This is a genomic window from Dyella silvae, from assembly GCF_026421305.1.
Lineage (GTDB): Bacteria > Pseudomonadota > Gammaproteobacteria > Xanthomonadales > Rhodanobacteraceae > Dyella > Dyella silvae.
Genome location: NZ_JAPJBQ010000001.1, coordinates 628,582 through 743,924 on the forward strand (window position 1 = coordinate 628,582; position 115,343 = coordinate 743,924).

Annotated in this window: 98 protein-coding genes and 2 pseudogenes (2 of these 100 only partly in view); 50 read left to right on the forward strand and 50 right to left on the reverse strand. The window is 61.3% G+C overall.

Going from position 1 to position 115,343, the window contains the following annotated elements; genetic code table 11:
- The 19 genes from OQE56_RS02900 to OQE56_RS02990 all read left to right on the forward strand — a co-directional run.
- Nucleotides 1-652: the 3' portion of a phage tail sheath C-terminal domain-containing protein gene (locus tag OQE56_RS02900; protein WP_267221353.1), read on the forward strand. The gene continues 1,349 nt to the left of window position 1, outside the view; 652 of the gene's 2,001 nt are visible here — the last part of the coding sequence; its start codon lies beyond the left edge, outside the window; the stop codon is at nucleotides 650-652.
- Between the two features lie 47 nt (nucleotides 653-699).
- Complete coding sequence (locus tag OQE56_RS02905; protein ID WP_267221355.1) at nucleotides 700-1,215, forward strand: phage tail protein; 516 nt, start codon at nucleotides 700-702, stop codon at nucleotides 1,213-1,215.
- Between the two features lie 112 nt (nucleotides 1,216-1,327).
- Complete coding sequence (locus OQE56_RS02910; protein WP_267221357.1) at nucleotides 1,328-2,026, forward strand: hypothetical protein; 699 nt, start codon at nucleotides 1,328-1,330, stop codon at nucleotides 2,024-2,026.
- 685 nt (nucleotides 2,027-2,711) lie between these two features.
- Nucleotides 2,712-3,995, forward strand: a complete 1,284-nt coding sequence (locus tag OQE56_RS02915) for a Pvc16 family protein (protein WP_267221358.1) — start codon at nucleotides 2,712-2,714, stop codon at nucleotides 3,993-3,995.
- On the forward strand, nucleotides 3,992-5,941 hold the full coding sequence (locus tag OQE56_RS02920; protein ID WP_267221360.1) for an ATP-binding protein: 1,950 nt from the start codon (nucleotides 3,992-3,994) through the stop codon (nucleotides 5,939-5,941). The genes OQE56_RS02915 and OQE56_RS02920 overlap by 4 nt, the downstream gene beginning before the upstream one ends.
- On the forward strand, nucleotides 5,938-6,219 hold the full coding sequence (locus OQE56_RS02925; protein WP_267221361.1) for a hypothetical protein: 282 nt from the start codon (nucleotides 5,938-5,940) through the stop codon (nucleotides 6,217-6,219). Before OQE56_RS02920 ends, OQE56_RS02925 begins: the two co-directional genes overlap by 4 nt.
- Nucleotides 6,216-6,872, forward strand: coding sequence for a hypothetical protein (locus tag OQE56_RS02930; RefSeq protein WP_267221363.1), 657 nt, complete (start codon nucleotides 6,216-6,218; stop codon nucleotides 6,870-6,872). The genes OQE56_RS02925 and OQE56_RS02930 overlap by 4 nt, the downstream gene beginning before the upstream one ends.
- On the forward strand, nucleotides 6,869-7,249 hold the full coding sequence (locus OQE56_RS02935; RefSeq protein ID WP_267221365.1) for a LysM peptidoglycan-binding domain-containing protein: 381 nt from the start codon (nucleotides 6,869-6,871) through the stop codon (nucleotides 7,247-7,249). Before OQE56_RS02930 ends, OQE56_RS02935 begins: the two co-directional genes overlap by 4 nt.
- Nucleotides 7,242-8,372: an Ig-like domain-containing protein gene (locus OQE56_RS02940; protein WP_267221367.1), complete on the forward strand. Its 1,131-nt coding sequence runs from the start codon at nucleotides 7,242-7,244 to the stop codon at nucleotides 8,370-8,372. The genes OQE56_RS02935 and OQE56_RS02940 overlap by 8 nt, the downstream gene beginning before the upstream one ends.
- Nucleotides 8,373-8,377: 5 nt before the next feature.
- Nucleotides 8,378-8,926 (forward strand): phage baseplate assembly protein V, encoded by a 549-nt coding sequence (locus OQE56_RS02945; protein ID WP_267221369.1) that lies wholly within the window; start codon nucleotides 8,378-8,380, stop codon nucleotides 8,924-8,926.
- Nucleotides 8,927-8,967: 41 nt separating this feature from the next.
- A complete protein-coding gene (locus OQE56_RS02950; RefSeq protein ID WP_267221371.1) occupies nucleotides 8,968-9,291 on the forward strand; it encodes a hypothetical protein in 324 nt (107 codons plus the stop codon).
- A 4-nt stretch (nucleotides 9,292-9,295) separates the two neighbouring features.
- Nucleotides 9,296-9,667 (forward strand): GPW/gp25 family protein, encoded by a 372-nt coding sequence (locus OQE56_RS02955; RefSeq protein ID WP_267221373.1) that lies wholly within the window; start codon nucleotides 9,296-9,298, stop codon nucleotides 9,665-9,667.
- Nucleotides 9,664-12,219, forward strand: a complete 2,556-nt coding sequence (locus tag OQE56_RS02960) for a putative baseplate assembly protein (protein ID WP_267221374.1) — start codon at nucleotides 9,664-9,666, stop codon at nucleotides 12,217-12,219. The genes OQE56_RS02955 and OQE56_RS02960 overlap by 4 nt, the downstream gene beginning before the upstream one ends.
- The gene (locus OQE56_RS02965; protein WP_267221376.1) at nucleotides 12,216-14,945 is read left to right on the forward strand and encodes a baseplate J/gp47 family protein; all 2,730 of its coding nucleotides are present in this window, start codon (nucleotides 12,216-12,218) and stop codon (nucleotides 14,943-14,945) included. Before OQE56_RS02960 ends, OQE56_RS02965 begins: the two co-directional genes overlap by 4 nt.
- On the forward strand, nucleotides 14,945-17,158 hold the full coding sequence (locus tag OQE56_RS02970; protein WP_267221378.1) for a hypothetical protein: 2,214 nt from the start codon (nucleotides 14,945-14,947) through the stop codon (nucleotides 17,156-17,158). Before OQE56_RS02965 ends, OQE56_RS02970 begins: the two co-directional genes overlap by 1 nt.
- Before the next feature lie 13 nt (nucleotides 17,159-17,171).
- Nucleotides 17,172-20,513, forward strand: a complete 3,342-nt coding sequence (locus tag OQE56_RS02975) for a DUF6519 domain-containing protein (protein WP_267221381.1) — start codon at nucleotides 17,172-17,174, stop codon at nucleotides 20,511-20,513.
- Between the two features lie 35 nt (nucleotides 20,514-20,548).
- Nucleotides 20,549-20,947: a tail protein X gene (locus OQE56_RS02980; protein WP_267221382.1), complete on the forward strand. Its 399-nt coding sequence runs from the start codon at nucleotides 20,549-20,551 to the stop codon at nucleotides 20,945-20,947.
- 259 nt (nucleotides 20,948-21,206) lie between these two features.
- Nucleotides 21,207-22,622: an eCIS core domain-containing protein gene (locus OQE56_RS02985; RefSeq protein ID WP_267221384.1), complete on the forward strand. Its 1,416-nt coding sequence runs from the start codon at nucleotides 21,207-21,209 to the stop codon at nucleotides 22,620-22,622.
- 339 nt (nucleotides 22,623-22,961) lie between these two features.
- A complete protein-coding gene (locus tag OQE56_RS02990) occupies nucleotides 22,962-24,791 on the forward strand; it encodes an eCIS core domain-containing protein (RefSeq protein ID WP_267221386.1) in 1,830 nt (609 codons plus the stop codon).
- 40 nt (nucleotides 24,792-24,831) lie between these two features.
- On the opposite strand, the gene OQE56_RS02995 is transcribed toward OQE56_RS02990, so the two are convergent.
- Both OQE56_RS02995 and OQE56_RS03000 read right to left on the reverse strand, forming a co-directional pair.
- Complete coding sequence (locus OQE56_RS02995; RefSeq protein ID WP_267221388.1) at nucleotides 24,832-27,009, reverse strand: eCIS core domain-containing protein; 2,178 nt, start codon at nucleotides 27,007-27,009, stop codon at nucleotides 24,832-24,834.
- A 316-nt stretch (nucleotides 27,010-27,325) separates the two neighbouring features.
- Nucleotides 27,326-28,207, reverse strand: a complete 882-nt coding sequence (locus tag OQE56_RS03000) for a LysR family transcriptional regulator (RefSeq protein ID WP_267221390.1) — start codon at nucleotides 28,205-28,207, stop codon at nucleotides 27,326-27,328.
- 249 nt (nucleotides 28,208-28,456) lie between these two features.
- Between OQE56_RS03000 and OQE56_RS03005 the strand changes: the two genes are divergently transcribed.
- Nucleotides 28,457-29,530, forward strand: coding sequence for an alkene reductase (locus tag OQE56_RS03005; RefSeq protein WP_267221391.1), 1,074 nt, complete (start codon nucleotides 28,457-28,459; stop codon nucleotides 29,528-29,530).
- A 107-nt stretch (nucleotides 29,531-29,637) separates the two neighbouring features.
- Here the strand turns inward: OQE56_RS03005 and OQE56_RS03010 are convergent, their stop codons facing one another.
- Nucleotides 29,638-30,831: an FAD binding domain-containing protein gene (locus OQE56_RS03010; RefSeq protein WP_267221393.1), complete on the reverse strand. Its 1,194-nt coding sequence runs from the start codon at nucleotides 30,829-30,831 to the stop codon at nucleotides 29,638-29,640.
- Nucleotides 30,832-30,935: 104 nt separating this feature from the next.
- Nucleotides 30,936-31,856: a LysR family transcriptional regulator gene (locus OQE56_RS03015; RefSeq protein WP_267221395.1), complete on the reverse strand. Its 921-nt coding sequence runs from the start codon at nucleotides 31,854-31,856 to the stop codon at nucleotides 30,936-30,938.
- A 104-nt stretch (nucleotides 31,857-31,960) separates the two neighbouring features.
- Between OQE56_RS03015 and OQE56_RS03020 the strand changes: the two genes are divergently transcribed.
- Both OQE56_RS03020 and OQE56_RS03025 read left to right on the forward strand, forming a co-directional pair.
- On the forward strand, nucleotides 31,961-32,626 hold the full coding sequence (locus OQE56_RS03020) for a DsbA family oxidoreductase (RefSeq protein WP_267221397.1): 666 nt from the start codon (nucleotides 31,961-31,963) through the stop codon (nucleotides 32,624-32,626).
- A gap of 205 nt (nucleotides 32,627-32,831) precedes the next feature.
- Entirely contained in the window at nucleotides 32,832-34,028 is a 1,197-nt protein-coding gene (locus OQE56_RS03025) for an MFS transporter (protein WP_267221399.1), read from the forward strand.
- A 73-nt stretch (nucleotides 34,029-34,101) separates the two neighbouring features.
- Here OQE56_RS03025 and OQE56_RS03030 read toward each other — a convergent pair whose 3' ends face one another.
- From OQE56_RS03030 to OQE56_RS03040, 3 genes are all read right to left on the reverse strand, one after another.
- On the reverse strand, nucleotides 34,102-34,401 hold the full coding sequence (locus OQE56_RS03030; protein WP_267221401.1) for a hypothetical protein: 300 nt from the start codon (nucleotides 34,399-34,401) through the stop codon (nucleotides 34,102-34,104).
- 255 nt (nucleotides 34,402-34,656) lie between these two features.
- Nucleotides 34,657-35,286: a hydrolase gene (locus tag OQE56_RS03035; protein ID WP_267221403.1), complete on the reverse strand. Its 630-nt coding sequence runs from the start codon at nucleotides 35,284-35,286 to the stop codon at nucleotides 34,657-34,659.
- Nucleotides 35,287-35,631: 345 nt separating this feature from the next.
- Nucleotides 35,632-36,546 carry a LysR substrate-binding domain-containing protein gene (locus tag OQE56_RS03040; protein ID WP_267221405.1) on the reverse strand — a complete coding sequence of 305 codons (915 nt, stop codon included), beginning with the start codon at nucleotides 36,544-36,546 and terminating at the stop codon, nucleotides 35,632-35,634.
- Between the two features lie 129 nt (nucleotides 36,547-36,675).
- Between OQE56_RS03040 and OQE56_RS20125 the strand changes: the two are divergent.
- Together OQE56_RS20125 and OQE56_RS03045 are read left to right on the forward strand one after the other, a co-directional pair.
- Nucleotides 36,676-36,753, forward strand: a pseudogene (locus tag OQE56_RS20125) (twin-arginine translocation signal domain-containing protein); the annotation flags it as partial.
- A 55-nt stretch (nucleotides 36,754-36,808) separates the two neighbouring features.
- Entirely contained in the window at nucleotides 36,809-37,432 is a 624-nt protein-coding gene (locus OQE56_RS03045) for an isochorismatase family protein (protein ID WP_267221407.1), read from the forward strand.
- Between the two features lie 71 nt (nucleotides 37,433-37,503).
- Here OQE56_RS03045 and OQE56_RS03050 read toward each other — a convergent pair whose 3' ends face one another.
- Genes OQE56_RS03050 through OQE56_RS03065 form a run of 4 tightly spaced genes read right to left on the reverse strand, consistent with a single transcriptional unit; the run spans nucleotide 37,504 to nucleotide 40,267 of the window.
- On the reverse strand, nucleotides 37,504-38,247 hold the full coding sequence (locus OQE56_RS03050) for an SDR family NAD(P)-dependent oxidoreductase (protein ID WP_267221408.1): 744 nt from the start codon (nucleotides 38,245-38,247) through the stop codon (nucleotides 37,504-37,506).
- Between the two features lie 3 nt (nucleotides 38,248-38,250).
- Entirely contained in the window at nucleotides 38,251-38,859 is a 609-nt protein-coding gene (locus tag OQE56_RS03055) for an NADPH-dependent F420 reductase (RefSeq protein WP_267221410.1), read from the reverse strand.
- Between the two features lie 40 nt (nucleotides 38,860-38,899).
- Complete coding sequence (locus OQE56_RS03060; RefSeq protein WP_267221412.1) at nucleotides 38,900-39,346, reverse strand: DoxX family protein; 447 nt, start codon at nucleotides 39,344-39,346, stop codon at nucleotides 38,900-38,902.
- Between the two features lie 51 nt (nucleotides 39,347-39,397).
- Complete coding sequence (locus OQE56_RS03065) at nucleotides 39,398-40,267, reverse strand: pirin family protein (protein ID WP_267221414.1); 870 nt, start codon at nucleotides 40,265-40,267, stop codon at nucleotides 39,398-39,400.
- Between the two features lie 96 nt (nucleotides 40,268-40,363).
- Here OQE56_RS03065 and OQE56_RS03070 point away from each other — a divergent pair, with 96 nt between their 5' ends.
- Entirely contained in the window at nucleotides 40,364-41,248 is an 885-nt protein-coding gene (locus OQE56_RS03070; RefSeq protein WP_267221416.1) for a LysR family transcriptional regulator, read from the forward strand.
- 69 nt (nucleotides 41,249-41,317) lie between these two features.
- Here the strand turns inward: OQE56_RS03070 and OQE56_RS03075 are convergent, their stop codons facing one another.
- Nucleotides 41,318-42,574 (reverse strand): MFS transporter, encoded by a 1,257-nt coding sequence (locus OQE56_RS03075; RefSeq protein WP_267221418.1) that lies wholly within the window; start codon nucleotides 42,572-42,574, stop codon nucleotides 41,318-41,320.
- A 58-nt stretch (nucleotides 42,575-42,632) separates the two neighbouring features.
- Nucleotides 42,633-44,354 carry a ubiquinone-dependent pyruvate dehydrogenase gene (gene poxB / locus OQE56_RS03080; protein WP_267221421.1) on the reverse strand — a complete coding sequence of 574 codons (1,722 nt, stop codon included), beginning with the start codon at nucleotides 44,352-44,354 and terminating at the stop codon, nucleotides 42,633-42,635.
- 564 nt (nucleotides 44,355-44,918) lie between these two features.
- On the opposite strand from poxB, the gene OQE56_RS03085 reads away from it, so the two are divergent.
- Nucleotides 44,919-45,938, forward strand: coding sequence for an alpha/beta fold hydrolase (locus OQE56_RS03085; RefSeq protein WP_267221425.1), 1,020 nt, complete (start codon nucleotides 44,919-44,921; stop codon nucleotides 45,936-45,938).
- Nucleotides 45,939-46,183: 245 nt separating this feature from the next.
- The gene (locus OQE56_RS03090) at nucleotides 46,184-46,762 is read left to right on the forward strand and encodes a DUF4136 domain-containing protein (protein ID WP_267221427.1); all 579 of its coding nucleotides are present in this window, start codon (nucleotides 46,184-46,186) and stop codon (nucleotides 46,760-46,762) included.
- 62 nt (nucleotides 46,763-46,824) lie between these two features.
- Here the strand turns inward: OQE56_RS03090 and OQE56_RS03095 are convergent, their stop codons facing one another.
- From OQE56_RS03095 to OQE56_RS03105, 3 genes are all read right to left on the reverse strand, one after another.
- Nucleotides 46,825-47,490: a sensor histidine kinase gene (locus OQE56_RS03095; RefSeq protein ID WP_267221429.1), complete on the reverse strand. Its 666-nt coding sequence runs from the start codon at nucleotides 47,488-47,490 to the stop codon at nucleotides 46,825-46,827.
- Nucleotides 47,491-47,873: 383 nt separating this feature from the next.
- Nucleotides 47,874-48,629, reverse strand: a complete 756-nt coding sequence (locus tag OQE56_RS03100) for an anti-sigma factor family protein (protein WP_267221431.1) — start codon at nucleotides 48,627-48,629, stop codon at nucleotides 47,874-47,876.
- A complete protein-coding gene (locus tag OQE56_RS03105; RefSeq protein WP_267221433.1) occupies nucleotides 48,626-49,135 on the reverse strand; it encodes a sigma-70 family RNA polymerase sigma factor in 510 nt (169 codons plus the stop codon). Before OQE56_RS03105 ends, OQE56_RS03100 begins: the two co-directional genes overlap by 4 nt.
- Nucleotides 49,136-49,390: 255 nt before the next feature.
- Here OQE56_RS03105 and OQE56_RS03110 point away from each other — a divergent pair, with 255 nt between their 5' ends.
- From OQE56_RS03110 to OQE56_RS03120, 3 genes are all read left to right on the forward strand, one after another.
- Nucleotides 49,391-49,966, forward strand: a complete 576-nt coding sequence (locus tag OQE56_RS03110; protein ID WP_267221435.1) for a hypothetical protein — start codon at nucleotides 49,391-49,393, stop codon at nucleotides 49,964-49,966.
- Between the two features lie 176 nt (nucleotides 49,967-50,142).
- The gene (locus OQE56_RS03115; RefSeq protein ID WP_267221437.1) at nucleotides 50,143-51,540 is read left to right on the forward strand and encodes an amidase family protein; all 1,398 of its coding nucleotides are present in this window, start codon (nucleotides 50,143-50,145) and stop codon (nucleotides 51,538-51,540) included.
- A gap of 140 nt (nucleotides 51,541-51,680) precedes the next feature.
- The gene (locus OQE56_RS03120; protein WP_267221439.1) at nucleotides 51,681-52,151 is read left to right on the forward strand and encodes a helix-turn-helix domain-containing protein; all 471 of its coding nucleotides are present in this window, start codon (nucleotides 51,681-51,683) and stop codon (nucleotides 52,149-52,151) included.
- Nucleotides 52,152-52,429: 278 nt separating this feature from the next.
- Here OQE56_RS03120 and OQE56_RS03125 read toward each other — a convergent pair whose 3' ends face one another.
- Both OQE56_RS03125 and OQE56_RS03130 read right to left on the reverse strand, forming a co-directional pair.
- Complete coding sequence (locus OQE56_RS03125; RefSeq protein ID WP_267221441.1) at nucleotides 52,430-53,722, reverse strand: hypothetical protein; 1,293 nt, start codon at nucleotides 53,720-53,722, stop codon at nucleotides 52,430-52,432.
- Nucleotides 53,723-54,018: 296 nt separating this feature from the next.
- Nucleotides 54,019-54,402: a Rid family detoxifying hydrolase gene (locus OQE56_RS03130; protein ID WP_267221443.1), complete on the reverse strand. Its 384-nt coding sequence runs from the start codon at nucleotides 54,400-54,402 to the stop codon at nucleotides 54,019-54,021.
- A 1,035-nt stretch (nucleotides 54,403-55,437) separates the two neighbouring features.
- Between OQE56_RS03130 and OQE56_RS03135 the strand changes: the two genes are divergently transcribed.
- A complete protein-coding gene (locus OQE56_RS03135; RefSeq protein WP_267221445.1) occupies nucleotides 55,438-55,755 on the forward strand; it encodes a HigA family addiction module antitoxin in 318 nt (105 codons plus the stop codon).
- A 98-nt stretch (nucleotides 55,756-55,853) separates the two neighbouring features.
- On the opposite strand, the gene OQE56_RS03140 is transcribed toward OQE56_RS03135, so the two are convergent.
- From OQE56_RS03140 to OQE56_RS03175, 8 genes are all read right to left on the reverse strand, one after another.
- A complete protein-coding gene (locus OQE56_RS03140; RefSeq protein ID WP_267221447.1) occupies nucleotides 55,854-56,153 on the reverse strand; it encodes a hypothetical protein in 300 nt (99 codons plus the stop codon).
- A gap of 136 nt (nucleotides 56,154-56,289) precedes the next feature.
- Nucleotides 56,290-57,534, reverse strand: coding sequence for a glycosyltransferase (locus OQE56_RS03145; RefSeq protein ID WP_267221449.1), 1,245 nt, complete (start codon nucleotides 57,532-57,534; stop codon nucleotides 56,290-56,292).
- Entirely contained in the window at nucleotides 57,531-58,220 is a 690-nt protein-coding gene (locus OQE56_RS03150; RefSeq protein ID WP_267221451.1) for a TetR/AcrR family transcriptional regulator, read from the reverse strand. Before OQE56_RS03150 ends, OQE56_RS03145 begins: the two co-directional genes overlap by 4 nt.
- 66 nt (nucleotides 58,221-58,286) lie before the next feature.
- The gene (locus OQE56_RS03155; protein WP_267221453.1) at nucleotides 58,287-59,258 is read right to left on the reverse strand and encodes an alginate lyase family protein; all 972 of its coding nucleotides are present in this window, start codon (nucleotides 59,256-59,258) and stop codon (nucleotides 58,287-58,289) included.
- Nucleotides 59,259-59,706: 448 nt separating this feature from the next.
- Nucleotides 59,707-62,151: an efflux RND transporter permease subunit gene (locus tag OQE56_RS03160; RefSeq protein ID WP_267221455.1), complete on the reverse strand. Its 2,445-nt coding sequence runs from the start codon at nucleotides 62,149-62,151 to the stop codon at nucleotides 59,707-59,709.
- Between the two features lie 19 nt (nucleotides 62,152-62,170).
- Nucleotides 62,171-63,238, reverse strand: a complete 1,068-nt coding sequence (locus tag OQE56_RS03165; RefSeq protein WP_267221457.1) for a WD40/YVTN/BNR-like repeat-containing protein — start codon at nucleotides 63,236-63,238, stop codon at nucleotides 62,171-62,173.
- A 301-nt stretch (nucleotides 63,239-63,539) separates the two neighbouring features.
- On the reverse strand, nucleotides 63,540-64,889 hold the full coding sequence (locus OQE56_RS03170) for a DUF1329 domain-containing protein (RefSeq protein WP_267221458.1): 1,350 nt from the start codon (nucleotides 64,887-64,889) through the stop codon (nucleotides 63,540-63,542).
- 358 nt (nucleotides 64,890-65,247) lie between these two features.
- The gene (locus tag OQE56_RS03175; RefSeq protein ID WP_267221460.1) at nucleotides 65,248-67,935 is read right to left on the reverse strand and encodes a winged helix-turn-helix domain-containing protein; all 2,688 of its coding nucleotides are present in this window, start codon (nucleotides 67,933-67,935) and stop codon (nucleotides 65,248-65,250) included.
- A gap of 445 nt (nucleotides 67,936-68,380) precedes the next feature.
- Between OQE56_RS03175 and OQE56_RS03180 the strand changes: the two genes are divergently transcribed.
- The 8 genes from OQE56_RS03180 to OQE56_RS03215 all read left to right on the forward strand — a co-directional run bounded on the left by OQE56_RS03180 (nucleotide 68,381) and on the right by OQE56_RS03215 (nucleotide 78,553).
- Nucleotides 68,381-69,373 (forward strand): universal stress protein, encoded by a 993-nt coding sequence (locus OQE56_RS03180; protein ID WP_267221462.1) that lies wholly within the window; start codon nucleotides 68,381-68,383, stop codon nucleotides 69,371-69,373.
- 68 nt (nucleotides 69,374-69,441) lie between these two features.
- Entirely contained in the window at nucleotides 69,442-70,422 is a 981-nt protein-coding gene (locus OQE56_RS03185) for a quinone oxidoreductase family protein (protein WP_267221464.1), read from the forward strand.
- Nucleotides 70,423-70,431: 9 nt separating this feature from the next.
- On the forward strand, nucleotides 70,432-71,280 hold the full coding sequence (locus tag OQE56_RS03190) for a TauD/TfdA dioxygenase family protein (RefSeq protein WP_267221466.1): 849 nt from the start codon (nucleotides 70,432-70,434) through the stop codon (nucleotides 71,278-71,280).
- Nucleotides 71,281-71,315: 35 nt separating this feature from the next.
- A complete protein-coding gene (locus OQE56_RS03195) occupies nucleotides 71,316-72,374 on the forward strand; it encodes a beta-keto acid cleavage family enzyme (protein WP_267221468.1) in 1,059 nt (352 codons plus the stop codon).
- 118 nt (nucleotides 72,375-72,492) lie between these two features.
- Nucleotides 72,493-73,812 (forward strand): MFS transporter, encoded by a 1,320-nt coding sequence (locus OQE56_RS03200; protein WP_267221878.1) that lies wholly within the window; start codon nucleotides 72,493-72,495, stop codon nucleotides 73,810-73,812.
- A gap of 34 nt (nucleotides 73,813-73,846) precedes the next feature.
- The gene (locus tag OQE56_RS03205) at nucleotides 73,847-74,398 is read left to right on the forward strand and encodes an RBBP9/YdeN family alpha/beta hydrolase (protein ID WP_267221470.1); all 552 of its coding nucleotides are present in this window, start codon (nucleotides 73,847-73,849) and stop codon (nucleotides 74,396-74,398) included.
- Nucleotides 74,399-74,922: 524 nt separating this feature from the next.
- A complete protein-coding gene (locus OQE56_RS03210) occupies nucleotides 74,923-76,734 on the forward strand; it encodes a DUF1302 domain-containing protein (RefSeq protein ID WP_267221472.1) in 1,812 nt (603 codons plus the stop codon).
- Between the two features lie 181 nt (nucleotides 76,735-76,915).
- Complete coding sequence (locus OQE56_RS03215; protein WP_267221474.1) at nucleotides 76,916-78,553, forward strand: 3-(methylthio)propionyl-CoA ligase; 1,638 nt, start codon at nucleotides 76,916-76,918, stop codon at nucleotides 78,551-78,553.
- 832 nt (nucleotides 78,554-79,385) lie between these two features.
- Here the strand turns inward: OQE56_RS03215 and OQE56_RS03220 are convergent.
- From OQE56_RS03220 to OQE56_RS03240, 5 genes are all read right to left on the reverse strand, one after another.
- Entirely contained in the window at nucleotides 79,386-80,120 is a 735-nt protein-coding gene (locus OQE56_RS03220) for an alpha/beta fold hydrolase (protein ID WP_267221476.1), read from the reverse strand.
- Between the two features lie 208 nt (nucleotides 80,121-80,328).
- Nucleotides 80,329-81,531, reverse strand: coding sequence for a choice-of-anchor tandem repeat GloVer-containing protein (locus tag OQE56_RS03225; protein ID WP_267221477.1), 1,203 nt, complete (start codon nucleotides 81,529-81,531; stop codon nucleotides 80,329-80,331).
- Nucleotides 81,518-84,286, reverse strand: coding sequence for an ankyrin repeat domain-containing protein (locus tag OQE56_RS03230; protein WP_267221479.1), 2,769 nt, complete (start codon nucleotides 84,284-84,286; stop codon nucleotides 81,518-81,520). The genes OQE56_RS03225 and OQE56_RS03230 overlap by 14 nt, the downstream gene beginning before the upstream one ends.
- A 223-nt stretch (nucleotides 84,287-84,509) precedes the next feature.
- On the reverse strand, nucleotides 84,510-84,971 hold the full coding sequence (locus OQE56_RS03235) for a DUF4288 domain-containing protein (protein ID WP_267221481.1): 462 nt from the start codon (nucleotides 84,969-84,971) through the stop codon (nucleotides 84,510-84,512).
- A 195-nt stretch (nucleotides 84,972-85,166) separates the two neighbouring features.
- A complete protein-coding gene (locus OQE56_RS03240; protein ID WP_267221483.1) occupies nucleotides 85,167-86,372 on the reverse strand; it encodes an FG-GAP repeat domain-containing protein in 1,206 nt (401 codons plus the stop codon).
- Between the two features lie 406 nt (nucleotides 86,373-86,778).
- Here OQE56_RS03240 and OQE56_RS03245 point away from each other — a divergent pair, with 406 nt between their 5' ends.
- A complete protein-coding gene (locus OQE56_RS03245; RefSeq protein WP_267221484.1) occupies nucleotides 86,779-88,455 on the forward strand; it encodes a hypothetical protein in 1,677 nt (558 codons plus the stop codon).
- A gap of 93 nt (nucleotides 88,456-88,548) precedes the next feature.
- Here OQE56_RS03245 and OQE56_RS03250 read toward each other — a convergent pair whose 3' ends face one another.
- Nucleotides 88,549-88,989, reverse strand: coding sequence for a hypothetical protein (locus tag OQE56_RS03250; RefSeq protein WP_267221486.1), 441 nt, complete (start codon nucleotides 88,987-88,989; stop codon nucleotides 88,549-88,551).
- Between the two features lie 652 nt (nucleotides 88,990-89,641).
- Between OQE56_RS03250 and OQE56_RS03255 the strand changes: the two genes are divergently transcribed.
- Nucleotides 89,642-89,971 (forward strand): hypothetical protein, encoded by a 330-nt coding sequence (locus OQE56_RS03255; protein WP_267221488.1) that lies wholly within the window; start codon nucleotides 89,642-89,644, stop codon nucleotides 89,969-89,971.
- Between the two features lie 149 nt (nucleotides 89,972-90,120).
- The gene (locus OQE56_RS03260) at nucleotides 90,121-90,447 is read left to right on the forward strand and encodes a HigA family addiction module antitoxin (RefSeq protein WP_267221490.1); all 327 of its coding nucleotides are present in this window, start codon (nucleotides 90,121-90,123) and stop codon (nucleotides 90,445-90,447) included.
- Between the two features lie 352 nt (nucleotides 90,448-90,799).
- Here the strand turns inward: OQE56_RS03260 and OQE56_RS03265 are convergent, their stop codons facing one another.
- From OQE56_RS03265 to OQE56_RS03290, 6 genes and pseudogenes are all read right to left on the reverse strand, one after another.
- A complete protein-coding gene (locus OQE56_RS03265; RefSeq protein WP_267221492.1) occupies nucleotides 90,800-91,216 on the reverse strand; it encodes a hypothetical protein in 417 nt (138 codons plus the stop codon).
- Between the two features lie 69 nt (nucleotides 91,217-91,285).
- Nucleotides 91,286-91,744, reverse strand: a complete 459-nt coding sequence (locus OQE56_RS03270; RefSeq protein ID WP_267221494.1) for a GNAT family N-acetyltransferase — start codon at nucleotides 91,742-91,744, stop codon at nucleotides 91,286-91,288.
- A 210-nt stretch (nucleotides 91,745-91,954) separates the two neighbouring features.
- A complete protein-coding gene (locus OQE56_RS03275) occupies nucleotides 91,955-92,458 on the reverse strand; it encodes a hypothetical protein (RefSeq protein ID WP_267221496.1) in 504 nt (167 codons plus the stop codon).
- Nucleotides 92,459-92,549: 91 nt separating this feature from the next.
- Nucleotides 92,550-92,735: pseudogene (locus OQE56_RS03280) on the reverse strand (transposase); the annotation flags it as partial.
- Between the two features lie 134 nt (nucleotides 92,736-92,869).
- Nucleotides 92,870-94,201, reverse strand: coding sequence for a pyridoxamine 5'-phosphate oxidase family protein (locus OQE56_RS03285; RefSeq protein ID WP_267221498.1), 1,332 nt, complete (start codon nucleotides 94,199-94,201; stop codon nucleotides 92,870-92,872).
- Nucleotides 94,198-94,671 (reverse strand): pyridoxamine 5'-phosphate oxidase family protein, encoded by a 474-nt coding sequence (locus OQE56_RS03290; protein WP_267221499.1) that lies wholly within the window; start codon nucleotides 94,669-94,671, stop codon nucleotides 94,198-94,200. The genes OQE56_RS03285 and OQE56_RS03290 overlap by 4 nt, the downstream gene beginning before the upstream one ends.
- Nucleotides 94,672-94,788: 117 nt before the next feature.
- Between OQE56_RS03290 and OQE56_RS03295 the strand changes: the two genes are divergently transcribed.
- Nucleotides 94,789-96,312 (forward strand): flavin-containing monooxygenase, encoded by a 1,524-nt coding sequence (locus OQE56_RS03295; RefSeq protein ID WP_267221500.1) that lies wholly within the window; start codon nucleotides 94,789-94,791, stop codon nucleotides 96,310-96,312.
- Nucleotides 96,313-96,610: 298 nt separating this feature from the next.
- On the opposite strand, the gene OQE56_RS03300 is transcribed toward OQE56_RS03295, so the two are convergent.
- The gene (locus OQE56_RS03300) at nucleotides 96,611-96,985 is read right to left on the reverse strand and encodes a hypothetical protein (RefSeq protein ID WP_267221501.1); all 375 of its coding nucleotides are present in this window, start codon (nucleotides 96,983-96,985) and stop codon (nucleotides 96,611-96,613) included.
- Nucleotides 96,986-97,698: 713 nt separating this feature from the next.
- The gene (locus OQE56_RS03305) at nucleotides 97,699-98,559 is read right to left on the reverse strand and encodes an energy transducer TonB (protein WP_267221502.1); all 861 of its coding nucleotides are present in this window, start codon (nucleotides 98,557-98,559) and stop codon (nucleotides 97,699-97,701) included.
- A 325-nt stretch (nucleotides 98,560-98,884) separates the two neighbouring features.
- Here OQE56_RS03305 and OQE56_RS03310 point away from each other — a divergent pair, with 325 nt between their 5' ends.
- From OQE56_RS03310 to OQE56_RS03340, 7 genes are all read left to right on the forward strand, one after another.
- The gene (locus OQE56_RS03310) at nucleotides 98,885-99,622 is read left to right on the forward strand and encodes an SDR family NAD(P)-dependent oxidoreductase (protein WP_267221504.1); all 738 of its coding nucleotides are present in this window, start codon (nucleotides 98,885-98,887) and stop codon (nucleotides 99,620-99,622) included.
- Between the two features lie 11 nt (nucleotides 99,623-99,633).
- The gene (locus tag OQE56_RS03315; protein WP_267221506.1) at nucleotides 99,634-100,716 is read left to right on the forward strand and encodes a sigma-70 family RNA polymerase sigma factor; all 1,083 of its coding nucleotides are present in this window, start codon (nucleotides 99,634-99,636) and stop codon (nucleotides 100,714-100,716) included.
- A 159-nt stretch (nucleotides 100,717-100,875) separates the two neighbouring features.
- A complete protein-coding gene (locus OQE56_RS03320; RefSeq protein WP_267221508.1) occupies nucleotides 100,876-101,247 on the forward strand; it encodes a nuclear transport factor 2 family protein in 372 nt (123 codons plus the stop codon).
- A 346-nt stretch (nucleotides 101,248-101,593) separates the two neighbouring features.
- A complete protein-coding gene (locus tag OQE56_RS03325) occupies nucleotides 101,594-103,564 on the forward strand; it encodes a pyridoxal phosphate-dependent decarboxylase family protein (protein WP_267221510.1) in 1,971 nt (656 codons plus the stop codon).
- A complete protein-coding gene (locus tag OQE56_RS03330; protein ID WP_267221512.1) occupies nucleotides 103,561-105,030 on the forward strand; it encodes a UbiD family decarboxylase in 1,470 nt (489 codons plus the stop codon). The genes OQE56_RS03325 and OQE56_RS03330 overlap by 4 nt, the downstream gene beginning before the upstream one ends.
- A 110-nt stretch (nucleotides 105,031-105,140) precedes the next feature.
- Complete coding sequence (gene ubiU, locus OQE56_RS03335) at nucleotides 105,141-106,139, forward strand: ubiquinone anaerobic biosynthesis protein UbiU (RefSeq protein WP_267221514.1); 999 nt, start codon at nucleotides 105,141-105,143, stop codon at nucleotides 106,137-106,139.
- A 9-nt stretch (nucleotides 106,140-106,148) separates the two neighbouring features.
- Entirely contained in the window at nucleotides 106,149-107,036 is an 888-nt protein-coding gene (locus OQE56_RS03340) for a U32 family peptidase (protein WP_267221517.1), read from the forward strand.
- Between the two features lie 16 nt (nucleotides 107,037-107,052).
- On the opposite strand, the gene nadB is transcribed toward OQE56_RS03340, so the two are convergent.
- The 10 genes from nadB to OQE56_RS03390 all read right to left on the reverse strand — a co-directional run.
- A complete protein-coding gene (gene nadB / locus OQE56_RS03345; RefSeq protein WP_267221519.1) occupies nucleotides 107,053-108,486 on the reverse strand; it encodes an L-aspartate oxidase in 1,434 nt (477 codons plus the stop codon).
- On the reverse strand, nucleotides 108,486-109,511 hold the full coding sequence (nadA, locus tag OQE56_RS03350; RefSeq protein WP_267221521.1) for a quinolinate synthase NadA: 1,026 nt from the start codon (nucleotides 109,509-109,511) through the stop codon (nucleotides 108,486-108,488). Before nadA ends, nadB begins: the two co-directional genes overlap by 1 nt.
- A 46-nt stretch (nucleotides 109,512-109,557) precedes the next feature.
- Nucleotides 109,558-110,445, reverse strand: coding sequence for a ubiquinone anaerobic biosynthesis accessory factor UbiT (gene ubiT, locus OQE56_RS03355; RefSeq protein ID WP_267221522.1), 888 nt, complete (start codon nucleotides 110,443-110,445; stop codon nucleotides 109,558-109,560).
- Nucleotides 110,426-110,821: a putative zinc-binding protein gene (locus OQE56_RS03360; protein ID WP_267221524.1), complete on the reverse strand. Its 396-nt coding sequence runs from the start codon at nucleotides 110,819-110,821 to the stop codon at nucleotides 110,426-110,428. The genes ubiT and OQE56_RS03360 overlap by 20 nt, the downstream gene beginning before the upstream one ends.
- A 255-nt stretch (nucleotides 110,822-111,076) precedes the next feature.
- Entirely contained in the window at nucleotides 111,077-111,616 is a 540-nt protein-coding gene (locus OQE56_RS03365; protein ID WP_267221526.1) for a Dps family protein, read from the reverse strand.
- Between the two features lie 33 nt (nucleotides 111,617-111,649).
- Nucleotides 111,650-112,327: a YoaK family protein gene (locus tag OQE56_RS03370; protein ID WP_267221528.1), complete on the reverse strand. Its 678-nt coding sequence runs from the start codon at nucleotides 112,325-112,327 to the stop codon at nucleotides 111,650-111,652.
- Nucleotides 112,328-112,369: 42 nt separating this feature from the next.
- A complete protein-coding gene (locus OQE56_RS03375) occupies nucleotides 112,370-113,791 on the reverse strand; it encodes an alginate export family protein (RefSeq protein WP_267221530.1) in 1,422 nt (473 codons plus the stop codon).
- A gap of 75 nt (nucleotides 113,792-113,866) precedes the next feature.
- Nucleotides 113,867-114,772 (reverse strand): glyoxalase, encoded by a 906-nt coding sequence (locus OQE56_RS03380; protein WP_267221532.1) that lies wholly within the window; start codon nucleotides 114,770-114,772, stop codon nucleotides 113,867-113,869.
- A gap of 20 nt (nucleotides 114,773-114,792) precedes the next feature.
- Nucleotides 114,793-115,254 (reverse strand): DoxX family protein, encoded by a 462-nt coding sequence (locus OQE56_RS03385; RefSeq protein WP_267221534.1) that lies wholly within the window; start codon nucleotides 115,252-115,254, stop codon nucleotides 114,793-114,795.
- Nucleotides 115,255-115,265: 11 nt separating this feature from the next.
- Nucleotides 115,266-115,343: the 3' portion of an amidohydrolase gene (locus OQE56_RS03390; RefSeq protein ID WP_267221536.1), read on the reverse strand. Its footprint extends 1,803 nt past the window's final position; only the last 78 of its 1,881 coding nucleotides appear in the window; the start codon falls outside the window, past its right edge; the stop codon is at nucleotides 115,266-115,268.

Sequence of the window (115,343 nt, forward strand, 5' to 3'; positions counted from 1 at the left end):
TGACCTCAATGGCGCCGTGTATTTTCCGCGTCTCCGCCTGGCCGACCCGCTCAACCAGAATCAGCTGCGCAGCTTCGCGCCATCCGGCGTGGTGGCAGGCGTCTACGCCACCGAAGACGGTAATCGGGGCGTATGGAAGGCGCCTGCTGGCATTGAAACCGTGATGTCCGGGGTGCAGAAGCTCACCTACAACCTCAGCAACGACGAGCAGGGCGTATTGAATCCCATCGCGCTCAATTGCTTCCGAACGTTCCCCATCTACGGGGCGGTGTTGTGGGGAGCGCGCACCTTGGTGGGAGCGGATGCGGAAGCCTCCGAATGGAAGTACGTGCCGGTGCGCCGCTTTGCGCTTTTCCTTGAGGAAAGCCTGTATCGCGGCTTGCAGTGGGCGGTGTTTGAGCCGAACGCCGAACCACTGTGGGCCCAGCTACGCATGAACGTCACCTCGTTCATGCAGACGCTGTTCCTGAAGGGGGCCTTCCAGGGAAAGACGCCGGCGCAGGCGTACTACGTCATGTGCGATAGCTCCACCACCACGCAAGCCGACATCGATGCCGGCGTCGTGAATATCCAGGTTGGTTTTGCACCCCTCGAACCCGCTGAATTTGTCGTTATTCAGTTGCGGCAGATGGCGGGACAAGTAGCGGTATAGGTTTGAAGATCGTGCTGAAGCCAACGGCATGAACGGAGGCTATGGTCATGGCGCAGTTCACCCAGAATTCCCAACGCTTCGATCCTTACAAGAACTTTAAATTTCGCGTGAAGTGGGATGGCCAGTATGTCGCCGGCATGAGCAAGGTCGGCGGGCTCAAGCGCACCACGGAAGTGGTGAAACACCGCGAGGGCGGCGACCCCAGCACCAGTCGAAAATCACCTGGCCGCACGGAGTTCGATGCCATCACCATGGATCGCGGCGTCACGCATGACACCGCATTCGAGGCATGGGCGCGCAAGGTATGGAATTTCGGCGCAGGGCTGGGCGCCGAGTCGTCGCTCAAGGATTTCCGCAAGGACCTGATTCTTGAGTTCTACAACGAAGCCGGTCAACTGGCTCTGGCCTACAAGATCTACCGCTGCTGGGTTTCCGAATACCAGGCACTGCCCGATCTTGATGCCAATGCCAACGCCGTGGCGATCCAGCATTTGAAGCTGGAGAACGAAGGCTGGGAACGGGACACGTCCGTACCTGAGCCGAGTGAGCCGAGCCTCACCTGAGGCGACTCGCAGTCGGCGCGTCCTATCGGCCATGGCCGTAACGATGCGCCATCAAACGTTGGATGGTTGGCATAGATGGTCCAGAAGCGCACTCGCGTGGGGGAGTGTTACGGTGAATGCAGCCGATCTACTTGCGATCTGGGAGGACGGGCGGCAAATGCCTCCCTTGCGGCGTGCACGCCTGCTTTCCACACTCATCCCTGACGACGCCTCGCAAGCTGGGCCATCCATCGGCCAAACGAATGCGCGCCTGTTGAGCCTGCGGCGTTTGCTTTTTGGTTCGGCTATCGCTGGCATGGCCACCTGCCCTTCATGTGATTCAAAGTTGGATGTCACGATGCGTGTCGAGGATTTTCTCGCCGCATGCCAAGGCCATGAGGGCTCGAATGGCACCCGCACCATGGAGGTCGACGGGCGGGCTCTGCACTTTCGATTACCAACCATCGAAGATCTGGAGGCCGTTGACGAAAGCCTCTCTTATGCAGATGCGCAAACGCAGCTCCTGCGCGCGTGCGTGCATGACATCGACCTCGCGCAAGTCACACAGCTCAACGAGCCGCTACTCGCCGAAATGGCACGACTGGACCCTTTGGCGGAGCCAAGGCTTGCACTGACCTGCGAGGCGTGCGGGCACGCGTTCACCCTGGCCTTTGATGTTGCGGCGTTTCTCTGGCGCGAAATCGAGGGATGGGTTGCTCGCCTGATGGGTGATGTGCACATCATCGCCAGCGCCTATGGGTGGTCGGAACGGGAGATTCTGTCGCTGTCACCGACACGGAGGCAGGTCTATCTCGACCTGATCTGTGCGTGAGCCATTATCTCGAGCGTCTGGTCGCGCAGAGCCGTGGCGAGCTGCCAACGGTGCAGCCACGCCTGCCCGGCCGCTTTGAGCCGGTGGCGGGCCAGAACATGGCGAATCCGGATGCCGCCTCGCATAACGCAGAGGTCATTACGGCAAACGATACCGGAATGCCACGTCACTCCCCTGTTCAGTCAGGCGAGCCCGTCGCCACGGGTTTGGCGCACACCACTTTGTTCTCTGACGCACTTTTCGAACAGCGTCGCGCCAACCTCTCCGGTAGCGATACGCCACGGGACGTTCTGTCTCCAGCGGCTTCACCGACCCGGCGGTCATCTCCGCATGGCGAGAACGTGGAAGCCAGCGCAGGAGCAACGGACCGAGGCAACGCTTATCCAGCGCAAGCGAGCCCGGCACATCATGCGATGCCGGGTGCCCCAGGCGAGATGGCACAGCTCGTCGCGCCACCATCGCCTATGGCATCCCTCGCGCCTGATATGCCACTGCCTCCGCGCCCACAGCCGGCCAGAGCCACTTCCGAGCCCGCGCACCGTACCGAGCAGAACGAAACGGTGGTGCACGTAACGATCGGTCGCGTGGACGTTCGCGCGATCACGCCGACCGCACCCAAGCCAACGCCGCACCGCGAGCCGCCGCGCCGAAGCCTTGACGACTACTTGCGAGGCACCACCAGGCGATGAGCACGGATCTCGCCATTGCCGGCGTCACCGCGACCCTGCGCTATCTGTTGCAGCAGGGTTTTGTGGATCACGTGAAACTCGGCGCTCAGGGTCCGGTCTCCGTGACGGCAAAAGCCCCGGACCTGATCGACACGGATCAGAAGAACCTGCCCGATCAGCTCAACCTGTTCATGTATCACGTCACGCCGAATGCGGGCTGGCGTAATGCCAACCTGCCCAGTCGCGACAACGTCGGCAATCGCATCAACAACCCCGTGCTGGCTGTTGACCTTTACTACCTGATCACTGCCTACAGCCAGCAGGAGCTGTATGCGGACGTATTGCTTGGGTATGCGGCGCAATATCTCCACGAGGTGCCCGTACTGACCCAGCAATCGATCCAGAACGCGTTATCCCCACCGCCGCCGGAAGTGAGCTTCATCACGCCGGACGACCTGCTGCAGCAGATCGAGCAGGTCAAGATCGTGCCGCATGTGATGGACACCGAAGAGATGTCCAAGCTCTGGATGGCCTTGCAGACTACGTATCGGCCCTCGGTGGCTTACCACGTTTCCGTAGTGCTCATTGAGAACCCGCAGCCAGCCACGTCCGCCCTGCCTGTACTGACGATCGGCGAAGTGCCTGCGGGGTGGAAGCAATCCGTAGGCGCCATCGTCCATGCCGACATGCTGCCGCCCTTACCCACACTGACGGCAGCAACACCGCCCGCCAGGCAGTCGTCAGTGCGCCTTAACGAGGTGCTGACGCTGTCGGGTTTCCATCTCGCCGATGGCCCCGCCACGGTGGTGCTTACCAACACCACGACCTCCGGGCAGACCTCGCTGGCTGCCGTCGCCACCAACGCCGCCACGCTCACCGTGCAGCTACCCACGCCCGCAGCAGCCCCTGACTCACTGCGCGCCGGGCTGTACAACGTTCAGGCCATGGTCGGCACCGGCGTGGACCAGCACGCGACCAATGTGCTGCCACTCGCGTTGGCACCGCTGATTGAAACGATGGTCACGAGCGGCCCCGTCAATGCCAAGGTGCTGACGCTGACCTGTGCACCCAAGGTCTGGCAAGGGCAACAGGTCAGCGCATTGATCGGCAGCCAGGAAGTGTTTCCGGCCACATGGTCCGGCGCATCGACCGACACACTGACCTTCACCTTTGACGCCACGCCCTTCAGCGCGGGCGCCAAACCGTGGATACGCCTGCGTGTCGACGGCATAGACAGCATTTTGGTCAACAACGCCGTCACGCCACCGCAGTTCGATCCCACGCAGATGGTGCCGCCATGACGGTACTCGCGCGCTCCGAACCCTGGCTGACGGAGAACCAGCAAGCCTTGTCATCGGCGCTTGCGGTGCTCCGCGCCACCCTGCGCGGCGAGCCCGACACGCCGCCGGTGGATCCGCTGTCGGTGCCGAGCCTCGCAAACCTCGCCAGGGTCTTCCGGCTGTCGCATTTTGAAGCGAGCGTGCTGTTGCTCTGTGCGGCGCAGGAGTTGGACGGCTCGATCGGGCCAGCATGCGCTGCGCGCCAGGGCAACGATGCGCGACCATGGCCAAGCTTCGGCCTTGCGCTGTCGCTGCTTCCGGATGGCCACTGGTCTGCACTTGGCGCTAGTGCCGCCTTACGTCACGAATGCCTGATCGAACTGGAAAGCACCGACAGTGTCGTCACCAGCCGTCTACGTATCGCCGAATCGGTGCTGCACCACCTGCTTGGACTGATCGAGATCGATGAAACCCTTGCACCACTCCTGCGGTCACCACCGCCGCTGGACACGCTTGCGCCAAACCACGCCGAGGCATGGCAGCGTCTCGCTTATCGCTGGCCCGGCGATCATGAGGATGGCGACGCACTGCCCGCGCTGGAGCTTATCGGCGCTGACATGACAGAACTGCGGGCCACCGCCGCACACTTGTGCGCCAACGCAGGCCTGGAACTGCTTTGCATGACGGCCAGTGACCTGTCACCCGTGCCGGAGCTGCTGGATGTGCAGCTGCGCAGACTGCAGCGCGACCTCAAAATGATGAATGGCTGTTTGTTACTGGATGTGGGCGATAGCCACGACAAACTGCCTCATATATTCGAGCGGATCGAACGTGGCCCGATCCTTATCGTCCGGCAACCTGTGCGCGAATGGTTGCCGCGTCGGCCGCACCCGGTTTCGCTCAAGCCGCCCACGGGTGAAGACCGCCGGCGCATGTGGCTTGATGCGATGCGTGAGATTCCACTACCCGGCGGCGCATTAGAGCGCGCCATGGGTCAGTTCCACTTGTCGCCCACGGCGCTACGCCGCGTCGCGCAGCAGTTGCGCGAGGACATCATGGAGTTCGACGCCGGCGCCGGGCCAGCAGCGCCGGACGCTACGACAAAGGATCTCGCGGAACGCCTATGGCTTCATTGCCGCGAGGAAAGCGCGGTTACCCTTGCTGGCCTGGCGGAATCCGTACCCGTGCGAGCCCGCTGGGACGATCTTGTATTGCCGGACGCGCAGATCGCGTTGCTGCAGCGCCTGGTCTCGCACCTGCAAAACCGGACGCAGGTCTTCGACGACTGGGGTTTCGCCGAACACAGTGCGCGCGGACTTGGCGCCACCGCTTTGTTCTGTGGCGCCAGTGGTACAGGAAAAACCATGGCGGCAGAAATTGTCGCGGGTGCCTTGCAGCTGGATCTATGGCGCATCGATCTATCGCAGATCGTGAGCAAATGGATTGGCGAAACGGAAAAGAACCTCTCGCAGATCTTCGATGCTGCCGACGCCGGCGGTGCCGTGCTGCTGTTTGACGAGGCGGATGCACTGTTCGGCAAGCGCAGCGAGGTCAAGGACAGTCACGACCGTTACGCCAACCTGGAAATCAGCTATCTGCTGCAGAGAATGGAGAGCTATCGCGGCCTGGCCATTCTTACGACCAACAATGAAGGCGCGCTGGATCAAGCGTTTCTGCGCCGGCTGCGCGTTATCGTGCAGTTTCCCTTCCCTGACGCGCAGATGCGTGAACGCATCTGGCAGCGCATCTTTCCCGCGCAAACGCCACTGGAAGGCGTGCGCGCAGACAAGCTGGCACGCCTGCAGTTTTCCGGCGGAACCATTCGCAACGTTGCGCTCACCGCTGCTTTTCTCGCCGCAGGCGAAGGCAGGTCGATTGCCATGCCTCACTTGCGCGCGGCAGCCGAAATCGAATCGGCCAAGATCAAAAGGCCATTCAGCCGTAATGAAACCGGAGACTGGCTATGAGCGTGACCCTTGTTCGCGTCCATATCGATGAGCTGGTGCTTCACGGCTTCGATGCGGGTAGCCGGCATGCCATCGCCGATGCTGTGCAGGCGGAGCTGCAGCAGCGGTTTGCAGCCTCCTGGTCGTCGACGGCCACGGCAAGCATGGCGCAAGGTGGTGCGATCGAGCGCCTCGCCGCACCAACGGTCACACTGTCCTCTCATGCCAGGCGCGATGGCAAGGCAATCGGGGCCGCCATCCATCGCAGCGTCACTTCCGTGCACGGGGGCCGCTCATGAGTTTTTCGGGGTCACCACGGCTTATCAAGGGCGGCATCGTGCTTCTCGACGCCGATAGTGGCGCGATGCTTCGCGTCATTTCGCTGCAGTACAACCCCGACAGCATCACGCGCACGCTGCAGGCCCAGTCCGTATCCACGCAAGAGCACAACCGCTCCGAACCGCTGCGCCTCAAAGGGCCACCCATTGAAACGTTCAAGCTCGACGCCGAGCTGGACGCCACCGACCAGCTTGAGTTTCCCGATCAGAACCAGGCCGCCGTGCAGGTGGGCCTGCTGCCGCAACTGTCCGTGCTGGAAACCATCATCTATCCGTCGAGCCAGACCATCCTCAGCAATCATGCACTCGCGCAGTCCGGCGTGCTGGAGATCGCGCCCATGGAGGCGCCGCTGACGCTGTTCGTATGGAACAGCAGTCGTATCGTGCCCGTGCGGCTGACCGATTTCAGCGTCACCGAGGAAGCGTTCGACCCTTCCCTGCACCCAATCCGCGCCAAGGTGTCGCTTGGCATGCGTGTGCTGTCCGTGGATGACTTTCCCTTCGATCATCGCGGCACCGGTCTTTATATGGTGTATCAGCAGCAGAAGGAAAACCTGGCGCGCAAAGGCCCGGCGGCAACGCTGTCCGCACTCGGTCTTGGGAGTCTTTCATGAGCAGCGTGCCAAACACTTCGAACAGCCTGATGAACCTGCTGGCCCCGCTCGGGCTTCCGGCACAGGCCTACCCGCAGAACAGTCGGTACTACGGCGTGGCCGCCAAACAGGTAACGACGGAAGACGGTCGCACCGTGACGTGCCTGACGCGCCGCGTTGTGCCGCAACCCACGGCCTTCGCCACGCTGCAACTTGTCACCGTGCGCGAGGGCGACCGGCTGGACCGGCTCGCAGCGCAGTACCTTGGCGATCCGTTGCTGTTCTGGCGCCTGTGCGACGCCAATGGCGTCCTGCGGCCGGACGAACTCACTGATACCGCGGGCGAAACCTTGCGCGTCACCTTACCCGCTGGCATCCCGGGAGCGACCAGTGCTTAAGGGTGTGCATCTCACCTTGATGATCGGACCCGGCATACCGATGCCGGTGCCCGAAAGCGTGCTCGATGCCCTCGTAAGCGTGGAAGTCGTTGCCAACTCCGGCAACGAGCCCAGCGGCTTCGAGCTGGTGTTTACGTTGAGCAATGACTCGCCCCTGCAGACGCTGTTTCTGCTGGTGGGCGGGGGCGCCATTCCGTTTACGCGCGTGGTGATTGTGGTGACGGTGGCAGGCAACTCCGAGGTCATCATGGATGGCGTGATGACGGATCACCAGTTCAGCCCCGGCACGGCAGACGGCCATAGCACGCTTACCGTCAAGGGCACGGATCTGGCAAACATCATGAGCATCATCGATTTCTCCGGCATCCCTTACCCTGCCATGCCGCGTGAAGCCCGGGTGGCCCTGGTGGTAGCGAAATATGCGGTGCTTGGCCTGGTGCCGATGGTGATTCCCAGCATTCTCATGGACGTCCCATTGCCCATCCAGACTATTCCGCGGCAGCAAGGCAAGGACCTGGCCTACGTGCGGCAACTAGCGGACGAAGTGGGTTACATCTTCTGCATCGAGCCAAGTTCGACGCCGGGGATGAGCTACGCCTATTGGGGTCCGGAGATTCGCGTTGGTCAGCCGCAGCCGGCACTCAATCTCAATATGGATGCGGAAACCAACATCGAGCAAATCAATTTCCGCTTCGACAAGAACGCCAAGGTCATGCCGATCGTCATGGTGCAGGAGCCGTTTACCAAGGTTCCCATTCCCATCCCGATTCCTGACATCACGCCGTTGAATCCGCCATTGGGGCTTGTCCCGCCCATTCCGCCACAAATCGATCTGCTCAAGGGCAATGCCAAGTACTCGGTCTTGCAGGGCATCGTGATTGCGCTCACCAAGGCGGCGAAATCGTCCGACTGCGTGTTTGGTGATGGCACGCTGGATGTCCTTCGCTATGGACAACCCCTCAAGGCGCGCCGCCTGGTGGGTGTGCGCGGCGTAGGGCCCGCTTTCGACGGACTGCATTACGTGAAAAAGGTGACGCACAAGATCAAGCGTGGCGAGTACAAGCAGAGTTTCTCATTGGTGCGCAACGGATTGCTTTCCACGTTTTCCCACATACCGGTGTGAGCGAAATGACCGATACAGAGACATCTGGCGGCATGCCCGCGCTTGGCTCGGGGCGTTACTACGGCAAATACCGCGGCACCGTTATCAACAACGTGGACCCGATGCAGATCGGCCGCATCATGGCCATGGTGCCGGATGTATCCGGCTTCCTGCCTACGTCGTGGGCCATGCCGTGCTTGCCCTGGGGCGGCATTCAGACGGGTGTGTTCTGCGTACCCATCATCGGCGCTGGCGTGTGGATCGAGTTTGAACAAGGTGATCCGGACTATCCCATCTGGACGGGTTGTTACTGGGGCAGCGCGGCCGAAGTGCCTGCAGCTGCCCTGCTCTCACCACCGCCCGTGCCTGCGATCACCATGCAGACCCCGCTGCAGAACAGCCTCTCCATCTCCGATCTGCCGGGGCCCACCGGCGGCATCATGATCAAGAGCATGACGGGGGCGACGATCACGGTGAACGAGACCGGCATCATCATCCAGAACGGGCAAGGCGCGTCGATTGCGATGGTGGGGCCGTCGGTGACGATCAATGAAGGGGCGTTGGTGGTGATTTAGATGCGGCGATAGCCAGTAGCTGTAGGGACAGGAGAGTACGCATGCCCGGATTCCTGTTGCATCAAGGCGCAGTCGTCATGTGTGCACATGGCGGCATGGCACAGCCAACCGTGCCGAATCCGCGTGTGCTGGTCAGTGGCATGCCAACCACGACCATCGCGTGCCCCTACGTCGTCGCCGGCTGCGCGCTGCCGCCACCACCGGCAGCCAACGGGCCATGTGTCACCGCGCAGTTCGTCACCAGTGCACTGCGCATCACCAGCAACGGGCAGCCACTGCTATTGCTCGACAGCCAGGCGCTTTGCGTGCCGACTGCAACGCCACTGGTGGTTGCGAGCACGCAAGTCAGGGCCACCGGGATGTGATGCCATGAGCGGAAACATTGCCTTCCCCTATCACTTCGATGCGCGCGGCCGTACCGCCACGACGGATGACGACACCCATCTGCGCGATCTGATCGAGCAGGTGCTGATGACCTGTGCCAGCGAGCGCGTCAACATCCCCAGCTTTGGGTGTGGCGTGCCGCAACTGCTGTTTGGCGCCGCCTCCGACACGGTGGCGGCCACGGCGCAATTCCTGATCCAGGGTGCGCTGCAGCGCTGGATGGCGCCGAAACTCCTGCTGCAGGATCTCACCGTAACCGCGCAGGACGATGCGCTGGTGATCGACATCACCTATCTCAACCGGCTGACGCAGGAACAACGCACGGCCAGCTTCTCATCCCCGGTGCCATCGCCATGACCATGTACCTGTGCTGCGACCAGAATCGCCGCACACTGGTGCGCGGTAGCAGCCTCAATGGCATCGACTGGCTGGACGTGGTGGACCTGGAAGCCCCCACGCCACCGCTGCGGCAACGCCAGCTTCGCGTGGGTTTCGTCAACACCCCGCCACCGAGCGCGCTGACGCCAGCCAATTTCACCATCACGGGAGGCGAGCGCATTGTCGGCATCGTGGTCGATCAAGTGACCTACGATGGCCCGGTCGTGGTGCTGGATCTCAGTGCGTACGGCGATTTCTCTCCCTATGCGCTGCATATCGTCGATTCCAGTGGCAACCCTTTGGCCGGCCTCGACCCTTTGCTGGCGAGCATCACCTTCAACTTCAAGGTGGAGTGCCCAACCGACATCGACTGTCAGCAGGCGGTGTGCTGCCGACCACCCGCCGAGCCCTTGCCGCCGATCGATTACATGGCCAAGGACTATGCAACGTTTCGCCAGCAAATGCTCGATCGCATGAGCGTCACGGCGCCAAGCTGGACTGAGCGCGACGAGGCAGATCCCGGCGTTGCGCTGGTCGAAGTGCTGGCCTATGTCGCCGATCATTTGAGCTACCAGCAGGACGCCATTGCCACCGAAGCCTATCTGGGCACCGCGCGACGCCGCGTTTCCGTGCGCCGGCACGCCAAGCTGGTGGACTACGTCATGCACGATGGTTGCAACGCGCGCGCATGGGTCGTCCTTACCGTCGCCTCGGCGGCGGATGGCAAAACGCTGCCCGGGCCTCAGCCGAGTGGTTTTCCGCCGCAACCCGGCACCCTGCTGGTGACGAAAGTAGCGGACGGCGCCGCGATCGACCTGCTTCATCGCAACGCGGCGCTTTCAGCGACGCCAACGTGCTTTGAAACCATGCACGACTTGGTGCTGTACAGCGAACTCAACCGCCTCGACTTCTACACCTGGGGCGACGCCCGCTGTTGTCTGCCGAAGGGCAGCACCTCTGCCACCCTGCTTGCGCCCTCCACCGATATCGACCTGCGCGGCCGCGTGCTGCTGGTGCAGGAGATGCGCAGCCCGACCACCGGCCTTGCCGCCGATGCCGACACCTCACACCGCCAGGCATTGCGCGTGGTGACGCAAGATCCGTTGCCGGGGCAGCCGGCCAAGACCGATCCGGTCACTGGCACATCGATTGTCGATATCACCTGGGGGAGTGCCGATGCACTGACTTTTCCCTTATGCATTTCGTCGGTTACCGACGCCGCGCACGGCGGCGTGCCGCTGAACAACGTGAGCATCGCGTGGGGCAATGTCGTGCTGGCCGACCACGGACTCAGCCAAAGCGTGGAAAGCCTTGGCGCGATGCCGGAGCCGTCGCTGTATGCCGTCAGCGCCTGCGCGGGCGACCCTTGCCAACCGTCACCAGCCAACGCCATCCCTGCGCGCTTCAACCCTGCCCTCGCGCAATGGCCGCTGACGCAACAAGGACAGGTGATCGTCGACAGTGTGTTTGAGGGCGAGCCGGAGGCGGCGCTGCTGCCCTTTGATCCCGCTGCGGCCGCCAGTGCCGCGATGCAATGGGATATCGCCAATACGGTTCCGGCCATCGCACTGGCCAGCATGGGAGCGGGCGGCACCGAGCTTTGGATGGCGCGGCACGACTTGCTGGAAAGTCATCCCACGTCACCGGATTTCGTGATCGAGATCGACAGCGACATGCAGGCTCGCTTGCGCTTTGGCGACGATGAGTACGGCCTGCGCCCTGTTGCTGGCGACGATTTTTCGGCGGTGTATCGGGTGGGCAACGGTACGGCCGGACTGGTGGGCGCCGGGAGTATCGCCAACGTCGTCGCTCCGTTGACGGGCACGTTGCCGCCGGGCATTCAAACCGTCACCAATCCACTGCCTTCGCTGGGTGGCATCGATCCAGAAAGCATCGAGAGCGTCCGTCAGTCGGCGCCCGCAGCCTTTCTGGTGCAGGAGCGCGCAGTGACGCCTGCGGATTACGCCGCGGTCTCGTTGCGCAACCCTTTGGTGTCGGCGGCATCGGCAGACTTCCGCTGGACTGGCAGCTGGTACACCGTCTTCGACACGGTGGATCGCCCGAATGGCATCGCCGTGGATTTGCCGTTCACCACATCCATAAGAGCCTGGTTGGAACGCTATCGCGTGATCGGCCACGACTTGCAGGTCAATGCACCCAGCATGGTGCCGCTGCGGATCGACATGCAGGTGTGTGTGCAATCACCGTGGTTCCGCGCCGATATCGAGCGCGAGCTGCGACTGCTCTTCGGCACGGGCACGCTGACGGACGGCTCGGATGCATTCTTCAACTCCAACCAGCACACCTTTGGCGAAACGCTCTATCTGAGCGCGCTTTACGCACTCGCCCAGTCCGTTCCCGGTGTGGATGCCGTCGACATCACGCGATTCGAGCGGCTCTATCAACCGAGCAGCGACGGGTTGACCAAGTGGAAGCTGACGTTCGCGCAAACGGAAATACCGCATTGTGACAATGACCCGAACTATCCAGGTCATGGCGTGCTGAACCTGACGGTGCGAGGTGGCCAATGAGCGAGCCATCGACCACGCCGTGCGGCGCCTGCGCGGGAGTGACCGCATCGACACCCGCCGGCATCAGCAATCGGCCCGGCCTGCCTTCGGTTTCCGTTCGGGTGGGCACCTACACGACGTTTTTGCGCAGCATGCTGGCGGGGCTGTCCGATACCGATCGCCCGGCTCTGGTGCCGCTTACCGCGCGCACCAGTGATGATTTCTCCATCGCGGTGCTCGATGCCTTCGCCATCGTGGCCGACATCCATACCTTTTATCAGCAGCAGTTTGTTCAAGAGTCCTATTTGCGCACGGCCACCGAGCGGCGCTCCGTTCTCGAACTCGCACGCCTGATTGGCTACGAACTGAGCCCCGGCGTTGCGGCGCATACCTCGCTTGCTTTTGGCATGGAAACCACGGCGGGCTCGCCAACCCTCTTGAGCCTGCCGAGCGGCACGCTGGTGCAAAGCACGCCGGGGCCAGGGCAGCAAGCGCAAGCCTACGAATCCATCGAAGCCCTTACTGCACAATCGGCATTCAGCGCATTGACCGTACGCCTGACCGAGACCGTCATCCCGCACCAGGGCGATGCCGACATCTGGCTGCAAGGCGCTTCACTGAGCCTCAAGCCCGGGGACCCACTGGCGCTGGTGGGCAGCGAGAAGGTGCTCGATCCCAACAGTGACCACTGGGATTTCCGGCGCATCGCGTCGGTGGATAGCGACGCCAAGCGCGGCATCACGCACCTCACCCTCGAAATACCGGTGGCCCCTACCCCGCCCGAAGTGCCAGCCGCACTTCCAGGCGCCTATGCACTGCGGCGGCAGGCATCGCTGTTTGGATACAACGCGCCTTTATGGGGAGGCCTGCCGGTAGCCCAGCGCATTGGCGAGTACGACCCCCAGCACGGAAACTTCATCGATGGCGCCTATGCCGGCCGCAGTTCGAGCTGGGCTGAAGCGGCACTGCCTTCGGGAACCACCCATATCTATCTCGATGCGGTGTACTCGCAGATCACCAATGCGTCATGGATCGTGCTTACCGAAGCGGGCTCCCACATCAAGCCGCCTGCCCAGCTCTATCAGGTGACCGACACCGTCGATACGAATCAGGCGGACTTTGGCATGAGTGGCCGCGTCAGCCGCGTAGGCATAACGGGCAAGCACATCGACTGGTTCTCGCCACGCAATGCCGCCGTCTATGTGCAGAGTGAACGGATTCCGCTTGCCGAGCGCCCTCTGCTCGACCCCATGGACACCGGCAGCATTCAGTTGAGTGCGCGGGTCGCCGGGCTCGTGGCCGGACAATCCATCATCGTCACGGGAAAGCGTGCAAGGGTGTCGGTGCCACCGGCGGTGTCGCTGAGTCTGGAGGCGCAGGATGCGTCGAGTGCGCGAACGCTGGTCTCCGGTGAACAACTATTCGTAGTGAGTCTCGGTGCCAAGGCCAGCAACGGCTCGCGTATCTACACCCTGGAGACCATGGATGGCTTTACCGGAACCGTGACGACGGACGACACACAGTTGCTGTGGACGCCGCCCGCCGATGCCGATCCCGTGCTGGCCGACCTCACCACCATTGCCGATACCTACGATGCCGACGATTTGCTGCACACCTATATCGATGTTGCTACGGCACTGACGCATGCCTTCGACCGGGCATCGGTCATCGTCTATGCCAACGTCGCGGCGGCCACCGCCGGGCAGACCGTGCAGGAACTGTTGGGCAATGGCGACGCATCGACGCCGTTCCAGAGTTTTACACTGAAGCAACCACCCTTGACGTATGTCGCCGCGGCGACGCCAAGCGGCGTCAAGTCGACGCTCAGGGTGTTTTGCAACGATGTCGAATGGTCGCTGGTCGACACGCTGTATGCCCAAGGCCCGCGTGCGAAGGTCTTCACGACACGACGCGACGATGCGGGCAATACCCGTGTGTTGTTTGGCGATGGCGCGACTTACGGCGCACGACTGGCCACCGGCGCCATGAATGTGCGGGCGATCTACCGGACCGGTATCGGCAGTGGCGGCAACGTCGATGCCGGACAGGTCAACGTGCTGCTAAGCCGGCCGCTCGGACTGAAGTCCGTCACCAACCCGTTGCCCTCCATCGATGGCGCCGATGCAGAACCCCAGGAACAGGCGCGCACCAATGCGCCGCTGAGCGTCTCGACCCTGGGCCGCGCGGTATCCATCAAAGACTACGAAAACTTTGCGCGCGGCTTCGCCGGTGTTGCCAAGGCGCTGGCGACATGGACATGGGATGGCGCGGTACGCGGCGTGGTGCTGACGCTGGCTGGCATCGATGGCGCTGCCGTACCGGCGGATGGACAGCTCGCCGGCAACCTCGCAGCGGCCCTGGCGAATTTTGGCGATGCGACCATACCGGTCAATCTTCAGAGTTACGCGCCCATCACCTTCCAGCTCGGCATCAACATCCTGCCCGCGGACCCCACCGCGCTTGCTGAAACACAGCAGGCGGTGACAAATGCGCTGCGGTTGGCCTTCAGCTTCCATGCGCGTGACTTCGGTCAATGGGTCAGCTTGTCGGAAGTGCTGGAGGTGGCGCAGAACGTCGCTGGCGTCCAGGCCGTGCAGATTACCCAGCTCTATCGCAGCGGAGACACACCCGGACTTAATCCATTGCTGGCAGCGGCAACAACGCCATCAGGCGGACAAGGCGCCGCGCCGGCTGTGCTGCTCACGCTCGATCCAGGCCCCCTCGTCAACATGGGAGCGATGAACTGATGTTCGATATCGAAACCGTTTATGCCCTGCTGCCGGCGTGGACGCGTTCGCGTGACGCACTGCAAGGCGGCGCGCTCAAGGACTTCCTGTCGGTGATCGTCGACCAGGTGGCAACGCTGGAAGAGGATCTCGCGCAGAACTACGACAACCTGTTTATCGAAACCTGCGCGCCCTGGGTCGTGCCCTATATCGGAGATCTGGTACAGGCCACGCCGCTGACAGACGAAACACGGGTCGTTCCGTCCACCACCATCGCCGCGTTGACCACCGACCTGGTCGGCCCGATCTTTCTCCCTGGCATTGGCTTGCGCTCACGCGCGGACGTGGCCAAGACCATTTACTACCGGCGTCGCAAAACCACCCTGCCGATGCTGGAACAGCTTTCGTCCGACGTCACGGGCTGGGCCGCGCACGTGCGCGAGTTTTTCGTGACGCTGGCCTGGACACAGGCGGTTCGCAATCACGTACGGCTCGACAGCTTTTACGCACCGGACCTGCGCAGCATCCCCGACATCGATCGCATCAACGGCCCCTTCGATACCGCGCCGCGCGTGGTGGATGTACGCACGCCACGTCAACTGGAGGGTTGGCACAACATCCCGAACGTCGGCATTTTCCTGTGGCGCCTGATCAGTTCGCCGCTGTATCAGGCCGCCGCGCGCATCGATGCCAGCAGCGGCGGCAGTGGCTTTCATGTCAGTGCGCTGGGCCAGGATGCGCCGATGTTCACGCGCTGGCAGTCCAGCCTGGACGCCACCTTGCCCAGCGCCGAACCGTTACTGCCGGGCCCTGTTCGCCCCGCCGCGTTCTACGACGATCTCACGCAATACGCAGCCGCCGGAAGCACTGCTCCTTACACGCAGTATTACGGGCGTTTTGGCCTGGACCTGCCCACGCCAGGCGTGCCTGCAGGCAGTTTCTTCATCGTGGCCGATGGTACGGCCGTGCCTCCTGCCCAGATTCAGAGCATGAATCTTTCGCAATGGCGGCAACCGCCGGCAACGATGGTCGGGGTGGATGTTGCATTGGGGCGCCTGAGTTTCGGCACCGCATGGGCGGCTGCCGGCCTGTCGGGACCCAAACAAGTGCGCGTCAGCAGCTTCCTTGGGTTTCCGGCGAACCTCGGCGGCGGTGGTTATGACCGGCAGAACTGGCTGGTCAATCGCACCATGCCGGGCCTGCAAGTGTTCACCGTCGGCACGGGCGGCACCTATACAACCCTTTCAGCCGCGCTCACCGCCGCTGCCGGCATCCAGAACGTACTGATCTCGATTCAGGACAGCAACACCTATGCAGAGCCGCTCAATATCGAGCCAGTGGATGGCGGCTCGCTCACCATCGAGGCCGCCGATCAGCACTGGCCGCACGTACAGGGCGCGGTGACGATTAACGGCGCTCACCCGACCGCGACGGTTACGTTATCGGGCCTGCTGATGGAAGGCGCAGTGCAAATTGCCGACAGCCTGTCCCGCTTTCGCCTGATCCACACGACGCTCGTGCCCGGCCTGGCCATCGACACTCCACCGCCGTCACCGGTGTTGCCAAGCCTGGTTGCACAAAACGCCGACACGCCCATCGATATCGAACTCATCTTCAGCGTCAGTGGCCCCGTGCAAATGGCGCCACTGGAAAGCAGCCGCCTGTGGGTGCTCGACAGCATCATCGACGGCGTGAATGGGCCGGCCGTGACCGGACTGAGTGGCACGCCCAACTGGGGGCCGCCCGCTTGGATCGAGCGCAGCACGCTGGTAGGTGCAACCTGGTTCCGCCAACTGATCACGGCGACCGAGGCGCTGTTTACCGACGTCGTGTCGACACTGCATCGGCAGCAAGGGTGCGTGCGTTTCAGCTTTGTGCCGGATGGATCGAGCACCCCGCGCCGCTACCGTTGCCAACCCGACCTGGAGATAAGCAGCGAAGTCGACAAGGCCACGGGAGGTGGCCCGCCGCTGACGGATGCCCAGATCAAAGTCATTCACGATCACGTCGTGTCATGGCTGTTACCCGCTTTCACCCAACGCAACTACGGACAACCCGCCTATTTGCAGCTGCACTTGCATGCGCCACGACAGATTCGCGAAGGCGCGCAAGACGGCTCGGAAATGGGCGTCTATTGCCACCTCAAACAACCGCAAGCGCTGAAGAACCTGCAAATAAGGTTGCAGGAATATCTGCCTTTCGGTCGCGAGGCCGCCACCCTGTTCGTTACCTGAGCGGAGAACCATTATGGCCGGGGACTACTCCCGCATCGCGAATGGGCTCTACAAGCACTACGCCGAGGTGCTGATGCAGCAAGGCCGGGCCCATCTGGACGCCGACTGGAACAGCATGGCGCACTTCGCTGCGCGACGCTGGGATACGCAGGCTGCCGACACCTTCGGCCCGGCGGCCGTGCCGACGCTGACCACGCCCAACGGCTTCAAGATCACTGCCACCAGCAGTGGCACCGACCTGGCCATCGGCGTCGGCCGCTGCTATGTCGACGGCATTCAGGCTGAGCTGTTCAACGGTGAGACCGTCAACGGTCAGCCGGTGACGTATCTCAATCAACCCTTCTATCCCAACCCACCGGCCATCAGCGGCAGCGGCCTGGTGTATCTGGACGTGTGGAAGCGCGAAGTCACTTACATCGAGGATCCCGATCTGCTCGATGTTGCACTGGGCGGCGTGGACACCACCACGCGCATCCAGACGGTGTGGCAAGTCAAACTGCTCTCGAGCGCTTCGGCAGGAAACACCCAGCTTTCGTGCAGCACCGACCTGAGCGGACTGCTGCCGCCGTCGGCCGGGCAGATTTCCACCCAGGCGGTTGCGCCCGTGGCGCCCACCGATCCGTGCATCCTGCCGGACCAGGGTGGCTATCGTGGCATCGAGAACCGCCTGTACCGGGTAGAGATTCATACGGCCGGCGACATCAGCAGCGCACGCTGGAAATGGTCACGCGAGAACGCGTCGATCGTCAGCCGCATCACGGGCATAACCAACGCCGCCACAAGCTGCAAGCTCACCGTCGATCGCATCGGGCGCGATGCCGTGCTGCGCTTCAAGGCGAATGACTGGGTGGAGATCATCGACGACGCCACCGAGCTGGCGGGACTGCCTGGGACCATGGCGCAAATTGTCGGTCCACCCGATGAAACCACCCGAAGCATCACACTGGATCGGCCGTTACCGGCCAGCTTCAACGCCGCCGACCCTGCGCGTCACACGCGACTGATCCGCTGGGACCAGTCGCAAGGCGTCGACAGCAATGGCCTGCTGCCCATCACCGCAGGCTGGATGGATCTCGAAGATGGTGTGCAAGTTGCGTTGACACTGGATGGCACTGTCACCAACGGGCAATTCCACACGGCAGACCATTGGTGTTTCGCGGCGCGCACCATCGACGCTTCGGTGCAGACGCTGACCAAGGCGCCGCCGCTTGCCATCCATCACCACTTCGCTGTGCTGGCCAGCTATACGACCTCGGGCAGCACCGTGACAGTGGGCAGCGATTGCCGGGTGCCGTGGCCACCGAACGTGCCGACGGAAACGGGTTGTGGCTGTACCGTGTGCGTGGACGCGACGGACCACAACGCCGGCACCGCCACCATCGAGATGGCTATCGAGAAAGTCCGCAGCACGGGTGGGCGCATCTGCCTCGGGCCGGGCGTGTTCCACCTCGGCGCAACACTGATGATGGAGAACCTGAGTGCCGTGACTCTCTACGGACAAGGGCCGTCCACGGTGTTGTTGTTTGCGGGCGACGGACCTGCCGTGCAAATCGCCACGGGCCTCGGGCTAAGCATCGAGGAACTCACTGTGCTGGCCGTTGCCATTGCACCCGGCGCAACGCTCGCGAGTGGCGCCCCCGCACCCGCGAGCATTCCGGTAGCCATCGGCATCCTGCTGCGCAACTCGGCGGAGATTGCGATCGAACGTTGCGGCATTCTGGCCGTGTCGTCCACATCCAATAAAACCGCGGCCGCAGCGCCCGCGCCAGCGCCTGCGAGTGGGCTGGAAAATGCGGTCATTGCCTATCAAGCCCCACTCGCCAGCTCATTCAACCCCGGCGGCATGGCCATTGCGCTGGATGGATTTCTGCTGGAAGTGCTGATTCGCGACAACGTGCTGGTGGCTGATCTTGGCGTCGGCAAGCTTGGCCTGCTCCTCAACAACACCGCAGCTGGCGCTACCGTGGCCAAGGGAACGACGCTTGCGGCCGTTCGCGACATCCTGATGGCGGGTGACCTGGAGATCATCGACAACTGGATGCCGTGCGCCCTGGCGGGCATTGGCATTGCCGATCTCAACAGCGATACCGCACTGAGCGCGTTTCTGTTGGAGATCTCCTTGTCGGCCAACCGCTTCCTGGGTTGCCGTACGGCCGGCATCGGCATTGAAGGCGTCGCTCTACCCGATGCGGTGGTGCGGATCGAGCGAAACCACGTTGATGTGCAAGGCATCGGTATCGTTTGCGGCACCGATGGACTGGTCGTCTCCGACAACTTCATCACTCAGGCGATGAGTGGCGCGAACGCTTCGACGCTTGGGAAAACCAACGTGCAGTTGCTCCCCGCCGCGATTCAGATCGGCTCGGTGCCTGGCGGCAAGCTCCCGGTGACCGAGGCGCACGTCAGCCGCAATCACATCACGCTCTTCGGCGGCCCAGGCATTCAGGTGACGGGTGCCGTACTGGTCAGCTCCATCATCGAGAACTCGATCACCGAAGTCACCGGGCACGGCATTCTGGCCTCGGGCACAGGCACGCCCTCGGAAATCATCATCCGCAACAATGAAGTACTTGCCGTACTCGAACCTCCCGCCCCGCCGTCGAACCTGGCCAGCAACAACCTGACCGGCACCTTCGCCAGGGAATACCTGAAGGCCGATATCAGCCGCCAGGCATCGGCCACGGCGGCCATCGTCGGCATCGAAGTCGTCGGCATTCCCACCACGGTGATCCAGAACAACACCGTGGGCCTGGTCGGCAATGCCGCCAATCAGCCCATCGCAGCCGCAGGCATTCTGCTGCAGAAGGTGCAGGCAGCCACGGTGTCGGGCAACGACATCAGCGACATCGGGGTGCCCGGGTCGCTGGATCAGCCAAGCTACGGCATCGCAGTGGCATCCGCCTTCACCCAGCTGGTCGCCTCAGACAACCTGGTGCGCCAGAACAGTACCGACACCTCGCAAACCGGGCGATTCACCGCGCTCTTCATCAATGACGCCAACGGCACCGGGGAGATGTTCACGGCCGAAGGCAACATGATGTCCGGCAACAGTGCCGTCCCGCTGGTCAATATCGGCCATAGCGGCCATTGCCTGTTTACGGGCAATGCGTGCAACCAGTTCAACACGCAGCAAACTGGCGAACCGGCTGCTCAGTTGACGTGCGACACCGCCATCGCCGGCAATAACCGCATAGTGTGCGCCAACACCCAGACGGGGCTCGCCATCACCGTCAGCACCAGCGACCCCAAGGCGCCGCCGCCCGCCACGGTGCTAGGCAACATCGTCAGCCATGCCATCACTCTCAATGGCGCGGCGCTGGGCACGCCATGGGCGCCACTGAACATTCTGACCTGAGCGAGATCACCTGACTGGGTTCCGGAGTAAATCGCATGCAGATCGTGTCCTTATCCAACGAAACCACCGTGGCCGACCTGGCCTCACGCGTTTACGGCCTGAAGGCAAAAGACCCGCGCCTTGCCGGAGCGAGCGCCGCATTGACTGCCTCCAACCCAGCGCTCAGGGGCGACATCAGCAAGCTTCCCGCCGGCACTCCCGTCGTCGTGCCACCGATATCGGATCTGAGCGTCAGCACAGCGAACAGCATCAACCCTCAACGCGAGGCGCTGTTGACCACACTCAATCAACTGGGGAGGTCGGTGAAACAGGCGTCCGCCGCGCAATTGGCGGGTGTCACCGAGGGGTTGAGCCACAGCCAGGCACCGGCGCGCGCCGCGGCCATCCAGACGCTGAATGACGACGTGGCGGCGTTCGTCAAATTCCACGGCTGAGCCGCATGGAGCAGCCGGGCAGCGCTTGATGGGCAAGTCCCGCGGGAGCGCGTCAATGAAACGCACATGGCCCTCTCTCACAAAAAAACCTTCTACTGAAGCGATCGCTCCGCCGGCCAGACTTCCGGAAGTGCCCAGATGCACGCAGGAAGCACCGGGGAAGACCGGCCCCGCTGGCCAATTCGATCTCAGCGCGATCAGTGTCGGACCGCCACCAGCAACATCTCCCCTTGAGGCCACGCCCTCCACCGGCAACGCCATGGATACAGCCACCCGCTCGCCATTGGAGCAACGCCTGGGCCAGGATTTCAGCAACGTCCGCATTCACACCGAAGCCGGCACCCACGTGGACAGCCAGGGTGCACGGGCAGTCACCGTTGGCGAGCACGTTTTCTTTGGCACCGATCGCTATTCGCCTGAAACCGTCACTGGGCGCCACCTGCTTGCGCATGAACTGGCTCACGTCGCACAGCAACGCTCAACCGCAGGCACAACGGACGACTCAGCCACCGAGATGCGGTTCGACTCAGCCGAGCGCGAAGCATCGAACGCTGCATCCACCGTGCTGACGGGTGCCCCTGTACAAGTCCGCACCAGCATGGCCGCTGGCACGATACAGGCCAGCGCAATCAGCGACGAGGTCGACGACTGGCTGGCCAAGGGGAGCAAGGCCAAGGTCTTCGACGTACTGCGCGCGCACGGCGCATTCAAAACGCCCGACGCCGACTTGAACAAGGTGCTCGACAAAACCTTTGGCCCAAATACCGACCCGGCAACGACGACCGACAACCGCTGGCTGGCCGACCGGTTGATCGAGTTCGGCCCCGAGCCCATGTGGCCGTTGGCCGCGATCACAGAGCGCGAGCGGCGGGCGCACGGTCATCACTGGGGAAAGGAAGCGGGCAATATTGAGGGCACATTCGATGCCGGCCCCGGCAAACAGTTGATCCATGCGTTCTACTTTCCGGGCACCAGCGACAAGCGGGCCATGATCATTGGCGGCGTGCATGGCGATGAAACGGCGGGCGTGGATGTGGTGAATCGCCTGCTCGCGCAAATGACCGCCCCCGGCGCGGCCACGCCGTTCTATTCCGTCATCATCGTACCCAAGCTTTTTGGTACCAATGTCGACGCTAAACGCCGCAAGACACCGGGGGAAGCCGACCCCAACCGGCAGATGCCCAAACTTGGCGCCGGCGTCGACCCCGCCAAGAACCAGGATTCGGAAGGGCGCACGATCGAACCGGAGAATCTCGTGCTGCTCGACCTGATCGAACGCTTTCAACCCGAACGCATCGCCAGCGTCCACGGCCACGGCAAAAAAGGGCCGGGTGCCGCAAGCATCACCTCGGATCCGCGCCCCGGCAAAGACGCAGACGACAACGCACTGGCACTGAAGATGGCACACGAGGCCAAAAGCCTTGGTGCGCGAGTACCGGGCAACAAACTCGGCACCAAAGGCGAAACCGCCACCTACCCTACCGATAAGTCACCGCATGAAAAGGGCGTCAGTTTCGGTAGCTACGCATCGCACGCGACAACCACAAGACCCGCCATGAACGCCATTCTGATCGAGACGCCGGGAAAGCCCGTAGGCAAGTTGACTGCCGCTCGCACCGTCGAGCTTGAAGCGCTTGCCACGGTGTTGCGGGATATTTTTCTCGGCGCGCCTTAGGACTCTTTTCACGCACCTTGAGGCGAAGACGACATTTGCCTGAAGGTCCGGCCCGAGCCATGCAGAACTTGCCGGCTATCGCGATCCGCAGGTCGCTCGCCGACAAAAGAGGTTGCCATGGGAACGCAATTCACACCGCCCTCGCGACGACAGAACAAAACCGAGAGTGCGCAGAGTCCGAAGCGCGATCACGTGCAGACCTCACGGTCGAGCACGACGCCTCGACCGAATACATCCGTCACGGAAAGGAGTGATGAGCTCCCTTCCCACACCCATTCCCTCGAGGGAATTTCCGTCCTCCCACCGCAGCGAAGCGCAGAGACAACGCCACCCTCCGAGATGCCACTACTGATCGGATCCACCATCGATCCACTCGAAGCAGCCGCGGAACACGCAGCCGCCACGTCCGACAAAGCGTCGATAAGCAACGCCACGGCCCCGCGCTCGGGACAGGAAGCACCACCCATCGTCCGGGAGGCTCTGGCCGCGCCGGGCCACCCGCTTGCAACGCCCGTCAGAACCCGGTTCGAGGCACGGTATCAGCACAACTTTTCGGGCGTGCGGCTGCACTCGGATGGCGTTGCCGCCCGCTCTGCCGCAGCCATCGGAGCTCAGGCCTATACGGTGGGCGAGCACATCGTATTGGGATCAAGCGCATCGCCGCCGGCTGTCCTTGCCCATGAGCTCGCTCATGTCGTTCAACAAAGCAGTGCATCCATGCCGTGGGTGCAGCGGCAACCTCTGACCAACACGCCACCTGCGCCACGAAAGGATTTCGTGTTCCTGATGGGAGAAGACAAGAGGGGCACCAAAAACCCCTTCTTTGAAGCGGCATCCATTTACTTTCATGCACACGTCCCCGCTGCAACCTTTGTCACGGACCAGCGCACGATGGAGGGTTTGCTCAACTGGATCTCGGCCAACGTGAAAGATCCCATTGGCAACCTGTATATCGTTTCCCACGGCAACGAGGATGGCACGCTGTCATTTGGCATTGGCTCCTCCGCCAAAATGATGGTCCTCGATCTGCGCAATGCGCTACACCCCTCCGGCGGAGGGCCAAGCAGCCTTCCCAGCCTCCCCTCAAACATTATCGACGAACAGACAACCATCCATATCAAGGGCTGCGACATAGGCCGAACACGGGAGATGGTCGTACTTATCGACGAAGCGTTTGGTGGCAAAGCCACGGTGACTGCACCCACGCACGAACAGAAATATCAAGACGATCCAGCGCTTGGCGCAGCGGCTCGCAAGACAGCACACGACCAGCAAATGTCGACCTTTACTGCAGGGTTGCCCGCCCTACCCCCAAAGCCGGCAGCCGTGGATCCCAAACTGAAAGGCGATGCACGCAAAAAGGCGCAGGCGGACTTCAAGCAAGCCGAGCAAGCGTTGAAAAAGGCGCAGGACGATCGCACCAAGGCAATCGCTGATGAAGAAAAACGCATCAAACCCGGCCTCGATACCATCGAGAAAGAGGCGGGCGTCGTGGATTCGCTTTCTGGACCGATGTTCCAGCGACCCGGCACCAAGCTGTTCACCGAAGGTGAACTCAAGCCAGACATAGACCGACTGTATGGACACCTGTCAGAAGATCAACGCAAGTCGCTTGCGAAGAACCTGGTCGCCCGCGATCGCGGCGTAAAGGGTGATCAGCAGGGCCAGAAGATCGACCGTTTGGAATTTCCATCGGCACCCGTTGAGGAGCCAGCCTCATTGCAGGAAGTACTTGCCATCCACGGAAAGGAGTTGAAGGACGACCATTTCCAGGCAAAGTCCATCCAATCCACAAGGAAAACGGGCCCCTCTGGCACCGAGCTAACCATCACCATCAGCGGTGTCTCGCACCCACCGGACAAGGACCCGTTTGATGACACGCGCCCCCTTTCATTAACGATACCGGACGACAAGAGCATTATTGACGGCGGCAAGGCGAAAACTAATAACCCAGACCGTTACGCGTGGCACGTCGAGCGCAGGCACGCGAGCTCTGGCTTCACGACCCTGGTAGCCGTGGGCGAGCGCGTCGTGGCGTACCTGCATCATGGCTCGCTGGACGCAGCGCCGCACGACCATTTCAGCAAACCAGAGAGCGACGCGAACTTCTACACCACCGTCACGCCTCCGCCACCACCGCCGGCAGGATCGGGCACAACGAAGCCCTGAGTGCGCCGCCCAACACGGGCAGCAGCCTCAACGAAAGCCATCAATCGACGAAGCTGGTCGGGGTTCTCGGTTTCAGGATATCGGCCCAGTCATCGGCCGGGGCATTGAACTGCTTGACGACGCGAAGGTCGCGCTCCGTACTGCCTGTGATTGGCGCAACCTTGGGATCCCGTACGGCCAGTTCCAGCAGGAAACTTCGCTCCACATTGGCGTTGTCATGCGTACCACCAGGGAATTTGGCCGTCATCTCGGCCGACGTGGCGTTGGCTGTTTCGAAGGCAATGACTTGCGTCTCGGTCTTCAACGGATCGAGGAGATTCATAGCGGCAGAGAACTTGCGGGTGAACCCCTCCGACAAGGCAACGTCGATTTGCGAGACAGGATGCTTGGCCTCATCGGGCGACGCCGGGTCGACGTCGGTTTTCAAATGGACGGTCAACTTCTGGACCTTCGACCAAAAGGGCATCGATTTGTCGAAGCGCATGTTCGAGAAACTGGGCTGCGGCACCTTCCAGTCGTTCGGATTGCGGAACAACTGGACATAGATCAAATGCAGATTTAGCCCCAGCGCCCAGGTGCTATTTAGCTTTTCGTATGCGGCCTTGGCGCCTTCCTCGGCAGGTTTGCGGGACGGCGCCGTGACTCCGCCGACGGTAGTGCCCGCAGGAATAAAGGGCTGAAAAGTCGGCGGTGTAGTCGCTGGCGTGACCGGGAATGCGTTGTCGCTAGTCGGATCCAGGATGCGCCAAGGGACGACCTCAAAGTGCGCCGAATTGGCGAGTTTCTTGATATTCGGTTGCGACTGGAAGCCAGTCGCCGTGATGTAAAGATCGTCTTTGACGTCAGCGTTTCCCGCATGCAGGCTCTCATGAACGAGCGTCACTACGGAATCATTGTCATCAGGGCTGTCGATGACGTCGGGGCTGAGACGAATGATCTCGTGAAAACCAGTCAACCCACCCTGAGAGACCTCGCCTGAATAACCGGATCGATCGGTAACGATTTTGTTGGTGGTATTGAGTTTGTTCATCCATTTGCGGCCTTCGGCGTACTTTGCTTTGGCAGTGGCAAGGTTTGCGTCACCGAAGACCTGCTTGATGTTGGGGTCCTGAGCGCCCGAGGCAATCGTGTTGAAAATGGCGTCGGCGTTGGCGACCACCTTGGTGATGTTGGCCGCGTCTGGTGTCGCCGGTCGAGGCCCGGTATCGATCAGAGCCGGATCACCCAACTTGGCATCAGGGAAAAGCGCGACGATGGCCTTGGCCTGTCTGCTCAGTTGTTCCGCGCGCGGCAGCGCTTTGAAATCGGCCTCCGACAAGGGACCCAGACGATTGGTCAGCACCGTTGCCTGGTCAGCGGGCGAAAGCTCATCCATCGCGAGGGCGAGCACCCGCTCAGCGCCCGCTAAATCGGCGGCAATGTTTGCCGTCGATGCGAGAAGAGCGCCAAGGTTGGGTGGAATCCGCCGCAGCTGGATCACCGGTGAAGAAATGGTCATCGACGCGTCATTGGGATCGACATGTTGCATGTGTCGTCCTTTCCCTGGCGATGCGTCGAGCAGAGCTTCACTCGATTGTCCGCGCACCACGCGATCTGCCACTTCGTCAGCATGTCTTTCGTAGGCATCCCCCGCCTGCCCCACGCCACCGGCCATCTCCATGCGTGTGCGCTGCTGAATGACGTGAGCGGCTTCGTGTGCCGCAGTATGCAGGCTTGGTGCACGCGCAAATGTCACCGTCGATCCACGAGTGTATGCCTCCGCCCCGAGTGCAAGCGCTGCGGCCGCTGCTTCCCGACCCTTGTGCACGCGTACATGTGAGAGATCGTGGTGACCGAATGACTTTTGAATGGTCTCAAGGAAAGGAAGCGGCTCACCAAAGGGAGAGGCGTTGAACTGCGTTTGTCGCTCCCTGCGGGTTCGCTGCACTCCCACCGGATCACGATGCGCGCTCGTGGCATTTACCGAACGACTCGGCACAGGTGTGATGGGAATGCTCGCGACATCGAATGCATGGCCGGTCGCAACGGAGCCCCCGGTTTCCCCTTGCATCCCATCCAACACGAGCGCCTGGGATCGGGATGGATCGCCACCTACAGTCGAAGCATGCTCACGAGCTTGCTCATGCGCGGATCGGCCCTTGAGCAGATGAGCCGCCTGAGGTGGCCGCTGCGCCACCCCCTTCACGGTTCCAGACTGGATCCATTGGCGCGCACTCATGGCTGCGGCCTCTCAGAACATTCCGGTGCGATCCCCTTAAGCAAGTATACGTCGGATCCAGGCGGGCCATGCCGCACCACTAAGGAGTCCACGCTCAACTTTGGATAAGCAGGCGCTTGCCATGCTGTGATTCCGCCCATCGCGATGCGGCCCCGATGAAGAATGGGTGAAGGGCGCATCAACCCCCTCTGTCAGCAAAAGGGGACGGGTTTGTGGACTTCAGTATGCCGGCCCCAGTCAAAGGCAACTCGCCACGGCACCTATCCTGATGAGGTGACGCGGCCATCGTTTGGTCGGCCAAGGCGCGATGGCTGGCTCATGCGTTGGCCAGTCGTTCTTTCAGAAATTCAATGAAGCGCTGCGTCTTCGCTGGCAGCAAACGCGTTTCGGTCAATGCATAGACGGGAATCGGCTTGCCATGCCATTGCGGCAGCACGCGGACCAGCCGCCCTGCAGCCAGATCGTCGACGACCAGTTCTTCCGTCAACAGGACGACCCCCATCCCCATCCCCAGGGTCGCCAGACGACAAATCAGGCCGACGTTGTTGACCGTGAAACGACTATGGGTCGCGATCTCGATGGCATCCTTTCCGCGATGTAATACCCATGGCCGGTCTTTCAGAATGTTCAGGCATTCGTGGTGTTCAAGATCGGCGGGCCTCTCGGGCTGCCCTGCGCGCGCCAGGTAATCCGGCGACGCGTAAAGGTGCGGAACAAAGGAAGCCAGCGGGCGAGCGATGAGATGCGAATTTTCTGGCTCGCCGATACGGATCGCCACATCGAAAGGTTCGCTGACGAGATCGACTTGCCGTGGGGTCAGGTCGAAATCGAAGCTGATGCCCGGATAGCGCGCCGCAAACTCAGCCATCAGCGGCGCCACATAGATCGTGGCGAAATCCACGGGCAGTGAGGCACGCAGCAGGCCGCTCGGCTGGGCGAGCATGTCACCGAGTTCCTGATGGGCGAGCTTGGCTTCATCGACGATGCGCTTACACCGCTCGAAGTAAATCTGGCCCGCCTCGGTCAACTCGACTTTGCGCGTCGTGCGGTGGAGCAAGCGCAGTCCAATCGCCTTCTCCAGCGCGCTGATGCGGCGCGAGAGTGTGGAATTCGGAACCCCGGTCGCTTCGGACGCCCCGCGAAAACCTCGGGCTTTGACGACTTCCACGAACAACGCCATGTCGTTGAGGATTTCCACGAAATTGCTCCATGAATGGATCAATGTAATCCAATATACCTCCTTTATCCCGCCAGTGAGTTGGCTGCATGATCTCCCTGCCCCGAAATCCAGGAGATCGTCGCAAGGCCAGACAACGATGCGAGCAAGCCGCTACCGGCTCCGGCCAACGCATTGCCCTGCCTTTGCCCCCCCCTTTCGGCGCGCTGCCTGCTCGCACAACGCGCCACGCGCGGTCGTTCCAAACACGTCACTGTTGAGGACTTCATGATGACTCGTCTGTTCCAACCCGTTCGCCTCGGCGACTACACCTTGCAAAACCGCCTGGCCATGGCGCCCATGACGCGCAGCCGCGCCGAGTTCGATGGCACACCGGGCGCATTGGCGGCGGAGTACTACGCGCAGCGCGCCGATCTCGGCTTGATCGTTACCGAGGGCACGCAGCCATCGGACGATGGCCAGGGCTATCTCACGACACCAGGCATATACACCGCCGCTCACGTCGAGGGTTGGCGAAAGATCACCTCCGCCGTGCATGCCAAGGGTTCGCATATCTTTATCCAGCTCATGCATGCCGGGCGCATGTCGCATCCCGACAACACGCCGCATCACCGCCAGGCCGTCGCGCCGTCTGCGATTGCTCCCGGTGCACCGATGTTCACGGTGAAAGGCATGCAGGACATTCCCGTGCCGCGCGCGCTCACCTTGAACGACATTCGCCAGACCATCGCTGACTTCCGGCACGCTGCGCGGCGTGCGATCGAAGCCGGTGCTGACGGCATCGAAATCCATGGCGCCAATGCCTATCTCGTGCACCAGTTTCTCGCCCCGAGCGCCAATGTGCGGACGGACGAATACGGCGGCTCCATCGAAAATCGTGCACGCTTCGCCATCGAAGTGGCTGCTGCCATCGCCGATGAAATCGGCGCCGACCGGACGGCCATCCGCCTGTCGCCCGGCACGACCATGTGGGGCATCGACGAAGGCGCCGATGGCCCGGATCTCTATCGCTACCTGGTGGCCGAACTCGATCGGCTGGGACTTGCCTACCTGCACATCATGCATTTGGGTAACGAGGGCTTGCTCGCCGATCTGCGCAATCTGTGGACGCGCGCGTTGATCCTCAGTCGCCCCGGACGCCCACGCGAGCAGATCGGGTCGGACATCGTCTCGGGCCTGGCCGATCTGGAAGCCTACGGTCAGCTGGTGCTCGCCAATCCGGATTTCCTCTCCCGCTTGCGGACCGATGCGCCCATGAACGATGCCGACCCCAGAACGTTCTTTGGCGGCGGCGCGGAAGGCTATGTCGACTACCCCTTGCTGAGCGAAGCCACCGCAGCCTGAGCACGATCAATGCACCCGGGAAATCCGCAAGGACGCGGTGAATCCCGGGCGTTCGTTTCAACTAGTACGTGCGTGCATCTGTGGCGTCTGACCACGCCGGCCCGTCTTCAACCCACCAATGCATCCGGCGGGCGGTGGAAGAGAAGATAGTTGCCCGTCTCCGTACCTTGCCGGCGCAGTGCCTTGCCCAGCGCCACCTGAGCCGGCTCCCAGCGTGCCAGTGCCCCCTGAATGTCATCGGGCGACGCTTTCAGCGCGTCTGCAAGTTGCAGCGCGTTGGCGGCCGCCTTGGCCGTACTGGCCGCAGTGTGCGGACGAGGAATGGCCGCAGCGTCACCGAGCAGCACGACGCGACCCGAAACCAGGTGATCGGCCGCCAGGTCACGAATGGCCTGGGCAAACGGCTCGGCCGTCGCCTCGACCATGGCACGAAACGGTGGCGGCAGCAGGGCTTCGGCCTCACGGTGCAAGTGCGCTTTCCACTGCGGCGCGAGCATGCCTTCGGGAATCGAGAAGTCACGCTGGCGTCCGGTGCGGTCAACCATGATGTCCCTCAGCAGCTTGTCATCCGCCACGCGATACCACACCCAGTTGTAGAGGCGATGACCGGGACGCACATCGTTGTTCTCGCCAGGCACCAGGTAGCCCAGAATGTGCGAGCCCACGTTGTTCGCGAAACCAAAATCGCCGTGCAGATCGTGTCGCGCGACAGATGGCATGGTGTTCTCGGGCGACAGTCCGCGCCAGGCCAGATAGCCGGCGTAAACAGGCTTCACGTCGGGCCACAACAGCAATCGCACGGTTGAATTGCCGCCATCGGCGCCGATGAGAAGGTCGCCTGTTTCGCTGGTGCCGTCCGCAAAGTGTGCCGTTACGGCTCCTTGCGCCGGATCCTGCTCAATCCGCACCAGTGTTTTCGCCTGATGGTAGTGCGCGTCGCCGAATGCCTTTCTCAGGGTCGTATAGATCAACGACCACGACGTCTGCGTTTGCGGCGCAAAGTGCTTGGAGCGAATCGTTCCATCGGGCTGGAACGTCGTTCGGAAGGTCGATTGAACACCCAGGTCCATCGCAGCAAGGTCAACGCCGATCCGCCGGAATACCTCCACGACATCAGGTTGCAGCACGATGCCACCGCCTCGACTATCGAGGTCGTGCGCGGAGCGTTCGTAGATGTCCACGTCCCAGCCGATCCGGCGCAACAGATTGCCGGCGAACAATCCGCCAAGCGACCCGCCAATAACGATGGCGCGACGTGAGGCGCGGGAGGAATCGGGATTGGTCGTCAGCTGCGCGGGCATGGGTGTCTCCTGAGGGGTGGCTTACTGTGCCCTCCCTCGAGGTGGCGATCATCCACCCTCCCCGCTCAGGTGCTTTGCGTTCGGCGCAAAGGCGCGCGACGTGCTCAGGCGTGCTTGTCCCAATACGGAGGCGAGCCGAAGTGCTGGACGAGGAAGTCGAGGAACGCGGCAATCTTCTTCGAGCCGCGACGGTTGGGTAGATAGACGGCCCACACCGCGCCCTCGCTTGCGCCCGGCGTGGGCGCCCAGGACTCCAACACGGGAAGGAGTCTTCCCGCCGCCAGGTCATGGCCAACCAACCAGGTAGGCATCAGCAGCAACCCCGCGCCGCCAATTGCTGCCTCGCGCAGAAGCTCGGAGCCGTTGGCGCGCAGGTTGCCGGTGACGGGTACTTTCACAGTCTTGCCATCGCGCGCCAGTGTCCATGTGCTTTCGCCGCTGAGGTAATCGAACAGCAGGCAGTTATGGCGACTCAGGTCCTCTGGCTCCATCGGTGTGCCGCGCTCGCCAAGATAGTCGGGGCTCGCGCAAATCACGCGCCGATGTGGCGCAAGCTTGCGTGCGATCAGGTTGGGGGTAGCTAGCGAACCCAGGCGGATGGCGATGTCGATCCTGTCTTCGACCAGGTTCATCATCGTGTCCGTCAGCCGGATCTCGAGCCTGATGCCTGGATACTCGCGGAAGAATGCAGGCAACGCGGGAGCTACGTGCAAAGTGCCGAAGGCCACCGGCATGGTCACCCTGAGCAGTCCGCTCGGTGGGCCTGCCAACTCGCTGGCCGTGCGATCTGCACTCTCCAGTTCCTCAAGGATTCTCCGGGCGTCCTCGTAATACTGCGTGCCGGCTTCCGTCAGGGAGACGGTGCGCGTGGAGCGGTTCATGAGCAGCGTGCCCAGGCTTTCCTCCAGCGAATTCACCTGGCGGGTAAGCGACGAAGGTGCCACACCCAGGCGCCGCGCCGCCGGCGCGAAGCCGCCGTGCTCGACCACTGCGACGAATGCGCTCAATGCTCCGAATCGATCCATGCACCACCTTTGCGCCTCATGCAAAGAACCTCTCTCACTTTACTGGATTATCACTGCGAAACCTCAGGCGCAGACTTCCTCCATCACTGGACTGGAGTTTTGCCATGACCCTCACGATCACGATCACTTCCGACTTCATCTGCCCCTGGTGCCTGGTCGGGGAGCGCCGCCTGGAGCGGGCGTTGGCGACCCTGCCCGACCACGTCACGGTGGAGCGGCACTGGCGTCCGTTTGAACTCAACCCGGATATGCCTGCCGCTGGCATGGATCGCAAAGCGTATCGAACGATCAAGTTCGGCAGCTGGGAGCGAAGCCAGGCACTGGATTCGCAAACCGTCAACGCCGCGAAAGGCGATGGCGTCGCTTTCAACTATGCCGCCATCGCCAAGACACCGAACACGCTGCTCGCTCATCGCCTGATGTGGCTTGCCGGGAAGGAAGGCCGCGCCAACGCATTGGCAACTGCAATCTTCTCCGCGTATTTCGAACAAGGCCGCGATATCGGCGACATCGGCACGCTTGCCGACGTGGCGACCGAAACGGGCATGGATCGCGCCAAAATCGTTGCGTTTCTGGCTGGCGACGAAGGTACCGCCGAAGTGTCTGAAGCTGAGCAGGCTGCACACGCACAGCGCACCCGTGGCGTTCCCCTGTTCGATATCGAAGGCGAGTTGATCAGCGGCGCCCAGCCGCCTGAAGTATTCGCGGCGGCACTGCAACGTGCCGTGGCTCGCAATGAAAGTTGCGCTACAGGCTTCTGCACCGCCTGACCGAACTACCCAGGGTGACGCGCGAGGAATGCGCGTCACCGTCACCTGACTGGGTCTCTTACTGCACTCGATCGGGTAGTGCCAGCCACATGGACGAATGCTACACATCGCGCATGGCGCATTGACGTACTCGTCGCTTCTGGTGAACCCCGCAAGGGGCAACAACCCGTCTCTCCACTTTTCTTCTGCACCGGACTTTTTTGCCATGACTGCACATCAAGGCTCAACACCGTCGCTGTCCAAGGGAACGCTGTTCGCCATGGCCCTGGCCGCCGGTCTGGCCGTCGCCAACATCTATTACAACCAGCCCATGCTCGACCTCATGAGGCGCAGTCTTGGTGACGTCCGGGTCAGTGGCTGGATCCCTACGCTCACCCAACTTGGCTACGCCGCCGGGCTGCTGTTCCTGTTGCCTCTGGGCGACATGTTCGAACGCCGCCGGCTGATCGTCGTGCAATTCCTCGTGCTGGCCGCCGCCCTGCTGCTTACCGCGGTGGCGCCGGGACTGGCCATGCTGGCGTTGGCCTCCGTACTGGTGGGCGCCACGGCTACGGTTGCGCAGCAGATCGTGCCATTTGCCACCATCCTTGCTGCACCGGAAAAACGTGGCGCGGCGATCGGCAGCGTGATGAGCGGCCTGCTGACAGGCATCCTGCTCAGCCGCACCCTGGCGGGCCTGATTTCCAGTGCGATGGGCTGGCGTGCGATGTTCTGGCTGGCCGCTCCGGTCGCGATCCTTGGCGCCGTGCTCATGGCACGTACGCTGCCTGCGCATCATCCTCGCCACGCCTTGCGCTATGGCGAAGTGCTGGCTTCGCTCGGCAAGCTTTGGACAGGCGAACCTCTGCTCAGGCGCGCATCCGTAACGCAGGCGCTGTTGTTCGGCTCTTTCTCGGCGTTCTGGACCGTGCTTGCACTTCGTCTTGCCCAGCCTCCGCTGAACTTTGGCCCGGCCGTGGCCGGACTATTTGGCGTCGTGGGTGCTGTTGGCGTGGCTATGGCGCCTGTCGCTGGACGCGTTGCCGATCGCAAGGGACCTGCCCCCGTCATCGCCCTCGGCGCCGCTGCCACCATCATTGCCTGGGCGATCTTTGCGTTTGCGCCAGGTTTGTGGGGCCTGATCGCTGGCGTGATCGTGCTCGACTTTGGCGTGCAGATCGCGCTGGTGTCGAACCAGCATCTGATCTATGGGATCCACCCCGAATACAAGAGCCGCCTCAACACCCTCTTCATGACCACCATGTTCATCGGCGGCGCGGTTGGCTCGTTCGTATCGTCGTGGGCTTGGGAGAGGTTCGGCTGGATGGGTGTAGCCGTGCTGGGCGGCTTGCTGCCCGTCGGCGCCCTGCTCATGAGCCTGATGCATTGGCGGCCTGAGCGCACCGTTGGTGTAACGGAGTAGATGCGCTGCGGACGTTGCTGGCGTGAAGATCCAAAGCGGCGGTTCGCTGAGCGAACCACCGCTTTTGTTTTGATTAGTCGCGTTGCCCCAGGATGATGTCCCGCAGGAAACGGTCCAACGGATCATTCTTGCCCGCGCACACCATGTCATAGGCGGTGAGGCCACCGAACTCGGCAATGGCTTCATTGGCAAACCACGCCATGGCGACAGTCGGATCGGGCTCGACGGCAAGTACGAGTTCCACGGTCCGCGCCCAATCGGCAATGGACGCAGGCGTGCGCATGTGATGCAACCACAGGGGCACGACGTTGGACGGCCGGAGATGTTCCTCGATGGCGGAGGCCTGCGTCTCGTTTCGAGACTGGATGGTCATGTCTAACATCTGGCCGGAACCTTTGGGATGAGCCCACTCGCTTGAGCAGCACTGGGTCTATGGAAAGCGATGAAACTTCGGCGCAACTTCGCTGTGACCCGGCTCGCTTTGACAGCGTAGCCAGTCAGCAATAGATGAGACTCTCAGGCAAAGCCGATCACCGGCCCGCATGCCTTCGCCGCAGGCACGGACACTTCGATGGCCGCCAAGGCAGGTGTCGCTACGGCGGCCGGCGCTGCAACTCGGGGCGATGGCTTAAACGGGGTGGATCATGTCCCGCGCGTAGCTAAGCCCAATGCCGTAGCCACCTCCGTGCGCCTCGACGATCGCTCGCGCACCGTCGTAGGTATCGTGGCGCGTCCAGTCGCGCTGCAGCTCAAGCAAGACCTGAATCCAGGATGTCAGCGTCACGCCGGCAGCCTCCATGCGGCGCAACGCCAGCTCATGGCTGCTTTCGGTGAGGCCGCCGCAAGCGTCCGCGATAACGAAGACCTCGAACCCTTCGGCCTGCGCCGAAAGCGCGCAGAACGAGATGCAGGCTTCGGTCAGCATTCCCGCGATGAGCAGGCGCTTGCGCCCGGTCGCGATGACGGCCGATCGTGCCGTATCGTCTTCCCATACGTTCATGCTGCGCCGTTCGATGGCTTTGACATCGGGTATCACGGCCTGGACCTGCGGCATCAACGGGCCGCTGTACACCTTGCTGGCCGATGTGCTCGCCACGACCGGCAGCTTGAACACGCCGGCCGTGCTTGCAACCGCAATCAAATTGTCCCGAAGTACCTGCCGATCCATGGAGCCTACGCCAAACGCTAGTCCTGCCTGCACGTCGGCGAGCAACAGGGCGCAATCGGCCGGTGTGATGAGTGGCAACGGGCTGGTCATCTGCATGTCCTCGCTAAGCGGCTGGAATTCGTTACTGGCTGCGCAGCTCGGCGCGTCGCGCCCTACACCGCGATAATGTCCGTGATGACGTCATTCGCAGCTAGACCGATCCGGGCTTGCTCGTGTACCCAATCAGGTACGAACGATGCCACGCGGTGTGCGGCAGTGACGTGAATGCTCGTCCGAAGGAATATTCGTGACGATCATTCCCTCCGCTCGATCGCCGGTAAATCTTCCGCTTACCTGGCGCACCGATGCCGCCGCTGGTCGCCGCGTCACGGGTATCTCGTGGCCATGAAAGACTGTCACTCCATCCAGCATGCCTTTGTTGGCATTGGCCAAAGCTCAAAGGGAAACGGCTTTGGGAAACTCAGCCACCAGATGATCCACAAAGGCACGGACAGCTGGCAGCAGACCATGGCGAGCCGGTATCAAGGTAGTGATTGTCGAGTCGCCTGCCTGCCAGTCCGGAAGTACACGAGCCATCTTCCCCGACCGAATCTCTTCGCGGCAGGTATATCCGGGTAGCGCAACAATACCCAGGCCGTCGAGCGCCGCCTGTTTCAAGGAAATAATGTCGTCACTGAGTAGTCGCGGGGTGAGCGGCATGATCAGTTCCTTCCGCGCACCCCGCACAGGTCGGCTCAGGTGCCAGGCAGGAGCGACACCGCTTCGCATCATGAACAGCGAGGCATGCTGGGCAAGGTCTTGAGGTGTCGCCGGCGTACCGACACGATTTAGATAGTCCACGCCCGCAAACAGAAACCAGGGCGCCGGCGCCAGAGTGCGTTGAACCAGGCTGGAATCTGGCAATGGATTGGAATGGGCGCGAATGGCGACATCGAAGTTCTCGCCGATCAGATCAACGCTTCGATCGGTGGCGTGCTGGACGACATTGACCTTGGGGTACTTCGCGATGAAGTCGCCCACCATCTTCCGCATTGCGAACTGCGCCGTGATCACCCCCGTGGTAAAGCGGACCGTACCCGAGGGCTCCAGCAATCGTTGGCGGATGACGCTTTCCGCTTGCTCGGCCTGCTGAAGCATCCCCACGGCATGCTGGTAGAACTCTTTGCCGGCCTCCGTCATGCCAAAGCGGCGAGAGGTTCGATTCAACAGACGAACTTCCAGATCACGCTCGAGCCGCTGTATTCGGCCACTGAGGGTTGATTTGGGTATGCGCAGCGTTCGCTCGGCTGCGGTGAACCCACCCCGGTCCACGACCTGGACGAAATAGTAGAAGTCATTCAAGTCCAGCATGACGCCCCCATCGTTCGGTTTTTCGGATGATACATCCGAGTTAGGGCGACTTCTCAGACGATGGTGCGGGCCTTAGCTTTGGCTGCATGGTGAAGCCATCTGTCGCCGCGAGACCACTGTGGCAACTCGATGGAGCTCGCAAAGGATCGACGTTCGTTTCTTCAGCAGACCGGCCTCGGGGCTGCCGCGGCGGCTGTCTTCGCCGCACCCCATGGCGGTCCTCACGGTTCAATCACCCCACAAAAGCAGAGCGGAGACTTCCATGTCCAACTCATTCGTAGCGTATACCCCCGTCACGCAGGACAACTCGGCCCTGGTTCTGGTCGACCACCAGGTGGGTCTCATGACCGGCGTCCGCGACTATTCCACGGGCGAGCTCAAGCACAACGTCGTGGCGCTTGCGAAAGCGGCCCGCATTCTGAATCTCCCCATCGTCGTCACCACGACAGCACGGGACAGCATGTGGGGCCCCACGTTTCCCGAACTCGTCGAGGCCTTGCCCGGCATCCAGATCATCGATCGTTCCTCGGTCAACGCGTGGGATGACCATCGTGTCGCCGCCGCTATAGAAGCAACCGGCCGCAAGAAGCTGATCTTTGCCGGCATCTCGCTGGAAGTTTGCGCGGCGCTTCCCGCCATGACTGCCATCAGCAAGGGGTACGAGTCATATGTCGCGGTGGATGCCTCTGGGACCTTTAGCGAGACCAAGCGCCAGGCGGGGTTGCTCCGCATGCAACAGGCCGGTGTCATCCTTTCCGACTACGGCACGCTTATGGTCGAGATACTCAAGGACAACGCGCGCCCGGAAGCCGGTCCGGTGTACAGCGCCATGGATATGCCGTGGGCCGTACTCGTGGGCCAGATCGCCAAGGCATACGGCAAATAACGAGCTGCCCCCTGCCCCGGTGTTATCGCCCGGAGCGTGAACTCCAGGCGATCATCGCCAGAACCTGGCGATTAGCCCACACGATACTGACCACCATCCACGACAATGGCCTGCCCGGTGATAAAGGCCGCATCGTCGCCCGTCAGAAACAACACCGCACCCGTGATGTCTTCGGGTTCACCCAATCGCTTGATCGCCTGCTGTTCCCATGTCGAGCGCTTTTGCTCATCTGATTGCGCTGCGGTTGCCAGAGTGTTGGTCAGGCCGGGAAGCAGCGCGTTGGCGGTAATGCCATCGCTTGCGACATCGTTGGCCAACCCGCGCATGAATCCAATAATCGCCATCTTTGATGCGATGTAGTGACTCATGCCGGGTATGGCCAGACCAACCATGTTCGACGAGATACCGACGAAGCGACCCCACTTCTTCTTCCTCATGGCTGGCAGGAAGTACTTCGCGCTCAAGAAGTGGGAGTCCAGGTTCGTTGCCATGGTCTTTCGCCACGTCGGCAGGTCCAGCTCGTCAATGGACCGATTCGGAAAGTAGCCGGCGTTGTTCACGACGATATCGACATCACCGATCTCGCGGCTCTGAAGGAGCACCGAGTGCCAATCTTCTTCACGTGTCACATCGAGTGGCAGTGCGATGGCGCTCGCCCCGATGTTGCGGACGGTTGCCTCCGGGGCCGCGAGATCGGTCGCGATCACTCGCGCGCCTCGTTTTGCCAGCGCCATGGCTATCGCTTGCCCGATGCCCTGGCCTGCACCGGTCACCAGCGCTGTCTTTCCTTCATGGGTTCTCGAGGCGTTGTTCATGGCTTACTCCCGCGGGCGGGATTCTTGGATCAAGCTGTGCATCGTCAGCGGGCCGCCGAACTGCTGTAGCAAACCACCTTGGTCAAGACGGCCCAAAGTGATGGGGCTGAAGCCCAGCGTCGTGACGAGCGACGCGACCTTCTCATTGGCGTCGGTGTGGTCGCCTGAAACGAAGATCGTGCGATGGCCACCATTTCGGCGCGGCTCATCCGCGAGCACCGCCGCCGGCAGCGTATTGAACGCTTTCACTACCTTGGCGCCTTTGAATTGCGCCGACAGCACCTGACTGGAGGGGCGCCCGCCAAGGTCCATGGGCTTGAACGCGGGAAACTCGATCGCATTGGTGGCATCCACCACGATCTTGCCGGACCAATCGTTGCGCAGTTGGGCGACATCACCCGCTGCTCCGAAGGGGACGGCAAGGATAATCACGTCGGCATTCAGCGCATTTGAAATTTCGGCGGCGCTTACGGTGGGATTGAAAGCTTTCAGTTCGCCTGCCAGTGAGGCAGGTCCGCGGCGATTGGCAATGACGGCCTTGATGTTGCTGCGTGCAAATTGTTTGGCAAGGGCGCCGCCAATGGCGCCCGATCCGATGATGGCGTAGCTCATGAGAGTTCTCCTGAAGAACGAATGGATGGGACGGGATGGATCAGCGCGACTTGTTGTCGAGGCTGAGCGGGCCTGCGCCGTTGACGGTGAGCAGAAGGAAGGCGCCGGCGATCGACACGTTCTTCATAAACATGATCATCTGCATCTGATCGGCGAAGTTGGTGTGAAACAGGAAGCCGGTCAGCAAGGTAAAGCCGGCCAACAGGAACGAAACGATGCGGGTTTTCCAGCCGAGAATGATGGCGAGGGAACCCAGCACTTCAGTGGCAATCACCAGCGGAAGCACGCCGCCGGGTACGCCAACAGACGCCATGTAGCCAGCAGTAGCCGTGTAGGCCGTGATCTTGCCCATGCCCGAAAGAAGGAACAGTCCAGCAATCAGGAATCGCCCCACCAGCTCAGTGGTGCTCTTGAGGGTGAGGCTCGACGGGGCGCGTTCGTTGTCGATGGATGACGCGTAAGTGGCGGTTTCGATCTTAGTGCTCATGATGGATTCTCCGATTGGAATGGGTAGGCGATAGAGACGAACAGCTAGGACTTACTTCAGACGGCCGGCGGCACGCAGCCGCTGGCCGATGCGTACGATTTCCGCCTCGCCGTCGGCGAGTGCGCGAACGTTGGTGTGGACGGAGTACTTGCCCATCACCAGGGGATACGGATGCTTTACGGCGGCGCCGAGTACGAAGGACACGTCGTCTTGCGCCACCACATCGATGGCATGGCCGGATTCTTCAAAGATGACGAGGTCGCCAGCAGTGAGGCCCTCGGGCATGGTGGTCGTGCCCTTGTGCAAGGCCATCCACGCCACGGTCTCGTTCGGGTTCGGCTGAAAGCGCCAGTGCTCGCCCGCCTTCAGGCGCACATGCAGATAGGTGATGCCTGCGGGAGCACGAATCGGGCTGGCCGCGCCCTGGTAATGCCCGAGCAGCACCCGCGCCGGACCCACGGCAGGCACCTCTTCCGGAGCAATGTTCTGGCTTTCCGGAACACCGTTTTCCTGATCCGGCGGCAGCGTCACCCAGAGCTGGAAGAACTCCACGGGCGTGTCACCAACGACACTGCCGTCGTGCCACACGCCGCCCGCTGCCTTCATCCACTCCAGTCCGCCCGTCAGCACTTCGCCCTGCTTGCCGGTGGTGTCCTCGTAGGTCACACGCCCCGTCAGCACGGCCGTCAAAGTGGCGATACCCGAATGCGGGTGGATGCCGAACAACGGGACGTCTGAAGGTGGCAGCACGCCGCTATCCAGAAACACGAACGGCTTGATCCACTGACCCAGATCGGACGGGCTGACAAGCCGGGTGATGGGGCCATGGTGGTAACCCGTGGTCACCGTGCGGATCTTGCGCGGTTGGGTGGCTCGCTCGTCGACCAGATCGGATTTGGGAAAGGAAGCAACGGCGTTCATAGGGGCGTCCTCGTCTGCGATGGACAAAGGCTAGGCCTTGTCCGTACATCCGAATAGCCTATATATTTCGATTAAATCTATCGTTTTGGACGATATATGCTTGACGCCGTCACGCTGGACCAGCTCCGCACCTTCATTGCCGCGGCCGAGGAAGGCAGCTTTTCTGCCGCGGGCCGCAAGCTGCGACGTGCGCAATCGGTGGTGAGCCAGACGCTGCTCAATCTCGAAGCGCAACTAGGCGTCACGCTGTTCGATCGCAGCGAACGCTATCCCAAGCTCACCGAAGCAGGCGTGGCGCTGCTGACCGAAGCGCGTGGCGTGGCGGATCAGATGGACGGCTTCAAGGCGCGCGCCCGCTCGATGAAGGAAGGCCTTGAGCCCGAACTCTCCGTAGCGGTCGACGTGATGTATCCCATGGAAGGACTCACGCGTGCTGCTGGCCATTGCCGCGAGTTCTTCCCCAACACACCATTGCGCGTCTATGTCGAAGCACTGGGCGGCGTCATACGGCCGGTAATCGACGGCGTGTGCCGCATTGGCATCGTGGGTTCGCTGCCGGTGATACCCGACGAGCTCTCATCGGAGCCGCTGATCGATCTTCCCATGGTCACCGTGGTCGCGCCGTCACACCCGCTGGCGAAGCACAAAGGTGTCATCAGCAAGAAGCTCATCGAAAAGCAGGTGCAACTGATACTGACGGATCGCACCCCACTGTCAGAAGGGCGAACCTTTGGTGTGCTTTCACCGTTGACATGGCGCCTTGCCGACCTCGGCGCGAAGCATGCGTTCTTGATGGCGGGACTGGGCTGGGGACACATGCCCTTGCACATGGTCAAGAAGGATATCGACGCGGGAACCCTGCTGAGAATCAACGTCGAGGGCGTCGCTCGCGACGCGTTCCTGCCCATGCACATCGTCTATCGCAAGGACGCACTGCCAGGGCCGACTGGCCGCGCCTTTATCTCTCAATTGCGGTTCTGACGACGTCTCGAACTGCATAAGCCACGCCGTTCGGCGTCGATCGAAAGCGGACGACCCGAGGCGGTCGCGTCATCGGTTTATGTTTCCCTGCCCGGTTTCTTTGAGAGCAAGGGAAACAAGTAGAGCCAAGGTGATGATTGCGATCCAAAATACCCCCGCATGGCGAAAATGTTCTGCGGGATCAGCGTTGATGGCACCCAGTGTCTTGCCAAAATGGCTCGCGAATATCGGACCAATCAAGGCCGTTACGCTGAAGGTGAGAAAATTGATTCCGCCTGTGGCACTGCCCTTCACTCGATCCGGATTGACTTCCTTGATGATGGTGTAAGGGATCATGGCGGCACCAGAAGCCACGCCAAAGATGAGCAGGGTCAGCCATGCGGGCAGAAGTGCGGGCAGATAGGTCAGCTGGGCCACGCATAGCAACATCACCACAATGCCTCCGGCCAGCGCTGGCTTCCGTCGATGCAACATATCGGCGAGCCAACCGAGTAATGGGCAACCGATGAACCAACCCAGCGGCACCATGGACGCTGCAAAGACGGCACTCTGGTAGGTGAATAACTTGTCTTCCTGAAAAAAGCGCACGCCCCAGACCATGTCGCCAATGGTGGTCGGCACGAACAGCAGGCCCGCGACCAGGCCACACAAATACGACTGCGGGTTTGAGAACACGATCTTGTAGGTGTCGAGCAGCCCCAACACACCACTTTCCGCAGCGGCGGTGCGAGGCTCCCTCGGCGTAAGCACAAGCAAGATCGCGCCGGTAACGAGCACAAGCACGCCCAGCAACACCCAGAAGCTCGCCACCGACATGACCCCGTGAATCAGCGGTCCGACGGCGATCTGTCCCGCGGATCCGCCAAGCATGCCCAGGCACTGCGTGAGACCGATGGCGGTGGCCAATCGCTGTGCGGAAAAGCCGTGACTCGCAAGATATACCGCACCAGTGAAGGCGAATGCGGAACCGGCGCCCTGAAGAAGGCGACCGACATTGCCAGCCGCCACCTGAGGTACTGCAAAAAGAAGACACCCCAGACCAAGAATGGCCATACCCGCCGGTACCACGTACTTGGCGCCCAGCCGATCGAGAAGTACGCCAGCGATCAGGCTGGTGGTGGCGTATGTGTAGTAGTAGGTGCCAAGGATCGAGCTGACACCAAGCGCGTTAACTCCAAACGCCTGCGAAAGCTCCGGGATCATGACCGCAGGCGCCGAGCGGCCGGCATACTCCAGGAAATAGAAGATCAGCGCACACCCCCAGGCGATGGCGAACGCCCGTGTCTGTGGCTGCGGAATCGCAGAGGACGAGGATACGCTGCTCACGGGAATGCTCCTGTGGTGACAAGGCAGGGTCGCGCTTACCCCTGCCCTTGCCGGTGGCTCAACGTCCGAAAGCGGTGCGCGCCAATTCGACTATTTCGTTGGCCTCACCGTTAAGCACCGCCTTCATCATCCAGACGCTGAAACCCTTTGCCTGCTCCAGCGTAATCTTCGGAGGCATGACCAGTTCCAGCGGATCGGTGACCACCTCAACGACTGCAGGACCATCATGGGCGAAAGCCTGCTTGACGGCATCGGCGAGCTCCGAGGGGTTCTCCACCCGAACGCCATAGATACCCGCCCCTTCAGCGATCTTGGCGAAGCTCGGATTGTCCAGATGCGTACCCACGGGTAGAAATCCGCCCGCCTTCATTTCGATATCGACGAACCCAAGAAGGCTGTTGTTGAAGATCACGATCTTCACCGGCAATTTCGACTGCCGCAGGGTGAGCAGGTCGCCCATCAGCATGCTGAAGCCGCCATCGCCCGACATGGAAATGACTTGTCGACCTGGAAAGGCAACTTGCGCACCAATGGCCTGAGGCATGGCATTGGCCATAGAGCCGTGCAGAAAAGACCCGAGCAGCCTGCGCTTGCCATTGACGCGCAGATAGCGCGCAGCCCATACCGTCGGCTCGCCGACGTCGCAGGTAACGATGGCATCCTCGCTGGCCAGGTCGCTGACCACTTTCGCTACCAGCTGCGGATGTATGCCGCGCTTGGAGGCGTGACCGACGGCCAGGGCATCCAGGTCAGCACGGGCCTTTTTGTAGTGATCGACCGCTATGCTGAGATGTGACTCATCTGCTTTTTCCGACACGCGATCCAGCAGACGCTTCAGCGCCTCGGGCACGTCACCGATCACTCCCAGATCAAGGCGGCACCGCTTGCCGAGATTCTCGCCGCGAATGTCGATCTGCGCGATCTTCGCTTTCTCAGGATAGAACTGGCGATAGGGAAAATCCGTGCCAAGCATCAGCAGCGTGTCGCACGCCAACATGGCGTAGTAGCCCGATGAAAATCCGATCAACCCGGTCATGCCGACGTCGAACGGGTTGTCCCACTCGACATGTTCCTTGCCGCGCATGGCGTGCACGACCGGCGCCTTGAGCTTGGATGCCAGCGCAACCACTTCGTCGTGCGCACCCGCGCATCCTGCGCCACACAACAGAGTTACCCGTTTGCCTGCATTAAGTAGCGTCGCCAGCGCGTCGATGTCCTCATCCTGCGCCAGTACCTTAGGTAGCCGGGGAATCAGCTGCGATGCCGGCTTGCGGCTGCCCGCTTCGCGCAGTGCCACATCGCCAGGGATAACGATGACCGCCACGCCCTGCTTGCTGATGGCCTCGCGAATGGCCGTTTCGACGATGCGGGGAACGTGATCCGCGTCGCTGATCAGCTCGGCGTAGTGACTGCACTCCTTGAAGAGGGTTTGCGGGTGGGTTTCTTGAAAATAGCCAGAACCGATCTCCGTACTGGGAATGTGTGCGGCGATGGCAACTACCGGCACACGATTGCGATGGCAGTCGAACAGACCGTTGATGAGATGAAGATTTCCAGGGCCACAACTGCCGGCGCATACGGCCAGTTTCCCGGTCAGTTGCGCATCAGCACCCGCAGCAAACGCCGCAACCTCTTCATGCCGGACCGGGATCCATTGCGTGCGCTTGTGCGCCCGCAGAGCGTCGGTGATGCCATTCAACGAGTCGCCAACCAGTCCATAGATGCGCTCCACACCAGCCGCTTCCAACGTTTCAACCAGTCTCTCGGCAACAGTAGTCATGATCACCTCCATGGGCGAGGGACCAGATTGGCATCCCCTCAGAGCGTTTATTCACCACGTCATAGCAAGCCTTGGCCAGCCCTGTTCGCGGATGTTCGCACTCACATCCTGGCGACGGCCCGCAGGCAGTGAGAGTCATAAATCGTCTCACCCCAATAGTGATGGCTAAGAGAACAGGGCTACTCCTGCCAGAAGCCGGACTTCAGATCTTCGTGAGAAATTGCGCGCCAGGTGAGCGTTCGGAGAGCCGTTGTTCCAAAGTGCACGCCCGAGTCGATCAGCCCGTGAGCGCCAGGCAGCAAGAGGCGCCCCAACTCGAGCGGTGAGTTTTGTATCGTAGTGTTTCAGAGCCCTTCCGCTACACGCTTCGATACCTTTTGACGTTCTTCCGGACACAGCCGACATACGTCGCTGCGGTTTCCTATGTACATCGGCCTGACGCTCACCGCTGATGGGGGTAACGGCCAATCTCACAGTGATGACTATCGCCTCATCAAGGCGGTCGTCTACGCGCTCTAAGACCACCCTGCTCTTTCAATCACGCACGCATTCAAGGAGATCACCGTGAAGTACGCACCTTTGGCCATTGCCGCCGCCTTTGCCCTCAGCCTTACCAGCCTTGCTTCGGTCGTACGCGCCGAAGACCAGCCAGCTCATCCGTCCAATGCACTCACTGCGTCGCAAGATCCCTGGGGTCCGCTGAAGCATGTCCATGCCGGCGTACTGGACGTTGCTTATGCCGAGATGGGGCCGGCCAACGGTCCGGTGGTGATTCTTCTGCATGGGTGGCCCTATGACATCCATAGCTTTGAACAGGTTGCGCCCGCGCTGGCGGCGAAAGGCTACCGGGTACTCGTTCCCTATACGCGTGGATACGGTGACACGCGGTTCCTGTCCGACAGCACCGAGCGCAATGGTGAGCCCGCTGCCGTAGCCCAGGACGTCATCGACTTCATGGATGCCTTGCAGATCAAGCGCGCGGTGCTGGGCGGCTTTGACTGGGGTGCACGTTCGGCGGATATCGTCGCAACCCTGTGGCCGAACCGCGTAAAAGCACTGGTGACCGTGAGTGGCTACCTTATCGGCAGCCAGGAATCCGGCGAGACCCCTCTGCCGCCCAAGGCGGAGCTGCAGTGGTGGTATCAGTATTACTTCGCCACTGAGCGCGGTCGCCTCGGCTATGACAAAAACCGTCACGACTTCGCGAAGTTGATCTGGCAGCTTGCCTCACCGAAGTGGAACTTTGACGACGCCACCTTCGAACGCAGTGCGGCTGCGCTGAACAATCCGGATCACGTCGCCATCACCATTCATAACTATCGCTGGCGCTTGAATCTGGCCAAGGGCGAAACGAAGTACGAAGCCCTGGAAAAGAAACTCGCCCAACTCCCTGCCATCACGGTGCCGACGATCGCCCTGGAAGGTGATGCGAATGGCGCGCCGCACCCGCAGCCCGAAGCCTATGCCAAGAAGTTCACAGGCAAGTATCAGTTCCGCCTGATTACCGGCGGCATCGGCCATAACCTTCCGGAAGAGGCACCGCAGGCGTTCACGCAGGCTGTCATCGATGCTGATCACCTGTAACACGGATCGAATGGCCCTGTAGTTCAGCGTCACGCTAAACCACCGTGCGATCGGATCGGAATAGAAACTCGGTGGGCGTCAGCCCACCGGGACGATCACTGGGCTCGCGGTGACAGCCGATCAGCCATCATTTCGGTATCCGGCGTCTCCCCCTCATACATTTCGGGGTGTTCAGAGGCGCAAGGCGACACACGCGCAAGGCGTTACCGCGCCCTTCCCGCGCACCTTCAAATAGAGAAACGTCCATGCGTCTATTTCGATACCTTGTTCCGCTTAGCGCTGTCCTGCTCGGCGCCTGTTCGACGTTCAGCGTCAGCAATCAATGGAAAGATCCATCCTGGAACGGGCCGTCCGCCGATAACGTTCTGGTCGTTGGCATCACCAAGAGCGACACCTATCGCCATATCTTCGAAGATACGTTTGTTCAGCAGTTGCAGGCCGCTGGCGTCCAGGCCAGGCAGAGCTACTCACAGTCCCCCGCAGGCGTTACTTCAGAGAAACTGGGTGACGTGATCAAGAGCACGGGCGCCCAGGTGGTTCTTACGACACGCGTGCAGCGCGTCGAGCAAAAGCTCAGCGTTACCCCGGGTGTCCCGGAGTCGGGTGGCTTTTACGGCTGGTATGGCGGGGCATGGGCATCAACCCCCGATGTCACCCAATACGACGCTGTCACGCTTGAAACCACTGCGTGGGACATGAAGACTCAGAAAATTGTCTGGGCGGTGACGACCGAGGGCGTAGGCACCAGCAATATCACCCGGGCTACGCAGGATCTGGCGAAGACCATCATTCCGAAGCTCAAGGCGGACGGCATCATCCGATGACCCTGTGGCGGGGGTTGGAGAACATCCAGCCTCCTCCTCGCATATCCGAACGAATCACCCTTTCAGGGCAGCGTAATGGTTGCCGTCAGGCCGCCGCCGCTGCGATTAGACAGCATCAAATGGCCATCGAGCGAGCTTATCAATTGAGCGGCAATAGCCAGTCCAAGGCCCGCCCCGCCGACGTCACTGTTGCGCGAGGCTGCAGCCCGATAAAACGGCTGAAGCACTCTTTCAAGTTCGCCTTCAGGAATGCCAGGGCCTCGGTCAGACACGCTCACACATAAGGCACCACCTGCATCCCGATGCGCGCTGATTTCGGCAGCTCCGCCATACTTGATGGCGTTATCAATCAGATTGCCTAGTACGCGCCGAAGCGCCTGAGGACAGGCCATGATCGGACCGCTGACGGTGGTGAAAAGCGTGACCGGCCGGCCTGTGTCCTGGTAGTCGGACGCAAGGCTTTCCAGAAACGCGACCGGGCACATTTTGACCCGTACTGCCGCGCCACTGAGTGTGCCTCGCGCATAAGACAGGCATTGGCGAACCAGCTGTTCCATTTCGCGCAGATCGTCGACGATCCTCTGCTGCTCCGTGGATGCTTCCATCTTCTCGACGCGCAGACGCATGCGCGTGATCGGTGTCTGCAAATCGTGCGATATCGATGCAAGTATCTTCGAGTGCTCCTCAAGACGGTCGCTGATGCGATCCTGCATGGTGCCCAAGACCATGGCAGCCTCCGTCTTCTGGTGAGCCATACCATGCGACCGATCGGCCAGGCGCTCGGCGCAAGTTATGCATACGCTGAAAGAAGCGCCGTGAGTTACAGCGGCGGACTTACGTGTCATCGATTCATCCTCTGACGTAGATCTGTACATGACGACGAGTTGAGTGCCGTACCGGTAGCCGATGACAGGTCGTCATGCAATCGGTCAAGGTCGGCCCACTGTCTGGCAGCCTCGTTACCGCCCAGCGCCTGATAAGACGCAGCGAGGCATCAACTTATTCCCTTCGCACGGGGATCTTTGAAGGCAGCTCGCAGCCACCCGAAGGCGTGAGTGCACCGACGAGAATTAGCTCGCCTTGAGATGCGTTCGACCGCTCCGGTCGAACGTTAACTGCCGAGTTGGAGAGCAGCCTCGAGCTCTTCTATCCGTGGATCACTAGCCTTTGCGACCACGGCATAGCCATAGCCTCGCCTGTACCAGTATTTAGCCAGCAGGCCGCCGTCGTTGCGCGTGCCGCGAGTACCTTCCGAATAATGCTTGTTCGGCCGTATGTAGAGACTCACCCGCTCGCCGTCACGATCTTGATAAAAAATCAAAGCAGCGGGGCCTTCCGCAGTGGCGAGCAGTCGTCCGCCCAGCAAATCAAAGCCCTCTGAACGCAGATCGGGAAATGAAACGGACGTGCCCAATCGATTTGATAACCACTGCTGGAGGTGGTCGACGTTCTCGGCACCCATTTCCACAGGGCGATTGCGATCGGTAGCAAACACGCGATAAGCCTCGACCGCGTCAGCCATCGGTGCGGGCGCCAGGTTCATGCTACGAAGTTGCCAGCCACTCAACCCGCCGGCACCTATCGCGAGAAAGAAGGCCGCAGCCGCTGCCATGCGCACACGCGAACGGGCGCGCAAGCGGCGACGTACTGCCGCCGGATCAAGACGCGGCTGAGGTGGCCGCGTCACGGTCCCAGCCAGCTCGGTGCGCAGAAAGTCGACGTCGCGCCGCCAGCGAGCCACCTGCCCCGCCACATCGGGATGGCTCGCAAGATATGCCTCGACTTCGGCACGACGCGAGGCATCCAGCGCCCCGTCCACGTACGCGTGCAGCTCTTCTTCAGTCGGCGGAACAGGTAGGTTGTTCATCGGGCTATCCGCAATACGGGCTGGGGGGTATCACCGTCGGTTATCGAGCGAAAGGCTTTGCGTGCGCGCGATAGTCGTGACATGACGGTACCTATAGGCACATCAAGTGTGGCTGCAATGTCCTGGTAGCTCATGCCCTCGATCGACACGAGCAAAAGCACGGCACGCTGATCGGGCGGCAATTGTTCGAGCGCGGCGAGTGACGTGCGCGCCTGCAAGGTGTCCTCTGCCGAAGGCGCCAGTTCGGGCTCATCATGCAGGCAATCGAGCCAGCGGTTAATGCGCGCGGAATGCCGCTTGCCGTCGATAAATAGCCGATAGAGGATCGAGCAAAGCCAGCTATAGAGGTTCCCGCCAATACTGCGCGAGTGCCATTTCAATAGCGCCCTTTCCATGCAGGACTGCACCAGGTCGTCCGCGGCATGGGCGTCCCGGGTCAATCCGAGCGCGAATCGCCGCAATTGGGGCAGCAGAGTTCGCAGCTCATCGTCATCGATGTCATGCATGTGCAAGGTCCTGCTGGCAACCAGCATATCGCGTAAGACGACCAGGCGAGCTGATTTATTCCTTGGGTTTGTTAAATCTCCTTCCTGAGAGGAATAAAGGCAGGAGCGCGAGCGTCCTTTAGGGAATACGCCATGGGCGTAGCCCGGAATAGAAGGTATGCGGGCAAGGTGTCCTGGGCCAGGTGATCTGGCGTCGGACCATCGTTGGCGGCTCGCGAGCGTTGCGGGCCGACATCAATCGCAAGAAAACAACTTATGAAAAAGGTCGGCAGCAAGACGATGTTAAAACGTTCGATTAACACTCAGACGTGGCTACTAGCGGGACTCGTAGCCATCACGATCAATACGGTGCTGCTGTACCTCGCCGCGCAATGCGGATTGGACACCGGCAACGGCGTCTTGCTACGGCTCATCCGTCCCTGGACAGGCCCCGTGCTCGACCGTACCGGATTGGCACATGCATGGATGGCTACCGGCCTTTCAGGTCCCGAATCCCACGCATTCATGATGGGGTTTCATTTCTTCATCGGCATGTTGATGGCCTGGGCATATGCCTACGGCGAACGTCTTGTGCGTTGGAATGCCTGGACCAAAGGCCTCGTCTATGCCGCTGCCGTGTATGCGGCGAACGCCTTGGTTGTATTTCCACTCTTGGGCGAAGGTATTGCCGGAAGCCGCGTTTTATCGGTAGTCGGCCAAACCTATTTCGCCTTCGCGCATACCTGTTTTTTCGTGATCCTGGCGTTGTGTTATGACCGATGGCAACAATGGGTCGCCGCGTCGGGCACCTCGCCTGGCAAAACGCTGGTACTGCCTCACAGTCAAAGATGAGCCCGCACCGGCAGCGAGTGGACGATGTCCAACCAGCCTGCCCTTGAGATACGACGCCAGCCGGCCAAATCCCGATTCCACTCCGCACTCGCACTCTATGACGAGCTGGCGGCGCTCATCCCCATGTTCGATCCCCTGGATCTCTTTCCAACAAGCAAGCCATTTTAGGAGGCACCATGACCGAACTCTGGCGCATGTCGGCAAGCGAACTTGCCGCGCTGGTCCGCTCGCGCGACGTGTCGGCACGCGAGGTAGCCGAAGACGCCCTGCGGCGACTCGATGCGGTCAATCCGCGCATCAATGCCATCGTCGAGTGCCGCCCTGAAGCAGTGCTGCGGCAGGCGGATCAGGTGGATACCGCGCTGTTGCGAGGCGACGATCCCGGGCCGCTCGCCGGCGTCCCGGTGACAGTGAAGATCAACACCGACGTGGAAGGCTACGCCACCACCAATGGCACGCGACTGCAGGAGCAGTTGATCGCCCAGTCCAATAGCCCGGCAGTCGACAACCTCCTCCGCGCCGGTGCGCTGATGCTTGGCCGCACCAACTCCCCGACGTTCGCACTGCGCTGGTTTACCAGCAATCTCGTACACGGACGAACGCTCAATCCGCGAGACCCAAGCCTCACCCCGGGCGGCTCATCGGGCGGTGGCGCAGCGGCGGTCGCAGCCGGCATCGGCAGCATCGCGTTGGGCACGGATATCGGTGGCTCACTTCGTCACCCCGCTTATGCCTGCGGCATCCACGGCCTTCGCCCCAGCTTTGGCCGCGTTCCTGCGTACAACGCATCATCACCGGAGCGCGGCATCGGCCCGCAACTGATGTCCGCCACCGGTCCGATGGCGCGCACGATACAGGACCTCGCACTGGGGCTTACCGTCATGTCTGCCGACGATCCGCGCGATCCGTGGTACGTACCTCTGCCGCTGACTGGCCCTCCGGTACCGCGCCTCGCTGCCCTGTGCCTGCGGCCCGGCGGCATGCCCATCGCAGCGGAAGTGGAAGCTGCGCTGTGGGACGCACGCGATCGCCTGGTAGATGCGGGATGGCGCGTCGAGGAAATCCATGACACGCCCTCCGTCCACGAAGCCGCCGAGATCCAGGAGCATTTGTGGCTGGGTGACGGCTTTGCCAGTCTGATCGCGGCAGTCGAACGCGATGGTGATCCCGGTGCGCTGGCCGTCGTTGATGGTGTGCGCGATCGCGTAGCGGCACTGACGCCGGACGCCGTAACGAAAGCACTCGTACGCCGCGCCACCGCTGCCCGGGAATGGCAAGGGTTCTTCGCTCGCTATCCGATTCTGCTGGTGCCTGTATCCGCTGAGCTGCCCTTTCCGGATGGACTGGATATGCAAGGCCGCGAAGGCTTCCAGCGCGTGTGGGACGCACAACTACTGTTACGAGCTTTTCCAGCACTGGGGCTACCGGGATTGTCGGTCGCCACCGGAAGTGTCGGCAGCACGCCGGTGGGCGTGCAAATCGTCGCTGCGCGCTTCAGGGAAGATCTTTGCCTTCGCGCAGGCGCCGATATCGAGACGCGCGGCCCATCCGTCGTCGCGGTCGATCCGACCTGAAGCTTGCTGGCATATCCCCTTGGGGTTATGCATCCCGTGTGGTGCATGGCCACTCGCTGTAACGCGCGGCCACAGGCTGCCGAATATCAACGTGACCCGTTCATTCGTAAATCCTGACTTGGGCTGTATTCGTGGCTTATTTGGATGAAGAACGCGACGACATCGGAAGCAGTCGCTTTAATGATGATGACACCTGGACCTCTACTGGCAACCGCCCGCCACCGACGCCATGCATTGACCGGCAGCGCGGCCTTCCGCATTCGGTGCTGTGCAGGGTGCTCGATGCCATCTATGGGCGATTGGGCGAAAAGATCACACTGCAGGACATCGCCGACGCAGCGTTCATGAGCCGGTTTCATTTCGCGCGACTGTTCCGCCGAAGCACCGGCTACAGTCCGATGGAATACTTGCTGCGCGTACGGCTAGAACAAGCGAAAGCATTGCTTCGCCAGGGCACCACGCCAATCAGTGATATTGCAGCCGTGATTGGCTTCGCTGACCAGAGCCATTTGACGCGGCACTTTCGCCGCTCTGTCGGCGTAACGCCGCTCCAGTACGCGCGCCGTTGCGCGGATACTTCGCCCTTGGCAGCTCGCGTCATTCTTGACTAACGACATGCACTAGCCACGAGCCCGGACGTCTCGCGCAGAGAGGCGTCATCGAGCGCTTCAACAGTGGCTGCCAACAAGATGGGGCGAGATGCGCTTGCTTCGAACTCTCGGCGAGTTTCGTGAGAACGCCGCGCAATGGCAGGCCGACTACAACCCGTAGATTCCCGAAAAAAAGCCTCGGTGGGTTAGTGCCCACCGAGGCTCGACCTAAAAACGAACTGAAGGCCTCTGATTTAAGGTGCAACTGACTTGCGAGAACTCGACGATGACACTACGGATTACCCTCCGGCTGGAGGATCCAACGTCAGGCTCTGACCGCTCACCACGCTGCTGATGGAGAAGATATTTTTTGTTGTACCGGTGTGCCCCTTGTTGTCGGTGACACTGGACGTGACGGTGACGTTCTTCTTGCCCTGAGGGAGCACAAGCGACCCGCCCACGACCCAATCCGCGGTCGTGCGAACGGCACCACTGGCATCGACTTCACTGCCTGCCACATCAAACAATCCCGCCAGGTTCGTACCGGCCGGAACGACGTTGCCATTTGGCTGGCGCAGCGGAACGTCGAACGTCACCGTCAAACCCGGGAAGTTTCGATTCGGTCCACCCGCATGCCCCTGGCTTGGGATCTGGCTCGGATCAAAGATGAGCCCTGCGGGAATCGTCGCGTTCAATGGCTGCCCCGCCGATGTCAAACCATTCTCGCTAACAGCGATGCCATGGTGATTACGGTCAAGGCTCGATACTTGAATGAAGAACAAGGAACCGTTGGTCGGATTCAAACTCGAGTCCGTGGGACCGATGGCGATGGAGGTTGGGACGCGCGGAGCGATCATGGACACTTCCGGACCCTGGCCGTCGTCAACCGTGCTTGCGGACCCCGGGAACGACTCCGGAGCCGGCGTCAGGGCCTGGCCTGACGAGGCCGCCTTATTCACCGGAAGACGCACTTGATCGGTGGCCACTCGTCCTGCGGAATCGACAAACGCAACGGTCAGCGTGACTTCGTTGGTGCCGGCCGGCAGCGACTCCAGAACATGCCATCCCAGCCACGTTGTACGACCCCGGCCTGGCGTGTCATCCGATCCGGCGACATTAAATGCAGACGCAAAGTTGGTGAACGCCGGCATGACCGTACCATCCGGCATGATGAGCGGCTGGTCGAAGAAAACATACAGACCAGGCGCATCCGGGTTGGCTTGACCGGCCAGCAGATCAGGAACGTGCCGGATGCCAAAGACAGGCGGCGCTTCGGTAGCTTCTCGGACAACAAGCGGAACACTATCGCGTGTCACCACCTCCAGGTTCACCAGCATATTCGTGCCATTGAAACTTCCGACTTTGTGGGTCGAGGTTCCGCCGGCAACGGATGAATCCGCGAGCGGCGACACGATGCGCACGATCGGTGGCAAGTCGTTCGTGGCAAACGGCAACTTGCTGTCAAGAAGTAGACGATCGAGCGACGCTTTGCCCGCCGGATCGACCGGAAGACTTCCCGCCATCGCGGAAGAGCAGGCCAACGTCAGTATGGAGAATCCGAACAACGCTCGGCGAAATTTTCTATTAAACATAAAGCACTCTGGCAATGAACGATAGGAACGTTCCACCTCGAATGGCAGAAACGTATGCGGCACACTTGAGGAAGGTGATTGCACTTATCTAGACGCCATTGGCAGCCAGTTATTCCATCGCTCGAGGAAAACCTTTGCGTCCACCCACAGTGCATGGGTACTCAGTCCATCGTTATTGCTGCCATGTTTGAGCGGTTGTCACATAACTAACGCAACGCGTTGCATGAGGTTTGCGGTGCGTAAGAGAACGCTATACGACCCGATCTTCATGGAGTCGTACGTAGCGTGATACAGGGTCAGTCCAACACCAGGACACCCTCGACCTCAATGCGGAAGCCCTGAGGAAGGCCAGCCACGCGCACGGTAGAGCGGGCGGGATAAGGCGCCGCGAAGTACTCACCCATGATGGCATTGAGCTTGGGCGAGTCCGCGAAGTCCGTCAGGTATACGTTGAGTTTGGCGACACGTGACAGGTCGCCACCAGCCGCTTCCGTCACGGCCTTCAGGTTGCGAAATACCTGGTGGATTTCCGCCTCGGCGGACTCATTCACGGGCAGCTGCGTCGTCGGGCAAATCGGGATCTGGCCGGACAGGTACACCGTGCCGCCGCAACGAACGGCCTGGCTATAGGGGCCGATGGCGGCGGGTGCGTCGGTGGTGTGAATAATCTGGCGATGCATGCGGTCACTCCGGTGATTCAGTACGCATGCAAAGTAATCGCGGGTAGCGAAGCGTTATAGAACGCCAGTGCGCGACTCATCGCGAATGACCGGCAGCCACGCTGTGATGATTCACGCTTTATTGACGGCAAACCATGTGCAGCCGCCGGCTGTCCGAAACAGGGGCGAAGTGCTCGATTCCTTTTTTCTGCGCAGACACTCAGATCATGCGCTCACTCTCTGCCAAGTGATGACGACAAAGTCTGCTTCGACCCTGTTTTGACAACTAGGGTTTTGCAACGAAGAAAGTCGATAGACGGTAGCGAGAACCCGCACGCTAAGTCATGAACGCCGACGAGCTCTTCTGCTTTTTGTCGGCCTTCATCGCTAACAACGTCACGCCAAAACCTGACAAGCGGGGCTGCGGGGGTTCTGTTACGTTCGGCGTGTCGCTCGCGCCGTCTTCCAAAGAGCTACGCGAGCGACCATGGCAGTGATGTCATGAGTCGCGGGCCGCAGGTGTTCTCAGCACCTACGACCCGCTAACCACAACCAACTAGCGAAGAGTTGATCATGGCTAACCGCGATCATACGGCACGCACACGCCCGTTCGTTCCCCCTGACGGCACCCTCACTGGTCCACCCGGCCTCCCGCTTCCTGCGGGCCATCAAGCCACGCCACGGCGTTTATCGCTCCCACTCGATCCTGTCCTGGCGTCATATGTCTTGACGCGCTTGCGGATTGATCTGGAAGCACGCCGCGCGGATGAGGCCTCTGGCCACCCGGCAAAGCCATTGCAGTGGCCTCATTCCGGTGAAGTCATTGCCTGCCTCACCACGGCCATTCATTGCCTTGACCATTACGCCGGCCTGCTCGGTCACGAGCCCCCAGTGAACGCTTAACCCCGTCCGATGATCGTCCCCCGTGGCGCATCGGCTCTCCGGTCGATGCGCCACACCTGGATGATCACGGACGGGCAAAAAGGTCATTCCCCTACACGAATCAGCGTCGTCCCCACGCCGCCGCTGCCCCGTACCCGTTAGGAAAACCTGCCCATGGATCTGATCACACTCACCCCGCGCATCAGCGTGGACCCTTCGCTGCGCCTGCGCTCCCCCGGACAAGTGCTGCTGGATGACTACCTGGTGCCACGGGCGGAAACCAACAGCCAGCTCGCACGACGTGCCGGCATCCGGGTCCCGCACATCAGGCAATACCTGCTGGGCAGCCGCCCCATGAGCGCCAACCACGCGATACGACTAGCCGCCGCGCTCGACACCACCGCGTTCTATTGGCTGACGCTGCAAGCGCGTTACGACCTGGCGCGTGAGTGGCATAAGCAGCGCGCAACGTCGCCCTGGTTGGCTAGATGAAATCTCGCTCTGCATGGGAGCCGGAGATAGTTGGGGACCATGGCAAAGCAGCGCGATAGTTTTAACTACCTGCGCCCCCTATCTGCCGCAGGCAATGATCAGCGCCCCGAATAAATCGGCTCGCGCGTCTCGCTCACACTGAAGAATCGGGTCGACTCCTCCAGCTTTGCCAGTTCATCGTTCAACCATGCACGCAACGATGGGTCACGTATTTCAAACAGATCAAATAGACCGAGCGCACGGATGGCGGGCAATTGCTCCAGCAGCTTGGGCTCCATCATGCAAAGCACTTTCTCGGGAGTGGCCGGGTCGAGCATCTGATGAGCACAGGCAACAAAGGTCTCCAGCGGGCACCGGCTGGAGGCTGGTTTGAATTTGATCAGCTCTATCGGGGACATCCAGTCATCCTCTCTGATTCAACGTGTCATCAGCAGCCGAACGCGTTGCCGATGAATACCGGCAGGGATCTTTGCAGGTGCCTACCGACGCGCTTCGTGCGCAAGGCAGGCGCCTTGAAGGCGGCCGTGAATCGATTCAGCCCCGCATCATCGCCTCGATGCGGGCTACGGCGTTGAGCAAGCCTGTCTCGGCTCGCATCGCGTGGCCGAGGGTGCGGGCGCGCTGAACGACCTCATCGGTTTTCGCGAAGGCCATACGCGCGGCAAGCCGTTTCGCATCCATTTGTTTCCAGCTCAGCGCTTCTGCAGCGACGCCGGCCTGCCGCAGCCGCTCAGCCCAGAAGAACTGATCTGCCGCGAATGGCACCACCACGGAAGGAACGCCCGCTCTTGCCGCGGAGTGCGTGGTACCAGACCCGCCGTGATGCACGACAAGCGAGGTTCTGGGAAACAGCCAGTCGTGAGGCGTCTCGTCGATAGCGAGGAAGTTGGCCGGTAACTTAGTGGTATCCACGCCGCTCCAACCCGGGTAGAACAAAGCGCGGTGGCCGTCCGTGGCCTTGATGACGTCATTCAGCAGCTTTTGACTGTCGAATCCCGTCATGCTTCCAAAACCGATATAGATGGGCGCTTCGCCCGCCTGAAGAAAATCCGTCAATGACTTCGGTGCAGTCCAATGGGGCGGCGCAACCGCCCACTGGCCGCAGGCGTACGCGTTCTCTGGCCAGTCATTGGGTTGGTGCCCGGAACCCGTGAGCAAGCTGGGCGATACGCCATAGAGCATGGGATGATCGGTCCACAGTTCATGCCTGGGCGGTAATCCGCAGACAGCCGCGCGTGCCGCATTGGTCTTCTTGCGAAAGGCCCGCCACAACATGCCATTGACGAAGTGATGGCTTGCGCGATTTGCAAATGACGGCAGCCGATTGGGCGGGAGAAAAGGTGAGGCAAACGTTGCGGTTGGCGTAATCGGTATAAACCCCGCACCAATGGCCTTGACGCCAAGATGCTCCGCCGCCGACAAACCTACAAAGGCTGCGAGCCCCGACACAATAATCGCGTCACAGCCCCTGCCCTCCGTCACGATGTCCCGAAGCCATGACTCGGCGTTGGTATTGGCGATACGCGCCAACGCGCTTGCGGTACTTGAGAATCCAGGCCTGGCTGCAACGACTCCGGAGATGGCATGGGTTGGCTGCAGCACGCCCTTGATGTCTCCGGCCAGCGCGACGGATGGCACGCCTAGCGCGCTAACCGAAGCGAGCGTTGAACCATCGGCCAGCAGTACGGCTTCATGACCCGCGTCGATCAGCGCACGACAGAGAGCAGCCAACGGGCGCGTATCGCCTTCCGTGCCATAGGTTGCAGCAATAAATTTCATGATTTTCGGCGACTCTTGGCGACGGGGTCGGACGGACGCGCGGCACCGTCGACAAATAGTTTGACGACCGCCGCGAACTCTTTCTGAAGCACGAGTCCTGGCGTAACAAGCCAGCGCATCAGCGCACCGAGATAAAGATGGTGCAGCAACGTCGCCAGCTGAGATGCGTCGAGATCGTCGCGCAACTCGCCAGCCTGCTGCCCTCTGATGATCAGCATGGCAAAGCCATCGATCTGATCGCTGGGCCGGGCGCCATCTTCGCGCTCAACAGCCTCGAAACTCAGCAGGCGAAACCGAAGATACGGAGCGATCCAGTCGCGATGCGCTTCGCACCAGGCCGCGGATGCATCGAACATCACAGAAATGGCTGGCACAAATTTCGGCTGCTGCACGATAAGAGGCTGCAAGCGCGCCATATCGATAGCCAGCTGCGCGTGAATCCAATGCGCGAGCACGGCTTCTTTGGTTGGAAAATGGTTGTAGAGCGTCCCCTTGGCCACGTCGGCTTCGACGGCGATCTGTTCCATGGTCACCGCTTCGTAGCCAAGCGCCTGAAACAGGCGAATGGCGGTCTCGGCAATTAAATCCAGTGTTTTTGTGCGCTTCCGCGCACGGCGGCCGGATGTATCGGGATCTGTCATAGCATTCACAATATTGAACGTCGTACAAATATATTCGTCGTTCACTAATGTGCGCTGCCGGCCTGTGGCTGTCAAGGGGTCATGGTTGTTGTCTGGCAACGAGAAAGCGCGTCACTGCTGATGCGGCGACAAGAGCGGCGCGCCCCAGGCCTCCGTGACATTGCCGCCAAGACGCCATTCATTGAAGGGACGGCGCGGCGCGATCAGGGCGGGAAGCCGTGAATCTTTGGTACGCGCGTAATACGGCTCCATCCACGACAGCTCGTCCTGGAAGGTCCAGGGGAACAACTGCTGCTTGATCGGCGTGATTTTTACAAAGCTTGACGGGTCGATGACGGACTCCGTCACCAGATTGGCCAGCCGGGCGATGGCTTGGTTGTTTTCCTGGTAGAGGTCAACGTGCTGCTCGCGCGCAAGTTCAGCGGTGAACACGAGCGGGATAAGCGCGAAGGTATGGTAGTGAAGTGCGCGATCGCCGCGTTTTACCTCGCGCTCCAGCGCACCGTTCGGGCCGATGTCATGAATGCCCTCGCGTGCGCGTGCGAGACCCGCGTCGATCAGTTCGGGCTGATGAGCGACCGTACCAATGGCCACCAGATTCAGGCCCGCCCAATAGACAAGGTTGTTGTGCAGATGGTTGATGGCATCCGCATCGCGTGTGGCGACGGCGATGTGCTCCAGCCACTTGGTGATGCCCGATAGCCGGCCCGGGTTGGCGTCCCTGACGGCCGCCGGCAAGCGCAGCACGACCAACGCGAAGTCCGCTCCTGCCCACGAACGCTCGTAGTAGCCCTGATAGCCTGAGATGGGGCCCATCAGGGCATCGTCTCTGGCCCAGCCATCCAACAGATCCATTGTGCAGGCCCATTGGCCGGTGTCCGCGGCATGATTGAGTTTTGCGATGAAATCACGCATCGGCTTCACCGCCTGCGCGTATCCCGCTGCATCGTCATAGAACCCCGGTGGATCGATCGATTTGACCGAAGGCGGAACATCGCATGCGTTGGCTGCGCGAACGCCGCCCACCCAAGCGCACAAAATCAGCAAGAAGGCACCGGCCTTCCACATGGCTCGACAGCCCATATCTGCTCCTTGAATGGATCGTCACGCGACGAATGTTGCCTGGGGTGGCCAACCTGAGTTGGACGCCACCCTCATTGTTTCCATGTTCTGCAACGGAATAATGACGCCGCCTCACCCGTCATAAACGTGGCGGTCATCGATCGGCGCGATGTCCGGCGAAAGCGTGATTCGGCCTGCACGTTGATACTTCACCATGACGGTCCGACCCCGCAGGGGCAAGAACGACGTGACGAGGGGTAGCCGCCGTGGGACGAGCGGCACCTTGCGTGCCGCAGGCGGGATCCGGGCAGTCGGTCAGGAGACGCCGCTGCTCCTGAACTGCACGACTATTTGGCGCCCTATGTCCATCTGAAGAGAAGTGGGCGTCATGAGCGTTTTGCAGAGGGGCCGATCATCGCGGCAACGTCCTGGTACGTGCCCGGCACGCGGCGCAAACCTCGCAACCTCATTAGTCCGCGCGCTGTAGCTCCTTGCCGTCAGCCGCCTGCCACGTCTTCTCGCGCAGCAGGAAATGCGACAGGGCCGGGATCAGCACAAGAGCGCCCACCATGTTCCAAAGGAACATGAAGGTGAGCAGGATGCCCATGTCACCCTGGAATTTGATCGGCGAAAACGCCCAGGTCACCACGCCGGCAGCCAGCGTCACACCGACCAGCGCCACGACCTTGCCGGTGAACTGCACGGCATGACGGTAAGCCTGGGTGAGCGGCACGCCCGCGCGTTGCTGGGCAAGCTGGATCGATAGCAGATACAGCGCGTAGTCGACGCCAATGCCTACGCCCAGGGCGATGACTGGCAGGGTCGCGACTTTCACGCCGATGCCGAGCACCACCATCAGGGCCTCGCAGAGGATGGAGGTGAGCATGAGTGGCACCACAGCCACCACGACGGCGCGCCACGACCGGAACGTTATGAAGCACAACACGATGACCGCACCGTAGACATAAAACAGCATGGTGCGGTCGGCCTCGCGCACCACGATATTGGTGGCGGCATCGATGCCGCCACTCCCCGCAGCGAGAAGGTATTGACGATCCTTTGCGCCATTCGCCGCTGCGAACGAAGCAGCCGCCGCGACAACTCGATCCAGCGTTTCGGCGCGATGATCGGCGAGGTAGGCGATCACCGGCATGATCGAGCAGTCGTTGTTGAACAGGTCCGGATTGTTCACCGACGCCTGCTGCGCACCGTAGTTGAGCACATCCTGATTGCGTGAAAGGGTCAGCCACTTGGGGTTGCCCTCGTAAGAGCCTGCCGTGATCTGGCGCACCGCGTCGCCAAGGAAAGCTGTCGACTGCACGCCAGGCACTTGCCGCAACGCCCAGGCCAGCCGGTCCGCTTCAACCAGCGTGGCGTACTTGAGGCATCCCTCGGGTGGTGTCTTGACGATGACGGCAAACACATCGCTCGATAGTGAATAGTTGCCGGCGATATAGGCGTTGTCGCGGTTGTAGCGCGAGTTCGCGCGCAGCTCGGGAGCACCCGACTCAAGGTCGCCGATTTTCAGGTGCATGCTGACGGCGAAGCCCACCGTGGCAAGGGCCACCGATACGCCAAGTGCAGCCGTCGCCCAACCGCGCGTCGTAAAGCGATCCAGCCATTGCCACGCGATTCCGCCACCCTTCCCTTCCGTCTCCTCACGCTCGGTACGCAGGCTGCGCGCGGCCGCTGCAGGGTCGACGCCTGCGAAAGAAAGCAACACCGGCAAGAGCAGCAGGTTGGTGAAAATCAACACAGCCACGCCGATGCTTGCGGTCAACGCGAGATCCTTGATCACCGGAATGTCGATGACCATCAGAACGCCAAAACCCACTGCATCCGCGAGCAATGCGGTAACGCCCGCCAGAAACAGGCGGCGGAAGGTGTAGCGCGCGGCGACGAGGCGGTGCGTGCCGCGGCCGATGTCCTGCATGATGCCGTTCATCTTCTGGGCGCCGTGCGAGACGCCAATCGCAAAGATCAGGAACGGCACCAGAATCGAGAATGGGTCCAGTGAGAAACCCAGCGCGGCCACCAGGCCAAGCTGCCAGACCACGGCGACAATGGAGCACAGGATGACCAGCGCCGTACTTCGCAGGCAGCGCGTATAGCCGAAGATCACCAACGTCGCGATCAGCGCGGCGATACCGAAGAAGCTCATGACCTTGACCAGGCCTTCGATAAGATCGCCAACGAGCTTGGCGAAGCCGATCACGTGCAGGCGAATCTTCACGCCCGGCGTGGCCTCATAACGCGCCCGGATGTCGTCAAGCGAACGCGCCAGCGCACGGTAGTCGATGGGTTTGCCGGTGTCCGAGTTCTTTTCGAGCAACGGCACGAAGATCATGCTGGACTTGAAATCGTTGCCGACGAAACGGCCAACGATGCCCGAGCGCGCGATATTGAGCTTGAGCTGCGCCGTGCTCGACGGTGATCCATCGTAGTTGTCTGGCATCACCGGGCCGCCACGGAAACCTTCCTCCGTGACTTCCGTCCAGCGAACCGCCGGCGTCCACATCGACCTGACCCAGGCTCGGTCGACGCCCGGGGTGAGGAACAGGTCGTCGTTGATCTTTTTCAGAACGTCCTGGTACTTCGGGTCGAAGATGTTGCCATCCTGGTTTTCGACCACCACGCGCAACGAGTTGCCGAGGCCGCGCAGCTTGCCGGCGTTTTCCAGATAGTTGCGGATGTAGGGGTGGTGGCTCGGAATCATCTTCTCGAAGCTGGCATTGAAGCTCAGCCTCGTCACCGCCAGCCAACCCAGGATCACGGTGGCAGCTACGCATACCACGATCATCATGAGGCGATGATTGAACACCAGCCGCTCCAGCAGGTTGCCGGAGTGTTTGTCGAAGGCGTCGACGGACCGCACGACAGGCATGCGATCGAGCTGTTCGGTTGAAACGGTCATGCAGTGTCTCCTCGCAGGCTCAATGCAGCGCCCGGGCGTTTACGCCCAGCGCGCCGGCCGTCACGATCACGTCGCCGGACACCGCTACCGCCGATGCCGGGGACGGCTTGGCCGGTCGTTGCGTAACGAAATGCTCGCCGCCGTCGCTGCTGAGCAGCACGGTGCCGGCCTGACTAACGAGGGCAAGGCTCTGTGCGCCGAAGCTCGTGCCACCGGTGATGCCTTCCTGGACGCCCGTGTCAACCTGAGCCCAATGGGCGCCCGCGTCGGTGCTGCGATAGGCGTTGCCGCGCAGCCCGTAAACCACGACGGTGCCGGCGTTTCCCGCCACGCCGAAAAAGGTGCCCTTGTAAGGCGTTTCCAGCGCGCGGAAGCGTCCGGTGTCGCGATCGAGCTTGAGCACAAGGCCCTGCTCTCCGGTGATGTAAACATCCGCGCCGACGCCACGCACCGAATACAAGTGCAGGCGATCCGGGTTCTCGGTGCGGTCGAACCACGACGTCCAGGTTTGTCCGCCGTCGGTGGTTTCGAAAATGAGATTGAATGCGCCGACGATGAAGCCATGCTTTGCGTCGGCAAACCACACGTCGAGGAAGGGATTCTCCGCGCCCTGCGCAGCGATGCGCCCTGCCTCTTCCACCAGCTTATCGGTCTGCTCCTGATCGCCCAGTTCGCCCTTTGCCGCACGAGCGCGAATCTGCGCCAGCATCAATGGCCCCATGCGACGGCCGTCCATCTGAATGGACCAGCTCGCTCCGCCATCAACGGTATGCAACACGATGCCATCATGGCCCACCGCCCAGCCCTGCTGCGGGGTGGGAAAGCTGACGGCCACCAGATCAGACGACACCGGCACCGTCGCCTGTTGCCAGTGCGTGCCGTTGTCATCGGAGTAGACGATGTGACCCCGCTGCCCGACAGCGACCACCCGTTTGCCAGCCATCGCAAGGCCATTGAGCAAGGTTCTGGATGCCAGCGGACTCATGCTGGCCGGTGTGTCCAGCACATCGGCAAAACCAGCGACCGATACGCATGGAAGCGCGAATGCCAGCGCGGCCAGGGCGCGACGGATGGAAAACATCAACATGGGCTGCCCCAGGAATGAATAACCTGCTCTCGAATCACGAACCGCCGTGACCGGTGTGCGGCTAGGCGGTGTCGTGCCATGCAGGGGCTGGTCAATCACAACATCGAAAAGGTGCGTGGCAAATGGCGGTGGGACTCTGTCTATGCCGGGCGACGAATGATGTAACCCCTCCCCCGAGAGATTCGTTCGCCGGCGAGGTCATGCTGGGCACACCTCACCACCGCCATTGCCATGCGAGTGAGTCGCGAAGCGGAAGCGTTCCCGCTTCGCGACAATCCTCATGATCGCCTTGCGTGGGCGATCAACGAACTCCCTGACCTGCCAGCGACTCCGGCGACCAGTCACGCTCCGACATCGGCTTCACGTAGCGGACGCCACCGGTTTCGCCGGAGAAGCCCGTCAACGAGTACGAACCGGCGACGAGGTCGTAGATGCCGTGCAGGTCGGCTACTGGCGCCGGCATGTCATAGGCCGGCGTGATGTAGGCAAAACCGGTACGGAACAACTGCCCGCGTGCGTCATAGGCTTCTGACGCGACAGCTGCCCAACTGTCCTCATCGAGATAGAACGTGCGCTTGCTGTAGATGTGGCGCTTGCCGGAAGCCAGCGTGGCTTCAACCACCCACACGCGATGCATCTCCCAGCGCACGTCGGAAGGATTGAGGAAGCTCGGCGTCAGCAGGTCGTCCGCCTTCGACTCATAGGCCATCTTGTAGTCGTTGTAGGGAACGTAGATTTCTTTCTTGCCGACGAGCTTGAAGTCATAGCGTTCCATCGAGCCGTTGAACAGGAACACGTCGTCGTAGGTGGACGAGCCGCCCGAACCCGGGTTGGGCGTATCAAAGGCGAGATCCGGCGCGACCTTGACGCGGCGCTGGCCCGGCAGGTACTGCCATGCCTTGCGGCCCTTGTCGCTGTAGTTGAGCGGATCGACGATCTGCAACGCCTCGCCCGCACGACGCGCCGGGCCGGTGTAGGTCAGACGCTGCTGCCAGAACACGTCCGCGTTCGGCTTGCTGATATCCCAGTAAGGGTATTCCTCGACGGCGTTGCCTTCGGTCGACAGCGTCGCATGGCCTGAGGCGTCGACGTTGTAGTTGCGATACTTGCTGTCATAGGCCACGCCGTTGAAGCGCACCAGGTGATTCCACATCGCCTCAAAGCCGGTTTGCGGCATCGGGAACGGGAAGCCCGCATGGCAACCGCTCATCGAACGGCCACCACCGTCCGTCTTTGCTTCCACGGCGCACTTGGCGGTGTTGTCGACGACAAACTTCGGAAACGCCGCGGAGCGATGCGTCGGATAGACGTCGATGTGGTAGCCCGGATACTTCTTCATCAGGGCCTTGGTGCCCTCGGTCAGATTGGCCGAGTACTTATCCATGTTCTTCGCGTCGATCGTAAGCTGCGGCTTTTCGCCGGCGAACGGATTCGGACGAATGCCGCTGCCCGCCTTGAATGCGGAGGGTGCGCTGGTAAGACCGCCACTATAGGCAGGAACGGCGCCATCGGCGCTGCCTGCCATTTCCGCGCCGACGCCAGTCAAACTGGTGCCGAGCTTTTTCGCTTCGTCAGACGAAACGCTGGCATGGCCCATGCCAGAGATCAGAACAGCAATGGTCCCGGCTATCAGGGCTTTGCGAAATTGCATGCGCATACTCCTCACGATTGTGTTTCCAGTGTCGGGGTGCGGTTGTCATCGCCACCCCAGGGCGTAAGCACAGGCCTCGTTTCGCACCAGCCGGCGTCGTTCTGCCGGGACGGGGGTACGTGTTTTCGTACTACCCGCGCTCGTTACGTTGCCTCGCTCTTGTTACCGACCACCGCGCCCTGCCTTGCGGCGACGAACAGGCGAAAGCGGTCGATACCCATTGTTAGGAGCTGCGCAAGCCACACCCCCCCCAAAACGCCGGGGGAGGGGCAATTCGGCAACGAAGGGTGGCAACCCGGCCTGTGCCGGTTCTTCACATTCATGAAGGGCGTCAGTGGCTGCGCCCTGGCGGATGCGGCTATTCCAGTCCCTGGATGAGACCGAGCAATTGCGCGCGGTGCACGACATGCCGGCGCGTGCCCACGCCCAACTTGCCGGACAGGTTCTTGAGATGCCATTTCACCGTGGCCTCGCCCACGGCCATGGCCTGGGCGATTTCCTTGTTCGACAAATTGCGCGCGAGAAATTCGAGCACTTCGCGCTCTTTCGGCGTCAGCACCATGCTCGGCATGACGCGGGGAACGCCCTGGCGATGATCCACCGGCGGCGGAATCACGCGTGACGGAGAGGCGTTGCCCATCATGGAGTCACCGCCCGTCTCGGCCATTACGCGATACGCCCAGTCGGTAATCACCGGATGGGTGTCGGTGAAGAGGCGCATGAAGCCGTAGGTCTTGGCCAGACTCATGGCTTCGATCACGAGTGCGCGACCGTCCTCGCCATTGCGTTCAAGCGCATAGGCGCGCAGTGCCATGCATTCGATGCGGAAGCGTCCCTGCCTTGCCTGTTCGGCGATGGGCGCGGCCAGCGAAATCGCTTCGAGCACCGCCGGCCAATCCTGTGATGCCATGGCGGCATAGGCGTGGGCCATGGCGCTCAGTAATTCCACGTTACGCCGCCACAAGGGCCCCCGCCCGGGGCTTTCGGTGGCCACCATCTCGTCGATCCGGGCGATGAGTGCACTGCAGGTTTCGCGACGGAAACGGCTCGCGTGCAGTCGAACCTGCTCACCCAGGCTGGCGATACACAGGCGTGGCAACCGCCGCGCCGCGCCAATGGCAAACGAGGCCTCCAGCATATCGAGCGCGCGATGTTCCTCGCCCTGCGCTGCCGCCACGCGCGTCACCGTGCGGTAGCCGACCAGCATGGCCTCGGGCGCGCCCACGCGTTCGAGCACGTCCAGCCGGTTGGCCAGCAAGGCCAGGGCCTCATCCAGCCGGTCGCGCTCATAGGCGATCGAGGCAAGCAAGGCGGCGAACATGCAGGACAACGGATGCCGGCGCCCGAACTTCGCATCGATAGACGTCAGCGCCGCACGCACCCCTTCTTCAGCAAGAAGAATCTGCCCTTCCCAAGCGAAGCTCAGACCAGTGATGAATTCACGCCAGCGCGAGGCATAGTCGGGCTCTTTCGGCGAGTCCGCGCTTACCGTGCCGCACAGGCGCCGCGCCTCCGCCGGATCGCCCTGAAGCAAGGCCATCATGGCCAGGCGATTGACGTGCATACGCAAAAACTTGGGCTCTCCGGCCGGCGCCGCATCCTTCCATGGCGTCAACATGGCAACGCAACGGTCCGGGTCATCGGAGTAGTAGGCCGCGCCGCTTGCAATGAGCACGCACTCGTAGCGCAACGCCAGATTGACGTCGGGCCGCGACAGAATGAGCCCGACCATGCGCTCGGCTTCCTCATGGCGCTCGCTCACCGCGAGTGACCATGCAGCGGCCAGGCGCAACTGCGGATGCTGGTCCAGCACCGACTCCGGCAGCACATCGAGCCATTCGCGCATCGTGCCCATGTGGCCCTGGATCACTGCTTCGTACAGGCCTTTTTGCGCAAGATCGACAGCGACGCCTTCCCTGCCCGCCTCACGCGCATGACGCGCCGCCTGCGTGAGCATGCCATGTGCCGCTAGCCAGTCCTGCGCAAGGCCGTGCAATGCCGCGCGCTCCTGCTCGGGCCATTCCGCCAGACGCAGACGAAGCGCATCGGAGGCAAGCAAGTGCAGGCGGCACCAATCCGAGTCTTCACCGACCACAAAAATCGGCGTCTCACGCGAAAGGCGTGCAAGACGTTGCGGCGCGTCTTCATCGCCGGTGAGGGCAATGCACAGATCCGGGTGCAACTGATCCACCACGGCGACGCGGGTGAGAAAGGCCACGTCCTCCGGTGCGAGCTTGGCCGTCAGCGCTTCCACCAATTGGTTGCGCGAATCGGGCGAATGCGGACCCACCAGGCTGCGCAGGTCGCTGCCCCGCTCCATCGCGGCGAGCATCAACTGCAGGCCCAGTGGCCAGCCCTCGGTCATTTCATGCAGCCGTGCGCACGTGTCCGCATCGGCCTTGGCACCGATGCGGTTGCGCACCAGGGCAATGGTTTCCTCCAGCGTGAAGCGCAATGTTTCAACGCCGACGGACGTGCATTGGCCATAGGCAAGCAGATCCGCCACCATCGGATCGAGCTCGCCCCGGCCCGCCGCTACCACGCGAAGGTTGGACGGCGCGTTGTGCAGCAAATAGCTCAGGGCCGCCAGGCTGCTTGGATGCAGGCGCTCGGCCTCGTCGATCATCAGCACCATCGACAGCGACGCCTGGGCCACCTCGCTGAGCCATGCGGTGACGCCTTCGTATTCACCGACCGTCGCCGACGCACTTTCCAGCAAGGTCGCGCCGAACTGAGGGCGGCCGCAGCCCATGCGCACGGCCAGTACCAGGCTATGTAGCATGCGCTGGGGGTCGGGGCTTCCATCGGCCGATATCCAGGCCACCGCCCAACCTCGCGCCAGATACTCATGGCGCCACTGGGCCAGCAACGACGTCTTGCCGAATCCGGCGGGCGCCTGCACCAGCACGAACGACCGGTCGCGGAACTGTTCGTCCTCCAGACTCAATCGCGGCCGCGCCAGCAAATAGCGCGGCGCCCTGGGCGGCGTCGTCTTGAGAACGAGTTCTGCGATGACGGGGGCTGCCCCGCCGGGCGTGATGGCCATCAGACGAATCCAGTTGGGCTGGCTCGGACTTCATGTTCGAACGGTGCGACGTCACGGGCCAGGTACCGCCCGCTTCACCGGCATGCGTCTCGAATCATTGTAGACACGGCGCAACCGGCGTGACCACACATCACGCGCCCTTCACGCTACTCCCCCTCCTTGCCGGGGGGGGATTCCATGTCCAGCCGTACCTAGCCTTGATCCTGTGACAAAACAGGTCCGGCGTTCCAGTCGCTTGGCGGCTGAGGTCGAGTTGGCGAAAAGGCCTATTCGGCAGGGGTGGAGTCCCGGAGATGAGTCTTCGCATGCGGAGGCTCATCGCTCAAGGAGAAGCAACGGTGGTTTCCTTGCCACCCACGCGTGGACACCTGTTCTGGCGGCCATCGCAGGGTGCGGTGGGGTTTCCCGCCCGGCGTCATGGGTAGCACACCTCTCTGGAGTCTGTATGTACCGTCACCTGCTCGTTCCGCTCGATGACAACGATCTCTCGATCGAAACGGTCAGCAAGGCCGTGAATCTCGCGCGCACGTTGGGGGCACGGGTCAGCTTTGTGCACGTGCATGATCGTGATGCCGCACTCCTCAATGGTGAAACTGCGCCGGCCGGCTACATCGATACCTATCGGGAACGCGCCAGCGCGCTCCTGACCAAAGCCGAAGCGGCGGCGCGGGCACTCGGCGTGCCCTGCGACTCCGTCATCCTCGATGGCGGCGTGCCGCACGAAGCCATCCTCGAAACGGCGCGCAAGTTGGGCTGCGATCTCATCTTCATGGCGCCGCGCGGCTATCGCGCCGCACGTGGCGCAGCACTCGGCTCGCAGACCGCCCACGTGCTGATGGCTGGCGAATTGCCCGTGCTCGTATCGTCGACGCAGGACGCCGGCCAGGTCCATCCGATGGTCGAGATCATTCGCGACGAGCACCGCGCACTAGCCGCGGTGTTGCACGCGTGGCTGCACCTACTCAACGAGGGCAATCCGCAGAACGAGGCGGACGTGGACCTGATGCGGGCCATGGCGCGATACGTCGCCGAGTTCCCGCTGGCACTGCATCACCCGAGGGAGCACGACTACCTGTTCATCGTGTTGCGTGGCCGCACCGCTGTGGTGCATGCCGAGCTGGACGAACTTGAACGTCAGCACGAACGCGAGCGCGCAATGGCCGAAGCACTCGGCGACAACGTCGAACGCTACAGCCAGGGCCAGATCGGCCTGCCCCCGCTTCGCGATGCCGTCGCAAGCTACGCGCACTTCATGTGGGAACACATGGGCCGCGTCGAAGGCGTGATTCTTCCGGTGGCCCAACGTTACCTCACCGAGGCCGACTGGAACGAAATTCACGCGGCGGCTACGCGACCAGACAGTCCGCGTGCCAATGGCGAAGCCAGCGCAGCCTATCGGCAGCTGTTTTCGCGCATGGCCCATCTTGCGCCGCCATGACATCGCGCCATCGCACCATCCGCAGTAACCGGTGCCCGTCACCGGTGTTTTGATTCGAGGAGAATCGTTTGGAACACGCCATCCGTTTTTATGAAGCCGGCAGCCCCGATGTGCTGCGCTACGAAACGATCCAGGTCGGCGCGCCCGGCCCGGGTGAGGTTCGCCTGCGCCACGAGGCCGTAGGGCTCAATTTCGCCGATACGTATTTCCGCAACGGCACCTACCCCATTCCGCTGCCCAATGGCATTGGCGTGGAAGCCGCCGGCATCGTCGATGCCGTGGGTACGGGCGTCAGTAATGTCACCGTGGGCGACCGCGTGACTTACACGGGTTTCATCAACACCCTGGGTGCCTACAGCACCGCACGGTTGGTGCCAGCTGCGCCGCTGATCCGCCTGCCGGAAACCATTCCGTGCGAGACCGCCGCCGCGATGACCATGCGCGGTTTGACGGCCGCCTACCTGATGCGCCGCATCTATCCGTTCCAGGCCGGTGAAACCATCCTGCTGCACGCGGCCGCCGGCGGCGTTGGCCTGATCGTGTCGCAGTGGGCCAAGCTGCTTGGCCTGCGCGTGATCGGTACCGTATCGACCGATGAAAAGGCCGCGGTGGCGCGTGCGCACGGTTGCGACGAAGTCATCAATTACAGCCACGAAAATATCGCCGAACGCGCGCGCGAACTGACCGGCGGCAAAGGCGTGTCTGTCGTGTTCGATTCGGTAGGCAAGACCACCTTCATGGCCTCGCTCGATTCGCTGCGCCGCCGCGGACTCATGGTGTGCGTCGGCACCGCCTCCGGCACCATTCCGCCGTTCGATCCGCAACTTCTCGCCATGAAGGGTTCGCTGTACCTGACGCGCCCCGCATTGGCCGACTACATCGCCGACCCGGCCGATAAGGCCGCACTTGCCGAGGAACTGTTCGGCCACGTGTCGTCCGGCCGCATCAAGATCGAAATCAATCAGCGGTACGCCCTTGAGGATGCGGTGCAGGCGCATCGCGATCTCGAAGCGCGCAAGACCACTGGCTCGTCGATCTTCGTCATCTGAGGCAACACCATGCGTATTGAGCAACTCACCTGCAACATCGGCGCCGAACTGTTCGACGTGAACCTTGCCGATGCTGTGCACAGCGACGACTTGTTCGGCGAGATCAAGGCCGCGTTGCTCAAGCATCGCGTGCTGTTTCTGCGCGACCAGGACATCAGCCGCCAGGATCACGTCGCGTTCGCGCGCCGCTTCGGCGAACTGGAAGACCATCCGGTGGTACCGAGCCACCCGGATGCGCCGGGTCTGGTGCAGATCTACAAGACCCCCGACGCTCCGATCGAACGTTACGAGAACGCCTGGCACACCGATGCCACGTGGCGCGAGATACCGCCGATGGGCTGCGTGCTTCGTTGCGTGGAATGTCCGCCGGTCGGCGGTGACACCATGTGGGTCAACATGGTGACGGCGTACGACATGCTGCCCGCGCACATCAAGAAGCAAATCGCCAGCCTGCGCGCGAGCCACAGCATCGAGGCTTCGTTTGGCGCCGCCATGCCGATCGAGCGCCGCCTGGCGCTGAAGAAACAATTTCCGGACGCCGAGCACCCGGTGGTGCGCACGCACCCGGAAACGGGCGAGAAGGTGCTGTTCGTCAACGCCTTCACCACGCACTTCACCAACTTCCACACGAAGGACAACGTGTGCTTCGGCCAGGATGCCAATCCGGGTTCGGGCCTCCTTCTCAATTACCTGATCAGTCAGGCCTTCATCCCCGAGTTTCAGGTGCGCTGGCGCTGGAGCAAAAACAGCATCGCCATCTGGGACAACCGTTCCACTCAGCACTATGCGGTCATGGACTATCCGCCCTGCCATCGAAAGATGGAGCGCGCAGGCATCGTCGGCGACGCCACGTTCTGAACCGAATCCTCCACCACAGATCAACAGGAGAAGCCATGAACTTCCTCGACGGTTCGCTCTTTCCCGAGCACCAGGACAAACTGGTCATCACCGCAGCGCCTTATGGTCCCGAGTGGATCCCTTCGGATTTTCCGGATGACATTCCCGTCACCATGGAGGAGCAGATCCAGAAGGCGGTCGACTGTTACAACGCCGGCGCCAGCGTGTTGCACCTGCACGTGCGCGAACTGGACGGCAAGGGCTCCAAGCGCCTGTCCATGTTCAACGAACTCATTGCCGGCGTACGCAAGGCAGTGCCTGACATGGTTATCCAGGTCGGCGGCTCGATCTCCTTCGCGCCAGAGACCGACGGCGCGAGCGCCAAGTGGCTGAAAGACGATACCCGCCACATGCTGGCCGAACTCGATCCCAAGCCGGATCAGGTAACGGTCACCGTCAATACGACCCAGATGAACGTGGTCGAACAGATGGAGATGGCGGACCTCGCCGGTACCTCCATGGCCGAAGCGCCAACCTACCAGGCCTATCGCGAAATGATTGTGCCGTCTGGTCCGGGCTTCATCGAAGAGCACATCAAGCGCCTGACCGCTGCAGGTATCCAGAGCGCCTTTCAGTTCTACAACATCAACAGCTACGAGACCGTCGAGCGCCTCATTCGCCGCGGCGTCTACAAGGGGCCGCTGGTGTGCAACTGGGTGGCGATCGGCGGCGGCATGGACCAGCCCACCATCTACAGTCTTGCCAACTTCCTGCGCGCCATCCCCGACGGCACCATGCTGACGGTGGAGAGCAGCATGCGCAACGTGCTGCCCATCAACATGATGGGCATCGCCATGGGCCTGCACGTGCGCTGTGGCATCGAAGACAACCTTTGGAACCAGTCGCGCACCGGCAAGATGACCACGGTGCAGCAGATTGAACAGCTCGTGCGCATTTCGCGCGAGTTCGGCCGCGAGGTCGCCAACGGCAAGGAAGCACGCGAGATCCTGAAGATCGGCGTGTTCTACGACACCATCGATGAAACGTTGGCTGCCAACGGTTTTTCACCCAATCGCAAGCCGGGAAAGCTGGGCCTGGCCGAGCTTGCTGCCTGAGTTGTAACGGCTAACCGGGTGGGGTGCTGTTAGCACCCTGCCCGTCAGGCCAAAGCGTGACGTGTTCCGTCGCGCCATCACATCCGGCGACGATGCCGGCGAGGAGAACACCTTGGCAATGCACTACGTCGACGCACCAACGCTGGGCGCCCCGGTCACATCCATAGACAAGCCGCGCGTCTACGCCTGGCTGGTATTTGCGCTCACTTTCGGCCTGCTGCTGTCGGACTACATGTCGCGCCAGGTGCTCAACGCCGTCTTTCCGCTGCTCAAGGCGGAATGGGCACTTTCGGATACACAGCTCGGCTCGCTCTCCGGCATCGTTGCCTTGCTGGTGGGTGTGCTGACCTTCCCGCTGTCCGTGATGGCTGACCGCTGGGGGCGCGTACGCAGCATTCTTCTGATGGCAACGCTCTGGAGCCTCGCCACTCTCGCCTGCGGCATCGCTACCAGCTACGGCCAAATGCTGACGGCTCGTTTCTTCGTCGGCCTCGGTGAGGCAGCTTACGGCAGCGTGGGCATCGCGCTGATCATCAGCATCTTCCCGCCGTATCTGCGTTCAACGCTGACCGGTGCCTTCATGGCCGGTGGTGCTTTCGGCTCAGTGGTGGGTATGGCCGTCGGCGGCGTGTTCGCCGCGCGATTCGGCTGGCGCTCGGCGTTCGTTGCCATGGCCATCTTTGGCGCCGCGCTCGTTGTGACCTATGCGCTGACCGTCAATGAGCGGCGACTGCGTGGCAGTCATGCCGCCGCCGCGGATCTGCGCAACCGCCGGCCCGGCTTCAACTTGTCGCTGCGCAACCTGTTTGCCGGTCTGTTCTCCTCCACCTCGGTGATCTGCGCGTATATCGGCAGTGGCTTGCAGCTGTTCATCATGGCCGCCGTCATCGCGTGGATGCCCAGCTATCTCAATCGCTACTACGCCATGACGCCTGACAAGGCTGGTGTCACCGCTGCGGCGTTCGTGCTGATTGGCGCGATCGGCATGGTGGTCTGTGGCGTTGTCACCGATCGTGTATGCCGCCATTCGCCACCGCGAAAGTTCGCGATGGCCATGGCCTACTGCCTGACTACCGCGATCATTCTCGGCGTGGCGTTCCAGCTCGAGCCTGGCGTCAAGCAGCTTGCCGTTATCGGCGTCGGCATGTTCCTCGCGGCGGGCACCTGTGGCCCGGCTGGCGCCATGGTCGCCAATCTCACGCCCACGCCGATTCATGCCACGGCCTTTGCGACGCTCACGCTCGCCAACAACTTGCTTGGCCTTGCTCCCGGGCCGCTGCTGACCGGCATGCTGGCCGATCAGGTCGGATTGCAGGACGCATTCAAGGTCATTCCCTTGATGGCACTGTTAGCTTCGCTCGCCTTCTGGTTCGGCCGCGCCAACTACGCCCAGGATATCGCGCGCGTGCAGAACCAGGCGCTCGCCACGGAAGCGTGACCTTTTCGACTTCGACATTCGACGGATGCACCACATGACGAGCCCGACGATCCTCATGGTTCCCGGTCTGCGCGACCATGTCGCCGACCACTGGCAGACCTTGCTCGAAGCCAGACTTCCAAACGCACGCTCGGTGCCGCCGTTGGAACACGACAAGCTGAGCTGCGATGCCCGCGTGGCAGCGCTCGACAAGGCACTGGCTGCCATCGAGGGCCCGGTGATGCTTGTCGCGCACAGTGCGGGCGTGATGATTACGGTGCATTGGGCGCAGAAGCATCATCGCCCTATCCATGCCGCATTGCTGGCAACGCCAGCCGACCTGGAATCGCCGATGCCTGCCGGCTACCCGACCATGGACACCTTGCGCGATCACGGCTGGCTGCCGATTCCGCGTACAAACCTGCCCTTCCCCACCATACTTGCCTCCAGCAACAACGATCCACTGTGCAGCGCGCCGCGCGCGGCCACGCTGGCGAACGACTGGGGCAGCTTGCTGTTTGAACTGGGCGACGTCGGGCATCTCAATCCGGCGGCCGGTTACGGTCCGTGGCCCATGGCAGAAACTTTGATCCAATCCCTGCTGTGACATAGCAAGCGAGCCTCGCGTGCCCGCTCGCGAGCGGGCGTGCTCCGGGCGATCTCTTCCCGGAATTAGCCACCCTTATCCGGCGTTCTTCATCGGAGACGCTCGCACGCGCCGTGCAGGCATCCCTGCCTTCGTGATCAACGTGCATTGCCTTCGTCGCATGAGATCGCGCGACGCATCGGCGTGTTTCATGGCCTTCGCGTGCAGCGCCGATGGCCACTCCCCCACCGTACTGGGGGGGGTCTTACGCAGGCACCGGCTGGAATCTGGTCATACCAGAAGCCATCGCTGTCGGCTTCGCCGGAGAGGAAAACACCCTCACTGCGTAACCCACTACGTGGCACGCATCCGGCGACAGTGCAGATCCGGCGATTGCTACCACCCGAAAGAATTTCGCCGCGCAGCTCGGGAGAACTTCATGGGGCGGCCTGGCGAGACGTATCCGCACGTGATGCGCCAGCCGCCAGAGCTGGCCGTGCGGCGGACTTACAGACACAGCGCAAGACATGGGGGAGGACAGTTGCATGAAGAAGTTTGATGGGGAGATCGAACGCCGCGGCGTGCCGGCCATCCGCTTGATGGCACTCGCTGTCGCAGTGGCGCTCGGTTCCGTGGGCGCGGCACACGCAGTCGAAATCAACACCGGTAATCCCGACATCGATATTCGCTGGGATAACACCATTCGCTACAACCTTGGGCATCGCGCGCATTCCCAGGATCAGTCGATCCTCAACAGCCCGAACAACGACGACGGCGACCGCAACTTCGGCAACGGCTCCATCGTGACCAACCGCCTGGATGTGCTGAGCGAGTTCGACTTCACGTACAAAAAGAACTATGGCTTCCGCATCAGTGCGGACGGCTGGTACGACCAGGCCTATAGCTCGCTGGACAACACGCACGTGTCCTCGTCCAACCACATTGTCGATGGCAAGCCGGCACTTGGCCTGCCCAACTACACCGAACGCTATTTCGAGGGCCCGTCGGCGCAGCTGCTCGACGCCTTCGCCTTCGCCAACTTCGACATCGATGGCGTGAACGTCAATACCAAGGCCGGTCGTTATGACCTGTTCTGGGGCGAGGCGCTGCTCAATCCGATCCATTCGTTGAGCTACGGCCAGTCGCCACTCGATATCGGCAAGCTGCTTACCGTGCCTGGCGCCACTGCCAAGGAGCTGTTCCGTCCGCGTCCACAGCTGTCGGCACAGATCCAGGCCACGCCCACCATCTCGGTCGAAGGCCAGTACTACCTTGGCTGGGAACAGGTGTACTACCCGGAGTCGGGTTCCTACATGGATCCCAATGACGCCGTTCTGCAGGGCGGCCAGTCGATCTACATCAACGCGACCCAGCGCGCACTGCGCGGCCAGGACATCACCCCGAAGGGTACGGGCGACTGGGGCGTGTCGATGCACTGGAGTCCGCAGTCCATCGACTCCACCTTTGGCCTCTACTACCGCAACACCTCCGATATCCAGCCACAGTTCATGCTGGCCCCGGCGGTGGCGCCCAACGTCCCCGCTGCAACCTGCAAGGCGCTCAAGTTCCAGCCGCTGCCGAAGAATATCTGCTACATCGACCCGGCGATGGCCACGGTGCCGCAGATCCTGCAGGGCAATATCGGCCAGTACATGGCCACCTATGCCGACAACATCGACATCTACGGCCTGAGCTTCGCCAAGCAGATTCTCGGCGTCAGCTTCAGTGCGGAAGTGAACTACCGCCACAACATGCCGTTGGTGAGCATTCCGGTGCAGTTGTTGCCGGCGCCGCTGGCCAGCAAGGTGCCGGGCGCGATCACCACGCTGCCGTCGGATGGCAACACCGCCGGCGCACGTGGCGACACCTGGCATGCGGTCACCGACTTCGCCGGCATCGTACCCAAGACCCCGGTGTTCGATACCGCCAATTACGTCGTCGAATTCGTGTGGAGCCGCTGGGACAAGGTCACGCAGAATGCCAACGCGTTCGAGGGCACCAGCCCCGGTTACACCGGTATCGACAAGCCGACCAAGAATTACGTTGGCACCCAGTTGAGCTTCACGCCGACGTGGTTCCAGGTTTACCCAGGTGTGGACCTGCTGGCACCGATGACCTACACGATGGGTTTGACCGGCAACTCCGCTGTCACCTTCGGCGGCAACAAGGGCATGGGCAACTTCTCCTTCGGCGTCGGCGCGGACGTGCAGCAGCGTTATCGCTTCGACCTGAAGTACATCGGCTACGTTGGCCGTGTCGCCGTCAATCAGGCTGGCGTGGTCACCTCCAGCGCGGGCCTGGCGTCGTTGCTGCGCGATCGCAACTACATCGACCTGACGTTCCAGACCACCTTCTGACCGAAACACCCCGGCATCGTCGCGCTCATACGCGGCGATGCCGGCGAACTCCTATAAAAAAAATGGCATCTTCATTCAACAACCCGATGAAGCCTCGCCTTTTGATGAAGGTCCGATACGCCATGCCGGCGTTCTGCACCTGCTTCAAGCACATCCCCTGCCTTCTACACGGAACTCGACAATGATTGGCTTGATGATGCAGCAGCCGCTACTTGTCGCGTCCCTGCTGATCCATGCTGCCCGACACCATGCCGACCAGGAGATCGTGTCGCGCCGCGTGGAGGGTGACATTCATCGCTATCGATTCGTCGACCTCAGCGTACGCGCGCGCCGCCTGGCCAACGCACTCGCCGCCCTCGGCGTCCAGCCCGGTGATCGCGTGGCCACGCTCGCGTGGAATGGTTATCGCCATCTGGAGCTAAATTTCGCCGTATCGGGCTCCGGCGCCGTGCTCCACACCATCAACCCGCGACTTCATCTCGACCACATTGCTTACATCGTCGAACACGCCGACGACCGTGTGATCTTCTTCGACCTCACGTTCCTTCCCATCATCGAAGCATTGCAGCAACGGCTGACCACGCCCAGGTTGTTCGTGGCCATGTGCGACGTCACACACATGCCGACCGGGCGCGACGCGCTGCTGTGCTACGAACGTCTGATCGAACGCCACAAGAGCGACTTCGACTGGCCGTCGATGGACGAGAACACCGCCTCGTCGCTCTGCTATACATCAGGAACGACCGGCAACCCCAAGGGCGTGCTGTACAGCCATCGCTCCACGGTGTTGCATTCCTATGCCGGCGCGTTGCCCGATGCATTCAACTGCTCCGCGCGCGACGCCATCCTGCCGGTCGTACCCATGTTCCACGTCAATGCGTGGGGCCTGCCGTTCATCGCTTGCATGGTCGGCGCGAAATTGGTGCTTCCCGGGCCGGCGCTGGATGGGAAATCGCTGTACGAACTGATCGAAGCCGAGCAGGTGACGATGTCCGCCGGCGTGCCCACCATCTGGCAAGGATTGCTCTCGCACGTTTCCGGACGCACCAGCGCCTTCTCGTCAATGAAACGCACGGTGATCGGCGGCGCCCCATGCCCGACCGCCATGGCGATACAATTCCAAAAGGTGCATCAGGTCGACGTACTGCATGCGTGGGGCATGACCGAACTGAGCCCCTTGGGCACCGTCTGCAGCCTCAAGCCAAACCAGCTCGCGCTCCCCGAGGACGCGCGTTACGGCATTCAGGCGAAGCAAGGACGCGCCGTGTACGGCATCGACATGAAGATCGTCGACCCCAATGGCAAGGCGCTGTCCTGGGACGGCGAATCCGTGGGCGACCTGCTCGTTCGCGGTAACTGGGTGGCCAGCGCCTACTTCGGCGAGTCATCCGGCCAACCTCTCCGTGACGGCTGGTTCCCCACCGGAGATATGGCGAAGATCGATCGCGACGGCTTCATGCAGATCACCGACCGGAGCAAAGACGTCATCAAGTCGGGCGGCGAATGGATCAGCTCCATCGACATCGAAAACATCGCCTGCCTTCATCCCGGCGTAGCAAGCGCGACCTGCATCGGGGTGCGTCACCCCAAATGGGATGAGCGTCCGCTGCTGCTCATCATCCGAACATCGGGAAGCACGCTGGAACGTGACGAACTGCTTGCGTTCCTTGATGGCAAGCTCGCCCGTTGGTGGAAGCCGGACGATGTGATCTTTCTTGAAAGCTTCCCGCTTGGTGCCACCGGCAAGGTGCTCAAAGCCAAGCTGAGAGAGCAGTACGGTGACCACTACGCCTGCCTGGATACGGCGAAGCCGGCCTAGCCTGGCGTTTGCGCAACGGGCTCAGACGCCCACTTCCCTGCTTCACACAAGAGAGCCCGCCCCGGCTACGGAAGTGAATGCGCACCACGAAGCATCGGCGCAAGCGCAAGCAGGGAATCATCACAATGCGGCCGAAGCATGCCGTGCAATGTATCCGACCGACCGCGATAGCTGCGCGGAGCCGGCAGCGGGGAGCATCCTCTTAAGGTCCGCTATGAGTCGGGAGCGGACCTTACTTGGAAAGCGCGCAGGTTACTTCGGCAACCACTGACGATTCATTGAAATGAAGTGAAAGCTCCGGGAAGCCGCCACCCTTAGTCCTCGGCTTCGGGCTACCAATGAAATATGTCCATCGAAGAACTCGGCTCGACTCGTCTCGCCATTTTTCTCTTTCTTCGAGGTCAGGCGCTCCCCAAATTGAACGAATTCGAGTCAAGGAAAGGCCTACGAGCTGACTGGTATCCGTGGGACATGCAAAGTGAGTGTCCGTCCCCACAGGTAGCGTCCTGACATATTTGAGCTTGGCACAGACGTCAATAAGCAAATCCGATGAGCTCTGGCCGCTGAATGCCGCGCATTCGGTCGAATCGCTGGGGGCGGCGCGAGGTAGATGCCCCCCCTTCGTCCATATGTGGCGCCAAGATAGGCAATAACACCAAGCACAAGCAGCGCACACACAATCCAGACTGATCTTTTCAAGAAACATCCTCGAAGGTCGGTGACAGGTGACGCTCAACTTCGAAACACCGGCCGAACGTTTCCAGCAATATGTTGCAACGACCGTCTGAAGTCGCAGTCGAAAGCGGACATTTCCAAACTCATCCGATCAAGGTCACATGCCGCCCATCGATACGGCTCTGCGATCGGCTATGCCTTGAAAGATCGAAGCAAAGATCATGTTCGCTGGGTCTTTAGCCATCGCCAGGTGGTCGGCTGCATCCATCACGTTCCACTCCACCAACGGAGCATGTTTAGTCAGAGCCCTTACCGCTTCGAGTGGGGCGTTTTGGTCATCACTACCGTGATAGACATAAATGGGTTGCGCCGCCCTGAGCTCCATTTTCGGCCAGCTATCATAGAAAGCGATGAAATCCTGCCAGGCGCCGCGTGCCAAGTCCTTGGACACGCCCCAGCCAGCCATCGTGTCTTGCCATGCCTGGTAGTCGCGTCCGTGAAATATCTCCAAGAGGCGACGAGTGTATGGCGACCTCACATGATCAGCGAATTCGCGTGGCGACCCCATTGCCGCAAGTAGCGTGCAATCTTTGACCTTCGAGCCATCCCACAACGCCAGATGCAAGGCGAAGGGGCCACCGCCACTACCGCCGATTGCATGGACGGCATCAATGCCCTTCGCTTCCAGATAGTTGATTGTGCCGCGGCTCACCGCCTCAAAACTCGGCGAAACGCCCTCATCGTCATACCAAGGCCGAGTCGGGCAAATCAACCGGATACCAAACTGTGTCGCAAGCTCATGGAGTTCAGCGCCCGAGTCACCGCACCCGGGTGAACCAAAATGCAGTATCGCCGGAATTCCCTCGCTATCCCCGAGTTCGTAGTGCTTCATACGAGCTCCATTGGCAATTTATCCGGCAACCCTTCCGGCCCGACCTGACCATCGCACAGTAGTTCTTGCTTGATGTCCGCTCCGGGTCGGAAACGGACATAACAAAGTCGATACGATCACTTGCTGCTTGAGAGCCTCCTGGGGTTCCTTGACGCGTCATGCACGCCATCGCAATCCAGCGCCCGCGAGATGAACCTGCCGGCTTAACTCACCGCTGCTGCACGATCTTGAACACTGCACCACTAGTGCCGTCTCCATAGCCACCGAACGTGCCGTATAGCGCGCCATCCGGCCCCAACGTAAGTGCGCCGGGAGATCTAGCTTGTGACGGAAAGCTGAGCACATTAGAAACTGCCCCATCAGTAGTCACCTGCAGCAGCGTGATCGGCTCTGGCCCGTAGTGACTGACGAGTCCATACATTTTGCCGTCACTGCTCAACAGCAAGCCGGAATACGACTGGACGGGCATTGATTTGGCGAAGGCAGAAACCCAGGCGACGTTTCCAAGCGGCGAAACCCGGAATACGCCACTGCTTTGCTCACCTGGCAATTGCCAATGCGTGATGCCAACCAAATCCCCGCCCGGCAGAACCGCCATCTGCCCCCGTGCGCCGGCGAGCTTGCGTTGGTCCTCGGTCATCTTGAGGGGGTTGAAGATCTCGCCAACAGACTTATTAGCTCCGGGTTCGACGCTTCGCATGATCGAGAGCATATTGGGGTCGGTTTTGTAGATGTGGCCATCCACCCCCACAACTGCATCGGCACAGATCGAGACGCTGCTGGTGCCGACCTCGCTACCTTGGTTGCCGTTGTGCGCGGCGTTTAACAAGATCTGTCCGCCAGGCACGGTATTCGAGAGTCCGGAAAACACATCGGGCTGCGCCGCAGCGCGCTCACCCGCAGAGAGCAGCTGGAAGCCACCGTCGCGGCGGTCGCTCACACTATAGATTTTGCCGTCACTGCCTTTGACCGATACGACATAGGGTATGGTCCCAGTAGGGACCTGGAACCGATGAACGACGGCAAAGTCAGCTCGGGAGTTGATACGAAATACAACGTGGTGGGTGCCTCGCGCCGTACCGTAGAAGTCACCGCTTTTGGTAGGAACAAGGCAGCTCTCGGGGTACAGGCCGTCACGCCCGGTGAACTCATGCAGTACTTTAAGTTCGCCTTTTGCTGTGACGAGGAAAACCGTGCCGCCGCCGTAGGTACCACCCCGTTCGGTAGTCCCAATCACGTCGCCATCGGGGAGAACCTGAACTGGGCCGGCCGGCCATGCACCCTCGACGCTGTTCGGCGTGTGGTGGAAAACATGAAGCAGTTCGAACTTGAACGTGTCGGCATGAACTGGAGCGGTCGCCGCCCAGCAAGCAATAGCAGCACCGAGCCACCGCAGGCTATTTGATGTCATAGCGCACCGGCAGGTAGGAGCACATCTTGGTCACACCGGTATGGCTCACCTTCCAGACATCATGGTTATGGCTGCTGGACCCTTCGGCGGAATTGGTCTCGACGTAGATTGTTCCGTGATAACGAATCAGATGGGCTTCCTCGTCCGCGGCCTCAATCTTCTTCAGAGTCCGCTCCGGCATGTCATCCTTGCCCAACACAACTGGCCACGCAGTCTGATATTCAGCGCCGCAGCCGGCACCGGAGGAAGCACTCCCGGTGACAATGGCTACAGACATCGGATGGCCGTCGTTATAGATATCGGCCCTTGCTGTGGGCCCCAGCATGTAATTCCATTGGCCGCCGGGCACATCCGTGTCCGAGCCGAGAGATTCCGCTGCAACCTCGACTGGCTCACCCTCCTCGGCCTGCACCTGCTCGACCTTGCCGTCGCGCACGGCATTGCATAGCTCAGAGTCAGCAGCTTTTATCACTTGCTGTGGATTGCGGGGAACCAGTTTGAAAGTACAGAACTGCGTAGAGTCCAAGTTCCCCGTGAAGCCGTAGAGCACGACATCGTGACTCCGGCCGTTGTTGGTTAGCAGATATGTGTCGGTACCGTGGTTCTCCAACTCCTCGCTCACAAAGGCATCTTCATTGGCATCGGCGTACACCTGCTTCTTGAAGTCATGCGTCCAGATATCAAATGTTGACGTACGGCAAGTACCTCCGGATGAGCGAACGACTACCTTGGTCCGCACGCCGCGAATCAGGGCATTGGCAATCTCGGTTGAACCAAAGTCATCCGCTTCCCGCTGAAGGGCAGGAGGAAGCTCCTCCTCGTTCTGGAAATCCAACGGAACCGGTGTAAAGGGAGCAGCGTCCTGATCCGCATGCAGTAGAGCCTCATCGAGCCTGTCGCGCGTGGCCTCGCATAGCCCAGGCGGAGCGGCGCTGACAGGTGCGTGATGGTCGAGGGACACATGGTCCGCCGAGCCCAAATCCTTGAGTCGCGCCGATTCGACCCAGCCCCAGCTTTTTGAGCGCGGGCCGCTGTACTGCACATCGGTCCAGGCGTCGCAACGGGTGCCTATCACCACCCGATCGCCGGCAACTAGGTAGGCGTTGCCGTCGCAGCTCTTGTCTCCTCCCGTGCACTTCGGCGGATAGTCCGGGTGCAGGAACAGCTTTTCGCCCGGTTGGCCGTCCACCTCCGCCACCTGACCACTCTGATCATTCCAGTATGCAGGTCTGCTGTCACAGCCGCCGCCGAAAAATGCCGGAGGACGTGGACTGAGGTCGACGCCGGAGGCATTTGCGCCATGTGCCTTCAAGTCCTGGGCCAGTTGGTATTCCCCCTTGTTCATCGCCACTTCGACCATGGGGATGTTACTGACGCTGGCATCAGCCCCATGCTGTAGCAGCAACTTCGCGCAATCGAAATGACCTTCAAGCATGGCGATGGACAAGGCCGTCTGGCCTTCCGACTTTGCCCCGGCGCGGACGTTGACATCAGCGCCATGGGAGAGCAGTGCGGCCATCGCTTTCAAGTTGCCGGACTGCGCAGCGAGTTGGAGGGGCGTGTAGGCATGGTCGGATATCGAATCTGTTGTTCCTTTCACATCCACCCGCGCTCCCTTGTTCACCAGATAGTCCACCCAGGGGCCGGTGTCGCCGTTAGCGAGTGCCGCGTAATGCAGCAGCGTATAGCCCCGATGGTCTGCCGCGTTGATCGAAGCACCGTGCGCCAGGAGGAGATCAATCATGCGCCCGTCCGTAGCGGGCTGCGCACGAACCAGGTCGAGCGCCAACAGCGGGGTTTGACCGGCGTGGTTGGTGCCGTTGACGTCCAGGCCCTTTTTAAGCAGGTCATCTAGAAGTTCCACTCCAAGGGAATTCTGCACCACCAGGTGTAGCAGCGGATCGCCATAAGGAATCTGCGAGGTGGGGATGTCCGCACCCTTGCTGATCAGCAAGCGCGCGACGGCCACGTTCCTCTGTGCGATGGCGTACCAAAGCGTCAGGCGCTTTCCGGCATGGAGGTCCACGCCACAGCCAATCAACTGGTCTAACAGGCCCGCATCGATCTGAGCGGCCGCCGGGCTCAAGATCGCGAGATCCAGCAGGGTATGGTCGGCCAGGTCCAGGTACTTGCAGGGCGCTTTATGCTGAATCAAGGCACGTGCTGCGACGAACTGACCGAATCGGAATGCACTTCCCAGCGGCATATCGCCGGAGTGATCCAACTGGTCAAGCTTGGCTCCGTGCGCGAGCAGCAATTCCATCATGTCTACTCGCCCCATCTTGGCAGCGTGGTGCAGCGCAGTAGCGCCATTGACGTCGGCACGGTTGATATCAGCCCCCTTGGTCAAAAGCAGCTTGGCAACACCCAAGCTTCCTCTGACCGAGGCATTTATCAGTGGGCCGAACGGGTCATCGCCTTCTGGATTGACGGTGGCGCCGTGAGTAATTAGGGCCTTTGCGGCTTCGAGATCATCGTTGCGCGCGGCTTGATCGATCGGCGTGACACCATCATAAGATCCAAGGAGCCCGGGTTTGGGGTCGTGAAGATTCACGTCCGCGCCATGGGCTATAAGGAACTCGACCATGGCCTCTTGGCGGGCCTGCACGGCCAAACTGAGAAGGGTGCGGCGCCCATCGCCCGCCGGGCTGTTGACCCCATGGCCGGAAGCCAGATAGGCACTGATGGCGTTGATGTCCCCGGCACGAATCGCCTCCGCCACTGCCGGAGGGTCGGCCCGCAGCGCAGCCGACATTAAAAGGATGCAGCAAGCCAAAGCGCAGGAACGCACGGTACTCTCCCCCTAAAGTGTCTTCACACTAGCAGGGGTTCGTGCAGAGACCCTGCAACTGGTATGAAGACTTGTGGCGATCCTGAGCAAAAAGGACGATGCCCAGCAACCCGGCAATACTGGCGCCCTACTGACCACTAGGTGATGGGTCAGCCCAAGCAATCAGGACGTGGTCGAGGCGCATTGATTATGTCTGCTTCGGGTCGGAAGCAATGGGATGGACTCCTCCCCACCCACGGCCTTTGCCATTCTTCTGCTTGCGAGGCCTTCCGGAGGTAATCATACGGATGGCGCTTAGTTGGCTTTCCTCAGGAATCAATAACGACGCCCGCTCTTTTGGTCGCTTCCGCAGGGTGATGTCATACCAGACCTCATCCTCATCACACTCGAGTCCGAGGTGAAGCAAGTCCATCACCCCAACGAACTCGAAACGCACAATCGCGCCGGAATCATTCTTATAGGAATGCTGGGCAACCTTCCCACGCTTCTTCGCAAGAGCTAGGGCTTTGCGTGCAGTGGTAGAACGCAGAACCAAGATTCGTTCCTCGCAAAGCCGCATGACGTTTTCCTCGCCATTTGCGACGACGCGATACTGAAACATGAGTTTGGCGGCAAACCTAAATTCCTCAGCGCTGTCACCAACCGACATTTCCCCCTCCCTTGCCGTTCGAGACTAGGTCCGCTTCGGGTCGGAAGCAGACGTTACCGAATGATTCTGGTACTCGACTTCCTAACGACCGCCATCTGCTCCACTAGGGGGCTCAGGAGCTTGTTGTTATGCCAACCGGGGCGCGTTCTGCGCCCCGGTTAGTGTTGCCTGCGTGGTCTTGCCACCGTGGCGCCTTTACCAATTGGCCGGATTGGCCGTTCCATTGGCCGGCGCACCGACTAACCACCAACCGACAGGGTAGGTCCAGCTATCTCTGCCGGGCATGATGCCCCCGTTGCCCGAAAATAAGAGGTCGGAGCCAGGCAAGCCGTTGGTACTGATCGTAGTGTTTGCCTGATCGATGCTGTACAGGCCGGTGGCGTTGACGCCATTACCCTGGATGACATAGCCGCCCGAACCCAAGGGGAACGCGCCGCCGTCCCAGCCCGTGCCGCCCTGAAATCCGGTCTGGTTGCCTCGAGCATCAAAGATGCGGGAAAAAATGCCGCCCGTGGCGATACCGCCAGGTGAACCGACACTGGCCTGGTAATACTGGATGCCCATGCCGCTACCCATGTAACCGCCGCCCATGGCCCAGATACTGGTGAGGTTTCCGACGGCGCTGGTGAGGTTATAAGAGGCGAACCAGCCCGGCTTGCTGTCCCAGATATAAAGATCGTTCGCGGCGCTGGTCCACAGAATGCTCAGCCGGTTGGACGGCTGGTAGTAGCCGATGCCGATGGGATAGTAGCCACAGGCGATATCGATGATCTGGTAACCGGTGGGCACTGCCCCGTGCATCGTCCAGTAGCCGAACTTGCACTCCGACGGGTCGAGCCACAGCAGGTCGTCATAGCCATCGCCGTCGATATCGCCCGCACCGACCAACTGCCACTGGCTGGGATAGGTCCCGATCTTGGTGGACGACCAACTACCGTTCCGGTTGTTGGTCCATAGCCAGAGATCGTGATTGGCGCTGGTGAAGACGAGGTCGGCGTAGCCATCATTGTTGAAGTCGCCTACGGCGCCAACGAAATAACCGGGAGTCACCGCAAAGGAGGCCAGCCCGGTCCGCGTCACGCCACCGCCTGAAAATGGCACACCCACGGTCGTGGCGTTCATGGTCCAGTAGCCCACCTGACTGAGGATGGGGTTAAACCACAGCAGGTCCGACGTGCCGTCGCCATTGAAGTCACCCGGGACATATTTGCTACCCGGCTTCGGTGTCGCCACTTGCAGGGCGGGCAAGGTCCCGAAGGAAACCGTCGGCGACGTTACGGTCGCGGACGTGGCCGCCATTTCAGGCGCGAGTTGGTTTGAAGCCGACGCGTCATGCGACCAGGACGCGGCAAACAGGCACGACAAAGCGATACCGCCGAGGCGGCTGTAATGCTTGAACATGATTTCCCCCCGTTATTGACCTGGCCACTAGGCCAGGTACTTCCAGCCTTCAGCTTAAATGAATTCCGGCGCGTCTACCTGTGCCCGCCGGTCTGCCCGTAGCGAGGCCCGACAAAGGTTGCCGGACACTTTCCAAAGAAGATCAGGGAACGCTTTAACGCAAGAACTGGCGCCCTGATCGCCCGTTCGACCCTCCACGCGGACGAAAGCGTTGCAGACTCTTCACATCACCAAGCCCCATCGACGCAGACTCTTTCGATCAGCACAAATTCTTTCGCGACGCGGACGTATAGACGTCCACGCCGCCAAGCCAAGCCTCGGCGGCTTGTCAAGAAGCCTTCATGGGCCAGCACTAGCGTGGTCCCGCTCGCCCAGTCCTGGGCAGGCCTTACCCCTGGAGACCACCATGACAAACCGCTTTGCTCGGCAGCGTATCGGCGCGACCCTTGCGCTCGTTTTGTTCGGCACCGGCGCACTCGCCCATGCCGATGATTCATGGAACCGGCGTGACTTCCATTTCTTTCCGGGCAATCTCGTTCTCAGTCGCAGCGTGTACGACAACAAGGCCAGCAACGTGCAAGTCGGCGCGATTCTTCCGGTGAATTGCGGCAGCACGACGGGCGGTTGTGGCGCGGCCAGTGGCGCTCCGTTCGACGGCACCTATCCCTACCTATGGAACAACGACCTGTACGACGGCAGCTTCGGCATCACGGCGCGCATCTACCTCGACCAGATCACTCCGGACGGCCACCTCGTTGATACGCTGCAGGTACCGAACAGCCTGCTTCCGGCGGCGCCGGAAGGCGAGCTGGTCACCAGCTTCAGCTCGAAATCCGAGCTCGCGCTGCACCTGTCGCAGGACCATAAGTACCTCACGTTCATGGGCTACGTCGCCCCGGTAAATACCCTCGACGTATCCAACTCGAACACACCCGGCGCCATCGATCCAACCAATCCGGATGGACAGGCGTTCTACCGCGCCGTGGCCACCGTAGACCGCAAGGGCCATTTCACCTTTACCGAAACAAATGCCTACAGCGGCAACAATGGCCGGGCCGCCATCCTCATCAATCGCCATGGCGCCGATTACTTTTACACAGCCGGCAACGCGGGCAATGGGGGCAATCCGCAGCCTGCCGGTATCGTGCTCGGGGCCGGTGCACAGTTCATCAGCCCGGCACACCTGCCGGAGATTTCGCAACACCCGGCTATCACGACCCCGCTGGCCAGCTTCTCCATCACGGCACTGGGCCTGAAGGCCGACAAGCTCGGCAAGGACGACAACTTCCGCGGCATCACGGTGCACGACAACGTGGTGTATTTCACCAAGGGCAGCGGCGGCAACGGCGTGAACACGGTGTACTTCGTCGACACCACCGGCACGGCCTGCCCCAACGGTGTCGGCGTGCCAGTGGCCGGCGCTCCGCTACCCAGCGCACCGCTGGCTTACAACGCGAGCACATTGCTGACCAATGGGCTGCCGACCAATATGTGCATCCTCGCCGGCTTCCCGACCACACCCGCGAAAACCGCCAAGACGCTGTCCTATCCGTTCTCCTTGTGGTTCGCCGACGCCAACACGCTCTACGTGGCGGATGAGGGCGACGGCTATGCGGGCGGCGCCGATCTGTACACGCATGCTGCTGCGCAGACCACCGCAGGCCTGCAGAAGTGGGTGTACGACGGCAACAGCAAGACATGGTCGCTGGCCTACACCTTGAAGGCCGGCCTCAACCTGGGCCAGGCCTATACGGTGGGTGGCTATCCCACCGGCATCAACACCGCCACCAACCTGCCGTGGTCGCCGGCCACGGATGGGCTGCGCAACCTGACGGGCCAACTCGATGACGACGGCAAGGTGACGATCTGGGCCACCACCTCGACGATCAGCGGCAATGGCGACACGGGCGCCGATCCGAACCAGCTGGTGGCCATTCGCGACACGCTGAAGAACAGCGATGCCTCGGTCGCCGCTAAGGAGGAGTTCGTGACAGTGCGCTCGGCGAAGTTTGCCGAGGTGTTGCGCGGCATATCGTTCGCACCGGATCAAGGTCCGGAGCGTAGCGACCGCGATCAGCACTGAAACAGGGGTTGCAAAGCCCTGGCATAGCACGAGGCGTCGGCGAATACGCCGGCGCCTCGCAAGCCCCTCGGGGGCAATCCGGTTCAGTCAGCTCTACTTGTCTTCTGAAATCGTCAAGCCACCCACGCTCACGCCGAGCTCGATACCTTGGCCCGCGCCTGAAAGCGCAAGAGAGACCTCGCCCTTGGTGAGCACCTGTGCCGTGCCGGCCTTCACGGCACCTGCGCTGGCATCCGCCTGTGCGTAAGTACCCAGCACATCACTTATTTTGATGATGTCGCTGAAATTGCCGACGCCATTGTCAATGCGCGATTTACCCGCCGTCAGTCCACCACCATGACTTTCAAGCTTGACCTTCATGGTTTGACCGTTCTTGCAGGTAACCACACCATTACCGCTCATGTGCTTGTAGATCGCCGACCAGCCGGACAAGCTGAAACGCATGGTGCATTCCAGGTCAGCGGCACTGGCGATCTGGGAGAGGGTTAGCGCACACAGCACGATGGACGTCTGAACGAGGCCTCGACCTTTCATGGGATGACTCCGTGACGGATGGTGAAAGTTCTGGAAACCAATCGTAGGTTGGGCGGTGTGGCACCCAAGGCCTGAAGACGATGCCCGGATGGAGATCGTCGATCTCCCACGCGACCATGCGTCACCAGAAACGTATCGTCCCGCAAAGACGTGCTGCAAAAAACCGTAGTTTTACGGAGAGCCCGGCTTACCCATCAGTCCATGCTGCGCTGGGGCGAAGCATCCGCTCCGGGTCGGGAGCGGACACGTGCAAGCCCTCACGCGCGACGCAAGATGCTACCCATAAGGGCAAAGGCGGCGCCATAGGTCGCTATGCCGAGCGGAAGGCTCGCAACGGCAACGCAGGGGGCCGCGTCGACTTTCCTTGTTTGACGGTGCGCGAGGCCGGAAAAAGTGCACCCTGCCCTCGGATTTCGTGAGCTGAGTTCAGCCGTCAGGCCATTCGGTCGGCATGTCGGCAGACACAGGGGTAGCGCGTCAAGGCAAACCCCTACAGCGGCCCGTGGCGGCCCTGAGTACTCTCGGTGGGTCGCTCGCGGTGTCTATTCACCGGTTGCCGCGAGTGACCATGACAGCAATGTCGTGAAGCGCGGGCCGCGAGTGCTAGAGACACTCACGACCCGCTGACCAAAGCCAACCATAGGAGTTGATCTTGGCTACCCACGATCATACGGCACGCGCACGCCTGCCCGTTCCCGCCGGCAGCACCCACACTCCTCCACCCGACACCCTCAACGGGTCGGCGTCGGCACACCCTCCTGAGCTCGTATTCACCCGCGAAGACCTCGCCCTGGCGGCGTATGCCCTGACGCGGCTACGCATTGACCACGAGCAGTGCCTGCACGCCCGCGCCGAAGGGCTTCCCCGCAAGTCGTTGGAATGGCCGCTTTCGGCCTCCGTGGCCATTGCAGTGGCCACCGCTATCCAGTGCCTTGAACGTCTGGTGGATGGGTACGGTGAAGCGTCCAGAGTGAACGCTTAGCCCCGTCCTTGTGATCGTTCCCCGTGGCGCGTCGATCCCCATCGATGCGCCACACCTGGGCGATCACGCACAGCGTCGCAGGACATTCCCCGACACGCATCGATGTCATCCCTGATGCGTCGCCTTGCCGTGCCTGACCGGAAAACCCGATGAATCTGATCCGCCTCGACCCGCATCTGCGGGTGGACCCTTCACAGCGCCTGCGCACCCCCGGCGAGGTGCTGAAGCACGACTACCTGATACCCCGAGCCATGACCCTCTCCGCTCTCGCCCGCCGCACGGGGATTACCGTGACCAGACTGCGGCGACTCATCATCGGCGAGGTACCCATGCGCGCCAACGTCGCCCTTCGCCTCGCCGTGGTACTCAACACCAGCGCGCTCTACTGGATGCTGCTGCAAGTGCAGTGCGACCTGGAGCGGGAAAGGCGTGGGCGCGAATTCGGGATAAAGGGGCCAAGTGCTTCTTCGCGTTAGGTCACCCAGAAAAGGAAGCAGGGAAGCACTCGGAGCCCCTTTGCTTGGTTCCGTGCACATCGCTCCCTTTCCAACGTGCGATGTTCGCTTCGGGTCGAAAGCGGACACCCCCTTATGACTTTCGCCGTCTGCGACGCAAAATTCCAACAAGTAAAACGATCATCCCGAAGAGGATGGCGCAACCACACGCCCGAGCCATCGGGTAGCTGCTTCGAAAACAGTTCAATGCGCCAAAGCCGAGGCAAATCATTGCTCCTGCCAATGCGCCTCTCGAACCTTCCTTGGAACTCTTCACGACTCCTGTACTCCATATCTTTGTTGCGGACGTCAGCTCTGGGTCGAGAGCGGACACTCAACTCTTAGCCACGCGCAAGCTCGACTTACCTACGGCGATACGAAAGATCCAGACGCCCAGTGTGGATGCGGCGATGAAGACAAGATTCACGCGAAGAGCGGGCCCAATCGGCCCTGCCATCCCTGGACCGAAAATCACCAACGGGATGGCCTGCAACAACTCGACGACCAAGAAGTAGAGAGTCCCTTGTACCAAAACACTCTGTCGGATCGGCCAGATAAACCAAATGGATATCAGGCAGACGACGACGGCGGTGGCAACGAACTTCGTCAATTCAAAGCGCTTGGTAGCCAACGCCCACGAATCGCCCCAAGAATCGGGGTTCGTACGCAATAGGTGGTAAAGGCCTCCCTCTACGACAAGCAACGCGACGACCAGCAAGCACGCAAAAGCAACAATCCGTTTGAATCGCATGTACCCCTCCCTAGAACGTGACTACAAAGATCATCACCCGTTTGGTCCGCTTCGGGTCGGAAGCGGGCGTTAGCCACCAAGCAGCTTCCTAGTCACCCCCGCCTGCAAAGCCTTGGTAAGAGCATATCGCGCGCCACCGGGCGGAAAGTCAGGCAATCTGCTGAAAACGGCGTAGCCACGCTTCTCATAGAAGGGCAACGCCTGGAAATCGAATGTTTCGAGGAATGCTTTGGTGCAACCTCTTTGGATCGCGGCCTCCTCGATAAGCGCCATCAGAGCGCTTCCATAACCTTGACCTCGCAATTCTTCTTGAAGCCACAGTGCGCTGACTTGCAGCCAACTCACGTACGCAGCTCCAACAACGCCACCTAACATCTTCCCTTCGCTATCTCGCACGGTCGCCACAAGATATTCCGGCGTCGCGCCGTTGGTGCGGGTCTGATTGAAAGCAAGCAATCCTTGGACGATTGCATTGATGTCGCTACCACTGGGCTTGTCTTCTAGCACCGTGCAGAGTGAGGTGGTCATTGCTATCCCTATGTATAGTTTGGTACGAACGTCCTTGCCGGTAGAGCGCGAAGATTGCAATTCATTAACAGCTCTATGTCTGCTCCGGGTTGCGGATTCAGCCTGTCGTTGCAATACACTGAAGACTGCGCGAGCAGCAGGAGTGTGTTGCAACGACCGGCTGAATCTGCAGTCGAAAGCGGATATTTCATCTGACCGCAGTGCCGTAAATTAACGGATCACCCTCAGGGCTGTTTTCAGGCCGACCAGGGTTGTCGAATCTGAAGGGTTTCCGACGAGGATTGCCGCGTCGGGCAGCCACCTTATCGACCGATGACCCTTTAAGAGAATCCCATCGCTGAATCGGACAGCATTTGGATATGCCGACCAGTCCGCTCTGACATTCGATGCGCCTGTGCTTATGTCGAGGCCGGCATCAGTCAGTGAAACTGTCACCTCGGCCCCGAAACCGGCCTTACGCCTGAACCTCTTCATCAGACCCCGTTTCGTGGCCCAGATGCCGGCTACCATGACTAGGCATGTGATCATGAAGAATGGTGCGACTCCCTCCACCAGCGACGTGCTGACCGCCAAGACAATACAGAGAGCACATGCCGCGCCCATGAGGCCGAATTGAACCGGAAGCCTCAGTAACAGTGGTCCTTGCCGATATTGCCGGTCGATCACGACCGCGAAGTAATCGGCATCGCATACATAGCGATAGTCAACCTGCACAACCCCTCCTTTGTGCTCACCAGCCGATGCTGCCCACCCTGGTGAGGGTGGACCGATCCGAATTTTGCCACGTCCACTTTGGGTTGCGGATTCAGCCGGTCGTTGCAACAGTTTGATGAAATCGTTCGGCCGGTGTTTCGTAGTTTAAGGTTTTTCTTGGCCGCCCATTCAAGCGCCTCGCCACGGCATCGAGCTGCGCTTGCGAGAACCCGGAGAGATCCATTCCCTTTGGAAAATACTGCCTAAGAAGGCCGTTGGTGTTCTCGTTGGATCCACGTAGTCAGCGTGAACCGTTGATGTTGGGCCAGCTCCGACCCGAGTCTTATTGGGCGAGAATTAGTCCGACTACGGTTCCAAAGATGGGCCCAGTGGCTCGTAGCTCGGATCGAGATCTGCATGGTCTCTTGCCGCCTATCCAGTGTGTGAGAATACGGGCATTCCATCGATAGCCAGTGTGACCTGGCCCCGTCCAGCATGGATCAGCCGCACTGGAAGATTCTTTTCGTCCAGTCGACGCCGCAACAATAGAAGACGCGTTTCGAGATTGTCTTTGATATCGGGCAGCCTGAGCGTTTCTGCCAGGCGGATTTCGCGGTTGGTAAAGTCGCGCCTTCCTTCGCTGATATAGGCGTCGAGCATGTAGGCCAGAAGGCGCCCCGCGACACCTTTAATCACGTAAGCGTTATCGATGAAGACGCTGTCGTCATACGTATGGTGACTGATCTGGATGGCACGGTTGCCACGCTGCTGGTGCGCTGCACTTGCGGCCACCGGCTCGGCTTCTGGCGCGAGCGCTTCGCAAAGCGCAAGTGCGAGTGCGCACTGGTTCGCCATCATTTCCAGTGCGGTTTCATGTGTCGTGGTGAAGGCAAGTCGATCACGGCTCTCGACAAAGAGCACCCCGCGCAGGGTCCCCTGCGCGAGAAGCGGCATGGCGATCTGACTTATGGCATCGGGCAGACTCGGCAGCACAATCGTTCGGGTCCGGTCCTCATCGGAGTCGCTCGTGGCTTCAATCGCGGCCCCCATCCTGAGCACTCGGCTCATATCGTTGATCTTCACCGGGCGTTTGCTTCCGGCGGCGATGCCGATAAGACCGTCGTCAAAGGCAATTTCCGAACCAATGCCGGAGCGATCGTAGCCTCGGCTGGCGACTGTGGTGAGCAGCCGGCGCACGTTGTCGCCAAGCAGTACGACGACCTGGCTGAAGCCGAGGTCCTCGCATCCGTCGAGCAAGGCGCCGAGAGCCTGCTCTGTACCGCTTTGCGCGCTGATCGCGCTCATCGCCCGGCCAAGGACCGTGAGGTCGAGGGTTGATGGCACGTCTGATGTGTCGATGGTCTCGACGGGAGACGCAACGGCGACGATGGCGTTGACCTGGAAAATATCGACCGCTTTCAGGCGCATGACCCCGGCCAATCCAACTTGCGCGCTGCTAGCCCGCAATTGGTCCGACACGCGGTCAAAGAGTTCACCCTCATCGCGCGACGTGACCCAGGTGACATCAAGCCTGTACTGCCCACCATCACGCGCGCTGACCAGCAGCAGTGACGCTTGCGGATTGGCGCGCATATTCGCGGCCGTCTTGGCCAAGAACTGGTTGGATATCGCAACGTGCGCGTCGTCTACGAGCACGACATGCGACAGATAGGAGATGTTGGGCGTGCCATCGGCCGCGACAGTCGCAATAATCGAAGGAATGACTCCTTCGAAACAATCGTCGAGGTCGCGAAGCCGTATCATGATGCAACGTCCTCTCCCGCAGCGGTGCCGGCTTTGGGCCCTGGCGTCTGCACATAAGCCTCCTTCACGAAGACACGTGCAACAGTCAATTCACGTTCCGTGATGAACGGCGATACCAGATGGGCGGGGTGGCCAAGACCGCTGAAGTGCGCATAAAGCATGGCCTGGTAGCGACGGGACTGCTCCAGGTCCTCTTGCTCCGCGGGACGGAGACAAGCGGCGCCCTTCAATTGATATGAAACATAGTCGGCAGGGCGCGAAAACGTGATCGCGGCCTGTCCGTTGGCGGCCAGGTTGGACGTGGTTTCCGGCCATTGCCACGCGGAAATGAACAGTTCGATGTTCTCGTCGTCCACGATTCGGGCGCCGACGGCCCGACCGATTGACGGCCTGTTCGCTCCATCTCGCGTCCCGACAATGATCATCACGGGGCTCACGACAAAGCGCTTGATTTCCTCCGAGAGTCGCATAGGCCCTCCTGCTTCTCCGCCCTTTAGGAAACCCGACCGTTTGCTTAGGCAATATTTAGGAACGCCTTTGGCCGCCAAGAATTATAACGTGGGGCCCACCACGAATGAGAGCTATACATGAAGCATCGAGAGAAGGACATTGTCGCGATCATTGGCGCAGGGCCCGCAGGTTTGGTTTCGGCACGCTGGCTAGCGCAACATGGAATCGAGTCCGTTTTGTTCGAGGCCGACGACCGGCTTGGCGGCCAATGGAACTTGGCAGGCGAAGCGGGCAAGACCTGGGCGGGGATGCGCACCAACACCAGCCGCGTGATGTCGGCGTTCTCCGATCTCGACCACGCCGCGGACGTGGCCATCTATCCGCGACAGGATCAGATGCTGGCCTATCTGGAGCGCTACGCCACCAAATTCGATCTGGTAAGGCGCATCCAGTTTGGAACGCGCGTCGAGCGGCTCGAGGCTGCGCAGGATGGCGGCTGGCTGTTGCGCTTGCGGAAGCAAGATGAGGTGGTCGAGAAAACGTTCAACCGCGTCATAGTAGCCACGGGTGCCCAGGCTCACCCAATGGTGCCGGAAATTCCGGGCATCGAAGGCTTCACAGGTGCCTTTGGTATTGCGCATACCGCTCAATACGAAGGGGCCGAACGTTACCGGGGACATTCGGTTGTGATCGGCGGGTGTTCGATCAGCGCATTGGAAATCGCTTCCGACCTCGCATTCGGTGGCGCGCAGGTCACATCCGCCTACCGGCGACAGCGCTATATTTTGCCCAAGCTGATAGCGGGTGTGCCCACCGAACATGTGCTGTTCAATCGCGCTGCTGCTCTTGCAGGCGAGGTGCTTCCAGTCGAAGCGCTTGCTGAAGGGCTTAAGGCGACCGTATTGAGGGCGGGTGGCAGTCCCGCTCAATTTGGTGCGCCCGAGCCACATGCGAACATCTTCGCAGCTGGCATTTCGCAGTCACAAAGCTATCTGCCGGCAGTAGCCGAGGGCCGAATCACCGTTCGCCCGTGGATCGAGCGCATCGACAAAGACACTGTGTTTTTTTCCGACGGCACTCATGCGACGCCCGACGCCATTTTGTTCGGTACAGGTTATGGCCTGTCTTTGCCTTGGCTAGCTGCCGACATCGCGAGGACGCTTGGCTTCGACGGCAAGGGGATCGATCTTTACGATCATACGTTCCACCCTGACCTCGATGGGCTGGCGTTTGTTGGCCTCTTCAACCTGATCGGCCCCTATCTTCCGGTGTTGGAGCTGCAGGCTCGCTGGATTACCTACGTACTGGCTGGCCGCGTAGCCATGCCGACACGGGCGGAGATGGAGCGGGGGCTCAACGCGTGCCGGGCGATGCGAGAACGCAATCAAGAGTCGGTGCTGCATCAAACTGCGATCTGCCTTGCGCGCCACGCGGAGGTGGAGCCCGACCTGGAGCGCTGGCCCGATCTGGAGCGCGCGCTGCTGTTCGGCCCGCTTTCGCCCGTTTCATTCCGGTTGCAGGGCGCAGATTCCCTCGATGATGCACACGTGCGAACAAAAGCTGCAGCAGCGGCATTTGGTGCCATAAGGTCCACGACCTTCACCTCCGACGAGCTGCAACTCCGACGCTTGATTCAGGAAGGCCAATCGCTCGTCGCATGAGCGATGGGTTTCGGCTCATGCGCCAAGATGCGCGGCGTAGCGGAGGAATGGTCCGTTACGCCGCAAAAGCCAGATCATCGGGCTGTCTGCGCTTCACCCTTGGCTTGGGGTCTAGCGTCCTGGCGTATTCGGTGAGGTGGTGGATGGCGACCTTGAGCCCATCAGAATTGAGTTCATGCAAGCGGACGTTGCAGCAGCGATATCGCGACGGAAACACCGCAATTCCGGCAAACACCCTTAGCACAACGCTTGCACACACCACGGGCGGCCGTATCGCCCCTTCCGCCGGATGGAGCGCCTAATGGCTAATCGCGCTCGCAGGTAGATTCATCTCGAAAGACGAGTAGAACGGACTTTTCGGCGGCGAGAACAACGTCGCCTTCGCCGCCATGCTCTGGAAGCAAACGGCCACTTGCGAGTCACCCCTTCGCCAAGTCCTCAACACCTTTCCGGCCGAGTCCAGCTCAACTACGACGACAAAGGAGAATGGGTCCGGACCGTTAGCCACCAAGCAGGACGACATCGCAGCTTGCACTACCGGGGCCTGAGATTGAGCCAACGCCAGTTGTTGCTCAGCCGATAGCGATTTTTCGTCGCGATCAGCCCATACCTTGGCATCGAAAAATGTCACATCGGTGGCAAAGGCAGCAGGCGCGGCGATTAGCAAAAGCAAAAGGCAAATCCTGCCCATATCTCCCCCATGGATTCGGCCCAAACTTGGCCTGAGTTGAGCATAGCTATTACGTCCGCTTCGGGCAGGAAGCGGACATTAGTAAATGACTACCCGAGTCTGGAGCCTGCCGACTAGGCACCAGCCTCGCAACACGATGTAACCAGCACCACCATCGATGCCGCTGAAAAGATCCGGGCGGGCGTCGTGGCGGATGCTTATGTCGTATGGATAGATTTCGTCGCCGGGTTTCATGCGGCTACTAATGGCGGACCATTCATGGTCGGCACTGAAGCGCCTGTCCATCTCATCCTTGCCCATGAGGTTGTGAGACAGGCGTATATCCTTGGGTAGAGCAACTCAATGAATGCCAGGGTCCATTGACAATCCACTGGATGGTCCGGATTCGGTGGCCCAGGGCGCCAATACGGTATCTGCCGAGTCGCCCAATAGTCTGACCTTCCGGTGGCGCAATGTCGCCAGGCTTGCAACAAGCAAGACCAAGACCGCGGCAACCAGCACACACGACGTTAAGCCCACAGATCTCCAGTTCATTGTCATGAAGGTCTGGCGTCCTGATTCGGCAAGGCAGAACTAGTTAGGTGTCGGCAAATGTCCGCAATGTGGTGCAACGACCGGCTGAAGTCGCAGTCGAAAGCAGACATCTCACTTCCCTTCTGGGCGCATATAGTCCCAAGCCCGCCAAGTGGCGTCTTCTAACCGCCACCCAAAGGCGTAGTCAGCTTTACCGATGAGTCGGCAAGGTGAACTGTACCGTCAGCTATGGCATCCGATGCCTGGGCATGCGCATCGGACCCACCTTCGCCGGCAGTCACCACAACACGCGGCCCCGGAATGTAGACGTCCCAATCGCCGGGCCCAGGCTGCTTGGGCTCTGGGGTGCCATAGACGTGTATGCTGAAAACGACGGGAACCCGAACCCACCAACTGGAATTGCTGGCGGACCTGCCTGATGTCGGCACATGCCATGTCCAGGACTGCAAAGCCTTGGTGGCGGCATACCCAAGGTCCTTTCGAAAACGCTCCTGAGCAACGGTGGGTACTGCCGTACGCAGATTCACCTGTTCGGCAATGGCCTTCTCGGTATGGCCGTCCTTTCCAACCAAGACCAATGTATAGACCGTGCCAGTTACCCTTGCGTTGAGCGAGATCCCGGGATACAGCGGTTGCACTCGTTTGTCAGAATGCACGGTTTCGTCAACAGATTTGAAGTCATCGTCAAACGAGGCTGAAACGATGCTTATGGTGTCGTGCTTATCATCGACAGCCTTAGCGAGGAGACGGATGGTCATTCGCTCGGTGATATCCACCGGCAGGGTTATGGTCCTTTCAAAGGTCCACGCGGGAATGTTCTTATCAAGCAAGTCGCGAGCGGCCGGTGGAAGCTTCGCGGCCTGGTCAATGGTGTAGCCATCCACCTTACCCTCAGGACTGATCTTCACCGTGCCGGTAACTAGAGTACTCGCCACGACTTGCTTACGCAGATCGTCTGCGTGGCCAGCAAACGATATCAACCCAAGGCACGCGCATAGCACAGCCGCCATCAGCATTCGCATACAAGCCCCCTTGTTTAAGCGTCATGTATTGACTGTCAGTTCTTCCGACCGCAAAACCATCGTCGCCTAACAGGATGGTGGTGGTCAGGTAACTATCGCCACCCCGCCCCTCTCTCATCAGAAACGTCCCCTTCGGGTCGGGAGCAGACGCTCCAAGCATGCCGACGTCGCTCTCCTGAGACAACCTACCCCGGATTGCACCAACTCCGGCTCATTCCCTCATCCGGATCAAGCCACCCACCACCGATGAATTTTCGCCTCCACACCCGTCCTATGGATGAGACTGAAACAGGCCCCTTGGGCAATAGGAGGATTTATGTCTGGTTTGGCGGGCAAAAACGTGGTCGTGATCGGCGGCAGCCGTGGCGTGGGCAGGGAGATTGTGGGAACGGTGGCACGTGAGGGTGGGCATGTGCTCGCCGTGGCGCGCCAGGATGAACCGCTAAGGCAGTTGGTGCGGGATTGTCCAGGCGTTAAGACTCTTTCTCTCGATGCGACGCACGAGGACGCACCGTCGAAGGTGTTTGACGTGCTTCGGCCCGATATCCTGGTGATCTGTGGCGGTGCCTATCCACCTGCAGCAGCCCTGCATGAGCTCAGTTGGCGTGAGTTCGGGGTCAACTGGGAATCGGACGTCAAGATCGCGTTTCACTTCTGCAAGGCGGCGCTTTTGCTGCCATTACGGCCGGGCGCATCGATCGTGCTGGTTTCCAGCGGTGCCGCCATCGGCGGCTCGCCGATTTCCGGAGGGTACGCGGGCGCCAAGCGCACGCAGATGTTCATGGCGAGCTATGCCCAAAAGGAGTCCGACCGGCTCGGGCTGGGCCTACGCTTTGTAGCACTCGCGCCGCGCATCATGCCGGACACGGCACTTGGCAAGTACGCGGTTGCTGGTTATTCACGCTACCTGGGCATTCCGGCTGAGGATTTCATTGGCAGCATGGGAACACCGCCGTCGAGCGCCGATGCGGCCGCTGCCGTGGTCGAACTGGCTACCCGGTCTGACGTGGCCCATGGCAAGGCGTTTCTCCTCTCGGGCGTTGGCCTTGAAGCCGTGCCGTGAGGGCCCTCATCATGCAGACGCTCATTCCGGAATCCATGTCGGCGCCCGTCTCAGTGCCGCAAACACCCAACGAGAAGCACGGCATGACGCACGCGAACCAGACCTTCGAGCAACTTGCCGAGCCGTTCCGGCGTGAACTCCGGCTGCATTGCTATCGCATGCTCGGCTCCCTGCACGAGGCGGAAGACCTCGTGCAGGAGACTTATCTGCGCGCCTGGCGCAACTTCGCCAGCTTCGAGGGACGTGCACCGCTGCGGGCGTGGCTCTACCGGATCGCCACCCACGCCTGTCTCGACGCCATCGCCAGCCGCAAGCACGGGCCACGTCTGCTGCCCGACCAGCGGGTGCCTGCCACCGACCAGATGCCCGATGGCAAGCCGCCCGCCGAGGTGTCCTGGATCGAGCCCTATCCCGACGTCTATCTGGAGGGCATCGCCGATGATGCCCCCAGCCCTGAAGTGCGCTACTCGTCCCGCGAAGCGGTGCAGCTGGCTTTTGTCGCCGTCATCCAGCAACTGCCGCCGCGCCAGCGCGCCACGCTGCTGCTGTGCGACGTGCTTGGCTGGTCCACGCTGGAAGCAGCCACGCTGCTGGGGGGCTCTACCGCGTCGGTCAACAGTGCCCGGCAGAGGGCGCGCGAGACGCTCGCCCGGCGCTACCCCGATGGGCGCCCGCCTGTCGCCGCGACGTCCAATCCCGGGCAGCAGGCACTGCTCGCCCGCTATGTGCGCACCTGGGAGGAAAGGGATCTGGACGGCTTTGTCGCCCTGCTTACGGAGGAGGCGGTCTACACCATGCCTCCGCAACTCCAGTGGTATGCAGGAAAGGACAGCATTCATCGGTTCTTCGCCTGGGCGTGGAAGCACTATTTCGATTTTCGCCTGGTTCCCGCGGCGGCGAATCGCCAACCAGCCTTCGCGCTCTACTCGCGTCGGTCAGCCGATGCAGCGTGGGATGCGCACTCTCTCCATTTGCTCACGCTTGAACAGGATGCGATTTCATCGCTCACCTTATTCGTGAAGCCAGCCGCCCCTGACCTGTTCAAAGCGTTTGGACTTCCACTCGCCCTCACAGACACCGACCGCACCGCTTAGCCGCTCGACGCGCGGCAGGCGCCACTCGCACCGCCTCTGCGATCTGTCTACGTCTCCTGAGTCGTATCTCGCGACGTCCGCTTCGGGTAGGCAGCGTCGCATCAAGCTGGGAAGATGTGACGATCAGGCACGCTGAAAACGCACGTATAAGGATGGCGAATGCGGAAATCCGATCTCGACACAATCCTTGGAGAGCTCAGCGCTCGCGAACCCATCTTTCATCATCGGGAGCTTGGCGCCAGCCGCGAAGATCTTCTCAAAATGACGGCGGATGATTTTTGGGAGATCGGCGCAAGCGGCAACGCTTATGACCGCGATTTCGTCATAGAAACGCTTCTGGAGCGCTACAAAGCCCCGGAACCCGACGACTGGTCATGCTCTGACTTCGTGATCCACCAGCTCGCCGAAGACCTTTATCAACTGAACTACATTCTGCAGCAACCAAATCGCCGGACGCGCAGAACGACGCTCTGGCGAAACGTTGCTGAGACGTGGCAGATCGTATTCCACCAGGGGACGATCATAAGCTGAGCAACCGAATCAAGACATCAGTTGGTGTGCAAGAAATTTCGAAACGTCAGGCGCAGGTTCGAGCCGGCTGACATACCGCCTTAATTGGGACGCAGGTCGCAAGAGCCGTCCGCCACGGAACGAACGCGACGAAGCGCATGCCAGAAGTACTCGGCCGCTCAACACCTGGCAGACATTTACCGGCGGACTGATCCTCGTCAAAGCTCTCCGCCACTCCAGAGCAGACCATGGCACTCATTTTTCTGGAGACGCGCCATGACTGCCCCTTATACCCGGCCCGGCCTGCAACACATTCAGACCGCGCGCATCGCTGGCCATCGCCTCAACGCTGAGCAGGCGGGCTGATATGAGTGCTGCCCACCCCATGACGGAAACCGTGCCGCACGACTACGTCGTGGATGCGTGCTTTCTTGGACCTTACGGCGAAAACGACACGTTGCTGGAAAAGCTGCTGGTGGAGTTCCTACGCGATCACGTGTACTGGCGCCGCAACTTTCACCCGGAAGATCCGCCGGCCATCGCTACCAGCGCGGCGCGGCACCCGGACTTTTGCGCGTTCGAGGCGCGCGTGCGACGGGAGCTTCATCAGCTCTCGGCGGCGCTGAAGAAATCGGCTCCTTTTCACAGCCCGCGCTATATCGGCCACATGACATCCGATCTGCTGCTGCCTGGACTGGCAGCGCAGATACTCACCCTGCCCTTCAACCCGAACAACGTCAGCGAAGATGCAGCACCGGTCACCGTCGACCTGGAGATCAAGGTCGGCCTGCAGCTCGCCCGCATGCTCGGTTACCCGCATGATCCGCAGACAGATCCATGCGCCCTTGGCCATCTGACATCCGGCGGCACCGTAGCGAACTACCAGGCGCTGCGCCTTGCTTTGGCGCTCAAAGCTTTTCCCGTAGCGTTGCGCGCAGCCGATGTACCCGACCTGGAATTGCCGCCGGACGATTGGACGGCATTCAATTTGTCCACGACGGCAAGCATTGAATTGCTGACAGCCTGGCAACGCTGGTTGGGTGAACAGGCACCGGTGGAACGCCATTACTGGCGCGCACGGGTCGAGGCTGAGCGAATAGAGCAACTAGGTCTTACGGACTTCTTTGCCGCCCACCCGCAACTGTCGCCACCTTTGGTACTGGCACCGGTCACCGCGCATTACTCATGGAGCAAGGGGCTGAAGTTGCTCGGCCTCGGCCGCCATCAACTGAAGGCTGTGGCGACCAAAGGTATGCGGATGGATCCGGACGCGCTGCGCTCGGCGTTGCATCACTGCGCACGACATCGGCAATCGGTGCTCATGTGCGTCGCCGTGTTGGGCAGCACCGAATACGGCACCATCGATCCCATTGATGCCGTGCTCGCCGCGCGCGAGGACGTTCGTCCTCTGGGTCTGGATTTCACCGTTCATGTGGATGCCGCATGGGGCGGCTATCTGGCTACGGTGTTTCGTAACGCAGACGGCAGCCTGCGCCCGTACCACGAGGTCGCTGCCGAGTACGTTGAGTTCCCGTCACCGGAGATCCATGCAGCGTTTGCAGCGCTGTCAGGCACTGACTCCGTTACGGTAGATCCGCACAAGCTCGGGTATCTCCCCTATGGCGCAGGGGCCTTTATATGCCGGGATCACCGGGCGATGGCGCTGCTCGCCGAGCAGGCCGATTACGTATTCCACGGCAGCGAACCTGCGGATTACATGACCCGCTACCGCAGCATTGGCAAGTACACGCCGGAAGGCTCGAAGCCGGGTGCGGCTGCCGCGGCGGCGTACGTCGCGCATCAGGTGCTGCCGCTCGATCATTCGCAGTTTGGCCGTCTTCCACGAGGCACGCTACGGGCCACCGAAGAGTTCTACGCGCGAGCGCAACGCTTTGCCATCGATGTCGCCGACATGGCGCACGTGATGGTGCCCTTTACGCCCGACAGCAATCTGGTTTGCCTGGCGCTCAATCCGCACGGCAACCGCGATGCGCGCGTCGCCAACACCTTCATGGCGGCCTTGCAGAACCTTCTCAAATGCGATCCGTCTCATCCGCTGCAAGCCAAGGAGTTCTTTGGCTCGGGCACCATTCTTCGGCCACACGTGCTGGGGTTGGATGAAATGGCGCGCATCTTCGATGCGTTGAGCCTCGACGTGGTTCCTGCTGATCAAGGTTCGGAGGATGGCTATCTCCATATTCTCAGGCACACCCTGATGAACCCGTATCTGGTGAATCGCGAAAGCGGCGTGAACTACATCGATCTGTACTTCGATTTTCTTGAGCGTTCCGTGCGGATGTTGCTGGCTCAGTCGTCCCTCGCAAGTGATGTCGCGTGAGCCATTCGGACCTGAGAAGCTTTCTTGATCGACTGGCGCGCGAACGGCAGCTATCCCACGTCACCGCGCCGGTCGATCCGTATCTCGAATCAACGGCTCTGTGTCACCGGGCACTGCGAGAGGGCGGCCCTGCCCTGCTGATGGAAAACCCGGTGAGCGGAAAGCACCGCATGCTTGGCAACCTGTTCGGCCACCGCCGGCGGATCGAGCTGGCGCTGGGCGACCGCCCTTTGTCGTCGCTACGTGAGCTTGGCCAGTTGCTCGCTGCCGTCAAAGAGCCGCAATGGCCCTCCAGCCTGCGCCAGGCGCTTGCATGCTGGCCTGAGCTGGCACAGCTGTCTCACGTGGCGCCTCTGTCAGTGAGAGAGGCGCCGTTTCAGCATCAGGTGATCGAGGGTGAGGAGATTGATCTTGCACACCTCCCTATTCAGCACTGCTGGCCCGGCGATGCCGGCCGCCTGATCACCTTTGGTCTGGTGGTGACGCGGGGCACGCGCAAGCCGAGGCAAAATGTGGCGATCTATCGCCAGCAGGTGATCGGCAAGCGCCGGGTAATCATGCGCTGGCTACCGCATCGCGGTGGCGCGTTGGACTATGCGGATTGGAAAGCCACTTATCCAGACCGACCTTTTCCGGTGCTGGTTGCCGTCGGCGCCGATCCGGCAACGTTGCTGGCGGCGGTGGCACCGGTGCCAGACACGTTGTCGGAATACGAAATGGCCGGCTTGCTGCGCGGTCAGCGTACGCGCTTATGGCACAGCGCCATGACCGGCCTGGACGCACCCGCCAGCGCAGAGATTCTGCTTGAGGGCCACATCTATCCCAACGACGTGGCGCTCGAAGGACCGTTTGGCGATCACACGGGCTACTACAACGCGCAAGATCATTTTCCTGTCTTCACCATTGAACGCATGAGCGTCCGCCGCGATGCCATCTATCACGGCAGTTACATGGGCCGGGCGCCGAACGACGAGCCCTCCGTGCTGGCCATGGCGCTCAACGATGTGTTCGTTCCCATCCTGCAAAAGGTCTTTCCGGAGATTGTGGATTTTCATCTTCCTCCGGAGGCGTGCTCGTATCGAATCGCCGTGGTCAGCATTCGCAAACAATATGCGGGTCATGCGCGCCGCGTGATGATGGGCATCTGGTCGTACCTTCGCCAGTTCACCTATACCAAGTTTGTCATCATCACCGACGATGACATTGATGTGCGCGATTGGTCGCAGGTGATATGGGCCGTCTCCACGCGAGTGGACCCCGCGCGCGACAGCCTGCTGGTGGAAAACACGCCGATCGACTACCTGGATTTTGCCAGCCCGGCCGCCGGACTCGGCTCCAAACTGGGTCTGGACGCCACCAACAAATGGCCGTCTGAAACATCCCGTGCGTGGGGCGTTACGATTCGGCCGGATGCTGAGGTGGAACAACGCGTAGACGCCTTGTGGGCGCAGATCAAGCGGGGTTGATGCTGGCAACTGGCTTGATGAAAAACCGCCACATCCTCTGACATGCATCAGCGACGTCCTCGATAGTGAGGTCCACGATGCACGCCTTGTCATTCGCCCCGAGGTTTTCCATGCACCTGGTGTGCCCCGCCGGCAACTTGCCGGCTCTGCAAGCGGCGATCGATGCCGGCGCGGATGCGGTCTACGCGGGCTTTCGCGATCAGACCAACGCACGTGCGTTTCCCGGTCTCAATTTCAGCGACGACGAGCTTCGCCGTGGCATCAGCTACGCTCATGCTCGCGGCCGCAAGGTCTATCTTGCGCTGAATACCTATCCTGACAGCGCGAGGTTGTCGATTTGGGAACGAGCCGTAGACAAGGCGGCGGACTTTGGCTGCGACGCCATCATCGCCGCTGAAATGTCGGTGCTCGACTATGCGACGCGCACTTACCCGCGCCTCGCGCGTCACCTTTCCGTGCAGGGATCGGCCACCACCGCACCCGCACTGCGCTACATGTATGAGCACTTTGGCATTGAACGCGCGGTGTTGCCCCGGGTGCTTTCGGTTCAGCAGGTAGAACGTTTGTGCGAGCAGTCGCCTGTGCCGCTCGAGGTGTTCGCGTTTGGCAGCCTTTGCATCATGGTGGAAGGCCGGTGCCAGCTCTCAAGTTATGTCACCGGCGCATCGCCCAATCGCCACGGCGTCTGTTCGCCGGCAAGCTTCGTGCGGTGGGACGAGCATGCCGACGGCAGCCGGAGCGTACGCCTCAATCAGGTGCTGATCGATCGCTTCAAGCCTTCGGAGCCGGCCGGTTACCCAACCGTGTGCAAAGGCCGTTTTGCGGTGGGTGGCGAAACCTTTCACGCACTAGAAGAACCGACCAGCCTCAATACGCTGGAGTTGTTGCCGCGACTCGCAGCAGCCGGCGTCGCGGCGTTGAAGATAGAGGGCCGTCAACGTGGCGTGGCATATGTGACATCGGTGACCCGTACCTGGCGCGAGGCGCTGGACCGTTACCAGGCCGCCCCATCGGGCTGGTCCTCTGACCCCGCATGGCAAAAGGAATTGTCGAAGCATGCCGAGGGCCACCAGACCACGCTTGGCCCCTATCACCGCAACTGGCACTGATCCACGCACATGATGAAGCTAAGCCTTGGTCCCCTGCAGTACTTCTGGACGCGCGAGCAGACGCTTTCGTTCTATCGCGACGCCGCGCGATGGCCGGTCGACGTTATTTATCTGGGCGAGACGGTATGCAGCAAGCGCCGTGAGCTCGGCACGCGCGACTGGATAGCACTGGCCGAAGAGCTGGCAGAAAGTGGAAAACAGATCGTGCTGTCCTCGCTCGCATTGATCGAGGCGGAGTCCGAGCTCGGTGCATTGCAGCGCCTGATGGGCGACGGCCGCTTTCTGATCGAAGCCAACGATCTGTCCGCGGTGCAGTTGTGCAAGGCACGCGGCATACCGTTCGTTGCCGGACCCACGGTCAATGTCTACAACCATCGCGCGCTTGCCATCCTGATGGACGACGGCATGTCTCGCTGGGTGCCTGGCATCGAACAAGGCGAAGCGTTACTGCACGATCTGCGCACGGCCCTGCTGGCCGATGGACGCGACATGCCCGAGTTGGAAGTCATTGCCTATGGCCGCCTGCCACTGGCCTATTCCGCACGCTGCTTCACGGCCAGGGCCTTCGATGTGGCCAAGGATCAGTGCGGCTTTCGCTGCATTGAGCATCCCGACGGCCTGCCGCTTGCCACACGCGAAGGCCAGCCGTTGCTGCGTATCAACGGCGTACAAATCCAGAGCGAGCAAGTGATGGATCTGGGACCTGAGCTGCCTGCATTACGCGAGCTTGGCGTCGACATGCTGCGGTTGTACCCGCAGGCCGAGCGCACGAGCGAGGTGGTCGCGCATTACGACCTGGCGCGGCACTCGCCTCAGCCGCCGCCGCGGCTTGCAGCCCGCAACGGCTACTGGCACGGCGAGCCCGGCTTGCACAGGGAAACGACAACGCCCGCCTGACACCGCGGGCCACCGCCTAACCATCAGCGCGATAGTGCGCCCCCAGGCTGGCGCGACGATTCAAGGCGGACTGCACGATCTGCCGTGCCAGTTGCGCCTGCCAGCCCATGGCACTCCAGTCTGCGCATTGTTGTTCCGCGTGCCGAAGTGTTTTCTCTATGCGGATCGGCCCTGCGGCATCCCACAGGCATTCGCGAAGCTCGGCCAACGGCTGTTCTGCAAGGGAACTTGAGCGCTCGCACCAGCGGTAGCTGCCGCGAGAAGCAGCACTCGGTGCTTGCGCCAGATGCTGGCCAAGCCGCCGTCCGCAAAGCACACCCTCCAACAAGGAGTTGCTCGCCAGACGATTGGCACCGTGCACGCCGTTGCATGCCACCTCACCCACGGCGTAGAGCCCTGCGACAGAAGTTTTGCCATTCATGTCAGCGGACAAGCCGCCCATATGGAAGTGCGCCGCCGGGGTCACCGGAATCAACGCGTGGCGCGGATCGATGCCATGAGCCAGACATGCAGCCAAAACGGTAGGGAATCGTGTCGACAAGGCACCGCTTACCGCACCCGCGTCGAGCCAGACCTGGCCGTCAGCGTGCCTGGCGTGCCACACGTGACGCGCCACGATATCGCGCGGCGCAAGATCGCCCATCGGGTGCACGTTATCCATCAAGGCGGAGCCATCGGCCCGGCGCAAGCGGGCGCCCGCGCCACGCAACGCCTCGGTGATCAGCGGAAGACAATGCATCCCCGCGATATCCAGGGCGGTGGGATGAAACTGCACAAACTCGAGATCGCGCATGGCCGCGCCCGCTGCCATGCCAAGTGCGAGGCCACTGCCATCCGCGCCGGGAGGATTGCTCGTACGCGCAAATAAAGCGCCAATGCCACCCGTTGCCAGCACAACGGCCGACGCTTCCATTTCCTCATGTTGTCCGGAGGCGTTACGGATTCGTACGCCACGCACGCTATCGCCATGCATCAGCAAGGCATCCACATCGACATCGTCGCGCCATTGGATGTGCGGTGCCTTGCGGGCCTGATCGTGCATGGCACGGACCATATGCGCACCGCTGGCATCACCGCCTGCGTGAACGATGCGCGCCGCCCGGTGACCGCCTTCACGCCCCAGCTGAAGGCCGCCGTTTGGCTGGCGATCGAACGGCACGCCCAATGCGGACAGCCATTCGACGGCCGACGGCGCGGCGTTGCAGAGCCAACGCACCATCGCCAGGTCGTTATGGCCGCTGCCGGCAGTCATCGTATCGGCAACATGCTCGGTAGCCACATCATCCACACCTATGGCCGCTGCGATGCCACCTTGCGCCAACGCGCTCGCGCTATCGCTTCCACCCCGCGCCCGGCAAAATAACAAAACCGGCGTCGGCGCCAAGGCCAATGCCGTTGCCAGACCCGCCACCCCTCCCCCAACGATGATGACCGGCTGCCGGGATGGCATCAGACCGTCTCGCGCCTGCCTACCGACAACATGCGATGCAACGCCTTGCGCGCCGCGCGCGCTGTGTCCGCAGGCACTTCCACCGGATGCTTCATGTCACGCAGTGCCTCGAAAATGCTGGGCAAAGTGATTCGCTGCATATGCGGGCACAAGTTGCATGGCTTGATGAATTCGGTAGCGGGAAACCGGGTGCGCAGATTGTCCGCCATGGAGCATTCGGTGATCAGCGCGACACGCTCCGGCCGCTCGCGCTCCAGCCATTGGCTCATCGCCGTTGTCGAGCCCACGAAATCGGCCTCCGCCAGAACGTCCGGCGGGCACTCAGGATGCGCCACCAACTGCGCTTGAAATTGTTCGCGTGCGTGGCGGGCCTGCTGCGCGGTGAACTTTTCGTGCACTTCACAGCGGCCATCCCACAGCACGAGCTCCACATCGGTCAATGACGCCACATGGCGGCCGAGAAACTGATCGGGGAGAAAGATCACCTTGGGCGAATCCATCGACTCGACGACCTGTACCGCATTGGCCGAGGTGCAGATGGCATCGGATTCTGCTTTCACTGCCGCCGAGGTGTTGGCGTAGCTCACCACAGGCACGCCCGGGTGCCTCATTCGCAGTGCGCGTACGTCCGCCGCCGTGATGGACGATGCCAGCGAGCAACCCGCCTCGAGGCTGGGTATCAGCACCGTTTTTTCCGGGGCCAGAATCTTCGCGCTTTCAGCCATGAAATGAACACCGCAAAGCACGATAAGGTCGGCGTCGCATTCGGCTGCCGCTTGCGCCAGGCCAAGTGAATCGCCGGTTACATCGGCCACGCCGTGGAAGATCTCCGGCGCCTGATAGCTGTGCGCCATGATCACAGCGCCACGAAGTGCCGCCAGCTGACGGATGGCATCGATCCATGGCAGATGCATGGCCACTTCGATGCAGGGCATCACGGTCTCAAGCGTAACCGTCAGATCGGCGTACTGGTGCTCCAGCTCATCCCGCCATGCGGGCGCCGGCAGGTTTGCAAGTCCACTCATGTGGTTGGTTCCGATTAAAAAGGATGGACCCGAAAGTGTTCGCGTATCAGGCGACTTCGCCGTGATAGACGGCTCTGGCGACGCGCGCGAAACGAGCACCACGGTTGAGCACGATGCGCTCACCTAACGGCACCTGTTCCCAGGGCAGGCGCTCCAGGAGATTGCGTGCCGTAAGCCCGAGCTCTACGTCACCCGTCAACGCCAGCCTGCGTTGAAAGAACAGCGTATCGGCGTCTTCCAGCCGGCTGGCCAGCAACAGCAGATCGGTGGCGCTCCCACGCACCCCCGCCTCGGCGGGGCCATCGACCAGCCGCAGACCATCAGCACCCAACTGAAATACCCAGCGAAGCCCGAGATCACTGACTTCAATGCCGAGCCGGCGTCCACGCATGAACTCGAGAGAGCCGTCCTGCACCGATGCCCCCAATACCCGTGCCACGGCTCTTTCGATGCCATGACGTTGCCAGGCTTGCGGCACGACACGCAGCAAGGGCGCAAAGCGTCTGGGCGGCGGAATCAGCCTGAGGAGGCGAAGTTTCATGTCAGTGGCAGCCATGTCGTCGGGGAAAGCGCCGCGCATGTTGGCTGCTGCAGGCGTGTCACTGCCATGACCAAGGTCAACGCTGGTCCGGCCTGACGCATCCGTTATATCGATACCTTGTTGACGGCAGGCCTCGCGGATCACCAGATCCAACAACTGCTGCGCCGTCGAAGAAGGCACGTTCAACCTTGCCGCCAGCCGATCGATCCGTAGCCGTATTTGGCGTTCGCGCATCAGATCGCGCGGCGCCGAGCCGGTGCGGCGCTTGCACCTTGCGATGGTAGCCACCAGACGCCTGCGCATCGCCAGCAACACGATGAGACTGTCATCGACCCGGTCAATGGCGCCACGGGCAAGCGCCAGCGTGCGCCGCTCAGGCCACATGGGCGGCATCAGGGGTTTCCGCCGCCCATTGCTGCGCCACAGGCAGCACCTCTTTGAGGTAGACGCGCCGTGCTTCGGTGATGTCGAAATCGGCGTGCTGCCGCTTCTTCACGCCACAATCCGACAGCAAAACGTGCGCATCGGCCGTTACGCCAGCATGGGCGAGACATGCCTGCACGCATTTCATGGCGCAACCATCCAACGCCAGGATGCGTCGCCCGCTCTGCGCGGTTCGCACCAAGCCCGTCACACCACCGCCCACGCCCGCAATGCAGGACATCTCAGCCCATTGCTCGCGATCAAGCGTCAGAGCGAGATGATTGGCCATCTGGGCTGCGCTGGAACATCCAGAGCAGGAGTAGACAAGCGGAAGCCTCGCTTTCATCGGTGACTCCTCTCTTTGATCGAGAGCGATTTGCGAAGTGCCCTGCCGCCCGGGAGGGAGCGAGCACCACAGGAACGCGGCACATCAAAGTGCATGCGGCGCGTCATCGCCCTGATATGAGTCAACGATATGGCGGATTTCGCGTGTCGCCCCGAAAATCAAACGACGCACACGCTACGCGGGGACTCCCCTCAAAGACACAGATAGCGAGAAGCCACTGGCAACCGCTATCCGTATCGATCCATCCGTGGCGCGTCAGGCGCGGCGGCTGGTTTCAAACAGGAACCATACGCGGCGCTCGGCCTCGTCGATCCAGTTTTCGAGCAAGCTGGCGGTAGCGACATCGCGATGCTCGTCGCACAGCTCATGCGTGGCGCGCATGAATGCTGCGAGGCGCTGATTGTCTTCGCGCAGCTCGGCCAGCATGTCGTCGGGCGTCACGAATTCCGCATCGTTGTCCGACAGGCGCGCAAGGCGCTTGGCATGCCCCAGAGAGCGCAGCGTCGTCCCGCCTATCTTGCGTACGCGTTCGGCAATGGGGTCGACCGTGGCATAGATCTGGTCAGACTGCTCGTCCAGCAGCAGGTGGTAGTCACGAAAATACGGCCCGGACATGTGCCAGTGAAAATTCTTGGTCTTCAGGTAAAGCGATATCACGTCCGCCAGAAGCGCATTGAGCTCGCCCGAGATATCCTGTGTCGCCTGCTCACCCAGTGCCGAAGGCGTATTCAACGCCGCCTTCTGGCGGGTCTTGAGTGTGGTGGTATCGCTCTTGGTCTTGCTCTTGTCACTCATGGTGAGTCTCCTGTAGTGGACTGAAGCATGTCGTCACGGCTGGGCGTCGGCATGGCGAAGCAGCGCTGCGGCGGCAAGCACCGGCGGCACCACGAAGCACCACACGCCCCCGAAGGCATAGCAAAGCGCACCACCGGCGCACCCCGCCGCAAAGGCGAGCACGGCCAGGCCCATGCCTTTCAGCCGGGTGTTGAGCGCTTCCCTCTTGTCGTCTGGCACGCCGCAAATATGGTCGGCGATGTCCAGCATCATCTGCGTGGTGGTGCCCGTCATCAGCGTGGAAGGTGGCGAGCTGCCCAGGTGGACACGGTGCAAGGCATTCTGGATGGCCATTGCTCCCACCAGGATCATGCCCGTCAGTGTCGACGACCAACTGTCGACGCCCGGAAAGGGGCCGTAATGCAAGGCCAGGATCATTGCCACCACAAAGAGCACCAACATGATCGCCAGCAGTGATTGCACTACCGGCAATCCTCTGCTCATGAGCCGGTAGCGCAACAGGCGCGATCCGATCACAAACAGGCAAAACACGGGCAAAGCGAGCAGCTTGGCGACAACGCCAGACGTGCCTGAGATCAGGGCTGCGCCGATGGTGACGAAGTTGCCGGTGACATGCGCGGTGAACAGTCCATGCAGCGCAAGAAAACCTGCCGTGTCGACGTAGCCGGCCATGACGCTGAGGATGGTCGGCAGTAAGGGCTTCTCAGCCATACAAATACAATCTCCCCGGGTTCCGCCCGATCGCGGGTGGCGTTACCACATGAATTTCCCTTCAACGCCTATGTAATCGCCGTCGCGCCCACCCGCCATGCGAATGGCGCGACCGACGTCGTAATGAACAGCTTCCACTGCCCCGGTGAAGTTGGCGTTGAAGGTGTAGTCGGCACGAACCTGTCCGTAGACGCCGGTCCAGCTTCCACCGCGTCCCGCGGTAGCGGGCAGCGGAATGTTCGGTTGTACGTAAATGGCATCTGCCGTGGTTTGCCGCCACTGAAAGCCCACCGCACCCATAAGCGTGAGCTTCGCGACGGGCTTTATGGTCAGGCTCGGCTTGATGTGAATGAGATTGGTGTAACCCGTAAAGCCGGCCAGCGTGAAGTAATAGCCGTTCGGAAACAGTGGATTGAACGTACCCAGCTTGTTGTCGCCCGGATGGTTATCGCCCGAAGCGGCATCTATCTGCAGCCCTAAACGTGGGAACCATGGCTTATCCCAGGTGTACCCCGCCCGCGCACCGGAGCCCCAGGCATCGATGTCCTTGGTGCCGACATGGCCACGCTGCAGCATGCCTTCGAGATCCCAGTCGACACCGGCATGATTGCCGGCAAAACGAACATCGTAGACGTCCCGATGCTCGTCACCCGTGGCATCCAGATAGCGCGCGTTGTCGCGTATGTAGCGCGAGTAATACGCGGACAGCTCGTTCTTGCCCCATACCAGTCGCTCGACGCGCAGCGTGTCAAAGCGAAAGTGGCGATTCGACGTATCGTCGAACGGATGGAGGTTCGAGTACTGCACCGGCTGACTGACGAAGGCGATGAAGCGCCACTTCCCCGTTTCCCAATCGACCCAGATCGCATCGAATGACTGCCGCACATTGGGTCCGTCACGCAACGACACGAAGCGCTGCAGGTCGAAGGCGAAATCCTGCCGCCCCGCGCGCGCTTTGAAAGTGCCCGAATCGAACGTTCGCACATACGCCAGAAAGGCCAGCCGCAAGTCCCATGGATTGCGATCGGCACCACCAATCACCTGCTTTCCGACCGTGCGGGCATCCTCAATCTGTACAAACGCCTGCCAATACGTGGCAAAACGAAGGTCGCCATGGATCTGGAAACGTTGCAACAGATAGGTGTCGTTGGGGTTGTGGCCAATGCCAAAGTTGGCCGCATCCAACATTTCCGTTCGCTCACGCAAATTGACGCCGAGCGAGAGGTAGGTGCCAGGATCGGTTGCGCTCAAGGCGATGTACTTGAGCGCATCGCCCCATTGCGTGCGCAACGCAGGATTGGCCAGTACCGACCAGTCCTCCTGCCAGCGATTGCTTCGCAACACGGGGCGAGTGGCAACATCCTGGGCGGGTGTGCTCTGGGTGGAGTCTACCGACACTTCCTGCGCATAAACCGGCACCGCGCCGAACCCGAGCACAGCACCGAGCGCGCGCGCCAGAATCATGCGGCGCGACACGACCGGTGTGTGCGCGCCGCTGAGAGAAGGGCATGGCGCCCTTCGCGTTCGCATAGCGATAACTCAGTGCGCAGCGTTGGCGTGAATCTCCGCGACGTATCCGCCGGGGAACTCCACCACCGCCGACTCGCGCCCTTCGCTGGTAAACGGTTCCACCAGCACCTTGACGTTATTGGTCTTCGCCTTCGCCAGGGTGTCAGCGAGGCTGCTCACCTCGTAACCCGTCATCTCATGCCCGTAGGGGTACGGCAAGTGGCCGTCCGTCACGAACACAGTCATCTTGCCGAAGGTGGACTCGATGCGAATGCGGCGATACGTGTCATTGGGGCGACCGATGTCCACGCCGGGCGCCTTCGCCTCGTCGGACACCACCTTGCCGTGCGAGAACGTGACGAAGCTCTTGACCAGCGCATTGGCGCGATCCGGCGACACATACACGCGGTTCTCGGGAATGGTCTGGAACGGCGCGTAGTTCGGAGCGGTGGTATGCCAGTACAGCTGCATGTTCACGCCACCGGGCCATTGAATGACGACATCGCGACCAATCGGATCGGGAAAGGTCTCCACGATGACGTCGGCGCCCGCTGCACGCGCCGCCTTGACCGCCACGTCGATGTCCGTCACCAGGTAACCCGTGCGTTCGCTGCCGAACGGATGAGGAACCGGCGTACGGAAGCCGAACAGCGACACGGTACCCACCGGCGTCTGCAATAGCTGCGTGCTGGTGCTGCTGGGCGTCGGCGTGACCGTGGCAATCGCCTGCTTCGTGCTTTGACCGCCGAAGGTGCCGATGAAGCTGGCGACAAAACGATCAACGTCGGCTGGTGCGACATATACGTGCGTGGTGTCGTACTGCGGACCAACCGCCACCATGGGCGTGGCAGCCTCTTTCGCAAGCACGGGCAACGAAGGCGCAACGGCGAACACAAACCCCAGGGCTAAAGCCAGGATTCCGGAGTACTTACGCATGGAGATTCTCCCTGTGGAGTTCATGATTGAGTTGAAGTCGGTCCACTACTGCCACGCTCGCGCAGATCGTGCCAGGCCACCAGAAGAAAGCCTCCGACCAGGCCCAGATGCTCGAAGAAGGCATTGGCAGTGGCAAAGCGCTCGGCGGCAGGGGCGGACCAGAAGCGATTGGCAAGAAACGTGGCGGCCAACGTAAAGGCCGCCAACATCAATGCGCCCAGCCAGCGATAACGTCCCGTGAGGATCGCCAGTGACGCACCAAGCTCCAGCGCGATGACTGCCGCTGTGATCGGCACGGCAGGCTGAAGGCCAAAGTGCGCGGACTCGGCGACAGCGGCGCCGAAGTCCAGTGCTTTCTGGATGCCACCCTGCAGGTACGCCGCACACAGCCCCAGTAGCGCAAGCCAGTGCACGACGGGCGTGGCGAACGGCCAAGCCCACCGTGGCTCAGATGAAAACGGCTGACTCGGCCGCGGTGCCATGGCGCGCGTCCTCAGACCGCCCAGCAAGCGCAGCCCAGTGCGCCCCAGAACGATTTGAGATCAGACACCGGCATGCGGCTCGACCACGC

Bases quoted from the DNA above. Each gene is read 5' to 3' on its own strand.
- OQE56_RS02905 (WP_267221355.1), top strand. From the start codon at position 700: ATGGCGCAGTTCACCCAGAATTCCCAACGCTTCGATCCTTACAAGAAC.
- OQE56_RS02915 (WP_267221358.1), top strand. From the start codon at position 2,712: ATGAGCACGGATCTCGCCATTGCCGGCGTCACCGCGACCCTGCGCTAT.
- OQE56_RS02920 (WP_267221360.1), top strand. From the start codon at position 3,992: ATGACGGTACTCGCGCGCTCCGAACCCTGGCTGACGGAGAACCAGCAA.
- OQE56_RS02925 (WP_267221361.1), top strand. From the start codon at position 5,938: ATGAGCGTGACCCTTGTTCGCGTCCATATCGATGAGCTGGTGCTTCAC.
- OQE56_RS02930 (WP_267221363.1), top strand. From the start codon at position 6,216: ATGAGTTTTTCGGGGTCACCACGGCTTATCAAGGGCGGCATCGTGCTT.
- OQE56_RS02935 (WP_267221365.1), top strand. From the start codon at position 6,869: ATGAGCAGCGTGCCAAACACTTCGAACAGCCTGATGAACCTGCTGGCC.
- OQE56_RS02945 (WP_267221369.1), top strand. From the start codon at position 8,378: ATGACCGATACAGAGACATCTGGCGGCATGCCCGCGCTTGGCTCGGGG.
- OQE56_RS02950 (WP_267221371.1), top strand. From the start codon at position 8,968: ATGCCCGGATTCCTGTTGCATCAAGGCGCAGTCGTCATGTGTGCACAT.
- OQE56_RS02955 (WP_267221373.1), top strand. From the start codon at position 9,296: ATGAGCGGAAACATTGCCTTCCCCTATCACTTCGATGCGCGCGGCCGT.
- OQE56_RS02960 (WP_267221374.1), top strand. From the start codon at position 9,664: ATGACCATGTACCTGTGCTGCGACCAGAATCGCCGCACACTGGTGCGC.
- OQE56_RS02965 (WP_267221376.1), top strand. From the start codon at position 12,216: ATGAGCGAGCCATCGACCACGCCGTGCGGCGCCTGCGCGGGAGTGACC.
- OQE56_RS02970 (WP_267221378.1), top strand. From the start codon at position 14,945: ATGTTCGATATCGAAACCGTTTATGCCCTGCTGCCGGCGTGGACGCGT.
- OQE56_RS02975 (WP_267221381.1), top strand. From the start codon at position 17,172: ATGGCCGGGGACTACTCCCGCATCGCGAATGGGCTCTACAAGCACTAC.
- OQE56_RS02980 (WP_267221382.1), top strand. From the start codon at position 20,549: ATGCAGATCGTGTCCTTATCCAACGAAACCACCGTGGCCGACCTGGCC.
- OQE56_RS02985 (WP_267221384.1), top strand. From the start codon at position 21,207: ATGGATACAGCCACCCGCTCGCCATTGGAGCAACGCCTGGGCCAGGAT.
- OQE56_RS02990 (WP_267221386.1), top strand. From the start codon at position 22,962: ATGCCACTACTGATCGGATCCACCATCGATCCACTCGAAGCAGCCGCG.
- OQE56_RS02995 (WP_267221388.1), bottom strand. From the start codon at position 27,009: ATGAGTGCGCGCCAATGGATCCAGTCTGGAACCGTGAAGGGGGTGGCG.
- OQE56_RS03005 (WP_267221391.1), top strand. From the start codon at position 28,457: ATGACTCGTCTGTTCCAACCCGTTCGCCTCGGCGACTACACCTTGCAA.
- OQE56_RS03010 (WP_267221393.1), bottom strand. From the start codon at position 30,831: ATGCCCGCGCAGCTGACGACCAATCCCGATTCCTCCCGCGCCTCACGT.
- OQE56_RS03015 (WP_267221395.1), bottom strand. From the start codon at position 31,856: ATGGATCGATTCGGAGCATTGAGCGCATTCGTCGCAGTGGTCGAGCAC.
- OQE56_RS03020 (WP_267221397.1), top strand. From the start codon at position 31,961: ATGACCCTCACGATCACGATCACTTCCGACTTCATCTGCCCCTGGTGC.
- OQE56_RS03025 (WP_267221399.1), top strand. From the start codon at position 32,832: ATGACTGCACATCAAGGCTCAACACCGTCGCTGTCCAAGGGAACGCTG.
- OQE56_RS03030 (WP_267221401.1), bottom strand. From the start codon at position 34,401: ATGACCATCCAGTCTCGAAACGAGACGCAGGCCTCCGCCATCGAGGAA.
- OQE56_RS03035 (WP_267221403.1), bottom strand. From the start codon at position 35,286: ATGACCAGCCCGTTGCCACTCATCACACCGGCCGATTGCGCCCTGTTG.
- OQE56_RS03040 (WP_267221405.1), bottom strand. From the start codon at position 36,546: ATGCTGGACTTGAATGACTTCTACTATTTCGTCCAGGTCGTGGACCGG.
- OQE56_RS03045 (WP_267221407.1), top strand. From the start codon at position 36,809: ATGTCCAACTCATTCGTAGCGTATACCCCCGTCACGCAGGACAACTCG.
- OQE56_RS03050 (WP_267221408.1), bottom strand. From the start codon at position 38,247: ATGAACAACGCCTCGAGAACCCATGAAGGAAAGACAGCGCTGGTGACC.
- OQE56_RS03055 (WP_267221410.1), bottom strand. From the start codon at position 38,859: ATGAGCTACGCCATCATCGGATCGGGCGCCATTGGCGGCGCCCTTGCC.
- OQE56_RS03060 (WP_267221412.1), bottom strand. From the start codon at position 39,346: ATGAGCACTAAGATCGAAACCGCCACTTACGCGTCATCCATCGACAAC.
- OQE56_RS03065 (WP_267221414.1), bottom strand. From the start codon at position 40,267: ATGAACGCCGTTGCTTCCTTTCCCAAATCCGATCTGGTCGACGAGCGA.
- OQE56_RS03070 (WP_267221416.1), top strand. From the start codon at position 40,364: ATGCTTGACGCCGTCACGCTGGACCAGCTCCGCACCTTCATTGCCGCG.
- poxB (WP_267221421.1), bottom strand. From the start codon at position 44,354: ATGACTACTGTTGCCGAGAGACTGGTTGAAACGTTGGAAGCGGCTGGT.
- OQE56_RS03090 (WP_267221427.1), top strand. From the start codon at position 46,184: ATGCGTCTATTTCGATACCTTGTTCCGCTTAGCGCTGTCCTGCTCGGC.
- OQE56_RS03095 (WP_267221429.1), bottom strand. From the start codon at position 47,490: ATGGTCTTGGGCACCATGCAGGATCGCATCAGCGACCGTCTTGAGGAG.
- OQE56_RS03100 (WP_267221431.1), bottom strand. From the start codon at position 48,629: ATGAACAACCTACCTGTTCCGCCGACTGAAGAAGAGCTGCACGCGTAC.
- OQE56_RS03105 (WP_267221433.1), bottom strand. From the start codon at position 49,135: ATGCATGACATCGATGACGATGAGCTGCGAACTCTGCTGCCCCAATTG.
- OQE56_RS03110 (WP_267221435.1), top strand. From the start codon at position 49,391: ATGAAAAAGGTCGGCAGCAAGACGATGTTAAAACGTTCGATTAACACT.
- OQE56_RS03115 (WP_267221437.1), top strand. From the start codon at position 50,143: ATGACCGAACTCTGGCGCATGTCGGCAAGCGAACTTGCCGCGCTGGTC.
- OQE56_RS03125 (WP_267221441.1), bottom strand. From the start codon at position 53,722: ATGTTTAATAGAAAATTTCGCCGAGCGTTGTTCGGATTCTCCATACTG.
- OQE56_RS03130 (WP_267221443.1), bottom strand. From the start codon at position 54,402: ATGCATCGCCAGATTATTCACACCACCGACGCACCCGCCGCCATCGGC.
- OQE56_RS03135 (WP_267221445.1), top strand. From the start codon at position 55,438: ATGGATCTGATCACACTCACCCCGCGCATCAGCGTGGACCCTTCGCTG.
- OQE56_RS03140 (WP_267221447.1), bottom strand. From the start codon at position 56,153: ATGTCCCCGATAGAGCTGATCAAATTCAAACCAGCCTCCAGCCGGTGC.
- OQE56_RS03145 (WP_267221449.1), bottom strand. From the start codon at position 57,534: ATGAAATTTATTGCTGCAACCTATGGCACGGAAGGCGATACGCGCCCG.
- OQE56_RS03155 (WP_267221453.1), bottom strand. From the start codon at position 59,258: ATGGGCTGTCGAGCCATGTGGAAGGCCGGTGCCTTCTTGCTGATTTTG.
- OQE56_RS03160 (WP_267221455.1), bottom strand. From the start codon at position 62,151: ATGACCGTTTCAACCGAACAGCTCGATCGCATGCCTGTCGTGCGGTCC.
- OQE56_RS03165 (WP_267221457.1), bottom strand. From the start codon at position 63,238: ATGTTGATGTTTTCCATCCGTCGCGCCCTGGCCGCGCTGGCATTCGCG.
- OQE56_RS03170 (WP_267221458.1), bottom strand. From the start codon at position 64,889: ATGCAATTTCGCAAAGCCCTGATAGCCGGGACCATTGCTGTTCTGATC.
- OQE56_RS03175 (WP_267221460.1), bottom strand. From the start codon at position 67,935: ATGGCCATCACGCCCGGCGGGGCAGCCCCCGTCATCGCAGAACTCGTT.
- OQE56_RS03180 (WP_267221462.1), top strand. From the start codon at position 68,381: ATGTACCGTCACCTGCTCGTTCCGCTCGATGACAACGATCTCTCGATC.
- OQE56_RS03190 (WP_267221466.1), top strand. From the start codon at position 70,432: ATGCGTATTGAGCAACTCACCTGCAACATCGGCGCCGAACTGTTCGAC.
- OQE56_RS03195 (WP_267221468.1), top strand. From the start codon at position 71,316: ATGAACTTCCTCGACGGTTCGCTCTTTCCCGAGCACCAGGACAAACTG.
- OQE56_RS03200 (WP_267221878.1), top strand. From the start codon at position 72,493: ATGCACTACGTCGACGCACCAACGCTGGGCGCCCCGGTCACATCCATA.
- OQE56_RS03205 (WP_267221470.1), top strand. From the start codon at position 73,847: ATGACGAGCCCGACGATCCTCATGGTTCCCGGTCTGCGCGACCATGTC.
- OQE56_RS03210 (WP_267221472.1), top strand. From the start codon at position 74,923: ATGAAGAAGTTTGATGGGGAGATCGAACGCCGCGGCGTGCCGGCCATC.
- OQE56_RS03215 (WP_267221474.1), top strand. From the start codon at position 76,916: ATGATTGGCTTGATGATGCAGCAGCCGCTACTTGTCGCGTCCCTGCTG.
- OQE56_RS03220 (WP_267221476.1), bottom strand. From the start codon at position 80,120: ATGAAGCACTACGAACTCGGGGATAGCGAGGGAATTCCGGCGATACTG.
- OQE56_RS03225 (WP_267221477.1), bottom strand. From the start codon at position 81,531: ATGACATCAAATAGCCTGCGGTGGCTCGGTGCTGCTATTGCTTGCTGG.
- OQE56_RS03230 (WP_267221479.1), bottom strand. From the start codon at position 84,286: ATGTCGGCTGCGCTGCGGGCCGACCCTCCGGCAGTGGCGGAGGCGATT.
- OQE56_RS03235 (WP_267221481.1), bottom strand. From the start codon at position 84,971: ATGTCGGTTGGTGACAGCGCTGAGGAATTTAGGTTTGCCGCCAAACTC.
- OQE56_RS03240 (WP_267221483.1), bottom strand. From the start codon at position 86,372: ATGTTCAAGCATTACAGCCGCCTCGGCGGTATCGCTTTGTCGTGCCTG.
- OQE56_RS03245 (WP_267221484.1), top strand. From the start codon at position 86,779: ATGACAAACCGCTTTGCTCGGCAGCGTATCGGCGCGACCCTTGCGCTC.
- OQE56_RS03250 (WP_267221486.1), bottom strand. From the start codon at position 88,989: ATGAAAGGTCGAGGCCTCGTTCAGACGTCCATCGTGCTGTGTGCGCTA.
- OQE56_RS03260 (WP_267221490.1), top strand. From the start codon at position 90,121: ATGAATCTGATCCGCCTCGACCCGCATCTGCGGGTGGACCCTTCACAG.
- OQE56_RS03265 (WP_267221492.1), bottom strand. From the start codon at position 91,216: ATGCGATTCAAACGGATTGTTGCTTTTGCGTGCTTGCTGGTCGTCGCG.
- OQE56_RS03270 (WP_267221494.1), bottom strand. From the start codon at position 91,744: ATGACCACCTCACTCTGCACGGTGCTAGAAGACAAGCCCAGTGGTAGC.
- OQE56_RS03285 (WP_267221498.1), bottom strand. From the start codon at position 94,201: ATGATACGGCTTCGCGACCTCGACGATTGTTTCGAAGGAGTCATTCCT.
- OQE56_RS03290 (WP_267221499.1), bottom strand. From the start codon at position 94,671: ATGCGACTCTCGGAGGAAATCAAGCGCTTTGTCGTGAGCCCCGTGATG.
- OQE56_RS03295 (WP_267221500.1), top strand. From the start codon at position 94,789: ATGAAGCATCGAGAGAAGGACATTGTCGCGATCATTGGCGCAGGGCCC.
- OQE56_RS03305 (WP_267221502.1), bottom strand. From the start codon at position 98,559: ATGCGAATGCTGATGGCGGCTGTGCTATGCGCGTGCCTTGGGTTGATA.
- OQE56_RS03315 (WP_267221506.1), top strand. From the start codon at position 99,634: ATGCAGACGCTCATTCCGGAATCCATGTCGGCGCCCGTCTCAGTGCCG.
- OQE56_RS03320 (WP_267221508.1), top strand. From the start codon at position 100,876: ATGCGGAAATCCGATCTCGACACAATCCTTGGAGAGCTCAGCGCTCGC.
- OQE56_RS03325 (WP_267221510.1), top strand. From the start codon at position 101,594: ATGAGTGCTGCCCACCCCATGACGGAAACCGTGCCGCACGACTACGTC.
- ubiU (WP_267221514.1), top strand. From the start codon at position 105,141: ATGCACCTGGTGTGCCCCGCCGGCAACTTGCCGGCTCTGCAAGCGGCG.
- OQE56_RS03340 (WP_267221517.1), top strand. From the start codon at position 106,149: ATGATGAAGCTAAGCCTTGGTCCCCTGCAGTACTTCTGGACGCGCGAG.
- nadB (WP_267221519.1), bottom strand. From the start codon at position 108,486: ATGCCATCCCGGCAGCCGGTCATCATCGTTGGGGGAGGGGTGGCGGGT.
- nadA (WP_267221521.1), bottom strand. From the start codon at position 109,511: ATGAGTGGACTTGCAAACCTGCCGGCGCCCGCATGGCGGGATGAGCTG.
- ubiT (WP_267221522.1), bottom strand. From the start codon at position 110,445: ATGCCGCCCATGTGGCCTGAGCGGCGCACGCTGGCGCTTGCCCGTGGC.
- OQE56_RS03360 (WP_267221524.1), bottom strand. From the start codon at position 110,821: ATGAAAGCGAGGCTTCCGCTTGTCTACTCCTGCTCTGGATGTTCCAGC.
- OQE56_RS03365 (WP_267221526.1), bottom strand. From the start codon at position 111,616: ATGAGTGACAAGAGCAAGACCAAGAGCGATACCACCACACTCAAGACC.
- OQE56_RS03370 (WP_267221528.1), bottom strand. From the start codon at position 112,327: ATGGCTGAGAAGCCCTTACTGCCGACCATCCTCAGCGTCATGGCCGGC.
- OQE56_RS03375 (WP_267221530.1), bottom strand. From the start codon at position 113,791: ATGATTCTGGCGCGCGCGCTCGGTGCTGTGCTCGGGTTCGGCGCGGTG.
- OQE56_RS03380 (WP_267221532.1), bottom strand. From the start codon at position 114,772: ATGCGTAAGTACTCCGGAATCCTGGCTTTAGCCCTGGGGTTTGTGTTC.
- OQE56_RS03385 (WP_267221534.1), bottom strand. From the start codon at position 115,254: ATGGCACCGCGGCCGAGTCAGCCGTTTTCATCTGAGCCACGGTGGGCT.